Source organism: Dactylosporangium sp. CS-047395, assembly GCF_050942185.1.
In the GTDB taxonomy this organism is placed as follows: domain Bacteria; phylum Actinomycetota; class Actinomycetes; order Mycobacteriales; family Micromonosporaceae; genus Dactylosporangium.
Genome location: NZ_CP192015.1, coordinates 1,879,412 through 1,990,721, shown reverse-complemented (window position 1 = coordinate 1,990,721; position 111,310 = coordinate 1,879,412). Strand labels below are relative to the sequence as shown.

Sequence of the window (111,310 nt, the reverse complement as noted above, 5' to 3'; positions counted from 1 at the left end):
TGGATCGAGTTGCGGAACAGCGCGAAGTACTCGACCGGGTCGGCGTCGCCCTTCACCACCCGCTCCAGGCGGTCCTGCACCTCGGCCAGGCCGAGCGCGGCGTCCATGCCGACCGCGTCGAGCGTGTCGTAGGCGAACGCGCGGCTCCCGGTGATCTCGGCGATCAGGTAGAAGCGCTCCTTGCCGATCGACTGCGCGAACTCGTGGATCGCGGAGGCGAAGAACCGCGCCGCGCCCGGGTCCATGTGCTTGACCGTGTCGACCCGGAAGCCGTCGAGGTCGGCGAACGCGATCCAGTACTGGTACGCCCGCACCAACGCCACCAGCGCCGCGGACGGGCGGTAGTCACCGGCCGGTCCCTCCCCGAGCGCGATGTCCTTGAGGCCCTCGAAGTCGCCCTCGAGGTACTCCGGGAAGCGGTCCCAGTCCACGATCCGCCCCTTGCCGGTGAAGGTGGCGGTGCTCTGCAGTTCCGCGGGCCAGACGGCGCCGTCGGGGTACGACTGCGGCACCGGGCCGATCGGGAGCACGGCGGCGCCGTCCTCGTCGCGGAACCCCTTGACCGCGAAGCGCTGCCCGGTCCAGAGCGGCTGGGTGTCACCCTCGTAGCCGAAGACGTCGCCGGCGTGGTTGAGCACCACGTCGAGGATGACCCGCAGTCCCTGGGCGTGCGCCTCGGCGACGAGCGCGCGGAGGTCGTCGCCGCTGCCGAAGTGCGGGTCGACGCGCAGAAAATCCTGGATGCCGTACCCGTGATAGGAAGGCTGTCCCGCCACCTGTTTGAGCACGGGGCTCACCCAGATCGCGCTCACCCCGAGGCGGCGCAGGTAGCCCAGCTTGGAGCGCAGGCCGTTGAGGGTGCCGCCGACCCAGTCCACGCCGGCGTCCCGCCACCGCGCGGCGTCCTCGGGGGTCGTGATCGCGTTGCCGTGCCCGTCCTCCGTGAGCGGCGGCGTGGCCCCGGTGGTGACGGTCTCGCCGTCGTTGCCGCGGTAGCCCCGCTCGCCGCCGTCGGAGAAGCGGTCGACCATCAGGAAGTACAGGACCTCGTCGGCCCAGTCCTCCGGGGACGGGTGGAACGGCCCCCGGGTGAGCGCGGCGAAGTCGATGTCGGCGATCCGGCGGTACGGCACGCCCCTCATCGTCCCACGTCAGGCCCTAAACAATTGCGGAGCGTCGCCTGCCCAACACCCGCCGGGCGATGCCGGGGCGCAGGAGGGCGGCCGGCGGGTCGAGCAGGTTGGTGACGCGGCTGAACGCGCGGGAGACCACCTCGTCGTGCGCGGCCGCGGCGTAGAGGCGGTCGAGGTACCGGTTGACCATCCGCGTGCCCAGGTCCCGCGGGCCGTCGACGCCCGGGAGCGCCGCGTCGCCGCCGGTGGCGATCTGCCACGGGATGTCGACCACCGGCCGCACCGCGCGGAAGAACCGCAGCGCGTCGAAGTGACCGGTCTTCAGGTGCGAGCCGAGCATGAGCGCCTCGACGCCGGCGACCGACATGCCCTGCCCGTACATCGGGTTGAAGGAGCACAGCGCGTCCCCGACCACCACGAAGCCCGGCGGGAAGCGGCGGAGGCGGTCGTACCGGTGCCGCGTGCTGCCCGGGAACCGGTACTTGACCGCCTCGTCGGCCAGCGGCTCGGACGCCTCGATGATGTCCGACACGTACGGCAGCGGCAGCCGCTTGGCGTACGCGCGGAAGCCGGCGTCGTCGAGCGGGGCGTGGTCGCCGAGGATGCCGAACAGCGTGATGACCGCGCGGCCGCCCTCCTGCAGCATCACCGCACCCCCGCGCGGCGCGGCCGCCGACGGGCCGATGATGATCGCGATGTCCCCGTCGAGCAGGGCCGGGGCGACCCGGTAGGGGCGGGAGACGTACGCGAGATCGACCTGCAGCCGCTCCTCCCGCGGGCGCTCGTAGCCCAGCTCGGCCAGCCAGCGCGGTGCGCGGGAGCCTTTCCCGGTCGCGTCGACCACGAGATCCGCCGCGAGCGTCTGCGCCGGGCCGTCCAGGGACTGGATGCGCGCGCCGACGACCCGCGTCCTCGCGGCGGCCGTGGCGTCGTCCGACGCGATGCCGATGATGTCGTGGCCGCCGCGCACCTCGACGCCCGGGAGCGCGAGCACCTTGGAGCGCACCCAGGTCTCCAGGTACGGCCGGCTGAACGACACCGCCGCCATGCCCGTCGGCACCTGCTTGAGCCGGTGCCCGTTCGCGCAGAACCGGACGTTGCCCAGCACGTCGCCGGTCGGCATCCCGGCCGCGGCCAGCTCCCCGGTCGCGCCCGGGAACAGCTCCTCGATCACGTTGAGCCCGGCCGCGAGCAGCCCGTGGGCATGCCGGCCCTGCGGCACCCCGCGGCGGACGGCGCGCTCGCGGGGATCGGCGTCCGGGTCGCCGCTCCAGCCCCCGGCGAGCTCGTCGCGGTCCACGATGGTGACCCGGTCGAAGTGCTCGGTCAGCACCCGCGCGGTGAGCAGGCCCGCCATGCTGCCGCCGAGAACGACGGCGTGTCCATGCGTCATGCCCGCTCCGGCGTTCCATTCCGTGCCATCGGCTCCGGGTGTCGGGTGGAAGACTGATCCACATGACGATCCTGGGTGCCGTGTTTCTGCCACAGTTGCCGCCCGAGCGGCTGCGGTCCATCGCGACCGCCGCCGACGAGGCCGGGCTCGAGGAGCTGTGGCTGTGGGAGGACTGCTTCCTGGAGGGCGGGCTCACCACGGCGGCCGCCGCCCTGGGCATGACGAGCCGGCTGCGGGTCGGGGTCGGGCTGCTGCCGGTGCCGCTGCGCAACGTGGCGCTGGCCGCGATGGAGACGGCGACGCTGTTCCGGATGTTCCCGGGCCGCCCGGTCATCACGGTCGGGCACGGGGTGCAGGACTGGATGGGCCAGGTCGGCGCGCGGGCCGAGTCCCCGATGACGCTGCTGCGCGAGTACACCGTGGCGCTCCGCGCGCTGCTGGCGGGCGAGCGGGTGTCGACGCAGGGGCGGTACGTCCGGCTGGACGGCGTGGCCCTGGACTGGCCGCCGCCCGCGCCCGCGCCGATCCTCATCGGCGCCATGGGCCCCAAGTCGATCCGGCTGTCCGGCGAGGTCGCCGACGGCACGCTGCTGACGGCGGGCAGCGACGTGGCCGCGGTACGCCGCGCCCGCGCCCTGATCGACGAGGGTCGCACCGCCGCCGGCCGCACCGACCCCCACGAGCTGGTCGTCTACCTGCACTGCGCGACCGGCGACGGCGCGCGGGAGCGCCTGGAGGCCGAGCGGACCCGCTGGGGCTACACCGACGACGCCGACGTGCTGGTCGCGGGCGACGAGCACGAGGTCGCCGCGGGTGTCCGCCGCTGGGCCGAGGCCGGCGCCGACAAGGTGATCCTGCAGCCGACACCCGACGATCCAGACCCTGCCGCATTTGTACGGTTCGTGGCCGAACGAGTCCGCCCGCTCGTCCCGTGAACCGCGCGGTGGCGGCGGCGTCCGCGAGCGGCATCGCGTTCCGGGTCGTCGAGCACGGACCGGTCGGCAGCCTGGCCGAGGCGGCCGCGGCCCGGGGCGTCGAGGTGGCCGACGTCGTCAAGACCATCGTGGTGCGGCTCGCGGACGACGACTACCGGTTCGTGCTCGTCCCCGGCGACCGGGTCATCTCCTGGCCGAAGCTGCGCACCCTGCTCGGCGTGGCCCGCATGTCGATGCCCGACGCCGCGACGGCCAAGGCGGTCACGGGGTACGAGCGCGGCACGATCACCCCGTTCGGCGCGACCACGGCGTGGCCGGTGATCGCCGATGCACGCATTCGCGGACGCGCGATCAGCCTGGGCGGCGGGGCGCACGGGGTGGCCCTCTCGGTCGACGCCGATGCCGCGATCGAGACCCTTCAGGCCACCGTCGCCGACATCTCGGATCCGACCGATTGACCGTTTTTTTCGTTTCGAGCGAGACCCGCCGATGTGGGGGATTTTTCAGCAAATGCCCGTCATATCGGATGAGACGGTTTTAGTTTGTCTCTCGGCAAGTGATCATTGCCCGGGTCTTCCGATTCGGCGCGGCGGCGGTTCTCATTCCCGCCGCCGCACCGGCCGCACCCCGCGACGGACATCGCCGCGAACGCACTCGGAGGAGCGCACGCGTGCCCCGGGCCGAACGGGGAGCCACACCTGTCCAGACACCACGTACGCCGCAACCTCTCCGCGGCCACGACCGCCTGCACCATCGTCTGCACCGCCCTGACCGGCGCCCTGATGAGCGGCCACGCCACCACCACCCACGCCGCCGCTCCTCCCCCGGTCGCCGCCCCCACCTCGGCCGCCGTCGCCGTCGCCGTCGCCGTCCCGGACCGCCTGGCCGAACTGCGCGGGGCCACCCGGGCCATTCCGAGGCCTCCCGTGGTCGTCATCGCGCCACCGCCGGTGGTGGCCGCGGCTCCCCGGATGCCCGAGTCGGCGCGCACGACCGAATCCCGGGCTTCACGCTCGCGAACCACCCGCCCCAAGCCAGGCCGCACCCCGACCCGCACCCAGACCCGCCGGTCCAACGCGACCCTGGCGACGAACGGAGCCGGCTGGTCGGCGGACTCCGGCGGCGTCGTGGGCTTCGCGATGGCCCAGGTCGGCAAGGGCTACGTCTTCGGCTCCGTCGGCCCGAACGTGTACGACTGCTCGGGCCTGGTGTACGCCGCGTACCGCCGCCTGGGCATCTCCCTGCCCCGCTCGACGGGCGGCCTGGCCCACATGGGACGGCCGGTCTCGCGCTCGGATCTGCAGCCCGGCGACCTGGTCTTCCCGACCTCGGGCCACGTGGGGATCTACATCGGCGGCGGCCGGATCGTGCACGCCTCGACGGAGCGCGACGGGGTGAAGGTGTCGGGGATCTACGCCTTCCGCTTCGCCCGCCGCGTGCTGAACTGAGCTCTCGCCGAGCCGCGCAACGTGGGGCCGTGAGGCGACAAGTCGCGGCGCGCAGCGCCCGACTTATCGAAGCCCTTCAAAAGCGCAGGTCAAGCCAGCCGGAAGTCGGCGAAGTCGAACCCCGGCGCCACCACGCAGCTGACCAGGACCGGCTGGTCGGCGGCCGGCGCCGCCGCCTGCCACACGCCCGCGGGGATCAGGACCTGCGGCCGCTGCCCCGCCGCCACGTCGTTGCCCAGCACCGCCGACGGTCCGGGGCCCGGCTGGTCGGCCGAGCCGCCCAGGCGCAGGGTCAGTGGGCCGCCCGAGTGCCAGAACCACAGCTCGTCCGAGCGCACCACGTGCCAGGCCGACTCCTCGCCCGGGTTGAGCAGGAAGTAGATCGCGGTGGCGGCGCTGCGCGGGCCGTCGTACCCCGGCGGGGAGAAGGTCACCGGCGAGCGCCACGTCTCGCGGAACCAGCCACCCTCGGGGTGCGGCTGCATGTCGAGCTGCTCGGCCAGATGCGGTCTCATGGGGGTACCGTATCCGCCCTTTCGCCTGGTGTGAGGCGTCCTCGGGTTTGCCATGCTGGGCGCGTGAGACTGCAGACGCGCACCGGGGCCTTCGTCGAGCTGCGAGCCGTGAAATCGGCCGATCAGCCGCTGTTCGTGGAGGGGGTCGTCGACGCGCTCGACGGGCGGGCCTGGAGTTTCCGCGCGCCCGCGCTGAGCCCGGAGGAGGCCAAGGACCTCGGGAACTGGCTGCTCAAGGCGGCCAAGGGGCGCATCGAACCGCAGGAGCGGCTGGCGTTCGCGGATCTGTCGTTCACGTTCGACGAGCACGAGGTCGGCCAGCCGCGGCTCGTCGTCGGGTTCTCGCGCACGACCGCGCCCGCGTGGCTCGGAGACGAACAGGCGATGACGTTCGACTACCCGGTCACGCTCGATCTCACCACGGAGGCGCTGGAAGCGGCCGCGGTCGATTGGGAGCGTGAACTCAAGCGCCGCCGGTGAGTGCTAGGTTCGCCGAATGCGAAAGCTCGGGGCAATGCTGCTCGTGGCGGCACTCGCGCTGACGGCGTGCGGCGGCGGGGAGAAGCCGGCGCCGACCGACGGGCCCAGTGGCTCGGCCGCCGCCGCCGAAGAAGGCGCCGCGCCGCAGGGTGCGGACGGCGCCGCCGCCCTCGGGGCCGCGCCCGCGGCGTCCAAGACCGGGGCGGCGGCCCAGACCCAGACGTTCGCGTTCGGCAACCCGGGCGGCAAGGCGGCCGTGCCCGCCGAGGCCAAGGCCGAGAGCACGGGGTCGCCCACCACGGTCGTCGGCGACGGCAGCGCGGCCAGCTGCACCAGCGAGAAGTTCGTGGCCGCCGTCTCCACCGGCGGCGTCATCACCTTCAACTGCGGCCCCGACCAGGTGACCATCGTGGTCAAGCAGACCGCGAAGGTCCGCAACCGCTCGGCCAAGGTCGTCATCGACGGCGGCGGCAAGGTCACGCTGAGCGGTGAGGGCAAACGCCGCATCTTGTACCAGAACACGTGCGACAAGGCCCTCGAGTGGACCACCGACCACTGCCAGGACCAGGCCACCCCCGCACTGACGGTCCAGAACATCGTGTTCGCCGACGGCAACTCGACCGGCGACAAGACCGAGGGCGGCGGCGGGGGCGCGATCTTCGTGCGCGGCGGGCGCCTGAAGGTCGTGAACGCCAAGTTCGTGCGCAACCGGTGCGACGACACCGGACCGGACCTCGGCGGGGCGGCGATCCGGGCCCTCAGCCAGTACCACAACCAGCCCGTCTACATCGTCGGCAGCACCTTCGGCGGCGCGTCCGGCCAGGGCGGGGTCTGCTCGAACGGCGGGGCGCTGAGCAGCATCCAGGTCTCCTGGACCGTGCTCAACAGCCTGTTCTCGTACAACTCGGCGATCGGCAAGGGCGCGAACCCGGCCCGCGGCGGCACCCCGGGCGGCGGCAGCGGCGGCGCGATCTACTGCGACGGCGACAACTTCGTGGTCAAGCTGGCCGGCACGCTGATCGAGCAGAACAAGGCCAACGAGGGCGGCGGCGCGGTGTTCTTCGTGAGCAACGACCGCACCGGCACCATGTCCATCGACAGCTCGACGCTGCGCAAGAACCCCAGCGCCGGCTTCGAGACGGACGGCTTCCCCGGCATCTTCTTCCTGGGCGCGCGGCCGCCGTCCGTCTCAGGGTCGACGCTGACGAAATAGGACGCTGACGAAATAAGACGCTGACGAAATAAGACGCTGACGAAATAATCAGGACCGAAGGCAGGCGCAGAACGGGTGTCCGGCCGGGTCGAGCAGCACCGTGTACCGCTCGCCGCCCGGCTGGAACTCCGGCTTCGTCGCCCCCAGCTTCAGCGCCCGCTGCTCGGCCTCGGCCAGGTCGTCGACGTAGAAGTCCAGGTGGAACTGCTTCGGCGTCGGCCCCTCGGGCCAGGTCGGCGCCTCGTAGTCCGGGATCTGCCCGAAGCCGATCGAGTTCGTGCCGTCGCTGACCATGGCGTACTCGTCCTGCGCGTGCGTGACGTCCCAGCCGAGGACCTCGCTGTAGAAGGTGGCCAGCACCGGCGGCTCGGCGCAGTCGATGTTGACCATGATGAGGCTCGCGAATCCAGTCATGCCCCGATCCTCGCGCCTATTCCTGCCACCTCCTGTCAGGAATAGCCTCACACGTCCGGCACATCGGCGGAATTCCCCGGACGGCGTTCAGCCGGAGCCGAGACCCCCGGCACATCGGTCGAATCGCGCGGACGAGGTTCGGCCGGAGCCGAGACCTCCGGCACCGGCGCGGACCAGTTGCGCCGGATCGCCACCATCCGCAGCACGAACGTCAGCGTGGCGGCCAGCGCGATGCCCACCGGCCGCTGCACATGCGTCGCGTCCAGCGCGGCCACCGAGGCGCACCCCAGCAGCCCGGCCACCGCGTAGATCTCGCGGCGCAGCACGGTCGGGATCTCCCCGGTGAGCAGATCGCGGGCCAGCCCGCCGCCGATCCCCGTGATCATGCCGATGATGCAGGCCCCGATCGGCGGCACCCCCGCGTCGAGCGCCTTGAGCGTGCCCGTGACCACGAACAGCCCGAGCCCGGCCGCGTCCAGCACGAGCACCGTCCAGCGCAGCCGGCTCACCGCCGGGTGGAGCCAGAACGTGGCCGCCGCGCAGACCACCGCCACCACGGCGTAGCGCCAGTCCACGAACGCGTTGGGCTGGACGTTGATGAAGACGTCGCGCATGATCCCGCCGCCGAGGGCCGCGGTGAAGCCGACGAACACCACGCCGAACAGGTCGAGCCGCTTGGCCACGCCGGCCACGGCGCCGGAGGCCGCGAACACGGCGATGCCGACGAGGTCGGCCACGAGCAGGGGGCTGAGCGAGGTCACAGGGATCATGTATAACGGCCGCCCGGTGCAACGGAGCAGGCACCGGGCGGCCGTCGAGCGAACGGGTCAGATGTTGTTGATCACCGTCATGGCGGCGTCGTGCTGCATGGCCATCATGTCGGAGACGGCGCCGGCGTCGTAGTAGTCGCCGGAGGAGGCCGCGACGTCGCCGTCCAGGTTGCCGCCGGAGCCGTCGTAGCCCTCGTAGCCGGTCTCTTCGGTGAGGTCGGTCACGGTGCCGGTGGCCGGGTCGTAGGTCTGCTCGTAGACGCCGTCGCCGTCGCTGTCGAGAGCGGCGATGTCCATCTGGCCGTCGTGGTCGAGGTCGCCGACGAGCACGTTGCTGCCGTCGTCGAGGGTGTAGATCGCGGCCGGGTCGTCGGTCCCGTTGCCGTCGAGGTCGGTCGAGAAGCTGGTGTAGTCGTCGCTCATATCTGCGGTACTCCCGGAATCGCTTGGAAAGGACGTGCGGGAAGCACGCTAGATCGCCGCGGGACCCGCTCACTCCCCTGTTGCTGCCAAGCCGACACCGAAAGCGACGCAGGTCACGGCCCTGGGTTTGGCGCGCGGTGGCGCCGGGGTATCAATCGAGCGATCTCTTCAGAAGGAGGCAGCAGTGGGCCGGGGTTCATCGATCGGTGGCGTCATCATCGTCATCTGGCTGATCATCGGTGTCATCGCCGCGGGCCAGCGCGGCTACTTCAACAGCGATGACGCGAACTGCGCCAAGGCGGGCACCATCGCGGTCACGATCATCGCGGGTCCGCTGAACTACCTCGGGGTCAACCCGAAGATCAATTGTGAGCTGCCGCAGCCGTCCAAGTGACGAGCGTACGTCCATGATCCTCGCGCCTCGCGTTCAGCCGTCTCACAGCATTCGGAGCTAACGTTCCGGGATGGATGAGTTCGAGGCGCGCAGGGTCGTCGACGCGCTGCGTCAGCGCGGCGTGCCGGCCCACGTGGAGATGGCGAAGGCCGGGCTGTCGCAGTTCGGCGTCCGCGTGCAACTGTTCGACGGCCGGGTCGCGGTCTGGGACACCGACGGCACCGCCGGCCTGGAGGCCCAGGTGATGCGGGACGGCATCCTGGTGGGCTTCGTCCCGATGATCGAGGGCTCGGAGTCCTTCACCGAGGCCCAGATCATCGACGCGATCGCCCGCACCGACTACGACCGGCCGATCGCCCGCCAGCGCACGACCGCACCCCCCGCGGCCGCACCCCTCCCCCAGGAGGGTGGCTTCTTCAGGCGATTCCGCGGCGGTTTCCGGTAAGAGCAAACGCTAGAAATCCTGCAGTTCGCCGCGCTCGATCTCGGCGAGCGCGCGGGTGAGCAACGACGCGAAGCTCCGATCGCCCAACAGGTCGTCGATGAGCAGCGGCGCGTGCGTGGCCAAGGCCCGCGGCGGCACCGCAGCGTCCTCGTCGGTCTCGTGAATCCCGAGCGCCCCGACCAGCAGCACCACCATCACCTGCGGATCGACGTCCCGCCAGGCGCCGGCCGCCCGCACCGCGTGCTCCAGCGCCGCCCGGATGTCGTCGCCGTCGAGCCCGTCAGGGTGCCGCTCCTCCAGCAGCATCCGCACCACGGCGCCCAGCACCCGCCCGGTCTGCTCCGGGTCGAGCCCACCGAGCTTCTCGACCGCCTCGGTGAAGGCCACGTCGTCCTTCGCCCGCGCCGCCTCCACGGCGTCGACGGAGGCCACGGCGATCGCGCGCGCGGCGGGCGGAAGGTGGCGCCAGGTGCTCATGCCCAAAGACCCTAGCGTGGCCCAGGCCACAGCCCGCATTGTCACGTCCGGGCGCCCGCCTCCCGTCGTCCCCGTATGACCCACAACCAGGCGCGGATCAGCGTCAACCAGGTGGCCCCCGAGGCCTACAAGGCGGTGCTCGGCCTCGAGCAGTACATCCGCGGGCACGTCGACGCGACCCTGCTGCACCTCATCAAGCTGCGCGCGTCGATGGTCAACGGCTGCTCGTTCTGCGTCGACATGCACAGCACCGAGGCCCTCAAGGACGGCATCGACGGCCGGAAGCTGTTCGCGCTCGCGGCCTGGCGCGAGGGGCCGTTCTTCGACGCGCGGGAGCGGGCCGCGCTGGCCCTCACCGACGACGTCACCCACCTCGGCCGCGACGGGGTGCCCGACGCGGTCTGGGACGAGGCCGTCGCGCAGTTCGGCGAGGAGGGCACCGGCAACATCCTGGTGGCGATTGCGACGATCAACGTATGGAACCGGCTCGCCATCACCACGCGGTCGCAGCCTCCGGGCGTGTGACCGACCGCGAGTTCGTCGAGCACCGCCCGATGCTCCTCGGCCTCGCGTACCGCATGCTCGGCAGCGTCCACGACGCCGAGGACGTGCTGCAGGACGCCTACCTGCGGTGGACCAGGGCCGACCGGGGCGACGTCGCGGAGCCGCGCCGCTACCTCACCAGGGTGGTGGCGCGGCTCGCGATCGACGCGCTGCGGGTCCGGCAGGCGCGGCGCGAGGAGTACGTCGGCACCTGGCTGCCGGAGCCGGTGTCGACCGAGGCGTCGCCGTTCGGCGCGGTCGACGCGTCCGACCTGTCGATCGCGGTGCTGCACCTGATGGAGCGGCTGACCCCGCCCCAGCGCGCGGTGTACGTGCTGCATACGGCGTTCGGCGTGCCGTACACGGAAATCGGGGTGATCCTGGAGCGCTCGGCGGACGACTGCCGCCAGCTGCACCACCGCGCGGCCGCGGCGCTCGAGGGACGGGCGCGCTTCAGCACCGACCCGGCCGAGATCGCCCGCCTGCTCGACGGGTTCCTGGCCGCGGCCCGCGACGGCGACGTCGCGCGGCTCGAACGGCTGCTGCACGAGGACGTGGTCGTGTGGAGCGACGGCGGCGGCCGGGCGCGCGCCGCCCGCAACCCGATCCTCGGGCGCCTCAAGACGGTCCGGTTCCTCGTCAGCGTGTCCCGCCACGTGCGCGCCGACCGGCCGGCCAGGCTGAACGGGGAACCGGCGAAGATCGTCGACAGCCGCGTGCGGTACACCGTGAGCATTTCGGTCGTCGCCGGTCGCATCGCGGACGTCTTCCTGGTGGCCAACCCGGACAAGCTCGCAGGCATTGACGGGGACCGGTAACGGCGTAGGGTCGGTGAGCGAGGAGGCGCCGCCATGCCTGCTGCAACCGTCGCGCCCGACAGCGCGGACTACGTCGTCATCGGCGCGGGGCCGGCCGGATGCGTGCTGGCCAACCGCCTGTCCGCCTCGCCGGGCAACCGGGTGGTGCTGCTGGAGGCGGGCGGCCCCGACAAGGCCCGCGAGATCCGCATCCCGGCCGCGTTCAGCAAGCTGTTCACGACCGCGTACGACTGGAACTTCCGCACCGCCCCGCAGGCCGGGCTGGCCGGGCGCGAGCTGTACTGGCCGCGCGGCAAGACCCTCGGCGGCTCGACGTCGATCAACGCGCAGATGTGGATCCGCGGCTGCGCGGCCGACTACGACGGCTGGGACGTGCCGGGCTGGTCGTACGAGGAGGTGCAGCCGTACTTCAAGCGCATCGAGCACCCGGACGGCCCGTTGCGCATCGCCGAGCTGCGCAGCCCCTCCCCGATCACGGCGGCGTTCCTGGCCGCGTGCGCCGAGGCCGGCATCCCCGCGCGGGCGGACCGCGACGGGCCGGACAACTCGGGCTGCTTCCCCACCCCGGTCACCCAGCACCGCGGGGCCCGGCACAGCGCCGCCGACGCCTACCTGCGACCGGCCGTCCGCCGCGCCAACCTCACCGTCGTCACCGGTGCCGCGGTCGACCGGCTGCGGCTGTCCGGACCGGGCGCGGCCAAGCGGGTGACGGGCGTTGTCTACCGGGCCGTCGACGGTACCGTCCGGGAGATCACCGCCCAGCGCGAGGTCCTGCTGTGCGCGGGCGCGGTCGGCTCCCCGCACATCCTGCAGCTCTCCGGCATCGGCGACCCGGACCGCCTCCGCGCGGCCGGCATCGCACCCGTGCACGAGCTTCCTTCCGTGGGTACCGGACTGCAGGACCACCTCAGCGCCGGTGTCGTGGTCGCCTGCCCGCAGCCGATCACGTTGGTCGCCGCCGAGTCGCTCGGGAGCGTGGCGCGGTACCTCGTCGGCCGTACCGGCATGCTGTCCTCGAACGTCGCCGAGGCGGTCGCCTTCATCGCCCGCGCCGGCCGCCTGCCGGAGATCGAGGTGATCTTCGCGCCGGTGCCGTTCATCGAGCACGGCCTGGTCGACCCGCCCGGGCACGGCCTGACCATCGGCGTCGTGCTGCTGCAGCCGGAGAGCCGCGGCACGGTCAGCGCGGCCAGCGGCAACCCGGCCGAGCCGCCGGTCATCGAGCCGGGCTACCTCACCGACGCCCGCGACCTGGACACCCTCATGTGGGGCTTCCGGCAGGCGGAGCAGCTCGCGGCCACGCAGGCGCTGCGGCCGTTCGTCGGCGAGCCGATGGCGCCGTACGCCGGCCTGCGCGACGACGAGGGCCTGGCCGACGAGATCCGCCGGCACGCCGAGACCCTCTACCACCCGGTCGGCACCTGCCGGATGGGCACCGACTCCGAGTCGGTGGTCGACCCGGAGCTCAAGGTGCGCGGCCTGACCGGCCTGCGGGTGGTCGACGCCTCGGTCATGCCGCGGATCAACCGCGGCCACACCATGGCGCCGGTCTACATGATCGCGGAGAAGGCCGCTACCTTGCTGAACGCCTGAGCATCAGCACCGTTGCCAGCGGCCAGACCGCCTGCGCGCCGGCCGCGAGCCGCTCGGCGAGCCCGACCAGCACGCCGGTGCCGAGGGCGACGGTGAACACCAGCACCAGCGCCGCCAGCACGAGCGCGGCCGGGATCATCACGCGCGCGGGCGGGCGCACCGGCTCGCTGCCGGCCTGGCGCCACAGGGCCGGCCACAGCGCCAGGCAGGCGAACGCGACGGTGGCGGCGGACTGGTGGGGGGCCGACGTACCACCGGCGGGCATCGGAAACGCCGCCACGAGCACGGTCGCGACGCCGCCCACCCCGAGCATCACCCGGGCCGGCAGCGCGATCGGGCGCAGGCCCCGCGCGGTGACGAGATGGCACAGCCCGACGCCGACCAGGGCCAGGGTCATCACCCAGCGCCGGTCGGCGTCCCGCGCGGCCAGGGCGCTGATCGTCTCGTGCAGGGAGTCGAAGCCGCCGCGCTGCAGTGCCGCGGCGAGCGTCCAGCCGCCGACGAGCAGCACGGGGGCGAGGGCGGAGGACCACAGGGTGTACCGGGGCAGGGGCACGCTCACGAGTATGGCGGTTCGCGCCCGGAGTTTAAGTCGCGCACGACTCAATCGTGCGCTATGGTTTGCCCGTGGACGTCCTTCCACTTGACCGGCAGGTCTGCTTCGCGCTGTACACCGCCACCCGCGCGGTCACGGCGCGCTACCGGCCGCTGCTCGACGAACTGGGCCTGACTTACCCGCAGTACCTCGTCCTACTCGCCCTCTGGGAGCAGGACGAGCGGTCCGTCAAGGACCTCGGCGCGGCGCTGCGGCTGGAGTCCAGCACGCTCTCGCCACTGCTGAAGCGCCTCGAGGCGGCCGGCCTCGTGGCCCGCGAGCGGCGCAGCGACGACGAGCGCTCCGTCACCGTCCGCCTCACCCCCGAGGGCGCGGCCCTGCGCACCAGCGCGGCCGGCATCCCGGCCCGTCTCGTCTGCGACGGCGGCCTCGACCTCGGCGAGCTCGAGGAGCTCCGCGACACCCTCGTGCGGCTCACCGCCGCACTCCAGCGACAGGGAGAAATCGATGCAGGTGCTGTACACCGCTGAGGTCAACGCCTCCGGCGACGGCCGCAACGGCCACGTCACGAGCTCCGACGGGATCCTCGACTTCGACGTGCGCACCCCCAAGGAGATGGGCGGCGCGGGCGAGGCGACCAACCCCGAGCAGCTCTTCGCGGCCGGGTACGCGGCCTGCTATCACAGCGCCCTGCGCAGCGTGGCCCGCCGCCAGAACGCCCTCCCCGCCGTCGAGGGCTCCGAGGTCCGGGCCCGCGTCGGCATCGGCCCGAACGGCGCCGGCGGCTTCGGCCTGGAGGTCTGGCTGATGGTCAACCTGCCGGCCGCCGACACCGCCACCGCCCAGGCCCTCGCGGACGCGGCGCACCAGGTCTGCCCGTATTCCAACGCCACCCGCGGCAACATCGACGTCCACATCGAGGTCGCCCAGTGAGCGACGTCAACAAGGTCTGGCACCTCGCGGCCCGCCCCACCGGCTTCCCCTCGGAGTCCGACTTCGAGCTCCGCGAGTCCCCGATCCCCACCCCGGGCCCGGGCCAGGTGGTCGTCCGCAACGACGTCATGTCGGTGGACCCGGCCATGCGCGGCCGCATGAACGACGTCAAGTCCTACGTGGCCCCCTTCCAGCTCGGCGAGCCGCTGGACGGCGGCGCGGTCGGCACCGTGGTCGCCTCCGAACACGAGCACGTCAAGGTCGGCGACAGCGTGCTGCACGGCCTGGGCTGGCGCTCGTACGCCCTCCTGGACGGCGCGAAGGTCCGCACCGTCGACACCGCGGCAGCCCCGTCGTCGGCGTACCTGGGCGTGCTGGGCATGCCCGGCCTCACCGCGTACGCGGGCCTGCTGGACGTGGCCCGCATGCGCCCCGAGGAGACCGTCTTCGTCTCGGGCGCCGCCGGCGCGGTGGGCACCCTGGTCGGCCAGATCGCCCGCCTGCGCGGCGCCCGCCTGGTCATCGGCTCGGCCGGCTCCGCCGAGAAGGTCCGCTACCTGACCGACGAGCTCGGCTTCGACGCCGCCTTCAACTACCGCGACGGCGACATCCGGGCCCAGCTCAAGCGCCTGGCTCCGGACGGCATCGACGTGTACTTCGACAACGTCGGCGGCGAACAGCTCGAAGAGGCCCTGTTCCGGATGAACCTGCACGGCCGCATCGCGGTGTGCGGGGCGATCTCGCAGTACAACACGCCCGACGCCAAGGGCATCCGCAACCTGAGCCTGCTGATCAGCAAGCGCCTCACCATGCAGGGCTTCCTGGTGCTGGACCACTGGTCGCGCCGCGAGGCCTTCGTCGAGGAGGTCACGGCCTGGCTCCGCGAGGACAAGTTGAAGGTCGCCGAGACGTTCGTGGACGGCATCGACAACGCGGTGGGAGCCTTCCTGGGCATGCTCAAGGGCGACAACCTGGGCAAGATGGTCGTCCGCCTGTCATGAGGGCGGCCCTGACGCTGGCGGCCCTCCTGGGGGCCGCCGGCATCACCCACTTCGCCAAACCCGAGCCGTACGACGCCATCGTCCCGCGCTCCCTGCCCGGCCCCGCGCGGGCGTACACGTATGCCAGCGGGGCCTGCGAGCTCGCCCTGGCGGCCGGTCTCGCCCATCCCCGCACCCGCCGCGCCGCCGGCCTGGCCGCGGCCGGGTTCTTCGTCGCCGTCTTCCCCGCGAACGTGCGGATGGCCGTCGACTGGCGGCACGCCTCCCCCGCCAAGCGCGCCATCGCGTGGGGACGGCTGCCGCTGCAGGTACCGCTGGTGTGGTGGGCCTTGCGCGCCGCCCGCCGCGGCTGGATCGGCGGGCGGAGCTAGATCGGCAGGTGGAGCTGGAACGCCACCTCGGTGTAGTGGATCGCCGGGGGTGGCAGGGCCTGCAGCTGCCGCTCCAACACCACCAGCAGCTCCCGCGGCGGCGCGATCGGCCGCGCCATGATGCGCACGGACACGGGCCGGTTCGGGGCCAGATGGAACTCGACCATCAGCTCCTCGGTGTGGTGCCGCACCCCCGCGAACAGCCCCTCCACCACCCGCCGCGCCCGGTCGAGGAAGTCGCTCAGCTCAGCGGGAGTGGTCGCCTGCCGCAACTGCTCCTCGCTCGTCAGCAGCACGATCCGCCCCGCCGGTCGCGGCACCGCGGCGGCACCGGGCGAGGCCGCCATCGTCGTCGCGGCCGGCACCCCGTTCAACAACTCGGGCGGCAGCGAGTTCACCTCGAACGACGGCCCGACAAGCCCGGTCGAGACCTTGAAAGCCAGCGACCGCACCGCGCCGCCCGGGAGACCGATCTCGACCGGCCGGCCCGACTCCACCGCCTGCAGGAGACGGGCGTGCATCGCGCCGGTCAGCAGTACCGCAAACCCGTCCTCGACCTGCCGAGCCGTAGGAGGACGGTCGGGGTCGCCGGCCGCGCCGCGGATGATGAGCAGGAAGTTGCAGGCGAGCCGCGTGGCCCGCTCCCCGCCCGGAGCCACGATCGCGGCCGGCCCGGACTGGCCCGGCGACCACACATACGTCTTGGGCGTGCCGGCCAGCCCCGGGAGGTACGCGCAAACCTCAGGCGCCTCCCGCATGGCCTCACGCAGGGCGGGCAGGTCCTCCGCCGCCACCGACAGCTCCAGCCGGTCGCCGTCGTGGACCACGTGCAGGAACGGCAGGTTGTAGGCGGGCGCGCGGGACAGCATGGTGGCCGCCCGGAACTCCGCGTCGTCCAGGACCGGGGCGCGGCCGGGGCGGAACCACCACGGGTGCGGGTAGTACCGCTCCTGCGCCCCCAGCAGGGCCAGCACCCGCGCGTGGCCGAAGCGTTGCACGACCGCCGTCTCGCCGCCCAGCAGGGGCAGGGCGACCAGCGGCGGGCGGTCGAGGTCCACTGTGGACGGGAGGGCGGCCGGCGGGTCGGCGTACACGAAACCGGTGACCCGGTCGTCCACGTCGACGCCGGGGCGGCCGAAGACGCTCACGTCGCCCGCGTCGACCAGGCGGCCCTCGGCGGCGAAGCGGTGCACGGTGCGGGCCATGGTGAGCGGGAAGCCGGGTGCGGGCGCGCCGGTACGGGCGACCGCGAAGACCATCTCGCGCTGGCCGTGCCTGGCCAGCCCGTCGGTGGTGTACAGCAGCGCGGGCAGCATGCCGGAAGCCGTGCGGATGCCACCCTCGTCGATGGCGACCGACAGCTCACCGGGGATGAGGATTTCCCGGCCCACTGGCAACGCGGAGCCCACGGGGCCGATCATCGCACCCGCGGGCAACACAACTGTATTTCCAAAATCGTGATGCTGGCGTCACGATGAACGCATGCGCGTTGGGCCGATGCGTATGACCTCGGAGCCGCCGCCGGGCTACGTCGCGTTCGTCACGCGGCACCTCGAGCCGCTGCGCCGCGATGCCGCGCAGGTCGTCGGGGGCGAGGAGGACGCCGACACGCTCTACGTCGACGTGCTGACCGATGTCGCCACCCGCTGGCCGTGGCTGGAGCTCGAGCGCACCCGGCTGGGGCACCCGAAGGCGGCCGACGACTTCCTCGGGCGCGTCTGGAAGCGGCGCAGCGAGCGGTACACCATGGAACCCGAAGAAGCCGAGGAACGGGACATCACGGTCACGCCCGTGGTGGAGAAGGCGCCCCCGACGAGAAGGGTCTACGTCAGCACGGCCGTCCGCCTCGCGCCCGCGGTCGTGCCCAAGCGGCGCAGCAAGGCGTTCATCGCCGGCCCGGTGTCGGAGGCCGCGATCGCCTGGTGGCACGCGTACGAGAACATCCGCCGCCGGCGCCTGGTCTACGCCGGCTTCGTCGTGCTGATCCTGCTCCTGGCCCTCGCCCAGATCAGCGGCCCCCGCGAGCTGTAGGCACGGAACGTGTAGCCATCCTACCCGTATAAATCACCCAGCAGAAGTGAACGTGTTCAACGCCGCTTTCACGCGGACCGGCGGGCACGCTCACCCTGCGTGGGGATAGAACGGGCAGGTGGAAACGTTGACGGTTCTCGCCGAGGCGGCCACTCCGGCCGACTTCGCCGCCGCACGCACCCAGATGGCCCTCAGCCTGGGCTGGCACATCATCATCGCGAGCTTCGGCGTGGCCATGCCCGCGATCACGCTGTTCATGGAGTGGCGGGGCTACAGGACGGGCCAGGTGGAGTACCGCCTGCTGGCCCGCCGCTGGGCCCGCGCCATGGGCGTGCTCTTCGCGGTCGGCGCGGTCTCCGGCACCATCCTGAGTTTCGAGATGGGGCTGCTGTGGCCCGGCCTGATGGGCACGTACGGCCAGGTCATCGGGCTCCCGTTCACCCTCGAGGGCTTCGCGTTCTTCGTCGAGGCGATCTTCCTGGGCATCTACCTGTACGGCTGGGACCGGCTGCCGGCCAAGGTGCACCTCTGGTCGGCGGTCCCGATCCTGCTCGCCGGCATCGTCGGCACCTTCTGCGTGGTCAGCGCCAACGCCTGGATGAACCAGCCCAAGGGCTTCGACCTCGTGGACGGCAAGATCACCGGGGTCGACCCGCTGGGCGCGATGTTCAACCGGGCGACCGGTCCGCAGGCCACCCACATGCTGGTCGCCGCGTTCATGGTGACCGGCTTCTGCATGGCCTCGGTGTACGCGGTCGGCATGCTGCGCGGCCGCACCGACCGGTACCACCGCCTCGGCTTCCTGGTGCCGTTCACGGTCGCCGCCGTCATGGCCCCGGTGCAGGTCGGCGTGGGCGACTGGGCCGCGCACTACGTGGCCGACTACCAGCCGGTCAAGCTGGCCGCGATGGAGGGCCTGTACGAGACCGAGCGCGGGGCGCCGCTGCACCTGGGCGGGATCGCGGTCGACGGGGAGCTGCGGTACGCCATCGAGATCCCCAACGCGCTGTCCCTGCTGGCCCACTGGGACCCGAACGCCGAGATCACCGGGCTGAACACGGTGCCGGAGGACCAGCGGCCGCCGGTCAACGTCGTGCACCTGTCGTTCCAGCTCATGGTCGGCGCGGGTTTCGCGATGCTGGGCGTGGCCGCGCTGTTCGGGTTCATCTGGAAGTGGCGGCGGGGCTGGCTGACCAACAAGTGGTTCCTGCGCGCGGCCGCGCTGTGCGGACCGGCCGCCGTGCTCGCCCTCGAAGCCGGCTGGACCACCACCGAGACCGGCCGGCAGCCGTGGGTCGTCTACGGCATCCTGCGCACCCATGACGCCGTCAACACCGCGCCGGGGCTGCGGACCGGGCTCATCGTGCTGACGATCGTGTACACGCTGCTGACCATCGCCACCGTGTACGTGCTGCGGCGGTTGGCCAGGGATCGTCCGGTACCAACGGCGCCCCAGGAATCCGACGTCGAGACCTTCCCGGTGCCGTGATGACATCCGCCGATGCGCTGCTCGGTGTGCTGTTCGCCGCCGTGACCGCCTATGCCCTCTTCGGCGGCGCCGACTTCGGGGCCGGATTCTGGGACCTCTTCGCCGGCGGCGCCCAGGCCGGCCGGCGCCAACGGAAGCTGATCGAGCACGCGATCGGGCCCGTGTGGGAGGCCAACCACGTCTGGCTGATCTTCGCCGTGGTCCTGCTGTGGACCGGGTTCCCGGCGGTGTTCGCGGGCGTGGCGGCCACGATGTACATCCCGCTGACCGGGGCCGCCCTCGGCATCATCGGCCGCGGTGCCGGCTTCGCGTTCCGCAAGACCAGCGACACGGTCGGCCGGGCGCGGATCTTCGGCGCGCTGTTCGCGTTCTCCTCGGTCGTCACCCCGTTCTTCTTCGGGGCGGTGGCCGGCGGCATCGCGTCCGGGCGGGTGCCGCCGTGGACCGCGGGCCGGGGCGACCTGCTCACCGCCTGGTGGAACCCGATCTCCGTGGTCACCGGCGCACTGGCGGTCGCGGTGTGTGCCTATCTCGCCGCGGTCTTCCTCTGCCAGGATGCGAAAAACCATGAGCCCGCTCTTGTACCGCATGTGCGTCGCCGAGCGCTCTGGGCCGGAGCCGGCACCGGTGCGCTGGCGGTGGCGGGACTGGTCGCCGTGAAGCTGGACGCCGCCTGGCTGGCCGACCGGCTCCTGCGGCCGGTGCCGGCCGCGCTGATCGTGGTCTCGGCGCTGGCCGGGCTGGCCTCGATCGGGCTGCTGGCGGCCGGGCGCTACGTGGCCGTGCGGATCACCGCCGGCCTGGCCGTGGCGGCCGTGCTGTGGGGGTGGGCGGCGGCGCAGTACCCGTACCTGCTCCCGCCGGCCACGACCGTCGCCGCCACCGCCGCGACCCCGGCCGTGATGCGCGCCACCCTCTGGGCCGTCCTGGGCGGTGCCGTGATTTTGACACCGTCGCTGTGGTGGTTGTTTCGCCTGTTTCAGACGCCTGTGCGGCATTCGTCCGGCCAGACGGTGGACGGCGATCGTTGACGGATCCTGCTATCGTCCGCCAAAGCTATGGGTGAATCGAGGATGCGACGCTGGAGCGTGGCGGCCGGGGCCGCCGCGGTGCTCGGCGTCGGCATGATCGGCGTCGCCGCGACGCCCGCCTGGGCCGCCGACCCGCTCCAGATCAAGGTCAGCGACGGCAGCGTCCAGGGCAAGGTCGGCGACAAGGTCCAGGTCCGCTTCACCATCAAGAACAACACCAAGCAGCCGATCGCCAACGTGACCGTGGTCGTGACGGCCCCCGCCAACGCGGTGCTGGAGCAGGGCGACAACCCCGGCTGCGCGATCGGCTCGGCCGGGCGCGCCGCCTCCTGCAAGGGCGGCACCCTGGCGGCCGAGAAGTCGGGCAGCGGCGCGATCACGCTCACCGTGAAGACCGCCGGGCAGGCGGGCGGCCGGATCGCGGTCGAGCACGGCAACGCCGACAACTTCGCCCTGCGCGCCACCGGTGGCCCGACCCCGTCGGCCACCAAGACCACGGCCAAGCCGACCAAGACCTCGACGCTGAACGCCAGCGACAGCCCGACCCTCACCGGCGACGAGACCTTCGCCCCACCGGAGGCCGGCAACGGCGTGGCCATCCAGCCCACCAGCGACCAGGCCGTCCGCAACACCAGCGGCACCGGCGGCGGGCTCGGCTTCGGCCTGTGGGTCGGCATCATCGCCATCGTCGGCGCCCTCGGCCTGATCGGCAGCCTCTTCTACTTCCGCCGCAAGGACCGCAACGAGCCCGACACCGGCATGCACCCGGTCGTCCCCGGCCCGTCGGGCTACCCGGGCGGCCCGGGGGCCTACGCGCCGCCCCCGCAGCCGACGACTTACGGCAGCCCGCAGCCGACCACGTACGGCAACCCCGCGGCGGCCACCCAGATGATCAACCCGAACTTCGGCGCGCAGCCGGGCGCGCAGCCGGGCCCGACGCAAGTCATCCGGCCCGGCGCCGCCGAGCAGACCGTCGTCTTCCGCCGCCCCGACGACCTGTAACCGGTGATCCGGCCGGCGCTGGGCACGGCGCTCGTCTTCACGGCCAGCGGCGCGGTGGTCGGCGGCTGGGTCGCCCGCATCCCCGCCGTGGTCGAGCGGCTCTCCATCGGGCCCGGCGAGCTCGGGCGGGCGCTGCTGGCCCTCGGCATCGGCTCGCTGGTCTCCATGCCGGTCACCGGGCGCGCGTGCCGGCGCTTCGGCAGCCGCGCCTGGGTGGCCGGCACCTCGATCGTCGCGACCGCCGCCCTCGCCGCGGCCGGGTTCGCGGGCACGCTGTGGGCGCTGTCGGGGGCCCTGTTCGTGCTCGGCCTCGCGTACGGTTCCTGGGACGTCGCCATGAACGTCCAAGGCAGCTTCGTCGACCGGTGCGCGGGCCGGGAGTGGATGCCGCGGTACCACGCCTGCTGGAGCCTCGGCTCGATCGGCGGCGCGGCCGCGGGCGCCCTCGCCGCCCGGGCGAGCATCGGTGCCGGCACCCACCTCGCGGTCGCGGCGGCCGTCTCGCTCGCCGTGACGTACGCCGGCCTCGCCCTCTACCTCGACGAGCGCGCGGGCACCGAGGAGCCGTCCGGCGGCCCACGGGCACGGTTCCGGGTCAGCCGCGTCATCCTGCTCATCGGCCTGGTCACCTTCTGCGCGACGGTGGCCGAGGGCGCGGCCGGCGACTGGCTCGCGCTCTATCTGCACACCGGGCGCGCCCTGTCCCAGGCCGACGCGGCCCTCGGGTACACCATGTTCGCCGTCGCCATGACCGCCGGCCGCTTCGCGGGCAGCACCGCCGTGGCCCGCCTCGGCCGCGCGGGCGCCGTCCGCCTCGGCGCACTGCTCGGCGTGGCCGGGATCGCCGCGGCCGTGCTCGCCCCGGGCACCCTGCCGCTGTACGCCGGAGCACTACTCTGGGGCCTCGGCATCTGCCTGGTGTTCCCGGCGGCGGTCAGCGCGGCCGGCGAGACCGACCGCCCCGCGGACGCGATCGCGCTCGTCACCAGCATCGGCTACGGCTCGATCCTGGTCGGCCCACCCCTCATCGGCGCCCTCGCGGAGGTGATCGGACTCGGCCGCGCCCTGCTGGGCCTCACCGTGCTGTCCGCCGCGATCGCCCTCCTCGCCCCGGTGCTGACCACCCGGGAACCCGAGCACCAGGATCAGGCCGGCCGCACGCCCATCGCGGGATAACCGCGCACCGCCCGGCGCCGGATCAGGCCCGTGGCGCCCATCGCGACGCGACCGCGCACCGCCTTCGCCCGGATGCCGGGCGGCAGGCGCTGGATGCCGGGCGGCGGCTGGCGGGTGGCGGGCGCTGGATCAGGTCGGTAGTGCGTCCATCGCCCGGTAGATGCGCACGTCGGAGATCGGGTAGGCGGTGCCGAGGGCCTGCGCGAACAGGCCGACGCGCAGTTCCTCGATCATCCAGCGGATCTCGCGGAGTTGCGGGGTCATCGGGGTGGCGGCGAGCAGTTGGTCGTACTCCTTCTGGACCTCCTGCACGGTGAGCATCCGCTCGCGGTCGCGCCCCGTGTCGGTCGGCACCTTCTCCAGCCGGCGTTCGATGCCGCGCAGGTAGCGTTCCAGGTCCGGGAGGCGTTGCCAGCCGGTGTCGGTGACGAATCCGCGGTACACGAGACGGCTGAGTTGCCCGCGCATGTCGGTCAGCGCGGGCAGCAGGAGCGGGTTCTTCGTGCGGGCCAGGCGCTGTTCGACGTCGTAGGAGGCGGCGAGGATCTTGCGGACGCTGCCGACCACGTCGAGGGTCAGGTCGACCAGGTCGGCCCGGACCTTGTCGCGCAGGGCGGTGAATCCGGCCTCGTCCCAGGCCGGGCCGCCCGCGTCGGTCATCAGCTGGTCGACCGCGCAGGCCGCGCAGTCCTCCAGCAGGTCGACGGCGTTGCGGTGCGGGTTGCGGCTCAGCGCCAGCTTGTCCGCATTGGACAGTCGGCCCTGCACGAACCGGGCCGGGGGCGGGAGGGTGAGCTGGAGCAGGCGGCGGGTGCCGCGCCACATCTCGTACTCCTGGCGGGCCGGGATGTCGAACGCCTGCACCGCGACCGACTCGCCCTCGTCGACCAGGGCCGGATAGACGGTGAGGGTGTGCCCGGCGACCGTCCGGTTCAGGGTGCGCGGCAGGGTGCCGAACTCCCATTTCGTGGCGCCCTTGCGGGTCACGTCCACGGCCGCCTGCGCGACGGTTGCCTTGACCTTGGGGGCGAGACGCACCCGCAGTACACCTAAATCCTTGCCCTCACCGAGGACCTTGCCGGCGTCGTCGACGATGCGGAAGGTCATTTTGAGGTGCTCGGGGACCTTGCTCCAGTCCCACTCGGCCCGCGGCACCGAGACGCCGGTCATCCGGCGCAGCGCCAGCTCCAGGGCGTCGAGCAGGTCGCCGTCGCGCGGCACCATGTCGATGAGCGCGTCGTGGGCGGTGTCCGGGGCCGGGACGAAGTTGCGCCGGGTCGCCTTGGGCAGCGACTTGATGAGCGCCGTCACGAGGTCCTCGCGCAGCCCGGGCACCTGCCAGGCGAAGTCGCCGTCGCGCACCGAGCCGAGCAGCGGCAGTCCGATGTGGACGGTGACGCCGTCGGCCTCCTGGCCGGGCTCGAACTGGTACGTCAGCGCGAACCGGCGGCCGTCCTGCTCCCACGCGTCGGGGTACTGCTCCTGCCGCACCGCGTCCGCGCCCGCGTTGACGAGCATGGCCGGGTCGAACGTGAGCAGGTCCGGGGACTCCCGGCGGGTCTTCTTCCACCAGCTGTCGAAGTGCCGGCCGGAGACGACCTCGGCCGGGAGGCGGTTGTCGTAGAAGTCGAACAGCGTCTCGTCGTCGACGAGCAGGTCGCGCCGGCGGGCCCGGGCCTCGAGCTCCTCGACCTCGCCGAGCAGCCGCCGGTTCTCCTCGAAGAACGCGTGCTGGGTCTCCCAGTCGCCCTCCACCAGCGCGTGGCGGATGAACAGCTCGCGGCTCAGCGCCGGGTCGATCCGGCCGTAGTTCACCTTGCGGTTGGTGACGATCGGCACGCCGTACAAGGTGACGCGTTCCATCGCCATCACGGCGGCCTGCTTGCGTTCCCAGTGCGGCTCGCTGTATTGCCGCTTCACGAGGTGCTGGGCGAGCGGCTCGATCCACTCGGGCTCGATCTTCGCCGCCACGCGGGCCCACAGCCGGGTGGTCTCGACCAGCTCGGCCGCCATCACCCAGCGGGGCGTCTTGCGGAACAGCGCCGAGCCGGGGAAGACGGCGAACTTGGCGTTGCGGGCGCCCAGGTACTCGTTCTTCTCCGTGTCCTTGAGCCCGATGTGCGACAGCAGACCGGCGAGGAGGGAGACGTGGATCGGGTACGGCGCCGCGGGCTCCTCGTTCGGCGTCACGTCCATCGTCTTGAGCACCTGGCGCAGCTGGCTGAAGATGTCCTGCCACTCGCGCACCCGCAGGTAGTTGAGGTACTCGGCCCGGCACAGCTTGCGGAACTGGTTGCTGGAGAGCTCCTGCTGCTTCTCCTGCAGGTAGTTCCACAGGTTCAGGTACCCGGTGAAGTCGGAGTCCTTGTCGGCGAAGCGGGCGTGCGACTGCTGGGCCTGCGCCTGCTTCTCGGCTGGGCGCTCGCGCGGGTCCTGAATGGACAGTGCCGCGGTGATCACCATGACCTCGCGGACGCAGCCGTTCTTCTCGGCCTCCAGCACCATCCGGGCCAGCCGCGGGTCGACCGGCAGCTGCGAGAGGCGGCGGCCGAGCGGGGTCAGCGCGCGCTTGTCGTCCAGCGCGCCGAGCTCTTCCAGCAGCTGGACGCCGGCGCTGACGTTGCGCTTGTCCGGCGGGTCGATGAACGGGAACGCGCCGAGGTCGCCCAGGCCCAGCGAGATCATCTGCAGGATGACCGAGGCGAGGTTGGTGCGCAGGATCTCCGGATCGGTGAACTCCGGGCGGGCGTTGAAATCCTCTTCGCTGTACAGCCTGATGCAGATGCCGTCGCTCGTCCGCCCGCAGCGGCCCTTGCGCTGGTTGGCCGAGGCCTGCGAGACGGGTTCGATCGGCAGGCGCTGCACCTTCAGGCGGTGGCTGTAGCGGGAGATGCGGGCGGTGCCGGGGTCGACCACGTACTTGATGCCGGGGACCGTCAGCGACGTCTCGGCCACGTTGGTCGCCAGCACCACCCGGCGCCCGGTGTGCGGCTGGAACACCCGGTGCTGCTCGGCGAAGGAGAGCCGGGCGAACAGCGGCAGGATCTCGGTGTTGGGCAGGTCCAGCTTGGTCAGCGCGTCGGCGGCGTCGCGGATCTCCCGCTCGCCGGAGAGGAACACCAGCACGTCGCCGGGGCCCTCGTCCTGCAGCTCCATGACGGCCATGGCGATCGCGTCGAACTGGTCGACCTCGTCCTGGCCCTCGTCGGGCGCCTCGATGGGCCGGTACCGGACCTCCACCGGGTACGTGCGGCCGCTGACCTCGACGATGGGCGCGTCGCCGAAGTGCCTGGAGAACCGTTCGGGGTCGATGGTGGCCGAGGTGATGATGATCTTCAGGTCGGGGCGGCGGGGCAGGAGTTGCTTGAGGTACCCAAGGATGAAGTCGATGTTGAGACTGCGCTCGTGGGCCTCGTCGATGATGAGGGTGTCGTAGCGGCGCAGCAGCCGGTCCTGCTGAATCTCGGCCAGCAGGATGCCGTCCGTCATCACCTTCACCATCGTCTGCTCGGACGACTGGTCGGTGAAGCGCACCTTGAACCCGACGGTGGCGCCCAGCTCGGTGCCGAGCTCCTCGGCGACCCGCTCGGCGACGGTGCGGGCCGCGATCCGCCGGGGCTGGGTGTGCCCGATCTGGCCGGTCACCCCGCGGCCGAGCTCCAGGCAGATCTTCGGCAGCTGGGTCGTCTTGCCCGACCCGGTCTCGCCGGCCACGATCACCACCTGGTGGTCGCGGATCTTCTCCAGGATCTCGTCCTTGCGCTGGCTGACCGGCAGCTGCTCGGGATAGCTGATGGCGGGCCGGGCCGCGCGGCGGGCGGCGACGCGCTGCTCGGCCCGCTCCACGTCGGCCTTGATGGCCTCGGCGATGCCGTCGGCGTTGCGGGAGCGTTTCGCGCCGTCGATCCGGCGCCGCAGCCGATGCTGGTCCTGGGGCATCAACCCGGCGAGGCGAGCGCGCAGCTCACTCAGGCTGGTCGGCTGGGGCGTTTCAGACATGACGTTGGCAAGGATAGGCACACGTCCCCGCGATTGCCCGTCATTTTTGCCCGGCAGGTGGCCGCCCGCTGTGACGCATTGTCACACCAGTCACTAATGTCACACGTATGGCCCTGCCCGCCGTCCCCTCCCAGCCGTCACCCTCCGGTATCGGCGCGCCCCGTCCGGCGCCCCGCCACGCGGCCGCCGCGGCGCGGACGTTCTCCGCCGGCACCTTCGCCACCGGCGCGTTCCCGACGGTCTCGGCGGCCCGCCCGGGCCCGGCCCGCCCCCGCCCGCCGCGGGCCCTGACGCTGGGCACGGTCGAGGAGGACGACCTCCGCGACGACGCCGCCTACCAGGCCATCGGCTTCTACGACCTGGCTCTGACCGGCCGCAGCGCCAAGTCGGCCCAGTTCGTGCAGTGCCGCTTCAACCGCGCCGACCTGACCGGCACCGCCCTGTCCGGCGCGATCCTGACCGACTGCCTGCTCGAACGCACCGCCCTGGACCACGTCCACGCCGACCACTCGGTGCTGCACCGCGTCACGCTGCGCGACTGTGGCCTGGCCGACCTGCAGTGGCTGGGCGGCACCCTGCGGGACGTGACGGTCCGCGACTGCCGGGCCGAGCGCAGCGTGTTCCGCGACGCCCAGCTGCACTCGGTCTTCTTCACCTCGACCGACCTGACCGGCGCGGACTTCACCGACGCCGACCTGACCGGGGCCACCTTCAGCGGCTGCGACCTGTCCGGCGCGGTGTTCTCGGGCGCCGCCGCGGCCGGCGCCCGCTTCGAGTCCTGCACCCTGGCCGGCGCGACCGGCATCGAGGGCCTCGCCGGCGCGACCCTGGTCGGCGCGGACACCGACGAGCTGCTGGGCCTGTTCGCCGCCGCCCTCTCGATCACCCTGACGGATGACTGACGGGAATCCGACTCACGCCTTTCGCGCGGTGACCTCGATCTCGATCTTCATCCGCGGGTCGGACAGCCCGCAGACCTGCATCGTGGCGGCCGGCCGGACCTCGCCCATCCACCGCCGCAGCACGGGAAAGCACGGTTCGAAGTCGGCCGCGTCCGGCAGCAGGTACCGCACCCGCACGATGTCGGCCGTCGACGCCCCGGCCTCCCGCAGAGCCGCGTCGATGTTCCGCCAGCACTGCTCGGCCTGCTCCACCACGTCCTCGGCGATCGTCATCGCCGCGTAGTCGAAGCCGGTCGTACCCGACACGTGCACCCAGTCCCCGTCGACGACGGCCCGGGAGTACCCGATCTCCCGCTCGAACGTCGACCCGCTGGAAATCAACCGCCGCTCGCTCATACGGTCAGACGCTAGACGGCATCCGGCCCAGTTGCCGCAACAGGTCGACATCGTCACTCATCACCCAGATGTCGGTGATCCGCCCGTCGCGCACCGTCAGGATGTCGTTCACCCGGATCCGCAGCTGCCGCTCGGTCGCCGCCACCCGCCCGAACGCCGTCTCGTACGGCCCGACGTGCCGGACGTGCATGTAGAACCCGATGACGAGCTTGTCGCCCGCCTCGATCCGGTGCACCAGCTCGGTCCGCCGCTCGGCGAACGCCACCTGCAACGCCCTGGCCCGCTCGACGAGCTGCGCGGCGGTCGTCGGCACCCCGTTCACAGCCACCGGATCGGCGTAGTACCGCCGGAAGTCCGCCACGGGATCGTCCCGCTGCTCGATGGGCGAGTCCCACAGCGCCAGTACCGCATCCAGATCCATGCCCTTCACTCTGCGCTGCCACCACGGCGTTCCTGGCATGCTTGTCGGCATGCCGTCCGCTCGCTTCACCCGGGACGACCTGCTCGGCGCGGCCGACAAGCTGCTGCCGGACGTCATCGCCCCGGGCCTGAACGTCCTGCTGTGCGGCATCAACCCGGGCCTGTGGTCAGCGGCGTCGGGCCACCACTTCGCCCGGCCGGGCAACCGCTTCTGGCCGGCGCTGCACCTGTCGGGCTTCACGCCGCGGCAGCTACGCCCGGACGAGCAGCACCTGCTGCCGGGCTGGGGCCTGGGCATCACCAATCTGGCCGCGCGCGCCTCGGCCCGGGCCGATGAACTCACGCGAACCGAACTGACGGCGGGCGCCGACATCTTGAAGGCGAAGGTGGCCCAGTTCGCGCCGCGCTGGCTCGCCGTACTGGGCGTGACGGCCTATCGCACCGCGTTCGGCGTTGTGAAGGCGAAGGTCGGGCCGCAGGACCTGGACGCGCTGGCGCCGACGCGGCTGTGGATCCTGCCGAACCCGAGCGGGCTGAACGCCCACTACCAGCTGGCCGACCTGGCCCACGAGTTCGCCCGCCTCCGCACGGCGGCCGTGGGTCAGGAGAGTTCGGCCGGTGGGTCGTAGCGGGCCACCCGCTCCGACAGCAACTGCCCGAACACCCCGCTCGGACGGCCGCAGTCGGCGCAGACGAAGTTGTCGTCCAGGCGGGGGCCGCCGCAGTGGTCGCAGGTGCCGCGGTCGCGGGGGTCCTGGTACCGCAGCAGCGCCTCAGTCAGCGCCCGCACCACCGGGGCCCGGAGTGCGATCGTCGCGTCGCCGACCCGGACCTCGGCGACCGGGGGTGCCGGGGCGGGGTCGAACACGTCGAGGCGGTCGTTGAACTCCCGCAGCGCCTTCGCGACCACATCGTTCATGAGCAGCACCCTATGTCACGGCAGGAGCAGGTTCACGTCGCCGAACTCGTGCCACAGGTAGCGCTCGCGGATCGCCGCGTCGTACGTCGCGCGCAGGACGTCCGGGGTGGCCACCGCGGCCAGCAGGTCCAGGTGGGAGGCGCGCGGTTCGTGGAAGCCGGTCAGCAGGCCGTCGACGGCCGTGACGCCGCGGTCCGGGGTGATGATCAGGTCGGTGTACCCCTCGCACGCTGATATCAGGCCGGCCGGTGACGCGGCGGTCTCCAGGGCGCGTACGGCCGTGGTGCCGACGGCGATGATCCGGCCGCCGGCCGCGCGGGTGTCGTTGATCAGGCGGGCGGTTGTGGGCGGTACGGAGTACCACTCGGGGTAGGGGCGCTCGTGGGCCTCCGGCGAGGCGACGCCCGTGTGCAGCAGCAGTGGGGCGAACTGGACGCCGGCCGCGACGAGGCGGGTGACGACGCGCTCGCTGAAGGGGCGGGCGGCGCTGGGCATCTCGGCGCTGCCGGGCTCCCGCGCGAACACCGTCTGGTACGCCGCCAGCGGCCAGCGGCGCCGCACGTACTTGTAGCGGATCGGCTGGCCGTACCGGCGCAGGAACTCGGGCACGGGGAGCGGGGTGCGCACGGTCGCGGCCCACAGCCGGCCCCGCGTGTAGGGCTCCTCCAGCGTGACGCTCGCCCCGCCGGGGAGCCGCAGCTCGCCCGGCTCTCCGGCGCGCGGGAGCCGGTCGCGGCCGCGGAGCTCGACGGCCCAGCGGCCGTCGGGCAGGCGGGTCGAGAAGTGCAGCTCCAGCGGTACACCCGGAAGAGGCACCGACGCCGCGAGCGTGCCCGACGTGTTGACCACCAGCACGTCGCCCGGTCGCAGCAGGGCCGGGAGGTCGGTGAACCGGTGGTGGGCCACGCCCGCCGGGGAGGCCAGCAGCAGGCGGACCTCGTCGCGGGCCAGGCCGCGGGCCTCCGGCGGCTCGCGGGCCTCCAGCGCCGCGGGCAGCACGAAGTCCAGCGCGACCGTCACAGCTTCACCCGCCCCGACGCCGGCCGCTCGGACAGCAGGCGCAGGAACGCGGGGGCGACCGACTCGGGCGGCGGGCGGTCGCCGATGTCCTCGCCCGGGAACGCCTCCTGGTGCATCTGCGTGCGCAGGTCGCCGGGGTCGACCCACCAGACCCGCAGCTTCGGCTCCTCCGCGGCGAGCACGTGGCTGAGCTGTTCGACCGCGGCCTTGGCGGCGCCGTACCCGCCCCAGCCCGGGTACGCGCCCGTGGCCGCGTCCGAGCTGATGTTCACGACGGCGCCGCCGTGGTCGCGCAGGGCCGGGAGGGCGAGCTGGGTGAGGGCCAGCGGCGCCACCAGGTTCACCTCGAGCACGGCCCGCAGCGCGTCGTCGGGGTAGTCGGCGAGGTACGGCTGCGGGCTCGGCCCGAGGATGCCCGCGTTGTTCACGAGCAGGTCGAGCCGCCCGGTCGCGCGCGCGGCCTCGACCAGCCGGGCGCGGTGCCAGGAGTCGGTGACGTCGCCCGGCACGTGGCCCGGGCGGTCCGGGGCCAGTGTCCGCCCGTCGCCGATCACGGTCCAGCCGGCCCCGGTGAGCGCCTCGGCGAGGGCGCGGCCCAGTCCACGGGAGATGCCGGTGACGATGGCTGTTCGGTTCTGCATGCCCTCGACGCTATGGAGCGCGCGGACGCGTGGCATCGGGCCGCGGACCGGGCCGCGCCTAGGTCCTTGGTCCTAAGCCTTGCAAAAGCCGACCGCCGCATCGGTACCGTGCATACGTGGGCGAATGCGATCGCGAGGAACTGCGCGAGGTGAGTGCCGCGGTGCTGGCCGTCACCGCACACCTCTCGGTCCGCGAGGTCCTGCAGACGATCGTCGCGGCCGCGCGGAGGCTGCTGGACGCGGAGTACGCCGCGCTGGGCATTCCGGACGGCAACGGCTCGTTCCGCGAGTTCCTGGCCGACGGGCTCACCGGCGAGCAGTGGCGCCGCATCGGCCCGATCCCGCGCCAGCACGGCCTGCTCGGCGCGATGCTGCGCGACCCGAGCCCGGTCCGCTCGGCCGACATCCGCACGCACCCGCGCTTCGAGGGCTGGCCGGCCGCCCACCCGGAAATGGTCGACTTCCTGGGCATGCCCATTGTGGACGGTGCCGAGATTCTCGGCGAGCTGTTCCTGGCCAACAAGCGCGGCGGCGCCTTCGACGCCGGCGACGAGGAACTGCTGAAGCTCCTCGCCGCGCACGCGGCCATCGCGATCGTGAACGCCCGCCTGTACGAGCGGGGCCGAGAATTGTCCATTGTGGAGGAGCGTCAGCGGATCGCGCGGGAGCTGCACGACGCGGTCACCCAGAAGCTGTTCAGCCTGCGGCTCACCGCCGAGGCCGCGGCCGCGCTGGTCGAGCGGGACCCGGCCCGGGCCGCCGCCGAGCTGGACGTGGTGCGCCGCCTGGCCGCCGAGGCGACGGCCGAGCTGAAGTCCATCGTGGTCGGCCTGCGCCCGATCGACCTGGCCGGCGACGGCCTGGCCGCGGCCCTGCGCCGCCAGGCCGAACTCCTGGACCGCGTGCACGACGCGTCGGTCACGTTCGCGGAGGACCCGGTGCCGCGGCTGCCGACCGCGCGCGAGGAGGCCGCGTACCGGGTGGCCCAGGAAGCCCTCCATAACGCCCTCCGGCACGCCGCGGCCACGCACATCACGGTGGAGCTGCGCCGCACCCCGCCGGGCGTCACGCTGACGGTCACCGACGACGGCCGCGGCTTCTCCGCCGCCGAGACGGCCGCCCCGGCCCGCCCGCGCCTGGGCCTGGCCTCGATGCGCGAACGCGCCCGCGCGGCCGGCGGCCGCCTGCTGATCCGCTCCACGCCGGGCGAGGGCACCGTGGTCACCATGGAGGTGCCGGGTGCCTGACCCGATCCACGTCCTCGTCGTCGACGACCATCCCGTGGTACGCCAGGGCCTGCGCACCTTCCTCGACCTGCAGGACGACATCGAGGTGGTCGGCGAGGCCCACGACGCCGACTCGTGCGTGGCCGCGGCCGCGCGCACCGACCCGGACGTGATCCTCCTGGACCTGCGCATGCCGGGCGGCGACGGCGTGACGGCCCTGCACGCCCTGACCGGCACCCGCGCCCGCGTCCTGGTCATCACGAGCTTCACCGAGCCCGCCGCGGTCCTCCCCGCCGTCCGCGCGGGCGCCGCCGGCTACGTCTACAAGGACGTCGACCCACCGGCACTGGCGGCGGCGATTCGTGCGGTACACGCGGGGCATGTGCTCCTGCATCCGGATGTGGCCCGCCTCCTGACCGACGGCGCCCCGGCCCCGGACGCGGCCCACCTGACCGCGCGGGAGCGCGAGGTGCTGGCGGAGGTGGCGCGCGGGCGCTCGAACCGCGAGATCGCCCGCACCCTCGGGCTGGCCGAGAAGACGGTGAAGACGCACATGAGCGCGATCCTGACCAAACTCGGGGTGCAGGATCGGACGCAGGCGGCGCTCTATGCCGTCCGCAACGATCTCACTTGATCACGATATGTCGGGCGCTGGCGCGCCAGACATATCGGACTTATCAGCATTTAGGCACCCAGTGCCTCGTCCAAGATTGCGAGGCCGCGGTCGATTTCCTCGTCGGTGCTGGTCAGGGGTGGGGCGATGCGGAAGGTGCCGCCCATGCCCTTGAGCTGCACGACGTTCATGTGCAGGCCGAGCTTCAGGCAGCGCCGGGTGACCTCGGCGCCGAGGGTGTCGGCGCCCGCCTTCGTGGCGCGGTCGGTGACGAGTTCCAGGCCCTGCAGCAGCCCGCGCCCGCGCACGTCGCCCACGACCTCGTGGCGGGCCTGCAGCTCCAGCAGCCCGCGCCGCAGCCGCTCCCCCAGCTCGGCCGCGCGCCGATCGAGGCCGTCGCGCTCCAGGATGTCGAGGACGGTGTTGCCGACGGCCGCCGGCAGTGGGTCGCTGACGTGGGTCGTGAAGAACAGGAAGCCTCGCTCGTACGCCCGCTGCTCGATCTCCTCGCTCGTCACCACCGCCGCCAGTGGGAGGCCGGCTCCGAGGGTCTTCGACAGCGTGATGATGTCCGGCACGACGCCGTCGCGCTCGAACGCGTACCAGTTGCCGGTCCGGCACAACCCGGTCTGGGCCTCGTCCAGGATCAGCAGCATGCCGCGCTCCCGGCACTTGCGTTGCAGCGCCGCGAAGTACCCCGGCGGCGGTTCGATGACACCGCCCGAGCTCAGGATCGGCTCGACCAGGCACGCGGCCGGCGCCCCGACCGACTGGGCGTCGAACAGCGTGAACGCGAAGTCGAGCTGGCGCTGCCAGTCCAGGGTGCCGTCGGGGTTGGTGAAGTCCGGCCGGTACGAGTCCGGCGCCGGGATCGCGAAGTTCCCCGGCGCGGCGGGGCCGTAGCCGCGGCGCCCGGCGCTGTACGTCGCGCCCGCGGCCGCCTGCGTCATCCCGTGCCAGGAGCGCGCGAACGAGACGATCTCGTGGCCGCCGGTGACGAGCTTGGCCATCCGTACCGCCGCCTCGTTGGACTCCGCCCCGGTCGTCAGGAGCAGCACCTTCTCCAGTGGGGCGCCCTCGAACGGCGCCTGCGCGTGGGCCAGCGACTCGGCGAGCCGGCGCGACAGCTCGACCACCGGCTTGGTGAGCATGCCGCTGAAGACGTGGTCGAGCTCGCCGATCTGCCGGCGTACCGTCGCCACGATCTCCGGGTGCGAGTGCCCCAGGATCGCGCTCATCTGCCCCGACGTGAAGTCGAGGATGCGCCGCCCGTCCTCGGTGATCACGTGGCTGCCCTCGGCCCGGACCACGATCTCCGGGGTGAACGCCCCGCCGTACCGCACGACATGCCGCTCGACATCGCTCCAGAAGTCCGCCATGGTGCCGACGCTACGGCCGCGCTATGTTCACTTCCAGCTCGCGTTTCCTGACAGCTTGCACGGCGGTACCGAACAATGCTCGACCCTTGGCGTCTCAAGCTCCTGGGCGACCTGGCCACCCTCGGCACCGTCCGCGCGGTCGCGCAGGCGGCCCATCTGAGCCCGTCGACGGTGTCCCAGCAGCTCGCCGTGCTGGAGCGGGAGGCCGGCGCGCGCCTGTTCGAGCGGTCCGGCCGCCGCCTGCGCCTGACCGACGCGGGCCTGACCCTGGCCCGGCACGCGCGCACGATCCTGGACCAGATGGAGACCGCCCGCGCCGAGCTGGCCACGCTCGACGACGCCGCCCCGGCCGGCCGCCTGACCATCGGCACCTTCACGAGCGCGGCCAACACGTTCGTCCTGACCGCGATCCAGCGCCTCCTCGCGGAGGTGCCGCGCCTGCGCATCGACATCAGCGAGCTCGACCCGAACGAGACCATCCCGGCCCTGCGCCGCGGCGCGTGCGACATCGCGGTGACCGCCGACCAGTTCGACGGTACCGTCCCGATCGACGACGAGATCCTGCACACCCCGCTGGCGACCGACCCGATCGTCCTGGTCACGGCCGCGACCGCGCGCACCACGGCGGCCCTCGCCGACTACCGCACCGCGCGCTGGTCGGCCGAGCGCCCGGACACGTGGACCCACGACCTCATCACCCGCGCCTGCCGCCGAGCGGGCTTCGAGCCCGATTTCACCGCCCTCTTCGCCTCGTACGGCCCGCTCCTGGCCCACGTCGAGGCCGGCCTGTCGGTGACCCTGCTGCCGGAGCTCGCGGTCGACGCGCGCTACGATGTCACCGCACACCCGCTCAGCGACCCGCTCGAACGCCACATCACGGCGGCCGTGCGCGCGTCGTCGGCCACGCGCCCCGCGATCGCCGCCGCCCTCGCTACGCTCCGGTCGGCCGCTGCGCCGCCCGCAACTGCTCCAGCACCAACGGATCGATAGCCCCGGCGACAAGGCGCTCCTCGAGATTCTCGACCCCGGCCCAGGCGTCCAGCGAGTCGTACCCGAGCGCCTTGAGCTTCGCGTCGACCTCGGCCGCCAGCTCGCCGTCGAGGGGCAGCAGCGTGGCGGGATCGGGCTTGCCGAAGTACAGGTCCCACAGCTCGATGAGCCCACCCATCCGCGCCACCGGATCGGCATCGTCGTCGACGCGGAGATCGACCTCGACGTCGCTCATCCCGCCGTACCCGGCCCCGCGCCGCACCGTGAGCAGCGCCGCGCTCTGCCGCCCCCGCCGATCCCCACCGGCCGCGTCCCCGGCCGCGAGCGCGGCGTGCAACCGGCGCGGCAGCGACAGCTCGCCGGAGCCCAGCCAGACCCGCTCCATCTCGGCGACGACCTGCGGCCCGGCGAGGATGTTGCCCTGGATGGCGTACCCGTCGCCGGCGACTCCCCCGGCCCAGTCGAAGCACTCCGCGCCGGTGTACGTGGCCCCGTCCCCGTTCGGCCCGACCACCCCGAGCTGCCGCTGCGCCCGGCCGGCGTCGGCCGCGGTGAGCCCGGCGATGACATCCGCGGCGGCGGTGCCCGTACGTAGCAACGCCAGCCCCTGCGCCCGGTAGGCCAGGTTCGCGAACGCCTGCGTGGCGAGCGCCCCGACCCCGGCCTCGGCCGCCGGCACCGCCGCCCCGACGGCGAGAAACTTACTGGCCACGGCGATACCGAGGGTCTGCCCGTCGGCGGACCGCCCGACGATCGAGAACGTCATGCCGCTCACCGTACGGCAATCCTTCACTCCGGCAATATTGTTGCTGGGCAACGAAATGTCGGGCCTCGTGCCTCGGCCGCGACATTTCGGATTTATACCTGGTCGGGCGAAAAATCGAGTTATGTCGCGGCGCGCCAGCGCCCGACATAACGGAGATCAACACCCCGGATCAGCACCAGCGCGCCCGCGAGGCGTAACCCGGCGCCGCGGCGGGCACACGCAGCAGCGCGCGGCCGCTCCCTCGACGCGGCCGCGCGCTTAGCAAAGACTCTGGCGGGCCGAACACGCAAAAGCGGTTGCCGGCCCGGAGCAGCGAAGGATCAGTCGTCCGGCCACTCGCCCGTGATGCGTCGAACGCCCGCCGCGCCGCCCCGGTCGATGGCGGCCTTCACCACGGCGAAAATGGCGCCCTGCAAGGCGGCCGCGGCCAGGACCTCGCCCCAGCCGTACTCGCGCGAGGTCGCCGCCGGGGCCTCCTCCTCGCCGGAGAGGCGCTTCCACACCTGCTTGAACACGATTCCCGCCGCGATGCCGCCCGCCACGCTGAAGGCGATGCTGAACGGCTTGTACAGCACCTTGTTCATCAGGCCTCCCGCCGGCTGCGGAACCCGACCAGCGCGGCCACCACGAGCAGGGCCGAGGCCACCACCCACGGCGCCGGGCGTTCGCGGGCCGAGTCGAGCAGGCGGCGCATCCCGGTCTGCAGCGACTGGCGCGGATGCGTGCGCAGTTCGCGCGTGGCGTAGGCGGCGTTGACCGTCATCTGCTCCACGCCCTCGCGCATGCGCAGCTTGGCCGTTTCGACCGTGGAGTGCACGGCCTCCTGGGCACGGGCCTTCACGTCGGCCTTGGCCGCAAGGGCCTCGACGGTCTCGCCGAGCCCGGCGCGGGTGCGGGCGATCTCCGCCCGCAGCGCATCCGGGTCGGCGGTCTGGCTGTGTCCGTTGGTGCTGTGGTCGGTCGAGGTCATCGGTGGCCTCCGTGCTTGACCGAGGTCGTGATGGTGTCGATGTCGGCCTTCACCCCGGCCACGGTCTCTTCCGGCATCGGCGGCACGGCCCGCTTGACCTGGCCCTTGCCGACCAGCGCGAGCACGCCGGCCACGAGGAACAGCGCGACCCCGACGATCAGCGCGGCCAGCCAGGCCGGCATGACCGCGGCCAGTCCGATGATGAGCGCGGCCAGCAGCGCGCCGACGCCGTACAGCGCGACGACCCCGGCCCCGCCGAACATCCCGACACCGAGTCCGGCCCGCTTGCCCTTCTCGGTGAGCTCGATCTGGGCCAGCTTGAGTTCGTCGCGTACCAGCGTGGAGACCTGCTCGGCGGCGAGCTTCACGAGCTCGGCGGTCGAACGGTCGGCCGTCGGTTCCTGCAGTCGCGGCGCCACGGCCGGGCGGTTCAGTGTGGACGTCATGGTTTCTCCTCTCGCCCGTATCCACTTGATGCCCAGCCTTGAGCGGGGCTAACCCGCGACCGCGACCGGCACCGCGGAACCCTCCTCGGAAACATCCCTGGCCCGGGCGGGGAGGAGGAAGCACAGGACCCCGGCGACGGCGAGCAGCCCGAGCTCCAGCCACAGCACCCCGTCGAGCGATTCCCAGGAGAAATACGCCGTCCCCAGTACGGCCACCCCGATCGCCCCGCCCACCTGTTGCGCGGCCGTCAGGGTGCCGGAAGCGGAGCCGACCTCGTGCGGATCCACGGCGGCCAGCACGATGTCGAAGTACGGCGCCATCGAGGCACCCATCCCGATCCCCAGCACGAGCAGAGCGGGCAGCAGCACCCCGAGCGACGGTCCGAAGAAGAGCCAGCACACACCAAAAGCCACCACGCCGGTACCGCCGACAAGCACCCTCCGCCCGCCGAAGCGCGCGGTCAGGCCCTGCGCCGCGATCGCGCCCAGTGCGGTGCCGAAAGCCCACGGCGCCTGGGTGAGGCCGGCGCGCAAGGGGCCGTAGCCGAGGCCGATCTGGAGGTACACGCTGAGGATCAGCGACAGCCCCATGACGCCCGCGAAGAAGATCAGCCCGACGACCAGGCCGGCGTTGAAGCGCCGCTTGGCCAGCAGGGAGGGCTCGACGAGGGGAGTCCGTCCGGCGCGCACCCGGCGGCGCTCGTAGCGGCCGAACAGCCACAGCACGGGCGCCGAGGCCGCCAGCGCCGCCCAGCACCACCACGGCCAGCCCAGCTCGCGCCCCTGCACCAGCGGGAACACCAGCAACAGCAGGGCGCCGCCGAGCAGGGCGGTGCCGGGCAGGTCGAGGCGCAGGGACCGGTCCTGCTCGGCCGTGCGCGGCAGGACGAGCACCGCGCCGAGCAGCGCGGCCAGGCCGACCGGGACGTTGATCAGGAAGATCATCCGCCAGCCGGTGCCGAACAGGTCGGCGTCGACGAGGACGCCGGCGAGGATCGGGCCGCAGACCGCGGACAGGCCCATGACCGGGCCGAAGGCGGCGAACGCGGCGCCGACCCTCTCGGGCGGGAACGCGGCCTTGATCAGGCCCAGGCCCTGCGGGATGAGCACCGCACCGGACAGGCCCTGCAGCACCCGGCACGCGACCAGCCAGGCCGGGCCGGGCGCGACCGCGCAGAGCAGGGACATGAGGGTGAAGCCGGCCGCGCCGAGCAGGAACATGCGGCGGCGGCCGAAGATGTCGCCGAGGCGGCCGCCGGTGACCAGGCCGACGGCGAAGGCGAGGGTGTACCCGGCGGCGAGCCACTGCAGGAACGCCGTGCCGCCGCCGAGGTCGGCGCGGACCGACGGGCCGGCGATGGCGATCACCGTGGCGTCGAGGAGGTCCATCACCTCGGCCGCCAGCACGACGGCGAGCACCAAGAAGGGGTTCGAACGCTGTTCGTCAATCACGAACACTGTTCTACGTTGGAACACTGTTCGTGTCAAGTACGATTGCCGGGTGCCGTCTGCCGCCATCCCCGCCCCACCGTGGCGGGCGCCGAAGAAGACCCCGGCCGCCCGCCAGCCCCTGAGCGCGGAGGCGGTGCTGAGCACGGCCCTGCGCCTCGTCGACAAGGACGGGCTCGACGCCCTGAGCATGCGGCGGGTGGCGCAGGAGCTGGGCACGGGCGCGGCGTCGCTCTACGCGTACTTCGCCAACAAGGACGAGCTGCTCGAACAGCTCCTGGACCGGGTGGTCGGCGAGGTACCGCTGCCGCGCGCGGACGCGCCCGACTGGCAGGCCGAGGTCAAGCGCAGCTGCTTCGCCAGCCGCAACGTGTTCTGCGCGCACCGCGACATCGCCAAGGTGGCCCGGGCCAACATCCCGACCGGGCCCAACTCGCTGCGCTACACCGAGGCGCTGCTGGCCGTGCTGCGCGGGGCCGGCCTGCCGGACCACATCTGCGCGTGGGCGATGGACCAGATGTCGATGGTCATCATCGCCGACGCGATCGAGACGGCGATCCACGCCGAGCTGGGCCGGCGCACCGAGGCGGAGGCGGCGCCGTACCTCAACCAGGTCCGCGACTACCTCGCCGCGCTGCCCGCCGACGAGTTCCCGAACCTGGTCGCCATCGCGCCGGCGATGATCGAGGGCAGCGGCGACGAGCGGTTCGCGTTCGCGCTCGACGTGATGCTCGACGGCCTCGCCCGTCACGCCCGCCCGGCCGGTGGTGCCGCGTGACCGCGATCGTCGGCCTGGTCCACCAGGGGACCGTCTACATCGGCGGGGACAGCGCGGGCGCCTCGGGCTGGAGCCTGACCGTCCGCGCCGACTCCAAGGTGTTCCACAACAACGGCTACCTCTTCGGCTTCACCACGTCCTTCCGGATGGGGCAGCTCATCCGGTACTCCCTCAAGCCCCCGAAACCCGTCGGTGACATCGAGCGCTTCATGGCCACGCGGTTCATCGACACCGTCCGGGACTGCCTGAAGGCGGGCGGCTGGGCGCGGCGGGACAGCGAGCGCGAGGAGGGCGGCACCTTCCTGGTGGGCGTGAAGGGCCGGCTGTTCACCGTGCACGACGACTACCAGGTGGCCGAGGCGGCCGACGGGTACGCCGCGGTCGGCGTCGGCGACGAGATCGCGCTCGGCGCCCTGTTCGCCACCGCGCAGTCCCGCATGGCCCCGCAACGCCGCGTGGAAACGGCGTTACGGGCCGCGGAGCGGTTCAGCGCCGGCGTCCGCGGCCCGTTCGTGTGCCTGTCCCAGCCGCCGAACATCGCGTCCGGCGGCTGAGACTCCGTCATTTCAGCAGCGCCTGCGCGCGGTCGCGCACGTCGCCGTACACCTTCCGGACGCCCTCGGTGGGAAGCGCCGTGGCGTCGGCGGCCGACACCGGCCACTCCGGCGCCTCGTCCGAGCCCTTGAGCGCCCAGGCGGCCTGGCGGGCCGCGCCGAGGGCCACGTACTCCCCCGGGGCCGGCACGCTGACCGGCACCCCGAGCAGCCCCGGCGCGATCGCGCGGACCGCCGCCGACGCGGCCGCGCCGCCGATGAGCAGGACCCGCTCGACCGGCACGCCCAGCCCGCGGACGGCGTCGAGCCCGTCGGCCAGGCCGCACAGCATGCCCTCGTACGCCGCGCGGGCCAGGTTGGCCGGCCCCGCGTTGGCCCGGGTGAGCCCGTTGAGCAGGCCGCGCGCGTTGGGCAGGTTGGGCGTCCGCTCGCCGTCGAGGTACGGCAGCAGCGTCAACCCGCCCGCCCCCGGCTCGGCCGCGAGCGCGAGCTCGTCCAATGTGGACAGTGAGACCCCGAGCAGGTTCGCCGCCGCGGTGAGCACCCGGGCCGCGTTCAGCGTCGCGACCAGCGGCAGGTGCCGCCCGCTGGCGTCGGCGAACCCGGCGACGGTACCGCTGGCATCGGCCACCGGCGCCGCACTGACCCCGAACACGGTGCCCGAGGTGCCCAGCGACACCACCAGGTCCCCCGGCCGCAGCCCCAGCCCGAGCGCGGCGGCCATGTTGTCCCCGGTGCCCGGCGCGAGCAGCGCCCCGTCCGCCGTCTCGCCGACCACCTCGGCCGGCCCGGCCACGCGGGGCAGCGCGAGGTCGCGGCCGAACGCCAGCCGCACCAGATCGGTCCGGTACTCGCCGGTGGTGGGCGACCAGTAGCCGGTACCGGATGCGTCGCCCCGGTCGGTCGTCAACTCCTGCCGCACGTTGAGCAGCGACGTGATCCAGTCGTGGGGCAGCACCACCGACGCGGCCCGGGCGGCCACGTCGGGCTCGTGCCGCGCGACCCAGCGCAGCTTGGTGACGGTGAAGCTCGCCACGGGAACCAGCCCGACGGCCGAAGCCCAGCCCGCGGCGCCGCCCGGCAGCTCGGCGATGAGGTCCTCGGCCGCGCCGGCGGAGCGGGTGTCGTTCCACAGCAGCGCGTCGCGGACCACGTTCCCGGCCTCGTCCAGCAGCACCATGCCGTGCTGCTGGCCCCCGACGCCGATGGCCGCGACCCCGTCGAGCAGCCCGCCCGCGGTCGCCTCCTGGAACGCGGTCCACCAGTGGGCGGGCGCGACCTCGGTGCCGTCCGGGTGGGCGGCGCGGCCCTCCCGGACGACGGCTCCGGTGTCGGCGTCGCAGACGAGAACCTTCGTCGACTGGGTCGACGTGTCCACCCCCGCGACGAGGGTCATGAACGGACGCCGAGCAGGTGCTCCATGGCGAGCTGGTCGAGCACCTCGAACGCGCCACCGCGCGCGGCGAGCTTGTCGACGTCGAACTCCTCCTCGCGCAGCGAGGCGATGGTCTCGCCCTCGGCCAGGGTCGGCGTGCGCAGCTCGTCGACGCGGGCCGCCTCGAGCGCCGCGGCCACCTCGGGGTCGGCGCGGAAGGAGCGGACCCGGTCGCGCAGGATGAGGTAGTTGCGCATGCAGGCGCGGGCCGTCTCCCACACGCCGTCGTAGTCCTCGGTGCGCGGGGGCTTGTAGTCGAAGTGCCGGTAGCCGGTGTACCCGCCGGTCTCCAGCACGTCCACCGTCCAGAACGCGCCGCGCAGGTTGCCCGCGCCGAAGCGCAGGTCCTGGTCGAAGCGCGGGCCGTGCTGCCCGTTGAGGTCGATGTGGAAGAGCTTGCCGTGCCACAGGGCCTGGGCGATGCCGTGGGCGAAGTTCAGCCCGGCCATCTCCTCGTGGCCGACCTCGGGGTTCAGGCCGACGCGGTCGGGCTCGTCCAGCGTCGAGATGAGCGCGAGGGCGTGGCCGATGGTCGGGAGCAGGATGTCGCCCCGGGGCTCGTTCGGCTTGGGTTCAAGGGCGAAGCGGATGTCGTACCCCTGCTCGCGCACGTACTGGCACAGCAGGTTGAGGCCCTCGCGGTACCGGTCGAGGGCGGCCGCCACGTCCTTGGCCCCACCGGACTCGGCGCCCTCGCGGCCACCCCACAGCACGTAGGTCTCCGCGCCCAGCTCGGCGGCGAGGTCGATGTTGCGCAGCACCTTCTTGATGGCGAAGCGCCGCACCGCGCGGTCGTTGGAGGTGAAGCCGCCGTCCTTGAAGATCGGGTGGCTGAACAGGTTGGTGGTGACCATCTCGACGCGGACGCCGGTCTCGCCGAGCGCGTCCTTGAAGCGCCCGATGAGCTTGTCGCGGGTGGCGTCGTCGCTGCCGAACGGGAACAGGTCGTCGTCGTGGAACGTGACGGCGGCGGCACCGAGGTCCGACAGGCGGTGCACGGCCTCGACCGAGTCGAGCGGCGCGCGGGTCGGCCCGCCGAACACGTCCTGGGCCTGCCAGCCGACGGTCCACAGCCCGAAGCTGAACTTGTCCTCGCGGGTGGGCTGGTAATCGTTCATGAGGTACCTCTTCGAGGGCGGGGTGTTGGCGGGATGCGGGGCCCACGTTACGCCGCGCCAACCGGTTTGTTCAAGATAAGAACTAACCTCGAAATCAGGCCCGGAACACGACCCGGTAGTACGTCTCGGAGTGCTGCAGGGCCAGCAGCACCGCGCCGCGCACCTCCGCGTCCGGGCCGAGTTTCGACGCCCGGATCTCGACCCCTCGCAGCGCCGGGGCGAGCGTGTGCCGGGCCGCGGCCGCGCGCAGCGGCTCCAGCAGCAGGTCGCCGATCGCGGCCAGCCCTCCCCCGACCACGACGAGCGCCGGGTTGTACGCGTTGATGAGCCACGACGCCGCCAGCCCGAGATGCTCGCCGACCTCCTCGATGACCCGCCGCGCGGTCGCGTCCCCGGCGAGCGCGGCCGCGGTCACCTCGCGGGCGTCGAGGCCGTCCAGCCCCGCCCGCCGCGCCGCGCGCACGATCGCCGGACCCGACGCGAGCGTCTCCAGGCAGCCGACCTTGCCGCAGTTGCAGGGCTCGGTGTTGCCCGGCACCGCGTTGTGCCCGATCTCGCCCGCGGTCCCGCCGACCCCGTGGAACACCCGCCCGTCCGTCAGGATGCCCGCCGAGAGACCGGTTCCGGTGTACAGCAACGCCAGGTCCCCCACCCGCTCCCCCGCGCCCTCCAGGTTCTCGGCGACGGCGGCGGCCTGTCCCGCGTTGTGCACGTACACCGGCGCGTTGCCGAGCTCGGCCGCGAGCAGGTCCCGGACCGGCACGTCCCGCCAGCCGAGGTTGGGGGCCAGCAGGCAGACGCCGGCGTGGAAGTCGGTCAGGCCCGGCAGCACCGCACCCACGGCCGCGATCTTCGCGCCGGGGATGTCGGCCTTCGCGATGGCGTCCCTGGCCTCGGCGGCGACGGTGTGCAGCACCCCGGCCGGCGCGGTGGCGCGGTCCGGCGTCGGCAGCTCGCGGCGGGCGACCTCCTCGCCGGTCGCGTCGCCGATCGCGATGGTGGTGCGCCGGGCCCCGATGTGCACCCCGACGACGAGCAGCGAGCGGGCGTTGAACTCGAGCAGGATCGGCGGCCGCCCGCCGCTGACCGCGGTCGAGCCGGGCCCGATCTCGCGCACGAGGCCCTCGGCGATGAGCTCGTCGACGATCGCCGACACGGTGGGCTTGGCCAGCGTCGTGGAGCGCGCGATGCTGGCCCGCGACACCGGGCCACCCTCCTTGACCAGGGCAAGCACGAGCGAGCGATTGACCTCGCGCATGACGTTGTGGTCGGCGCCCCGCCGCGGCTCATCGGATCGCATAATCCGACAACGCTACCCCGGCGATCACCCGCGGGCGGGCACCCTACATTGGTAGCGGACATCCAATGCCACCAGCCCGGCCGGAAAGGCAGCCTTTCGATGCACATCTCGGCGCGCGGGGACTACGCGGTTCGCGCATCCCTCGGGCTCGCGGCGGCCTACCCCGCGGTGGTCTCGGCCGCGGGCCTGGCCGACGAGCAGGACATGCCCCGCAAGTTCCTCGAAGCCGTCCTGGGCGACCTGCGCCGGGCCGGCCTGGTCCGCGGCCAGCGCGGCGTCGACGGCGGCTACGTGCTCACCCGCCAGCCCTCGGAAATCATGGTCGGCGACGTCCTGCGCGCGGTCGACGGCCCACTGGCCGAGGTGCGCGGCGTGCGCCCGGAGGAAGCCATGTACTCCGGCACCGCCGAGCACCTGCAGCAGCTCTGGGTCGCGGTACGGGCCGCGGTGCGCAACGTGCTGGACGAGGTGAGCCTGGCCGACGTCGTACGCGGCCGGATGCCCGCCCACGTCCGCCGCCTCACGACTCCTCCGGCCGCCTGGCAGCCCCGCTGATCTGCCCGTTCTTGGTCACCCCGCACGGCGGGAGTCCTACGCTCGGCTTATGTCGACGAAAGCGCACGACCCCTATCTGCAGGCCGCCGAGGGTTTCCTGCACAGCATCCGCGCGGAGCTGGACATGGCCGACGACCTGGAGATGGACCGGACGCTGCGGGTCACCCAGACGTACGCGCTGGTGAGCATCGCCCGCTCGCTCAACGAACTCAGCGAGCGGGGCGCGTTCGGCGACCACGACCCGCTCCTGACCTCAGCCGCGGCGCTCCACGGCTAGCCCCACGGCACTTTCCCACGGCCGTGACTCATGGCGTTCGCGGCGTTCCGCGGCCACGGATCAGGTCGTGACGAACACGCCGTCGAGCCCGTTCACGTAGTCGGCGGCCGTCTTGCCGGCGTTGGCCAGGTCGGCGTCGACCACGGCGAGGCCCGGGTCGACCGGGACGGCGGCGAGTTCGGTCAGCAGCTCGCGCAGGTGCCGGGTGGCCGCGTCGGCCTGGGGCTGGATGCCCGCGGTGACCACCGTGACGGCCGTGATGTCCTTGAGCCCGGCGGCCGGCAGCTGGTCCAGCAGCACCTTCAACACGCCTGTGTAGCTTCCCTTGTACGTCGGGGTCGCCACCACGAGCACGCTCGCCCGCTGCAGGAGGGCGACCGCGTCGGCCACCGCGCCGTCGCCGGGCTGCAGGAGCCGCGGCCCGAGTTCGGTGACGTCGATCGTGCGCGGCGCGGCCAGCCCGAGCCGGGTGGCCAGCGCGCCGCCGACCTCCTCGGCCAGGTGCAGGGTGCGCGAGTGGGGGCGGGGGTTTCCGGAGACCACGACAATCACCGGCCGATCCTATCGGCTACTCAAACGATAGGAAATAGCGACTTCTAGACCCAGGCCCGCGGGTCGGCCACCAGGTCGCGCACCCGCTCGGGCAGCTCGCCGGTCACCACGTCCTCGATGGTCACGGTCTCCAGGATCAGGCGCTCGTTGGCCCGCAGCGCGATCCAGACGTCCTGCAGGGCCTGGGCGGCGCCGTGGTACCCGAGCTCCTCCGGCCGCTGCCCGCGCACGTTGGCCAGCGGGCCGTCGATCACCCGGATGATCTCGGCCAGGGAGATCTCGGCCGCCGGGCGGGCCAGCCGGTAGCCGCCCTCCGGGCCGCGCTGGGCCACCACGATGCCGCCGCGGCGCAGCTGCAGCAGGATGCTCTCCAGGAACTTCGGGGGAATCTGCTGCGCGGAGGCGAGGCGGTCGGCCGTCACCAGCTTGCCGTCGGCCGACGTGGCCGCCAGCTCCGCCACCGCGCGCAGCGCATAGTCAACTCGGGCCGAAAGCCGCATGACCTCATCCTCCCACGTGGCGCAACAGGCCTGCTCGCACCGTGGTCGCGATGTGCCGCCCGTCCCGCACGACCCTGCGGCCCGCCGCCTGGCCGCTGGCGCCGGATCGCATCCTCACCCTCCGACCCGGCGCAACAGGCCTGCTTGCACCGTGGTCGCGATGTGCCGCCTGTCCCGCACGACCCTGCGGCCGGCCGCCTGGCCGCGGGGGCCGGATCGCATCCTCACCCTCCGACCCGGCGCAACAGGCCCTCTTGCACCGTGGTCGCGATGTGCCGTCCGTCGCGGGCGAACATCCGGCCGGTGGCGAGGCCGCGCGCGCCGGAGGCCGACGGGCTGGAGCTGTCGTACAGGAACCATTCGTCGGCGCGGAAAGGCCGGTGGAACCACATGGCGTGGTCGAGGCTCGCCCCGATGAAGCCGCCCGGTCCCCAGACCGCCCCGTGGGCCGACAGCACCGAGTCGAGCAGGGTCAGGTCGGAGGCGAAGGCGAGTACACACGTGTGCAGCACCGGATCGTCGGGCAGCTTGCCGTCCAGGCGCATCCACACCCGCTGGCGCGGTTCGGCGGGACGGTCGCCGGGCGCCACCCAGCCGGGCTCGCCCACATAGCGCACGTCGATCGGGCGGGGCATGACGGCCCACACGCCGGCCCGGTCCTCGTAACCGGCGAGGCGCTCGGCCATTGTCGGTACCTCATCGGGGCCCGGCACGTCCGGCGGCGCCGGCTCGGCGTGGTCCAGCCCCTCCTCCGGCCGGTGGAAGGAGGCCGACATGAAGAAGATCACCTTGCCGTGCTGCTCCGCGACCGAGCGGCGCACCGAGAACGAGCGGCCGTCGCGGATGTTCTCCACCGCGTAGGTGATGGGCACGTCGGGATCGCCGGGGCGGACGAAGTACCCATGGAGGGAATGGACTGTGCGCTCGCGATCGACGGTGCGTCCGGCGGCGACCAGGGCCTGAGCGGCCACCTGGCCGCCGTAAACGCGCTGGGGGCCGTCCGGCGGGCTGATGCCCTTGAACCGGTCGTCCCCCAGCGCCTCGAGATCCAGCAGCCGGACGAGATCGTCCACTGCTTCCTGCCCACCAGCCAGTTCGGTCACGCTCTTATTGTGAGAGAACCCCGAGCTGGTGCACACGCAGGGTGTTCGTGGAGCCGGGCGTGCCGGGCGGGGAGCCCGCCACGATGACCACGTCGTCGCCCGGCGCGAGCCACGGCAGGCCGACGAGGGCCAGGTCCACCTGCTTGAACATCTCGTCCGTGTGCTCCACGAACGGCACGTCGAAGGTCTGCACGCCCCAGCTCAGCGTGAGCTGGTTGCGCACCGTCGGCTCCGGGGTGAACGCCAGCAGCGGCAGCTCGCAGTGCAGGCGGGCCAGGCGGCGCACGGTGTCGCCGGTCTGGGAGAACGCCACGAGTGCCTTCGCGCCGATGTTGCGCGCGATGTTGGACGCGGCCGAGGTGAGCGCGCCGCCGCGGGTGCGGGGGTCGTGCTGCAGGCGCGGCACGGTGAGCGCGCCGCCCTCGGTCGTGGCGACGATGCGGGCCATGGTGGAGACCGTCAGGATGGGGTACTTCCCGACGCTCGTCTCCCCCGACAGCATGACCGCGTCGGCGCCGTCGAGCACCGCGTTGGCCACGTCGGACGCCTCGGCCCGGGTCGGCCGCGCGTTCTCGATCATCGAGTCGAGCATCTGGGTGGCCACGATGACCGGCTTGGCCTGCTCGCGGCAGAGCTGCACGGCGCGCTTCTGCACCAGCGGCACCTGCTCGAGCGGCATCTCCACGCCCAGGTCGCCGCGGGCGACCATGACGCCGTCGAACGCGTTGACGATGGCCTCGAGGGCGGCGACCGCCTCGGGCTTCTCGACCTTGGCGATGACGGGCCGGCGGATGCCCTCCTCCTCCATGATCTCGTGGACGAGCTTGATGTCGTCCGGCGAGCGCACGAAGGACAGCGCGATCCAGTCGGCGCCCAGGCGCAGCGCGAAGCGCAGGTCCTCGGCGTCCTTCTCCGACAGCGCGGGCACGCTCACGGCCACGTTCGGCAGCGAGACGCCCTTGTTGTTGGAGACCATGCCGCCCTCGGTGACGAGGACGGTGATGTCGTTGCCCGTGACCGCGGTCACCTCGACGGCCACCTTGCCGTCATCGATGAGCAGGCGGTCGCCGGCCTTCACTTCCTGCGGAAGCTTCTTGTAGGTGCAGGACACCCGGTCGGCGGTGCCGAGAATGTCGTCGCTGGTGATGACGGCCGTTTTACCGGCCGCCCACTCGTGCGGTCCGTCTGCGAAGCGGCCGAGACGGATCTTCGGACCCTGCAGGTCCGCGAGGATGCCCACGGGGCGGCCGGCGGCGATGGCGGCCTCCCGAACAAGGTTGTACACCGAGGCGTGGTCCTCGTGGCTACCGTGGCTGAAGTTGAGCCGCGCGACGTCCATCCCGGCGTCGACTAGGCCACGGAGCCGCTCAGCCGACGACGTGGCCGGGCCGAGCGTACAGACGATTTTGGCGCGTCGAGTCACACCCCTGAGGCTAGCCCCTCCACCACGGCGCGTTATCGCTGCCCCGGCCCGCCTCCATCAGTTGAGACGGCGTCCATCTCCGCGTTCCCCGCTCCTGGCCGAGCGGTCACTGTTCAGGCCCGGTGAACGCTTCCGCGCGCGCCCGCCCGTCCACGCTGTGGCTGAAGACCCGCGAGTCACCGTCGGTGGTGAGCGTCTGCCCGGTCAGCGTCGCGTGCAGGGGCATCTGCGAGTTCATCTCCGCGCGTACCTTCGGCAGGGCCCCCGGATGGGTGTCGCGCAGCCAGGTGACGAGGTGCTCGCGCACGAAGCACCGCAGATCCCACAACTTCGGCGCGTCGGTGGCACTCACGAGCGCCCGCAACTGCATGGCGTTGCCGGTCGCCTCGACCACTTGGAGTACGGAGACCCGCCCGTCCCACAGGTCGGTGGACTCGAGAGCCCGCCGCAGCTCCTCCCGCATCTCGGGCACCGGCAACCACCAGTCGACATCGAACATCACCGCGCCCAGCAGCGCGGAATCGGTCCGCGTCCAGTTCTCGAACGGCTTCTCGGTGAAGTACGACGTGGGCAGAATCAGCCGCCGGTCGTCCCACACGTGCACGACCACGTAGGAGAGCGTGATCTCCTGAACCCGCCCCCACTCCTTCTCCACGATGATCACGTCCCCCAGCCGTACGGCGTCGGAGAACGCGAGCTGCAACCCGGCGAACACGTTGCGTAGCACACTCTGTGCCGCGAGACCCGCGATGATCCCGGCGAACCCGGCACTGGCCAGCACCGACGTCCCGACCAGCCGGGCCTGCGGAAACGTCATGAGCATCACGGCGCCGGCGAGCACCGCGACAATCGCCACCGTGACCCGCCGGATCATCACGACCTGCGTATGCACCCGCCGAGCCGTCCGGTTGTCCGGCACATCGGTCCGGAACCGCGAAAGAGCCGCATCCTCGGCCACCACGAGCAGCGCGGCGAGCAGCCAGGCCGCGGTACCAATGATGATCAGTTGATCGGCGTGCAGAAACGTGTGCCGCCACGAGGCCTCGTCGGCACTGGCACGCACCGCGAAGTAGACGGCACACAGCACCAGCACCCACTGGGTGGGCCGATGCGCCTTGAGCGCCAATTCCGTGATCAGCGAGGCCTGCCGCCCCACACGCAACAGCACCTTGTGCACAATGTGTACCGCGAGCAACGCCAGGAGCGCGGCCCCGAGCGCAATGGCCAGCGGCATGAGCGTGTCAAAGACCGTATCCCGCATTCTGCGCGCCTTACCCGCGACGGGTGATCCCCACACCACAAGGCAAGGTGATCAAAATCCCGTCGCCCGACGGCGCATCGCCACCCCTGCCACGACGCCCCCATGCACCACGCCACCAGCGATGATCGGCCCCGAACGGGCCGTTTCCGGGGTCTTCCGTCCGCGCCGTCGGAACGGCCTCGGCGGGGTGATTCGCGCGGTGAGTGCGTCACCGACGCATTCTGGTTCGACGGCGAAGCAGCAGCCCGCCGGCGACCACAATCACGACCACGACGGCCAGACCCGTGGCCCACTGCACGGCGGAAGCCGCGTTGCCACCGAAGCCGGCTTCCGGGGCCGCCGACCCCCCGGCGGGCGATGCGGCATCGGACGGGGGCACGTCGGCCGTCAGCGCGGCCACGGGATCGACGATGCCGAAGCCGAAGTCGTCGTCGCGGCCCGGCTTGCCCTTGTCGGTTGCGGTCGCCGTGATGCGGTGCACCACCTCCGGACCGGAGAGATTCGGATATCTGGCCCGAATCAGGGCCGCGACGCCCGACACGATGGCCGTCGCGTCGCTCGTTCCCGTGCCGAGTTCGTACTTGCCGCCCGGTGCCGTCGAGACGATGTCCTCGGCCGGGGCCGCCACCGTCATCTCGGGGCCGGAGACCGAGACCCGGGCGTGCGCGCCGGTGCGGTCCGTGCCGCCGACGGCGACGACGCCCGGCAGTCCGGCGGGGTACGCGATCGCGCTTCGCTCCGGCATGTTGCCCGCGGCCGCGACCACCACCACGCCCGCCGCCAGCGCGCGTTCCACCGCCTGTCGCACGAGGTCGTCGCGGTCGGTCGACGAGGCGATGCAGATGACCCCGGCGTCGTGGCCGACCGCCCAGTCGATCGCGTCGGCGAGGAACTGGGGCGGGGCGAGACCGCTCTCCTGGTTCGCCACCCGCAACGGCAGGATCATCGCCTTCGGGGCGATGCCCAGCACGCCACCGTCGTTCGGGAGGCCCCGCCCCGCGATCACGCCCGCCATGGCGGTGCCGTGGCCGACGCGGTCGACCCGGCCGTCGGTCGCGTTGCCCTCGCCGTAGGCCTTGCCGGGCAGGACCGCTCCGGCGAGTTCGGCGTGCTTGTCGTCGACGCCGGTGTCAATGACGGCGACGATCACGCCCGCGCCCTGGCTGACCTTGTGGGCCTCGGCGATGTTCAGCGCCCGGAGGTGCCACGCGCGATCGCGGATGCTGTCGGCGAGCGCCGGTCGCGGGTGCACACTGAGCGCCAGCACGATCAGGGCGCCGGCCGCGACGGGGCGCCACACGCCAGCGGTCAACGGTCGATCCCCAGGACGCCGGGGCCGGGATCGTGGCGCCGCTCGCGGGGAGGCTCGAGCACCGGCGGCACGCCCTCCTCGACCGGCCACACCTCGTCGCCGGTGCTGGGCCGCCGCGATCGCCGGCGCTCGGTGTAGGCCTCGTACGACCGATCGCGATAGCCGCCCGCGCCGAGACCCCGGGCCGGCTGCTCCTGCGGTTGTGGCGGCGGTGGCCGCCGGATCACGCCCGACCGCGCCGCCGCCGAACTGCCGCGCGGAACAACGCCCGGCATCGGGGCCAAACCAGACTGAACCGGGCGCGGTTCGGCCGGGCGCGGCGGCACGATGAGGCCGGTCGGCCCGGTGATACCGCGGCCGAACGGAAACGCGGTGGACGGCCCCGACGCCGGCTGGACCTGGGTCGGTCCGGTACCGATGACCACTCCCCCAGCGGGGCTGGTGCCCTCGGTCAGGACCGGGCCGAGGCTCGATCCCGGCGGCGGCGGATCGAAGACCGGAGCGGTGATCAGCGCCGACTGTGCGGTGCCGGACGAGCGGCGGCCCTGCGCCGGGCCCGCCCCGCCGCGCACCTGGGCGGGGGCGTCCTCGCCGTCCAGGATGGTCGAGCTGTGATCCTGAGTGCTGCGGTGCGGAAGACCGGCGTTGATCGACGGGGCGGCCCTGGCGATCTTCGCGTCGGCCGCGGCGTAGGCGCTTCTGGCCTGCCGATCCAGGTCCGGGCGGCCGGCGCTCGCGGTCACGAGACCCGCACCGGGCTGCCGGCGGCGGAGCTCGCCCATCAGCGGCTCGAGCTGGCGGCGGAGCTCACGGATGGCCGCGAAGGCCTCGTCGGCGCCGGCACAGACGCGACCGGCGGCGCTCGCGGTCGCCGTCATCGTGTCGATCAGGCCGTTGATCCGGGCGACGAACGCCTCGGCCGCCTCGCTGCGCTCCGGCGGCCAGCCCTCGATCAGGCGGTCGCGGTGCACCCGGAGATTGTTGCGCTGCTGCTCCAGCGCCACGCGGAGCCGGTTGAGCGTGTTGACGTGCACGAAGCCGGCCTCGACGTCCTCGCCCGCGACCGACGCCCACAACTCCGGCAGCCGGTACGCCGCATAGCTCTCGGGCATCAGATCGGCCTGCCCGTCCGGGGATCCACGGCGTACCGGTCGGCGTCGAATCCGGTCCGGGCGGAGCCGACCGCGTCGCCCACGTCCACGCCGGAGACCGCGTCCGCCTCGGCATAGGCCTCCGCGATGGCATGGGCCGCGCGCGCCATCGCAGCGCCCTCCAGGATCATCGCGTCGATGACGTCGAAGAGCTCGATGAGCTTTGCGCTGTAGTCGGAGGCGGCCTTGTGCACCTCCGGGCTCGCGGTCCGCGCCCCGAAGATCGCCGCCCCGGAGAAGAGATGCAGCGTGTCCACTTTCTCGGCCGAGAGGTGGACGTCCAGGTCGTGCTGGAAGTCGAGGCCGAAGGTGTGAACCGCCCTCGGGTCGACCGCGAAGCCGTGCTGATCACCCATCGCGGCCTCCTCGCCACGAAGTGCATCGGACACGACGACCGTAGCCGAGGCGGGTCCTAGCCGGTCGCCCCGAAGTGCGCAGTCGAAAGGACGCGCAAATCGGTCACCACGGCCACATCGGGGTGGTCGGGCCCGGAAGGGGATTGGTCCAGCCGGGGAAGGGGTTGCGCGTGCCCGGGAAGGGGTTGGCCGAGGCGGAAGGGTTCGGCGCTGGGAAGCCCGGATACTGCGGCGTAGAAGGGGCCGACGCCACCGAGCCCAGGCCGCCGGCGGGCATGTTGCACGGGTCGAGTCCATGGTCGTACCCGTCGAAGAAGGACGACTGCCGCTGCTCCGGCGACCCGTGCGCACCTTCCTGGAACCAGGGCTCGTCCGGCGGATCTCCCACCGAGACCAGCCCCGCCTTGAGTTCTTCCACGTCGCCGGTGTCCAGGGTGAGGTCGTTGGTCCGGATCGAGTCGCCGATCATCGCGCCCGCGAAGCAGTCGGCCTGGAGTTCCTGCTGGATGGTGAACTGGTACTGGATGCCCAGGCGCTGCTGGATGCCGTGGCCGTACTCGTGGCCCAGCAAGTAGAAGACGAAAGCGTCGCCCATGTCGTTGTAGACCTGTTCCGACCAGTTGCGGTCGTAGGCGATGAAGTCGCCGATCGGGCAGTAGGCGGCGTTCTGGGCGGGGATGGGCTGGGTGCCGCAGGAGACCTGGCCGTCGACGGTGTAGGGGATGATCTTCTCGATCGGGCGGAAACCGACGATCTTGTGGCCCCAGTAGCGTTCGGCCACGCGGACGGCGATGTTCAGGTCGCCGGCGAAGCCCTCGACGGCGTGCGCGGCGGTCGCTGGGAGCCAGCATAAAACGGCCAGAAAGATAAGGAGCGGTAGGCGAGGGGGTCGTTTCATGGCCGAGGGGTACCCGGGCGCGGACCTCCGAAGAAGTCCGCACCCGAACAGCACCTCAGGCGGATAGGGCCACCGCGGTGGGGTCGACCGGGGACGGGAGTTCGCCGTCGCCGCCCAGGTAGGCGTGGATCGATGCGGCGGCCGCGCGGCCCTCGGCGATGGCCCAGACGATGAGGGAGGCGCCGCGGTGCATGTCGCCCGCGATGAAGACGCCGGGGGCCTGGCTCTGCCAGGTGCCGTCGGTGTCGATGCCGCCGCGGCGGTTGCGGGTCAGGCCCAGGTTCGCCAGCAGCGGGCCCTCCTCCGTGCCCTCGAAGCCGATCGCGAGGAGCACGAGCTCCGCGGGGTACTCCCGCTCGGTGCCCTCGACCACCGAGACGATCCGCCGGCCGTCCACTCTGGACACCGACACCTCGGCGATGCGTACCGCGCGCAGGTCGCCGGCCTCGTCGCCCTCGAAGGACGTGACGGCCACCGCGAAGGCGCGCTCGCCGCCCTCCTCGTGGGCCGGGTAGTTGCGCAGGATCCATGGCCAGGTCGGCCACGGGTCGCGGGACTCGTCGCGCTCGTTCGGCGGGGTCGGGTACTGGTCGAGCTGCAACACCGACCGCGCGCCCTGGCGGTGGGCGACGCCGAGGCAGTCCGCCGCCGTGTCGCCGCCGCCGATGATGATGACGTTCTTGCCCTCGGCGGTGATCGCGGGCGACGGCTGCCGCCCGGCCACCACGCGGTTGGACTCGACGAGGTGCTCCATGGCCAGGTGGATGCCGCGCAGCGCACGGCCGGGCGTGTCGGCCACGTCCCGGGCGGCGAGCGCGCCGCAGGCCAGCAGCAGGGCGTCGTGCGAGGCCCGCAGCTCCTCGACGGAGACGGTCACGCCGACGTTGACGCCTGTCCTGAAGACCACACCCTCGGCGCGCAGCTGCTCCAGGCGGCGGTCGATGTGCTCCTTCTCGAGCTTGAAATCCGGGATCCCGTACCGCAGCAGCCCGCCAAGAGCATCGTCGCGCTCGTACACCACGACGTCGTGGCCCGCGCGGGCCAGCTGCTGGGCGGCGGCGAGCCCGGCCGGGCCGGAGCCGACGACCCCGACGCTCTTGCCCGAGCGCTCGGGGGCCGGGCGCGGGACGATCCGGCCGGCCGCCACCGCGCGGTTGATGATCTCGACCTCGACCTGCTTGATCGTGACCGCCTGGCCGCCGGCGATGGACAGCACGCAGGCCGCCTCGCACGGGGCCGGGCACAGCCGCCCGGTGAACTCCGGGAAGTTGTTCGTCGCGTGCAGGGCCTCGATCGCGAAGTCCCAGTCGCCCCCGCGGACCAGGTCGTTCCAGTCCGGGATGCGGTTGCCCAGCGGGCAGCCGTCGTGGCAGAACGGGATGCCGCAGTCCATGCAGCGGCTCGCCTGCTCGCGGACCAGCTCGTCGCCGGCCGACGGGTAGACTTCCCGCCAGTCCTGCAGCCGCACCGGCACCGGGCGGCGGGCCGGAAGCCGCCGCTCGTACCGCATGAAACCGTTCGGGTCAGGCACGGGAAACCTCCATGACAGCCGCATCGACATCGCGGCCGGCGGCCTCGGCGGCCCGCATCGCCTCCATCGCGCGCTCGTAGTCGCGCGGCATGACCTCGGTGAACTCCGCCAGCGCGGCGCCCCAGTCGGCCAGCAGACGCTCGGCGACGGCCGAGCCGGTCTCGGCGTGGTGCTCCTCGACGTACGCCCGCAGCCGCTCGGAGTCGGTGACGGGGCGCAGGTCGACGAGCTCGGCGTTGACCAGGTTGCGGTCGAGGTTCCACACGTACGCCACGCCGCCGGACATGCCCGCGGCGAAGTTGCGGCCCGTGGTGCCGAGCACGACGACGGTGCCGCCGGTCATGTACTCGCACCCGTGATCGCCCACGCCCTCCACGACGGCGAGCGCGCCCGAGTTGCGCACGGCGAAGCGCTCGCCGGCCCGGCCGCGCATGAACAGCTTGCCGCCGGTCGCGCCGTAGAGGACGGTGTTGCCGCCGATCGTCTGCTGCTCGGCCACGAACGTCGCCGACTCGTCCGGGCGGACGATGAGCCGCCCACCGGACAGGCCCTTGCCGACGTAGTCGTTGGCCTCGCCCAGCAGCCGCAGCGTCACGCCGCGGGGCACGAAGGCGCCGAAGGACTGCCCGGCCACGCCGCGCAGCGTGATCTGCACGGTGTCGTCGGGCAGGCCGGCCCCGCCGACCCGGCGCACGACCTCGCCGCCGAGCATGGCGCCGACCGAGCGGTGCTCGTTGCGCACGGCCACGTCGAGGGCGATCGTCTCGCCCGCGTCCAGGGCCGGCGAGACCGCGGCGATGAGCTGGTTGTCCAGCGCCCGCTCCAGCCGGTGGTCCTGCTTGGTGGTCTGGCGCCGGGCGGCGTCGTCGGCCAGCGGCGGCACGTGCAGCAGCGGGGTCAGGTCGAGCCCGCCCGCCTTCCAGTGCTCCACGGCCGGGCGCACGTCGAGCAGCTCGGTGTGCCCGATCGCCTCGTCGAGGGTGCGGAAGCCCAGCTCGGCCAGGTACGCCCGGACCTCCTCGGCCATGAACCAGAAGAAGTTCTCGACGAACTCCGGCGACCCGGTGAACTTCTTGCGCAGCGCCGGGTTCTGGGTGGCGATGCCGACCGGGCAGGTGTCCAGGTGGCAGACGCGCATCATGATGCAGCCGGAGACGATGAGCGGCGACGTCGCGAAGCCGTACTCCTCGGCGCCCAGCAGCGCCGCGATGATGACGTCGCGGCCGGTCTTGAGCTGACCGTCCACCTGCACGCTGACCCGGTCGCGCAGCCCCGACAGCAGCAGCGTCTGCTGCGTCTCGGCCAGCCCCAGCTCCCACGGCGTGCCCGCGTGCTTGAGCGAGTTCAAGGGCGAGGCACCGGTACCGCCATCGTGCCCGGAAATCAGGATGACGTCGGCCTTCGTCTTGGCCACGCCGGCCGCCACGGTGCCCACGCCGACCTCGGACACCAGCTTGACGTGCACGCGGGCCGACGGGTTGACGTTCTTGAGGTCGAAGACCAGCTGCGCGAGGTCCTCGATGGAGTAGATGTCGTGGTGCGGCGGCGGCGAGATCAGCCCGACGCCCGGGGTGGCGTGCCGGGTCTTGGCGATCCAGGGCCACACCTTGTTGCCCGGCAGCTGCCCGCCCTCGCCCGGCTTGGCCCCCTGCGCCATCTTGATCTGCAGGTCGTCCGCGTTGACCAGGTATTCGGTGGTGACGCCGAACCGGCCGCTGGCGATCTGCTTGATGGCCGAGCGGCGGCGCGGGTCGTGCAGCCGCTCCGCGTCCTCGCCGCCCTCGCCGGTGTTCGACTTGCCACCGATGTTGTTCATGGCGATGGCGAGCGTCTCGTGCGCCTCCATCGAGATCGAGCCGTACGACATGGCGCCCGTCGCGAACCGCTTGACGATCTCGACGGCGGGCTCGACCTCGTCCAGCGGCACCGCCGGACGCACACCCGTGCGCAGCTCGAAGAGGCCGCGCAGGGACCCCGCCCGGCCGGCCAGCTCGTCGACCTTCGCGGTGTACCGCTGGAAGACGTCGTACTGCCGCGAGCGCGTCGCGTGCTGCAGGAGGAACACCGTCTCCGGGTTGAACAGGTGCAGCTCGCCCTCGCGGCGCCACTGGTACTCGCCGCCGACCTCGAGCCGGCGGTGCGCGCGCTCGGCCTCGTTGGCCGGGTACGCGCGGGAGTGCCGGGCCAGGATCTCGGCGTGCACCTCGGCCAGGCCGATCCCGCCGATCTTGCTGGGGGTGCCGGTGAAGTACCGCTCCACGAAGCGCGGGTCCAGCCCGACGGCCTCGAAGACCTGGGCGCCGCAGTACGAGGAGACGGTCGAGATGCCCATCTTGGACATGATCTTCAGGACGCCCTTGCCGAGCGCCTTGACGTAGTTGTGGATCGCCTTGTCCGCGTCGAGCCCGGCCAGCGCGCCGGTCGCGATGAGGTCCTCGACGCTCTCGAAGGCCAGGTAGGGGTTGACCGCGGAGGCGCCGAAGCCGGACAGCAGGGCCACGTGGTGCACCTCGCGGCAGTCACCGGACTCGACGACCAGCGAGACCTGGGTGCGGGTCTGCTCGCGGACCAGGTGCTGGTGCACCGCCGCGGTGAGCAGCAGCGACGGGATCGGGGCGAGGTCGACGGTCGAGTCCCGGTCGGAGAGCACCAGGATGCGCACGCCGTCCTCGATGGCCTCGGAGACGCCGCGCATGATCTCGACCAGCCGGCGCTTGATGCCGGTGGCGCCGTCGCGGACCGGGTACAGGCCGGACACCCGCACCGCCTTGAAGCCGGGCAGGTCGCCGTCCTCGTCGATGTGCAGGATCTTGGCCAGGTCGTCGTTGTCGATGACCGGGTACGGCAGCGCGATCTGCCGGCACGACGCCGGTCCCGGCCGCAGCAGGTTGCCCTCGGGCCCGATGGTGGCCGCGACGCTGGTGACCAGCTCCTCGCGGATCGCGTCCAGCGGCGGGTTGGTGACCTGCGCGAAGAGCTGGGTGAAGTAGTCGTACATCAGCCGCGGGCGGGTCGAGAGGACCGCCACCGGGGTGTCGGTGCCCATCGAACCGAGCGGCTCGGCGCCGGCCCGGGCCATCGGACCGATGAGGATCTTGAGCTCCTCCTCGGTGTACCCGAACGTCTGCTGCCGGCGCTGGACGGAGTCGTGGGTGTACACGATGTGCTCGCGCTCGGGCAGTTGCTCGAGGTCCATCAGCCCGGCGTGCAGCCACTCGCCGTAGGGCTCGGCCGCGGCCAGCTCGGCCTTGACCTCGTCGTCGGTGCGGATGCGGCCGGCCGCCGTGTCGACGAGCAGCATCTTGCCGGGCGCCGAGCGGCCCTTGGCCACGATGGTGGCCGGGTCCAGGTCCAGCACGCCGGCCTCGCTGGCCAGCACGACCAGGCCGTCGCTGGTCTGCCACCAGCGGCCCGGGCGCAGGCCGTTGCGGTCGAGCACGGCGCCGACGACGGTGCCGTCGGTGAACGCCACGCTGGCCGGGCCGTCCCAGGGCTCCATGAGGCACGCGTGGAAGCGGTAGAAGGCCCGGCGCTGGGCCTCCATGCGCGGGTCGTTCTCCCACGCCTCGGGGATCATCATCAGGACCGCGTGCGGCAGGCTCCGCCCGGCCAGGTGCAGCAGCTCGAGGACCTCGTCGAAGTTCGCCGAGTCCGACGCCTCGGGCGTGCAGATCGGGAACAGCCGGCGGATGTTGCCCGGCAGGTTCTCGCTGGCCAGCAGCGCCTCGCGGGCGGCCATCCAGTTGCGGTTGCCGCGGATCGTGTTGATCTCGCCGTTGTGGGCGATGATGCGGTACGGGTGGGACAGCTCCCAGCTCGGGAACGTGTTGGTGGAGAAGCGCGAGTGCACCAGCGCGATCGCCGAGGCGACCCGGGGGTCGGACAGGTCGGGGAAGAACGACACGACCTGGTCCGGGGTCAGCATGCCCTTGTACGTGATGGTGCGCGAGGACAGCGACGGCAGGTACAGCTGGATGCCGCGCTCCCGCGTCTCGCGCTCGGTCTGCTTGCGCACGCAGTACACGACGCGGTCCAGGTCCAGGCCGGACAGCACGGTGCCGGGCGAGCCCAGCTTCTCCGCGCTGACGAAGACCTGGCGGATGCGGGGCATCGCGGCCAGCGCGGTCGCCCCGAGGTCGGTGGCGTCGGTCGGCACGTCGCGCCAGCCGAGCACCTGGGCCCCCTCGACCAGCGCGTACTTCTCCAGCACCCGCTGGGCGCGCGCGGCCGCGGCGTCGTCGGTCGGAAGGAACGCGAGGCCGGTCGCGTACTGCCCGGCGGCGGGCAGGTCGAACGGCACGACCTCACGGAGGAACGTGTCCGGGATCTGGATCATGATGCCCGCGCCGTCGCCGGTGTTCGGCTCGGCTCCGCGGGCGCCACGGTGGTCCATCCGGCGCAGCGCCGAAAGTCCCTTGAACACGACGTCATGGGACCTGCGGCCGTTCATGTCGGCGACGAAGGCGACCCCGCAGGCGTCGTGCTCGTAGGCCGGGTCGTACAGACCCTGCTGCTGCGGTCCGGGGTAAACCATCGGGCCTCCTGACGTCATCGATTGCGAGTCGGGACAACGTCGGCCCTGAAGGAGCGGTCTAGCCAGTGTACGCGAAGAGCGGGCGCAAGTTGCATGCCGGTACTCGAGTCCGTACCACATGCCGAGCGCGCCCGCCGCGTATGTTGCCAGACAACGTACCGTGCACACCGGGTCCTTACCTACCGCGCGAGATCGTGACAAATCCCACGGGCGAGCAGGGAGGACACCCGTCGCAACTCCCGTTACAGAACTGTCACGCAACCTTCGACAGTCCGGAAGACGTCCAACCAGCGGGTGGCTCGCGCCATCCGTCTCTTCCTACGATGATGCACGGCAAGATCGCTCGCCACCACGGGGTTCCTGGAACTTTGAACTGGTGGCACTAACACGGGATACACCGGTCTGACAACCGGTGCATGCTCTAGCCCAACGAAGGAGGTGTGGACATGGGAGTCTCCGCACGCGCACTGGCCACGATCGCCGCTCTCACCAGCGTCGTCGTTCTCGCTGCGGGATGCAGCGGCGACGACTCGGGCAAGCCGAAGTGGTCCGGCGCTGAACCCAGTGCCGGCGGCCCCTCGGCTTCCGCGTCCGCCGCCGAGCTGCCCAAGGCGGCCTTCGCCGCGCCCACCGACGGATCGAGCAACGTCTCGACCGCGACCGAGCTGTCCCTGCAGGCCGAGCCGGGCTCCAACGCCCAGGTGAGCCTGACGGACGCCGCCGGTGCCGCGGTCAACGGCGGGCTCAGCGCCGACGGCAAGGCGTGGGTGCCTGGCACGCAGCTCAAGTACGGCACGCAGTACACCGCGACCGTGACCTCCGCCGGCGACACCGTCGGCAAGAAGGTCACCTTCACCACCATGGCGAAGCCCGGCAAGACGGTCAACGTCTCGACCGCGGTCGCCGACAACAAGACGTACGGCGTGGGCATGCCCATCGTCGTGCGGTTCGGCTCCAGCGTCCCGCAGGAGATGCGCGCGGCGGTGGAGAAGCGGCTGATCGTCTCGTCCAACCCGCCGCAGGTGGGCACCTGGTACTGGTTCAACGGCGGCGAGGTGCACTACCGCCCGAAGGAGTACTGGCAGTCCGGCACCAAGATCAACGTTCGGCTCGCCGTCGGCGGCCTGCAGCTGACCAAGACCGGCTGGGGCAGCAAGGACGTCACGAGCACGTTCAGCATCGGCGACAAGATCGTCATGACGACCGACGACAAGACCCACCAGATGACGGTGGAGCAGAACGGTCAGGTCATCAAGACGATGCCGGTCAGCCTGGGCAAGGCCAAGACCCCCTCGTCCTCCGGGAACATGGTGGTCATGGACAAGAACCAGTCGGAGCTGTTCGTCGGCACCGACCCGGACGACCCGTACCGCGAGACCGTCTACTGGACGCAGCGCATGACCAGCGGCGGGGAGTACATCCACTCCGCCCCGTGGTCGGTGGGCGACCAGGGCAAGCGCAACGTGTCGCACGGCTGCACCAACGTCTCCGAGTCGAACGCGAAGTTCCTGTACAACCTCACCAAGATCGGCGACGTCGTGATCGTCAAGAACACGACCCGCAAGCTCGCGTGGGGCAACGGCTGGACCGACTGGGACAAGTCCTGGGACGAGTTCGTCAAGGGCAGCGCGCTCCCGCCGCCGGCCGACACCGCCGCGAGCCCGAGCGCCTCGGCGCCGGCCTCCGCGAACCCCTCGGTCTCGGCTTCGAACTAGGTCCGAACTGGCTTCGAACTAGCAAAGCAAGGGCAGCACGACCTTTCGAAGGGGCCGCCGTCCAGTCCGCGAGGGCTGACGGCGGCCCCTTCGCTGTCGCATCATGGTCGCCGTGATCCCTTGGCCCCAGCCGCACTTCGGCCCCGCCGGCGCCACGGTCCTGGCGCTGGTCGCGGCCTGGTTCGTGGTGCGCATCGCCCGGTCGCCCGGCACCGTGGCCCGCCGCCGGGCCGAGATCGAGGCGCGCCCCGACGGCCGGGTCAGGTTCCATCAACGGTACGTCCTGAGCTGGTGGCTCCTCACGCTCGTCACCCTGATCCCGCTGCTCACCGACCCCGCCCTGCAGCCGCGCGACTACGGCCTCGTGCTGCCGGGCCCCGGCTGGATCGCGTTCGCGCTGGGGGTCTTCGTCCTGTTCGTCGGCATCGTGTGGGCCCGCGACCGGTTCCTGCGCCACCGCCTGGCCGCGGTGCCCCCGAAGGTCGCGTTCCTGCTCCCCCGCACCGCCCGCGAGCGCCGCTGGGGCGTGGCCACCGCGTTCACCGCCGGCATCTGCGAGGAGCTGGTCTTCCGCGGCGCCCTGCTGGCCGGCGCGGTCGGCCTGCTGCACCTGCCGATCGTCGCGGCCGGCATCCTGGTCAGCCTGTTCTTCGGCCTGGGCCACCTGTACCAGGGCGCGTTCGGGGTCATCGGCACCACCCTGTTCGGCCTGTTTGCGACGGCCCTGTACGTGGTCACGGGCAGTCTGCTGCTGCCGGTGCTCATTCACGCGGCGGTCGATCTGGGGCCGTTCGCCCTGACCCGTTACCGGGAGCCGGTGGTTGGGGACGATATGTCGGGCGCTGGCGCGCCACGACATATCGGACTTATCGCCTGACAGGGTATCTGCGCAATTCGTTCGGATTCTGCGCACCTCTGTCGGCTGCCCGATCCCTCGATGATCGGAGCCATCGACGGGCGCTAGCCTCTCGCGCATGGCTTTGGTCCGGCGCACCTCCGTCCTCGGCACCTCCAGCAACCGGGTCGTGGCCGCCGCCACGGTCGCACCGCAGAACCTGGCCGTTCCCCCGGACCAGGACGTCACCCAGCGCATCCCGGCTCAGCCCAACGCGGGCCTCGCCCCCGACGCCGTTCCCAGCGCGCCGCTCGGCGAGGTGGCCGGCGCCGCCGTCACCGTGGGTCCGGATGTCCCGCCGGCCGCCCCGGGCAGCGAGGCGGCCGCGGTCACCACCCAGCCGGCCAGCGTCGGCTCGCTGATCGCCGCCTTCCTGCTCGTCGCCGCGGGCGGGGCGGGGTCGTGGGCGCTGTACCACTTCGGGGTCAACGCCGACGAGATCCACCTGCCGGACGCGACCGCGCTCTTCGGCGTGCTGTTCGCCTTCGCCACCGCGGTCGAGCGGGTGCTCGAGCCGTTCGCCCGGTTCATGCCCGGCCAGCACGCCAAGGGCGAACTGGAGAAGGCGGTGGCCAACATGGCGAACAAGTACCACGACGCCACGCTCGACGACCTGGTCCAGGTCGCGCACGCGAAGTCCATGGTGGACCGCGGCCGCGCCGACCGGGGCCTGATCTCGTGGGGCATCGCGGTCGCCCTGGCCACCGTCGCCTCGGCCTCGGGCGGCCTCTACCTGCTGCACTCGATCGCCGGCGACGGCTGGCAGGGCATCCCGGTCTGGATCGACGCCATCATCACCGGCGTCGTCGTCGGCAGCGGCACGAAGCCCCTGCACGACGTCATCAGCAAGGTCCAAAAAAACAAAGAGAAGTCCGAGGACGCCACCGCGGCCTAGTAGGGCCCGGTGCGGTCTTGAGGGGGTGTGGGTGGAGCGAAGCTCCCCCACCGCTTTTCAGGACATCGCACGGTATCCAAAAGCGCCCGAAAGACCTTCCGAGGCGTTCCTAGAGGATCAGCAGTCCGTCGGTCTGGCCTCGGCCGGCCAGACTGGACAGGGCGGACTCGGCGTCCAGGAACGGCAGGTACGGCAGGTCCGGCGGCTGCGCCCGGAGGATCTGGGTCGCGTGGTGGGCGGGCACGGCGCCGGTCGGGTACGCGCGGGCGCACCGCGGATCGACCAGCGCGTGCCGGGTCGCGAACCCCGCGAGGGCCTCCCACTCGGCCAGCGGCGCGGTCGTCGGCAGCGTCACCCCGGGCGGCTCGGGCAGGACGTCGACGGCGGTGAACGGCTCGCTGCCGGCCAGCCACCAGGACGCGGCGCGGACGGCGGAGCGCAGCGGGTGCTCGCACCAGTACGGCACGAGGCCCGCCCGCACCACGTGCCACGGGTCGATCAGGCGTCCGCACTCGACGACGAGGCGGTTGCCCGTCCGCGATCCCGCGCGCAGCCATTCGCGGTACAGGTCGGCCACCGCGCCGCTGAGGACGTCGGGGTGGCGGTAGAGCACCTGCCGTACCGGATGACCGTGGGCGGCCGCGAATCGCCGCAGGTCCTCGACGAGCCCGCGGTCGACGCTGCGCTCCCCGTCGCTGTCGGCGGGCCGCTCGCCCAGCACCGCGGCGTCGCGGTTGTCGAGGTAGTCGTCCGGTGCGAGCCCGGAGGCGCGGCTGCCCAGCTGGAACGCGTAGCCGTCGGGTCCGGCCACGGTCAGCCAGCGGCCCACGTCGCGGGTCACGATGATGGGCGCGCCCGGGCGCAGCCGCTCGGCGATCCAGTCCTTGTAGGCGCCGGGCAGCCGTTGCCAGCGCACCACCGCGTACGCCGCGGACGAGGCCGACCAGCCGCGCCACACCGGGTCGTAGATCTGCCGCACCGCGACGTCGGGATTGGCGGCGAGGATGGCCTGCGCGCCGCGCTCGCCGGCTTCGGCCGCGGCCGTGTTGTCGGCGGTGGTACTGCCCACGCTCTGATCCCGCACCGCCACGTCCGGCGTCGCCAGCTCGAAGCTCGCCGGCAGCCACGGCACCCCCAGTGCCGCCGCCAGATGCAGGCCGGCGCCGTGCGGAGAACCGATGACCAGCCCGTGGTACCGCCCGGTCGGCAGCTGCCCGGTGAGCCAGCGCGCCACGGACGCGGCGTCGACGGCCGTCTTCGTCACGGTCGCCGCCTGGCCGCCGGTGTTCCAGCGGGGCGGGGCCACCACCGGCCGGGGTACCCCGCGCCGATAGGCCAGCACCCGCCCCGACGCCATCGCCAACGCGATCCCCAGCCCGGTCGGCCACCGCAGCTCGATCTCGCGCGCGGTCTCGGCCCGCCGCCTCATCCCGCAGTTCCTCCCGGGTCCCCCAAGAACGATTTCGTGCCCCGGTCCTGCCCAGGCGCGGGGACGCTAAACCCCTGCCATGGCGCGCCCGAGTGTGAACCCGTAGACTCGCTACACATGAAGGCGGACGCGCTCCGGGGGCATCTCGACGCACTCCTGCTCGCGGTGCTGGACGGCGAACCCCGCCACGGCTACGCGATCATCGAGGCGCTCCAGGCCCGCAGCGGCGGCACCCTGACCCTGCCGACCGGCACCGTCTATCCGGCCCTGCGCCGGCTCGAGCGGGCCGGCTACGTGGAGAGCGCCTGGTCCACGGTGGGCGGCCGGGAGCGGCGGACCTACCGCCTGACCAACGCCGGCCGCAAGGTGCTCTCCGAGGAGCGCTCGGCCTGGCAGGAGTTCACCACCACGATCGGCGCGGTGCTCATGCCCCCACCGGCGTCGCCGGCTTCGTAGCGGACGCCCACTGCACGCACCGCACCGACAGCAGTCCCGCGTACGCGAACGCGCCCAGGTTGATCGTCATGCCCGCGATCAGCGGCGGCCAGGTCGCCGCGGCCGGCCACTGGTAGAGGCTCAGCGCGAACACCGCCGCCCCGACCAGCCCGTGCAGGCCGAGGAAGGTCACCGCGCCCAGCCCGACGTACCGCGCGAAGCGCACCCCGTCGCGCAGGTAGCGGCTGCCCCAGGTGAAGCCCAGCACCACCAGCGCGGCGATCCCGGCGGCCAGGAACGACGTGTACATGAAGTGGTCGACCAGCACCCAGTAGAGGTGTGACGCGTGGTCGGTGACGCTCCACGGGCTGTCCCACCACATCAGCGGGGCCAGCACGTTGATCACCGGCAGCGCCACGGCGATCCAGGTCGCGGCGCGGCGGCCCTGCTGGGCGGCGAGCTCGGCCTGGTAGGCCGGCGCGACCTCGCGCAGCGTGCCGAACTCGGCGACCGCGCGCCGCTCGGCCTCCAGCGGGGACAGCCCGGCGTCTTCGTACGCGCAGGCCGCGTCCTCCAGGCTGTGCCGGGCTTCGGTGATCATCTCCGCGCGGGTCCGGCGGGGGCCGCGCAGGCAGGCGGTCAGGCCGTCGACGTAGCCGTCGATCGGGCCGGCAAGGGGTGGCGCAACAGCCTCCACGCCGTCAAGAATCCCACAGCCCCCACCGCAAGGCCAGAAGGCCCGCCCCGGCCGGGACCATCCTCACCCGGCTATGCGGCCGTCGGCGACGGTCACCACCTCGTCGAACGCCGCCAGGTCGGCCCGCCGGTGGGTGACCACCACCACGGTCCGCTCCCCCGCCGCCCGCAGCGCCGTGGCGAGCACCGCGTCGGCCGCCGCCGGGTCGAGGCCCTCGGTCGGCTCGTCGAGCAGCAGCACCGGCGGCGCGTCGACCAGCGCCCGGGCCAGCAGCAGCCGCTGCCGCTGCCCGCCGGACAGCCGCCCGCCGTCCTCGCCGACGAGCTCGTCGAGGCGGTCGCCGTAGTCGCCCAGCCCGGCCGCGGCCAGCGCCGAGCGGAGCGTGGCGTCGGCGAAGCCGGTCCGGCCCAGCAACAGGTTCTCCCGCACGGTGGCGTGGAACACGTGCGCGTCGGCGAACACCCCGCCGGCCACCTGCCACGGCTCGGACCCGTCCGGCCGCCCCTCGATCCGCCCGGTGGCGTCGACCCGCCCGGCGATCGCGGACAGCAGCGTCGACTTGCCGGCCCCGCTCGGCCCGACCACGGCCACCCGGCGCCCGGCCGGCAGGTCGAGGTCCACATCGGACAGTGCGTCGCGGGCGCCGTGCGGATACCGCACCGTGACACCCCGCAGCCGTACGCTCACCGGCCCCCGCCAGGCCCGCCGGTCCTCCACCGCCGGCTCGGCCGCGCCGTCCACGAGCGCGCGGACGCGCCGCACCGCCGCGCCCACCTCGCTCTGCCGGGCCGCGGCGGCCGCGAGCGGCACCACCACCTCGCCGACCGCGAGTGCGACGAGCGCGAGCACCGGCGCCGCCGCCCCGTCCACGAGCACCGCGATGAGCAGCGCACTTGCCGCCGGTACCAGGGAAGCCGCTCCTGAAACCGCCGCCCCGACGGTCGCCGTGCGCCCCTCCAGCCGGGCCAGCCGCCGCCCCCGCGCGGCAGCGGTGTCGAGGGCGGCGGGCATGGCCCCGAACGCGAGCAGCTCGGCCGCGCCGTGCGAAATGTCCACAGTGGACTGCACGACGTCGGCCCGCGCGGACGCGAGCGCGGCGCCCTGCCCCGACAGCAGCCGGCCCAGCAGCGGCAGCGCGAGCCCGGCCACCAGCAGCGCCGCCGCGAGCACCACGCCCGCCGCGACGGAGACGGTCAGGAAGCCGATGACGGCGACCACGCCCACGAGCGCGGCCACCGCCGCCGGCAGCACCGCCCGCAGCAGCAGATCCTGGACGGCGTCCACATCGGACACCACGCGGCTGAGCGCGTCGCCGGAGCGCAGCGAGCGCCGCGCCGCGAGGGCCGCGAAGGACCGGGTGCGCAGCGTGGCCAGCACCCGCAGGACGACGTCGTGGCCGGCGAGCCGCTCGGCGTACCGGATCCCGCCCTTGAGCAAGGCGAAGGCCCGGACCGCGGCGATGGCGACGGCGAGCGCGGCGAGCGGCGGCTGGTCGGCGGCCCGCACGATCATCCAGGTGGCGGTGCCGACGAGCCCGATACCGGCGGCCTCGGCGAGCACGCCGAGCAGCCCCGCGAAGGCCAGCCGCAGCGCTATCACGCGGCCACCACCGGGCGCCGGGCCTCGGTGAGCCGCCCGTCGACGGTCACCGTGCGGGTGGCGATCGACAGCAGCGCCGGCCGGTGCGCGACGAGCAGCGCGGTGCGCCCGGTCGCCAGACGGGCCGCGGACGCGACGACCGCCGCCTCGCTGGCCGCGTCCAGGCGCGCGGTCGGCTCGTCGAACAGCAGCACCGACGCGTCCGCGCGCAGCCACGCCCGCGCCATCGCGAGCCGCTGCCGCTGCCCGCTGGACAGGCCGTGCACGTGCAGGTCGGTGTCGTACCCGTCGGGGAGCGCCCGCACGAACCCGTCCGCCTCCGCCGCCCGCGCGGCCGCGACGACCTCGTCCAGCGACGCGTCCGCGCGTCCCAGCCGCACGTTGTCGGCCACGGTCCCGGCGAACAGGTGCGGCCGCTGCGGCAACCAGGCCAGCCGGGCCCGCCAGGCGGCCAGGTCGAGGTGGGCCAGGTCGACCCCGCCGACCAGCAGCCGGCCCGCGGACGGGGTGGTGAAGCCGAGCACCAGCGACAGCAGCGTGGACTTGCCGCCGCCGCTCGGGCCGACCAGCGCCACCCGGTCCCCCGGCTCGACGGTCAGGCTGGCGTCGCGCAGCGCCACCACGTCGCCGTAGCGCACCTCCACCCGCTCCAGCACCAGCGCGGCATCCGCCGGTGGCAGTCGGGCCTCCGTGGTGGTTTTCGGGGCATCGTCCAGTACCAGATGAATCTCCGCGGATGCCGCCAGACCCTCCTGGCTGGCGTGGAACTTGGTGCCCAGCGCGCGCAGCGGGAGATAGGCCTCGGGCGCGAGCAGCAGCACCGCCAGCGCGGCGCCCAGCGTCAGCCGCCCGTCCAGCAGCCGCAGCCCGACCGGCACGGCCACCAGCGCGACGGAGACAGTCGCGACCAGCTCCAGCACCAGCGCCGACAGGAACGCCAGGCGCAGCGTGCGCATCGTCGCGCGGCGGTACCCCTCCGCGTTCTCCCGCACCCGCCGCACGTACGCCGCCTCGCGCCCGAACGTGCGCAGCGTGGCCAGCCCGCGCACGGTGTCGAGGAAGTGCCCGCCGAGCCGGCTGAGCTGCTGCCACTGGCGCTGGGTGGCGGCCCCGGTGGACTTGCCGACCAGGATGCCGAAGACGGGGATGAGCGGCAGGGTGAGGGCGACCACGACAGCGGAGGCGAAGTCGGTGAGCGCCAGCCAGCCGAGGGTGGCGAGCGGGACGAACGCGGCCAGGAAGACCTGCGGCAGGTAGCCGGTGAGGTACCCGTCGAGGCCGTCCACCCCGCGCCCGGCCAGGGTGGCGAGCTCGCCGGCCCGCTTGCCGGTCAGCCACGCGGGCCCCCGCCGCGCGGCCGCGTCGAGCAGTTGCTCGCGCAGGTGGGCCTTGACCCCGGCCGCCGCCCGCCCGGACAGCGCGGCGAGCGCACCGGAGTGCAGACCCCGCAGCAGTACCGTCACGACGCCGACGAGCAGCGCACCCCGGTCCAGCCGCCCGTCGACGGCCGCGGCGAGCAGGGTCGCGAGGCTCACCGCCTGGGCCACCACCAGCACGGCGGCGAGCAGCGCCGACCCGGCCAGCACCATCGCGTAGCGGCGCACCGGGCCGAGCCGCAGCAGTCTTCTGTCCACGTGTCGCGCCCGCCCTACCAGTACAGAGACGTCCGGCGCCGGAAGAGCCACCAGCCGGCGGCCTGAACGGCGACGAGCACCGGGAGCAGCGGGGCCGCGCCGAGTGTCAGCAGCCGCAGGGCGTCCTCGCCGGCGGCCGCTCCGTCGACGGTCACCGTCGCGCCCGGGTCCAGCGTGGACGCTAGCACGGCCGGGAACAGCGCCGACGCCGCCGCGACGACCGGTAGGGCGCACGCCACAGCCGTGGCCGCGAACGCCGCGCCCGGCCGCCGCAGGAACCCGCCCGCGACGACGGCGGCCGCGCAGGCGACCCCGAGCACGGTCCCGGCCAGCGGATTGCGGATCCCGCCGGGCGCCGCCACCCACCAACCGGCCACCGTCAGCGCCGCGACCGCGCCCGCGACCAGGTGCAGCCGGACCGCCCGCCGGCGCAGGAACGCGGATCCGTGCGCGAGCACGAGCAGCACGTTGGCGAGTGCGGTGAGCCAGACCATCGGATCGGCGAACGGCGCCAGCCCGTGCACGTGGCCGTCCGCGCCGATCGGCGCCCCGTGCAGCAGGACCCCGAAGATCAGCCCCCAGGCGCCGGCGAGCGTGAGCCCGGACCCGGCGATGAGCACGTCGAACCCGCCCCGCCGCTTCCCGCGCCCGCGCAGCTGCACCCCCGCGACGAGCCCGGCCAGCCCGAGCACGGCCGCGACGACCGCCGGATACGCGGCCCCGAACAGCTCACCCTCCAGCCGCGGAAACGCCGCGATGAGCAGCCCGGCGGCCCCGACCACCCACACCTCGTTGCCCAGGAACATCGGCCCGATCGCATTGAGCGCGGCCCGCCGCTCGCCGTCGCCGCGCATGGTGGGCAGCAGCATCGCCACGCCCTGATCCAGCCCGCCGAGCACGAGATAAAGAACAAAGACCAGGCCCAGGATGGTGTACCACACTGTGCTCATACGGAGACCTCCTGCCGATCGATACGCACGGGCTCGTCCTCCTGGCCGAACTCGCCGCCAGGTTTTCGAGCCGCGGCTCGGGCGAGCAGCCACCAGTCGACGAGCGCCAGCCCGACGATCAGCACCGAGAACCCGAACGTCGACCCGCGCAGCGCACCCGCGCTCATCGGCGACACGGCGTCGGCGGTGCGCAGCAGCCCGTACACGGCCCAGGGTTGCCGCCCCTCCTCGCGCACGAACCACCCCAGGATCGCGGTCAGCACAGGAACCGGAATCAGCAGCGTGAGCAGCCACGACATCGGCCGCGCCCACCGCTTGCGGATGAGCGCGTCCCGGTAGGTGAGCACCTGCGCGACGAGCAGCACGAGGAACAGCAGGTTGGCGATCTGGATCATCATTCCGAGCGCGACGCCGACGTTGTCGCTGACCAGATAGCTGCCCGGCCCGTACTGCTGGACGAGCTCCGCCTGCCGCTCGATCGCGTGCGGCCCGCGCCCGGCCATCTTCATCGGCTGACTCGCGTCGATCCAGCCGAACTGCGCGTAGCCGAACCCGATGACGAAGAACGTCCCGATCAGCCCGACCCGGATCCCCAGCCGCAGCGACCGCCGGAACAGCTCATGGTCCTCGGCGCCCAGCCGCTCCCGCCGCAGCCGCCAGGCCGAGACCCCGGCGACCAGCACCCCACCCGCGACGAGCGTGGCCGCGACGACATGTGTGAGGGCGAACCAGAGCGCACTGTTGGTGAGTAGCGCCCCGAAGCTGGCCAGCCGCACGGTGCCGGTCTCGTCGACCCGGTACCCGACCGGATGCTGCAGGAACGCGTTGCTGACCAGCACCCAGAACGCCGACAGCAGCGCGGTGACGGCCACGCCCCAGATCAGCCCGAGGTGGAGCCGCTTCCCGAGCCGCCCCCACCCGAAGATCCACAGCCCGAGCAGCGTCGACTCCAGCACGAACGCGACGAGCGTCTCCAACGCGAGCGGCGCCCCGAAGACGTCACCGGTGAGCTTGGAGAGCCCGGCCCAGTTGAGCCCGATCTCGAACTCCATGACGAGCCCGGTGGCGATCCCGACCGCGTAGTTGATCACGTACAGGCGGCCCCAGAAGCGGGCCATGCGGCCGTACACCTCCTTGCCCGTTGTCGTGAACCGCGTCTGCATCACGGCAACGAGAAAGACCAGCCCGAGCGTGATCGCCACGAACGTGAAGTGCAGCGACGCCGTGAGCCCGAACTGCAGCCGCGCGTACTCCAACGCACTCATGCGTCGCCCCCCGACATGTACCCGACCAACATGTCGTGAGACTACATGTAGACAGGCACACAAAAAAGCGCCCCTCGCGGTGGAGGGGGCGCTTCTCAGGTCGTTCTCAGGATGCGGTGTGTCTCGATGCGACGCGGGCCAGTTCGACCAGGGCCTGGGCCCGGGCGTACTCGGCCGGGGTGAAGGACGGCTCCGCGCGGCCGACGTACAGGGTGCCGCCCGCCGGGTCGCGCAGCTGCATGCCGGTGGCCGTGAAGCCGCCGGCGCCGGTCGAGGTCTCGGCGCGCCAGGAGATGTCGCAGTCGCCCAGCAGGGCGGACAGCGCTTCCTCCAGGCCCTGCGTGCCGTCCAGGACCTTGGTGGCCAGGGACAGCACCCGGGTCGGCTCGTCGATCAGGCCGCGGACGTGGGCCGGGGCGATCCAGGGGTCACGGCCGCGGCCGCGCCGGACGGCCTCGGCCAGGTCGTCGTGGGTGAGCGTGTCGGGCGCGTCGATCAGGAAGTCGTCGACGGCGCCGGACTCCGTGGTGTGGACCTGCACGGAGAGGATGTTGACCTGGCGCAGGGCCAGGCTCGCGGTCAGCACCGACAGGAAGCCGGGACGGTCCTCGACGGTGGCGCGGATCCGCCACAGCATCAGAACCGCCAGGTGGAGGTTGTGCCGGCGGGAGCGGGGGTTCCGGCAACGGAACGCCCCGCCTCACCCGGATCCGCCAATCCGGGCCCCGCCAGCCGTTCCCCCAGCACAGATGCGGTTGCACCGACCAACTGCGCCAGTCGTTCCACTTCGGAGCCGTGGAACGGTGGTGCTCCAGCGTCGCCGTCCGCCCCGCCGCGTCCGACAACAAGGACCAGGCCTCCGCGCTGGAAAGGCGCGACAGCGAGATGAACGCCGTCTGCTGCACTCAACGCACGGGGCCGGAGTGGTGCGATGTCCACCTGTGGGGGGACATCCGGAGCGCGCCAGCTCGCGCTGACCACCGAGGTGCCGGACCACGCCTGGGCACGCGCGCCGCCGCCCGCCCAGTCTGATCCGACTCTGATCGCAACCGCCCAGTCCGCGCCGAACAGTGCGGGCGCCGCGTCCACGACCGTCGCCAGGCCGTGTTCCGGGTTTGCCGCCACCTGTCCGATCAGCGCGACCTCGCGGCCGCTGCTCGGCTCCGACAGCTCGGTGCCGCGCCATACACCGTCCAGGCGGACGCCTGGGATCGCCGCTAGGCCGGTGAGTACGCGATCAACCGGGGCCGATGCCGGCCATACCACGGTGAAGTCGTCCACCGCACGACCGCCGACCCGTTCCAGTACTACGACCGAAACGATGTCCGCGCCGACCACGCCCAGCGTCCGGGCAACCTGCCCGAGTGAGCCGGGACGGTCGGGCAACGCAACTCGCAGCCTGAGCAGCATGTGAGTCGACCTCCCGTTCGTCCTTGGCTGAGGTGCACGCCGCCGTTGGTGTACGCCTTGCTTTCCGGTACTGCGAACAGGTTGCCTACCGCGAGTTTCCGCGCCGTTTCGCAGCGGTGTCGAGGCCGGAACATTGACGGGCGGCATGGATGCGGCATAACGGTACAAAATCCGCCTGAAGCCCTTGACAGAGAACGTGTCTCAACCCTGGACTGATCCGATGACCACCCCGCCCGGTCTCGATCTGACCCGCCTGCAGGCCTATCTGGACGACAAGGCCCCCGGCCTGGTCGGCGCGCCGCTGAGCGCCGAGCTGGTGGCCGGCGGCCGGTCGAACCTGACGTATGTCCTCAACGAGGTCTTCGTCCTGCGCCGCCCGCCGCTCGGCCATGTGCTGGCCACCGCGCACGACATGAGCCGCGAGTTCAAGGTGATCTCCGCGCTGGGATCGACGGCGGTGCCCGTACCAGAGGCGCTGTTGTTGTGTGAGGACGACGCGGTGCTCGGGGCGCCGTTCTATCTCATGGCGCGCGTGCCCGGGGCCGTGCTGCGGCACCGCGAGCAGACCGACCCGCTCGGTGCGGACAACCGCCGCAAGATCGCCTTCGCGATGATGGACACCCTCGCCGAGCTGCACCTGGTCGACCCGGCCGAGGTCGGGCTGGCGGAGTTCGGCCGGCCGGAGGGCTTCCTGGAGCGGCAGGTGCGCCGGTGGAGCAAGCAGCTGGAGCACTCCCGCAGCCGCGACCTGCCGGCCGCCGACACGCTGCGCGAGCGGCTCGCGGCGACCATCCCGGCCAGCCCGCGGCCCGCCATCGTGCACGGCGACTACCGGCTGGACAACCTCATCGTCGACCCGGACACCCTGCGCGTGGCCGCCGTCCTGGACTGGGAGATGGCCACGATCGGCGACCCGCAGACGGATCTGGGGCTGCTGCTGGCGTACTGGAACGTGCTGGACCGCATCAAAATCGGCAAGAACCCGATCGCGGACGGCCTCGGGGCCGCGGCCGGGTTCCCCAGCGGCGACGAGCTGCTCGCCCGCTACGCGCGCAGCGCCCCGCTCAGCGACGACCTGCACTGGTACGTCGGCCTGGCCTGTTACAAGCTGGCCATCGTGCTCGAGGGGATCCACTACCGGTACACACACGGGCAGACGGTCGGGAAGGGCTTCGACGAGATAGGCGCCCTCGTCCCGCCCCTGCTCGAAGAGGGCATCGCGGCGATCAACGGAGAGAGCTGATGGACTTCGGATTCGACCAGCGCACGGCTGACCTGCACGAGAAGCTCACGGACTTCATGGACGAGGAGGTGTACCGCGCCGAGCCCGTCCTGGAGGAGCAGCTCGCGACGGCCGCCGACCCGTGGGCGCGCACGCCCGTCATCGAGGACCTCAAGCGCTCGGCCCGCGAGCGGGGCCTGTGGAACCTGTTCCTCCCCGACACACCCAGCGCGGAGCTCGCTCCAGGGGCGGGTGGTCGGGGCGGCAGCCAGGGGCACGGGGCGGGGCTCACGAACCTGCAGTACGCGCCGCTGGCCGAGATCACCGGCCGCAGCCCCCACCTGGCCCCGGAGGCGCTCAACTGCGCCGCCCCCGACACCGGCAACATGGAGGTGCTGGCCCAGTTCGGCTCGCCCGAGCAGCAGGACCGCTGGCTCAAGCCGCTGCTGGAGGGCCAGATCCGCTCCGCCTTCTGCATGACCGAGCCCGACGTCGCCTCCTCCGACGCCACCAACATCGCCACCCGCATCGAACGCGACGGCGACAGCTACGTCATCAACGGCCGCAAATGGTGGTCGTCGGGCGCGATGAACCCCAACTGCCAGATCCTCATCGTGATGGGCAAGAGCGATCCGGAGGCCGAGCGGCACCGGCAGCAGAGCATGATTCTGGTACCGCGCGACACCCCCGGCGTCACGGTCAAGCGGGGGATGCACGTCTTCGGCTACACCGACGCGGGCCACGGCGGGCACGCCGAGGTGCTCTTCCAGGACGTACGGGTGCCGGCCGACGCGCTCATCGCCGGCGAGGGCCAGGGCTTCGCGATCGCCCAGGCCCGCCTCGGCCCCGGCCGCATCCACCACTGCATGCGACTCATCGGCATGGCGGAGCGGGCGCTGGAGCTGCTGTGCACCCGGGTCAACGCGCGGGTCGCCTTCGGCCGCCCCCTCGCGGAACAGGGCGTCATCCAGGAGTGGATCGCCGAGTCCCGGGTGCGAATCGAGCAGGCACGGCTGCTGGTGCTCAAGACCGCCTGGCTGATGGACACCGTTGGGAACAAGGGCGCCCACACCGAGATCCAGGCCATCAAGATCGCCGTGCCGTCCATGGCCGAGTGGGTCATCGACAAGGCGATCCAGGGCTACGGCGCGGCGGGCGTCAGCCAGGACACGCCCCTCGCGCAGCTCTGGTCGAGTGCCCGCACCCTCCGCCTCGCCGACGGGCCGGACGAGGTGCATCGGGCTTCGCTGGCTCGGCGGGAGCTGCGGAAGTACAGCTGAGCCTTCCGATCCGTGGCCGATGCCCCCGGGCTCACCTGGTCTTCGGGGGCATCCGGCGGACCGCTCGATCAGCTTGCGCAGCCGCTCGGCGACCATGCGGCGCAGCTTGAGGGCGTGGCGTTGCTGGAGGCCCCAGTCGCGGTGCTTTTTGTGCTCCTGCCGGAACCGCTCCCCGACTTGGGAATAGTTTCTTCGGCGCGTCTTGTCACGCATGGATTTCGTTTCCGCCCGGCTGAACAATGACATCTGGCCCATGTCGTCGATTATTTCATTCCGGCTCCTTGCCGCGCTATTTCTGCTGCCGGGTTATCGCAGATGGCGTTATTTTCGGCCGGTCCGATGGTCACCACATATGTGCCCTCGGCCGATGGTTCGGCCCGCCTGGCGGCGGCCCACAGGGTTAGCGTGGTCCCGGTTCGACTTTGGTCAAGGTTGGTGGTCCAGACCGCAAATTCGGGAGCCGGGTCCGTCGTGGTCATCATTCGGTGGTACAACTCAGGAAATTGGTCTTTTTAAAGATTCTCTCCTAGACCACCGAACGTCGACCACCGCGGACCCGGCTCCCGAATCTACGGTCTGCACCACCGAACGGTGACCAAAGTCGTCACCGGGACCACGCCAATACATTCCGGTCGCCGCAGGCGGCCGGGGACCATCGGCCGAGCGCACATATGTGGTGACCATCGGGCCCGAGCGGGGTGTTGAGGGGGTGTGGGTGGAGCGAAGCTCCCCCACGAACAGAAACACAGAGAGCCGGCGCCCCGCACGGCGCCGGCCCTCTTACCTCCCGGAACGGAGGGGTCTCAGGGGGTCACAGGGGGGACGACCCGCTCGTAGGGAGCGGCCGGCTCCACGGTCGGGGGAAGCTCGTCCGGGTCGTCCGTGAACCGCTCGCTCGCCGCCTGGATGGCCTTCGGCGCCGAGGCCGCCACCGCCCAGCCCACCGCCACGCCGCCCAGGGCGGCTACGGCGATCCAGCCCCACGGGGTGCGCGAGCGGCGGCCCGACAGGGCGTCGAGGGCCAGGTTGGCCCGCTTCCACGCCTCGTTGGAGACCGAGCCGACGCGGTCCGACGCGGTGCCGTACCGGTCCGAGGCCTCGCTGGCGAAGTCGCCCGCGCGGTCCTTCACGGTGCCGCCGAACGAACGGGCGCTGTCCAAGGCTGACGTCAGGTAGTCCCAGGCGTCCTCGGCCACACTCTCCGCGCGGCGCTTACGCTTCTTCCACTCATTGCTCATCGAAATCGCCACCTCCTCCGATGACCGCATGCCCGGCCCGGCGGATCGGCAAACGTTATGCGGATTCCCGACGGACCAGGTGCGTCTCCACCATCACGGAGGAGGATGCGGCGCCGGCGATGCGGGCGATGAGCAGGCGGGCCATCTCCCGGCCCATCGCCTCGACCGGCTGGTGGACCGTGGTCAGCGGGGGTTCGGTCTGCCGGGCGATGGCCACGTCGTCGAAGCCGACCAGGGCCACGTCGTCCGGGACGCGCTTGCCGAGGGAGCGCAGCGCGCGCAGGGCGCCCACGGCCATGAGGTCGGAGGCGGCGAACACGGCGTCGATCGACGGGTCGGCCTCGAGCAGTTCGTGGACCGCGCGCTCGCCGCTGGCTTCGGAGAAGTCGCCGTACGCGATCAGGCGCTCGTCGACCGGAAGACCGGCGCGCTCCAGGGCCTCGCGGTAGCCGGTGAGTCGCGAGACGCCGACGGCCATGTCCTGGGGGCCGGCGACCGCGGCGATGCGGCGGCGCTGGCGGTCCAGCAGGTGGCCGACGGCGATGCGGGCGCCGCCCTCGTTGTCGGCGTCCACGTAGGACAGCTGGGACAGCTGGGCGGTGAAGTTGAGCTGCTCGTCGTCGGCGAGCATCTGGGCCGGGCGGCCGCCGAGGACCACGGGCAGGCCGCGCCGTTCGAGCAGCAGGGGCAGCGGGTCGGCGTCGTGCAGGGAGAGCAGCATCACGCCGTCGACGTGCTGGTTGGTCAGGTGGTGCTCGACCCGCTCGCGCTCGGCCGGGGACTGGGCCATCGCCAGCCAGAGCTGCAGCTGGGTGTCGGCCAGGGCGGAGCTGATGCCGCGCACGATGCCGGCGAAGAAGGGCTCGCCGAAGACGCGCTCCTCGGACTCCGAGACGACCAGGGCGACGGAGTCGGTACGCTGCGTGACGAGCGCGCGGGCGGCGCGGTTGGGCACGTACCCCAGCTCGTCGATCGCCTTCTGCACCGCCGCGCGGGCCTCGGGGCTCACCTGGGGCGAGCCGTTGACCACTCGCGACACGGTGCCGCGGCCGACACCGGCGCGCAGGGCGACCTCGTCGAGCGTGGGCCGGCCGGCGGAACGGGGGCGGCCCGGGGACGGGATGTTCACGCCTCATTGTGCGCACATCCCGTCACCGGGCCACTGGTCAGGGCGACGATCTTTTTCAAGAAATCGTCAAGTTCACCTCAACGTCGGAGCCGGCGGGGGCCGCGGGGATGACCGCGCCGGGGTCGGCCGACTCGCCGTTCACGGTGAGCGAGCGGGATTCGCCGCGCTGCACGGTGATGCGGTACGTCGCGCCCCGGAACCGGCGAACCGCGGTGAACCCGGGCCAATCGGCCGGAATCACCGGATCGATCCGCAGCCCGGTCAGCTCGGGCCGGATGCCGAGGATCCACTGGGTGATCGCCGCGTAGTTCCACGCCGCAGTACCGGTGAGCCAGGAGTTCTTGGCCTCGCCGTGGGTCGGCGCGTCGCGGCCGGCGATCATCTGCGCGTAGACGTAGGGCTCACACTTGTGCACCTCGCTGATCGCCTCGCGGGCGGCCGGCAGGATGCGCTTGTAGTAGTCGAACGCGGCGTCGCCGTTGCCGACGATGGCCTCGGCGATCATGATCCACGGGTTGGTGTGGCAGAAGATCCCGGCGTTCTCCTTGTACCCCGGCGGGTACGACGAGATCTCGCCGAGCTCCAGCCGGTAGGAGCTGTAGGCCGGCTGCTGCAGGACCACGCCGTGCGGGGTGGCGAGCCGGTCGCGCACGCTGGCCAGGGCGGTGACCGCGGTGCCGTCCTCGACCCCGACGCCGCCCATGACGCACATGCCCTGCGGCTCGATGAAGATCTGCCCCTCGTCGTTGGAGGCCGAGCCGATCACGTTGCCGTAGAAGTCGTACGCGCGGCGGAACCACGCCCCGTCCCAGCCGTGCTCGGCGATCGTGCCGGCCATCTTCTCGGCCGCGTCGAGGTACTCCTGGCCCGGCTGCCCGACGAGCGCGGCGATCCCGGCGAGCTCGCGGGCGGCCAGCACGAACTGCCCGGCGATGAAGACCGATTCGGCCACCCCGCCGGTGGCGTTCTCGGTGGTCTGGAACGGCTCGCCCGGGGTGTCGGAGAAGCAGTTCAGGTTCAGGCAGTCGTTCCAGTCGGCCCGCCCGATCAGCGGCAGCCCGTGCGGTCCGAGGCGATCCAGGGTGTACCGGAACGAGCGCTGCAGGTGGTCGTAGAGCGGGACCTCGGTGCCGGGCGCGTTGTCGTAGGGCACCTGCGCGTCGAGGATCGACCGGTCGCCGCTCTCCTTGAGGTACGCCGCCACGCCCAGGATCAGCCAGAGCGGGTCGTCGTTGAAGCCGGAGCCGATGTCGTTGTTCCCGCGCTTGGTCAGCGGCTGGTACTGGTGGTAAGCCCCGCCGGTCTCCAGCTGGGTGGCGGCGATGTCGAGGATCCGCTCGCGGGCCCGCTCCGGGATCATGTGCACGAAGCCGAGCAGGTCCTGGTTCGAGTCGCGGAAGCCCATGCCGCGGCCGATGCCCGACTCGTAGAACGACGTCGAGCGGCTCATGTTGAACGTGACCATGTTCTGGTACGCGTTCCAGATGTTCACCATCCGGTCCGTGTCCCCGTCGGGCGTGCTGACCTGCAGCCCGCCGAGCAGCGTGTCCCAGTTCTCGCGCAGCGCGGCGAACCCGGCGTCCACGGTGTCCTGCCGCAGCCAGCGCTCGATGACCGGCCGTACCGTCTGCTTGTTGATGGTCTGCGAGCCCGGGGGGTCGAACTTGGCGTCCCTGGGATTCTCCGCGTAGCCGAGCACGAACCCGATCTCGCGGGTCTCCCCCGGCTCCAGCGTGACCTTCACGTGGTGGGAGCCGTGCGGCTGCCAGCCGTTGGCGATCGAGTCCGAGGCGCTGCCCCGCTCGACGGCAACCGGGCGGTCCCACGACCGGTACGGCCCGAGGAACGCCTCCCGGCTGGTCTCGAACCCGGCGAGGGGCTCGGAGCAGGCGAAGTACGCGAAGTGGTCGCGCCGCTCGCGGTACTCGGTCTTGTGGTAGATGACCCCGTCGACGACCTCGACCTGGCCGGTGCTGAAGTTGCGCTGGAAGTTGGTCGCGTCGTCCTGGGCGTCCCAGAGGCAGAACTCGACCGACGAGAAGACCGAGAGCTCGGCGGTGGTCGCGCGCTCGTTGGTCAGCCGCAGCCGCCAGACCTCCAGGGTCTCGCCGAGCGGCACGAAGTACGACGTCTGCGCCTTGATCCCGCGGTAACCGGACGAGATCCGGGTGTAGGACAGCCCGTGCCGGCACTCGTAGTCGTCGAGCTCGGTCTGCGTGGGCTGCCAGGTCGGCGACCAGAACGTGCCGTCGGCGGCGTCGCGCAGGTAGAGGTAACGGCCGCCGAAGTCGAAGGGCGCGTTGTTGTACCGGTAGCGGGTGAGGCGGCGCAGCCGCGCGTCGCGGTAGAACGAGTAGCCGCCGGCGGTGTTGGAGATGATGCCGAAGTACGCCTCGGTGCCCAGGTAGTTGATCCAGGGCAGCGGGGTGTCGGGCCGTTCGATCACGTACTCGCGACTGTTGTCGTCGAAGTGGCCGAAGCGCACGGTTGCCTCCTGCGGGGTGGTCAGTTAGGCCGACTCACGCACGACCAGGTGCGTGTCCAGCACAGTCGAGTGGGCCGGCCCGCCGGCGATGCGGGCCAGCAGGAGCCTGGCCATCTCGCGACCCATCCCCTCCACCGACTGATGCACGGTGGTGAGCGGCGGCAGGGTCTGCCGGGCCACGGCGGAGTCCTCGAACCCGACCACGGCGACGTCCGCGGGCACGGTCCGGCCCCGCTCGCGCAGGGCTCGGATGGCACCGGCGGCCATCAGGTCGGAGGCGGCGAAGACGGCGTCGAGCCCCGGGTTGAGATGCAGCAGGCGGTACATCGCTTCGGCGCCGCTCGCCTCGCTGAAGTCGCCGTATGCGACGAGACGGTCGTCGAACGGGTGGGACGCGTTGCGCAGCGCCACGCGGTAGCCGCGCAGGCGGGCCTTGCCGACCCCCATGTCCTGCGGGCCGGCGATCGCCGCGACGCAGCGGCGCCCCAGGTTGAGCAGGTGCTCGACGGCCAGCCGGGCGCCGCCCTCGTTGTCGTTGTCGACGAACGAGACGGTGTGCCCGTTGAGCTGCCCGCCCGATTCCCCGTGGATCGAGCCCGTCTCGAGCATGTGCGCGGTGCGCCCGCCCAGGACGGTCGGCAGCCCCCGCCCGGCCAGCAGGCCGGGCAGCGGGTCGTCGTCGTGCAGTGACAGCAGCAGGACGCCGTCGACGTGCTGATCGGAGAGGTGCCGCTCGACCAGCACACGCTCGGAGACCGACTGCGCCATCGCGAGCCACAGCTGCATCTGGGTGTCGGCCAGGTGCGAGCTGACCCCGCGGACGATGCCGGCGAAGAACGGCTCGCCGAAGACCCGCTCCTCGGACTCGGAGACGACGAGCGCCACCGAGTCCGTCCGGCGGGTCACCAGCGCCCGGGCCGCCCGGTTGGGCACGTACCCGAGTTCGTCGATCGCCTTCTGCACCGCCGCCCGCGCCTCCGGGCTCACCTGGGGCGAGCCGTTGATGACCCGGGAGACGGTGCCGCGCCCGACACCGGCCAGGGCCGCGACCTCGTCGAGTGTCGGGCGGTGCACGCTACTCGGCCAGGCCGTTGCGCTTGATGACCTCGCGGTACCGGTGCCCGCTGGTCTTCATCGTGCGCGCCTGCGTGTCGTAGTCGACGGAGACGAGGCCGAACCGCTTGGTGTAGCCCCACGCCCACTCGAAGTTGTCCAGCAGCGACCAGGCGAAGTACCCCTCGAGCGGGGCACCCTGCGCGATCGCGTCCAGGCAGGCCCGGAAGTGGGCGTCGAAGTACGCGGCCCGCTCGACGTCGTCGATCTGTCCGTCGGCACCCGTGGTGTCGACGTACGCCGCCCCGTTCTCGGTGATGTACAGCGGGATGGCCGGGTAGTCGCGCGCGACCCGCACCAGGGTCTCGGTGAGCCCGGGCGCGTCGACCTCCCAGTTCATGTCGGTCACGGGCACGCCGGGGCGCTTGTGGAAGCGCACGTGCTCGCTGCCGGGCCAGGACGTGGGCGCCCGCCAGTAGGGCTCGGCGGGCACGTCCGGGTCGGGCGCGCCGACCACGTGCCGGCTGTAGTAGTTGATGCCGAGCAGGTCCAGCGGCGTGGAGATGACCTCCAGGTCGCCGTCGTGGACGAAGCCGAAGTCGGTGACCCCGGCCAGATCCTCGCGGACGTCCTGGGGGTAGGCACCGAGCAGTACCGGATCCAGGAAAATGCGGTTGGCCAGCCCGTCGATGCGCCGCACGGCCTCGTGGTCGGCCTCCGACGCCGGGTCGGCCGGCGAGATCGCGTAGAGGTTCAGCGTGATGCCGAGCTGCGCGGCCGGGTCGGCGGCGCGGATCGCCCGCACCGCCTCGCCGTGGCCGAGCAGCAGGTGGTGCGTCGCGGCGAGCGCGTCCGGGGCGTGCTTGCGGCCCGGGGCGTGCGCACCCGACGCGTACCCGAGAAACGCCGAGCACCACGGCTCGTTGAGCGTGGTCCAGTGCTTGACCCGGTCGCCGAGCGCGCCGTGCACCTGCGCGGCGTACTCGGCGAACCGGAACGCGGTGTCGCGGGCCGGCCAGCCACCGGCGTCCTCGAGCTCCTGCGGGAGGTCCCAGTGGTACAGCGTGACCCAGGGGGTGATCCCGTGCCCGAGCAGCTCGTCCACGAGCCGCCGGTAGAAGTCGAGCCCCTGTTCGTTCATCGACCCGCGGCCGCCCGGCTGCACGCGGGGCCACGCGATGGAGAACCGATAGGAGCTCAGCCCCAGGTCGGCCATCAGCGCGACGTCCTCGCGGTAGCGGTGATAGTGGTCGCACGCTTCGTCGCCGGTGTGCCCGCCCTTGGTCATGCCGGGGGTGTGGCTGAACGTGTCCCAGATCGACGGGGTACGGCCGTCCTCGGCCGCCGCCCCCTCGATCTGGTACGACGCGGTCGCCGCCCCCCACAGGAATCCGGGTGGGAACGTCAGCGGGTCGATACTGGTCACGCCTTGACCGAACCTTCCATGATGCCGCCGATGATCTGGCGACCGAATGCGATGAACACGAGGAGCAGCGGAATGATCGCCAGGGCTGTCCCGGTAAAGACTTGCACGTAGTCCGTCTTGTAGTAACCGGTCGCCAAGATGTTCAGCGAGACCTGGACGGTCGGGGTGTCCCCGTCGAGCACCACGTAGGGCCAGAGGAAGTCGTTCCACGTCTCCATGAACGTGAGCAGGCCGAGGACCGCCGCGGCCGGGCGCAGCGCCGGGAGCACGACGCTCCAGTACGTCCGCCAGGTCGAGGCCCCGTCCACACGCGCCGCCTCGATCAGCTCGTCGCTGATCGCCGACTCCGCGTACTGCCGGATCATGAACACGCCGAAGCCCTTGACCAGGAACGGCACGATCACCGCGGGCAGGGTGTGCAGCCAGTCCAGCTTCACCATCAGCAGGTACAACGGAATGATGTTGACCTGCGTCGGGATCATCATCGTCATGATGATGATCAGCAGCAGCGCGTTCTTGCCGCGGAACTTGAGCTTGGCGAACGCGAAGCCGGCCAGGGTCGAGAAGAACACCACCGACAGCGTGACGCAGCCCGACACGATGGCCGAGTTGATCAGGCCGTAGACGAAGTTGGCGTCGGTGTTCTCCAGCACCCGCTGGGCGTTGGAGAAGAAGTTGCCACCCGGGGTGAGCGGCGGCGGGATGTCCGTCACCGCGCTGTTGTCCCGGGAGGCCACGATGAACGACCAGACGATCGGGAAGACCGACAGGACGATCGTGATGATCAGCGCCAGGTAGGTCAGCGGGCTGGCCTCCCACAGCGACGCGGACGCGCTGCGGATGCGGCCGGAGCGCTTGGGCGCCGGGGCCGGCGTGGTCCGGCTGGGCCGGGCGGGGGTCATGGTGCTCATTGCGTCTGCCCCCTCACCGAGCGGCGCACCAGCAGGAAGTTGATCAGAGCGAAGATCAGGATGATCAGGAACAGCAGCCAGGAGATCGCGGCGCCGCGGCCCACGTTGAAGTTGTTCGTGAACGTGGTCTCGTAGATGTACATCGCGACGGTCTGGAACTCGTTGAGCGAGCCACCCTGGATGCGGCCGTAGTTGAACAGCAGCGGCTCGGTGAACAGCTGCATGCCGCCGATCGTGGAGATGATGACCGTGAACAGGATCGTCGGCTGGATGAGCGGCACGGTGATCCGCCAGAAGCGGCGCATGGCCGAGGCCCCGTCGAGCGAGGCCGACTCGTAGAGCTCCTTCGGGATCGCCTGCATCGCGGCGAGGTAGATCAGGGCGTTGTAGCCCGTCCAGCGCCAGTCGACCATGAAGGCGATCGCGGTCCACGACGACCAGCGGTGGTTGCGCCACTCGACCGGGTCGAAGCCGACGGTCTGCAGCAGCCAGTTGGCCAGGCCGTAGCGGTCGGCGAAGATCAGGCCGAAGACGATGCCGACGGCGGCCACGGACGTGATGTTCGGGATGAGCACGCCCATGCGGATCGCGGTGCGGGCGCGCATCTTCTTGTTCAGCCAGCTCGCGATCATCAGCGCCAGGATGAGCTGCGGCACCGTGGCCACGATGAAGAGGCCGAACGTGTTGCCGATGACCGTCCAGAAGTGCTCGTCGGCGAGCACCTTGCTGTAGTTCTCGAAGCCGACGAAGCCCTGGTCGCCGCCGGTCAGCGTGTTCTTGCGCAGCGACAGGACGGCGGTGTAGATGAGCGGGTACGCGCCGAACACCGCGAAGAGCAGGAAGAACGGGGCGACGAACACGTACGGCGAGTACTTGATGTCCAGCCGGCCGAACCGAGAGCCGCGCCGCCGCGGCGGCACCTCCTGGTCCCTCCGCCCGTGACGAGGCCCGGCGACCTCGACATTGGTGGTCATGGGTGTGGTCCTTCGTCCTAAGCCCGGTCGCTGGCGAGCGGAGGTGGCGAGTTGCCGCCACCTCCGCCCGGTGTCGATCGGGGTCCCGATCAGCCTTCGGCCAGCGCCTTGCTGTCCTTGATGGCCTTGTCCCAGCCCGCCTGAGCGCTCAGCTTGCCCTGCTCAGCGGCCTGCATGGCCGGCTCGAAAGCGTTCTCCCAGAGGGCCTGGTGCTTCGGGCCCAGGTAGATCGGCTTGAGGGTCTTCGCGGCGTCGACGTAGATCTTGCCGACCGGCGCGTTGTTGAAGTAGTCGTTCGTCGCGCCGGAGATCTGCGGGTCCGAGAGCGCGTTGACCGACGACGGCAGCGGGCCGGCCTCCTTGAAGGAGTCGATGCCACCCTGCTTGCCGGTCAGGAACTTGATGAGCTCGAACGCGGCCTTCTTGTTCTTGCTCTGCTCCGGGATCGCGAGGTAGGAGCCGCCCCAGTTGCCGCCGCCGCCGGGGATCGACGCGATGTCCCACTTGTTCTTGCCGGCGTCGCCGGCGCGCTCCTTGATGACACCCGTGTACCACGGCGGGCACGGCACGGTCGCGAACGCGGCGTTCTTGAACGCGGCGTCCCAGTCCGTCGACCAGCGGGCCAGCTTCGCCGTCAGGCCCTTGGAGGCCATGTCGATGCCCAGGTCGTAGGCCTTGCGCACGACCGGGTTGCTGTCACCGATGTACTTGTCGCTCTTGTCGTAGAACCAGGTGTCGCTGTTCTGCATGATGTACGGCTGCATGACCGAGGTGGCCGAGTCCAGCCAGGTCGCGCCGGTGTTCTTCGACTTGAAGGTCTCGCCCTGCTTGACGTAGTCCGCCCAGGTCGGCCAGAGCTTGCTCACGGCGTCGCGGTCGGTCGGCAGGCCGGCCTTCTGGAACAGGTCGGTGCGGTAGCACATGGCCAGCGGGCCGACGTCCGTGCCGAGGCCGACGAGCTTCTTGCCGTCCGCGGTGAACGCGTTCTTCCACTTGAACGGCAGGTACTCGCTCTCCAGCGACGAGGCGCCGAGGTCGAGCAGGTTCGCGAAGGGCTTGTTGTCCTTCAGGTACTGCAGCAGCATGCCCTCTTCGAGCATGACCACGTCACTCGCGCCGCTGCCCGCGGAGAGCTGCTGGGCCAGCTTCGGCACGAAGTCCTTGGTCTGGCCCTCGTTCTTGACGTCGACCTTGATGTTCGGGTTCGCCGCCTCGAAGTCCTTGACGGCCTGGGTGAACCCGGGCGTGCCGAAGTAGGACAGCGAGATCGTGACCGGCCCACCGGCCGTGCTGTTGTCCGATCCGGTGCTGTCGTCCTTGGCACTGCAGGCGCCGATGCCGAGGGCGAGCCCGACGGTCAGCGCGGCCGCGGCGACGGATCGCATGCGGCGCGAGGTGAAGCTCATCCTGACCCCTCTCTCAGGTCGTGATGGGTGTGGGTGGTGTGGGGTGTTGATGCGTACGGCGGCGGGCACGCGGAAGCCCCGCCGGCGCGGTCTGGCGGACATGCGAGTTGATGTCTCCCACGGCTGCGGGGTGTGGCACCGGCCACAGCCGCGGGAGCGCTCCCATGAGATTGCAGGGCGAACCGCGGTGTGTCAATGGGGCAATGGGAGCGTTCCCATTTCGTTACCGCAAGATTTCCAACGCAGTGTTTCGTCGGAATTGCCGGAAAATGGAGCGCTCCCACGCATCACGGAACGTGACGCCAGCACAAGAGGGCCCTACGTGTACTGAAAGTTACTCAGGTCATCCGCCGCAGCAGAGTGCTCGGCAGTCCCGGCTCGAAGCCGACGGGGTCGAAGGCGCGCCCGAGCCACGCCCGCATGGCCTCGCGATCGGCGTGTGCGGGGTCCGCGTAGGCGGCCAGGAACTCGCGATAGCCGGACGGCCCGCCGACGTCGTCCGGCGGGCACGCGCGCTCCCCGCCGGTGCACATCGGATAGCGCGTCTCGAGGTCGGCCGGGACCACGTCCTCGACCGCGACCTCGTGCTCCCACCAGTCGCCGAAGTCGTAGGTGTACCGCAGCCGCGAGCCCTTGGCGGCGAGCGCGTCGAGGCGGTGCTCGAGCTCGTCGCGGACCTCGAGCAGCCCGTCCGGGTCGGGCACGCCGTACTGGACGCCGTCGATGTCGAAGACGTGCAGGTGACGGTCGCTCCAGCCCATGGCCAGCTGGATCACCCGGTGCAGCCGGTCGAGGGTGTACCCGCCGGGCACGAGGACGCGCCGCCAGACCGGCGGTTCGACGCCGTCGAGCGCGATGCGCAGCTGGTAGATCATGCGAGCCATGGTGCAGCCATTGTCGGGTGCGTTCGACCACCTCCGCAGCCCTTCGATCCGATCTCACTGCGATCCCTGCCCAGGGGAGCTCCGCTCCACCCGGACCCCCTCGGAGCCCGCAGCGGCGTACTCGGCGCACGTCGCGTTGCCTGTAAAGTTCCGGGGTGCAGCAGCTGTGGCCGAGCGCCGTCGAAGATCCCCAGCTCATCGACCTGTATCGAACTCCGCCCGGGCCGTGGCTGCGGCTGAACTTCGTCGCCAGCCTCGACGGGGCGGGGACGGTGGACGGGAGGAGCGCGCCGCTGTCCGGGCCGGCCGACAAGCGCGTCTTCGGGGTGCTGCGGATGCTGTGCGACGCGCTCGTTGTGGGTGCGGGGACCGTGCGCGACGAGGGGTACCACGCGCTGCGCCTCGACGCCGACCGGCGGGCCTGGCGGGTGGCGAACGGGCTCGCCGAGTACCCGACGATGGTGATCGTGTCGAAGCGGCTGGACCTCGATCCGGCGCTCGACGCCCTGGCCGACGCCCCGGTCCGCCCGATCGTGCTCACCCGCGCCGGCGCCGACCCCGGGAAGCTGGCCGAGGTCGCCGATCTGATCACCGTCGGTGACGACCAGGTGGATCTGCGGGCCGGGGTGGCCGCCCTGCGCGAGCGCGGCTTCGCGCACCTGCTCAGCGAGGGCGGGCCGATGCTGTTCGGCTCGCTCGCCGCGGCCGGGCTCGTCGACGAGCTCTGCCTGACCGTCTCGCCACTGCTGGCCGGGGCCGGACCGGGGCGGATCATCGGCGGCCCGGAGCTCCCGGCGCCCGAGCATCTCACGCTGCGTCACGTGCTGTACGACGACGGGTTGCTCTTCCTGAGACACGCTCGTTAACCCACAGGGCCGTCCACAGGCCTGTGGACAACGCGGCACGAGCCTGTGGACAAAGGTGTGTCGCGACCGGTTTTGTCCCCGTTTGTCCAAGTGAATCGGACACTCATCCATCCACCGTGGCGTGGTGCCTTCGCCCTGCCCGCCCGCGTGGGGCACGATGCACAGGCGAACACTTGTACTGGGGGTCGACAGCCATGGAGGACGAAACCGGGGCCGCGAGCAGCGGGCCGGTCGTCGGGCGCGTGCTCGGCACCGCCGACGCCACGCCGCTGACGTTCTGGGTCGCCGTCGAGGACGGTGCCTACCTCCAGCTCGACGACGTCGTCGTCACGCAGCGTGACGTTCCCGAGCACGACCCGGTGACCATCGCGGGCGTGGTGACCGCGGTGCGGGCCCGGCACGAGGGGGTCGTGTTCGACTCCGACGTCTTCCTCGTCGCCGACGGCACGCTGCCGGCCACCGTCCAGGAGGCGGCGGAGATCACCACGACCCGGGTCGATCCCGAGGTGTACGTCCCGCCGACCCCGGGCGCGCTCGTCCACCGGGCGCAGGGCGACGCACGGGCCGGTGCGCTGTACTTCGACCGGATGGACCGCACCATCCCGATGGGCTTCGGCCGCGACGGCGCCGCGATGTTCCTCAACGCCGACTTCCTCGACGGCAGCCGCGGCGCGCACGTGTCCATCTCCGGCATCTCCGGGGTGGCGACCAAGACGAGCTTCGCGACCTTCCTGCTCTACTCGGTCTTCCGCTCGGGCGTGCTCGGCGGCGCCGGCGAGACCGCGAACACCCGCGCCCTCATCTTCAACGTCAAGGGCGAGGACCTGCTCTTCCTCGACCACCCCAACAGCCGGCTCGACCAGGCCACCGAGGACGCGTACGCGCGGCTCGGGCTGGTCGCCGGGCCGTTCCCGGACGTGCGGGTCTACGCACCGCCGCGGGCCGGCGACTCGTCGGGCACGCCGGACGTGAGCAGCCGGCTCTCCGGCGTCGACGCGTTCTACTGGACGCTGACCGAGTTCTGCGCCGACCGGCTGCTGCCGTACGTGTTCGCGGATGCCGATGATGAGCGGCAGCAGTACACGATGGTGGTCCATTCCGTCACCGCCCACCTGGCCCGCGTGGCGGTGCCGGCCGAGGGCGGGGTGGCGGTCGACGGCACCCGTCTGAACTCCTACGCCGACCTGGTGGACTACCTCGTCGAGCAGCTCAACGACGACGCCACCCGCGGGCAGTGGGCCGGCAATGCGATCGGCCTGGGCACCGTCAACGCGTTCGCGCGCCGGCTCATCGGCAGCAAGAAGGACCTGTCCCGGCTCATCCGCGGCGACCTCGCGCAGCGCAAGCCGCACCAGATCAACACCGCCGAGTCGGCCCAGGTGACCGTGGTCGACCTGCACAACCTGCCCGACCGGGCGCAGCGCTTCGTGGTCGGCGTGACGCTGCGCACCGAGTTCGAGCGCAAGGAGAAGGCCGGCTCGGCCAAGCCGCTGCTGTTCGTGGTGCTCGACGAGCTCAACAAGTACGCGCCGCGCGAGGGCACCAGCCCGATCAAGGAGGTGCTGCTCGACATCGCCGAGCGCGGGCGCTCCCTCGGCGTCGTGCTCATCGGCGCGCAGCAGACGGCGAGCGAGGTCGAGCGGCGCATCGTGGCCAACTCGGCGATCCGGGTCGTCGGGCGGCTGGACCCGGCCGAGGCGTCCCGTCCGGAGTACGGCTTCCTGCCCCCCGCCCAGCGCCAGCGCGCCCTGCTGGCCAAGCCCGGCACCATGTTCGTGTCGCAGCCGGAGATCCCGGTGCCGCTGTGCATCGAGTTCCCGTTCCCGTCCTGGGCCACCCGCCCGGCCGAGGCCGGTCCCCCGCCGGCCGCGACGCTGCGCTCGATCGCCCAGCACGCCACCGACCCGTTCGCCGTCGTGGCCCACGTCGGCGCGGGCGGCATCAGCGACGACGACATCCCCTTCTAGGAGCTTGACGGTGCGCATCCTGCATACCTCGGACTGGCACGTCGGCAAGGTCCTCAAGGGACAGTCCCGCTCGGCCGACCACATCGCGGCGATCAACGCGCTCGTCGACGTCGCGAAGGCCGAGCGGCCGGATCTGATCGTCGTCGCCGGCGACCTGTACGACACGGCCACCCCGACCGCCGAGTCGACGAAGATCGTCACCCGCGGGCTGTCGGCGCTGCGCAAGACCGGCGCCGAGGTGGTGGTGATCGGCGGCAACCACGACAACGGCAAGGCCCTCGACGCGCTGCGCCCGTGGGCCGACGCGGCCGGGATCACGATCCGCGGCGCGATCGGGCGGCCGGAGGAGCACCTGCTGGAGGGCACGACGGCCGGCGGCGAGGAGTGGCGGCTCATCGCGCTGCCGTTCCTGTCCCAGCGCTACGCGGTGCGGGCCAGCGAGATGTTCGACCTCTCGGCGGCCGAGATCACCCAGTCGTACGCGGGGTACGTCGGCGACCTCATCGCGCGGCTGGCCCAGGGCTTCGGGGCGAACACCGTGAACCTGCTGACCGCCCACCTCACCGTCATCGGGGCCACGATGGGCGGTGGGGAGCGGGAGGCGCACACGATCATGGGGTACGCGGTGCCGGCCAGCGTCTTCCCGTCCTCGCTGCACTATGCGGCGCTGGGCCACCTGCACCGCGCGCAGTCGGTCAACGGCCCCTGCCCGATCCGCTACAGCGGCAGCCCGCTGCCCATCGACTTCGGCGAGGAGGAGAACTTCGCCTCGGCCGCGATCGTGGACGTGACCGCGGCGACCGCCGCGCGGGTGCGCGAGCTGCCGCTGCCCGTCCTGACGCCACTGCGCACGGTGCGCGGGACGCTCGCCCAACTGGCCACATTGGACACCGGTGAGGCCCTTCTCCGGGTGTACGTCCAGGAGCCGCCCCGGGCGGGCCTGCGCGAGGAGGTGCAGGCGCTGCTGCCCAAGGCGATCGAGGTGCGGATCGATCCGAAACTGCTGCCGGCTCCCGGCTCGGGCCGGGCCTCCAGCGCGCAGGCCGGGCGCTCGGCCGGCGAGCTCTTCTCGGACTACCTCGACCAGCGCGGACACGCCGACGAGGCGACCGTGGCCCTGTTCCACCGGCTGCACGACGAGGTGACGCACTCATGAGGCCCGTCCGCCTGGATCTCGACGGCTTCACCGTGTTCCGCGACCCCACCACCGTCGACTTCACCGACACGGACTTCTTCGCGCTGGTCGGGCCGACGGGCTCGGGCAAGTCGACGGTCCTCGACGCGATGTGTTTCGCGTTGTACGGCACGGTCCCCCGCTGGGGCGACCGGCGCGCGATCGCCAACGCCCTGGCCCCCTCGGCCGCCGAGGCGCGGGTGCGGCTGGTCTTCGAGTCGGCCGGCAAGCGCTACGTGGTCACGCGCGTCGTGCGCCGCGACGGCAAGGGCGCGGTCACCACGAAGGCCGCCGGCATGGAGCTGCTGGCGCCCGGCCTGGACCTCGCCAAGCTGGAGTTCGGCCTGGAGCAGTCGGACATCGCCGAGGTGCTGGCGGGCACGCCGAGCGAGGTCGACACGGCGGTGCTGACGGTGGTCGGGCTGCCGTACGAGCAGTTCACCAAGTGCGTGGTGCTGCCGCAGGGCGAGTTCGCGGCGTTCCTGCACGCCAAGCCGGCCGAGCGGCAGAAGATCCTGGTCAACCTGCTGGGGCTGGAGGTGTACGGCAAGATCCGGGAGAAGGCCCAGACGGAGGCCGGCACCGCCGAGACCAAGCTCAAGGTCCTCGACGACCAACTGCACGGCTTCTCCGACATCGACGACGCCGCGCTGGCCGCGGCCGTGTCCCGGGTCGAGGCGTTGCGCGCGGTCGCGGCGGCGGTGGACGCGATCGTGCCCCGGCTGAGCGACGCCGATCGGCTCGCGGGGCAGGCCGCGAGCGCGCTGGCCACGCTCGATGCCGAGATCGGGCGTCTTTCCTCCGTTTCGGTACCGTCCGAAGCCGCGAACCTCGCCGCCACCGCCGCGACCGCGCGTGCGGCCGTCGCCGGTGCGCAGGATGCCGTGCGCGCGGCGGAGGAGCGGGAGGAGAAGCTGCGGGGCGAGCTGGCGGCGGCGGGCGACGCGACGGCGCTGCGGCGGTTGCTCGACCACCACGCCTCCCGCGCGCGGCTGGCTTCCGAGGCCACGTCCGTGCGGGCGACGCTCGCGTCCGCGGAGGCCGAGCACGGGAAGGCCGCGGACGCGCTGGAGGCCGCCCGCGCGGACGCGTCGGCCGCGCGGCTTGCCCTGGAGGCCGCGTTCGAGGCCTACAACGCCGCGATGGCCACGGACCAGGCGGTGGCGCTGCGGCCCGGGTTACGGGAGGGCGAGGCCTGCCCGGTGTGCGAGCAGACGGTCCACGCGCTGCCCGACATGCCGCACGAACCCGCGGTGATCAAGGCGAAGAAGGCCGGTGAGGTCGCCCGCAAACGCAGCACGGCGGCGGACAAGGCGGTGGAGGAGCGGGACCGGTCGGCGCGCGACCTCGACCGCGCGCTCGCCACGGCGCGGGCGCATGCCCAGCAGCTGGAGCGGCAGCTGGCCGAGCTGGAGCGGGCGCTGGACGGGGCGCCGCCGCCGGAGGCGCTGCAGCGCGACCTCGACGGCATCGGCGCGCTGACCCGCCGCCTCGAGCAGGCCGGGGCCGAGGTGCGCAAGGCCCGCGAGGGGCACCGCACCGCCGCGGGGGCCGCGGACCGGGCCGAGGAGCGGCTGCGCAGCGCCTGGCGGGCGTTCGACACGACGCGCGACGGGCTGGCCCAGTTCGGGCCGCCGCCGGCCAACCGCGACGACCTGGCCGACGCCTGGTCGACCCTGCACGGGTGGGCCACCGGCGAGGCGGGCCGCCGCCGGGCCGGGCGCCCGGCCGCGCAGGACGAGGTGAGCGCGGCCCAGCGCAAGGTGGCCGACGTCCGCGACGAGCTCGCCGCCCGGTTCACCGCGGCCGGCCTGGCCGCGCCCGGCGGCGATCCGGCCCGCGACGCCGCGGTGGCCCTCGAACGCGCGGACGCGGCCCGGCGCCGCATCGAGGAGCGGCGCGCGGACGCGGCGAAGATGCGCGAGCAGCGCGACGAGCTGGCCCGCGAGGCGCAGGTGGCCAAGGCGCTGGCCCAGCACCTGCGGGCCGACCGGTTCGAGCGCTGGCTGCTGGCCGAGGCGCTGGACACCCTGGTCGAGGGGGCGTCGCGCACGCTGCGGGAGCTCTCCTCCGGGCAGTACGACCTGGGTCACGAGAAGGGCGAGTTCTACGTCGTCGACCACCACGATGCGGGACTGCGCCGGGCCGTGCGGACGCTGTCCGGCGGCGAGACGTTCCAGGCCTCCCTGGCCCTCGCGCTGGCGCTGTCCGAGCAGCTGGCCGGGCTGTCGGCGGCGTCGGCCTCGCTGGAGTCGATCGTGCTCGACGAGGGCTTCGGGACGCTGGACACGGCCACGCTGGACACGGTCGCGGTGACGCTGGAGAACCTGGCCGCGCGCGGGGACCGGATGGTCGGGGTCGTCACGCACGTGGGGGCGCTGGCCGAGCGGATTCCGGTGCGCTTCGAGGTGCGCCGCGACGCGCGGTCGGCCCGGATCGAGCGGGCCGGTCTGTGAAGCTGCACGTCGACGCGTGGGATCCCGGCTACGGGCAGTCCTTCGACGCCGCTGAGGCGGGCCCGCCCGGGCAGAGCACCGCGCAGGTGCAGACCGACGTGGAGCTGCGCGCGGACGCGTGGCGGGCGGTCGACCCGCCGGCCGGGCTGACGCCGCCGGGCACGGTGCTGATCGTCGACGGGGTGCAGCGCATCGACGCGCGGGTCTGGATCACCGACGACGCGGGGGTCACCCACCCCGGCGTGGCCGCCTCCTATGCGGCCGGTGTGGTCTGCTGCGAGCTGGACCGAGGCTCGGCGCAGATCGCCACCGCGCGGATCGATCGCGGGCTGTTCACGCCGGCGGAGAACGTGCCGGCGGTGGGGGCGGGGAACATCCGGTACACCTGGCGGCGCATTTCTCGTGGTGAGCCCAAGGACCTGGCGCTCGGGGTGCAGCGGCACATGCGGGCCCTGGAGGTGGGCGTCTCCGGCGAGGAGCGCACCGACGGTGACCTGCTGATCGTGGACGGGCCGCTGCAGGAACGGGCGCACCTGCCGCGGGCGCTGGGCTACATCAAGACGCACCGGGTCGAATACCTGCCGCCCGAGCTGACCAGCGTGGTCACGTCGCTGCGGGGCGGGCAGCGGACGCCGGTGTTCCTGCTGGGCACCTCGTGGAACCGTTTCGCCTGGTACCTGCGGCTGCCCGGACCGTCCGGCGCGCCCTGGTCGGGGATCGTGCGGGCGGAGTGCTCGGCCGACCTGACGTACGCGGACGCGGTCGCCCTCGCCCACCTGTCGGCGGTCACGCTGCCGCGGTTCGCGTCGCAGGCGTACAAGGACCCCCGCGCGCCGCAGAACCTGGTGCCGATCGCGGGGCTGGAGCGTAAGCTGCGCGCCATGCTCGGCGATGCTCGGCTCCTGCACCGGGCCCTGTCGCGGGCGGCCGGATGAAGGTTCCCGCGCGGTACGACCTGGCCGGCACGATGCGCGGACTCGCCCTCGTCGGCGGGGATCCCACCCTGGCCGTCGGCGCCCGCACGTCCTGGTTCGCCACCCGCACCCCGGACGGGCCGGGCTCGATCCGCTTCGACCTCGCGGGCGACGAGCTGACCTGGCAGGCGTACGGCCCGGGCGCGGACTGGCTGCTCGAGCGCGCGGACGCGATCGCGGGGCTGCGCGACGACCTCACCGGCTTCGCCGAGCTGGCCCGGGCCCATCCGCTCGTGCACCGCCTCGCGCGGGAGCACGCCGGGCTGCGGATGGCCACGACCGGGCGGGTGTTCCACCACATGGTGCCGGCGATCCTGGGCCAGAAGGTGTCGGGCAAGGAGGCGGCCCACGGGTACGTGCGCATCCTGCGCAAATTCTCCGAGCCCGCGCCCGGCCCGTGCGCCGGGCTCTTCCTGCCGCCGGAGCCGGAGGTGATCGCGGCGACGCCGTACTGGGCGTTCCACCCGCTGGGCGTCGAGCAGAAGCGGGCCGACACGCTGCGCCGGGCCGCGGCGCAGGCGGCCGCCCTGGAGCGCTGCGCGGACGCGGTGAGCTGCACGGCGCGGATGGTGAGCATCGCCGGGATCGGGCCGTGGACGGCGGCGGAGGTGACCCGCGCGGCGTACGGCGACGCCGACGTGGTCTCGGTCGGCGACTACAACATCAAGAACACGGTGGCCTTCGCGCTGACCGGGGCGGCCCGCGGCACGGATGAGCACATGCTGGAGCTGCTGGCGCCGTTCGCCCCGCATCGGGGGCGGGTGTGCGGGCTGCTGGCGCGGGCGGGGATCGGGGCGCCGCGCTTCGGGCACCGGATGACGATCCGTTCCTTCGCCCGCTTCTGAGCCGCTTCGCGCTTTTCCGGCCGGAAAGTTGTCGTACCCGTGTGGTTGACTGGGCCTCGTGGAGCTGCCAGTCCTGCCGCCAGTCGAGCCGATGCTCGCGAAGAGCATTCCCAGCCTGCCCAGCGCGCCCGGCATGAGTTACGAGCCGAAGTGGGACGGGTTCCGCTGCATCGTCTTCCGCGACGGCGACGAGGTCGAGCTGGCCAGCCGCGGCGGCAAGACGCTGACCCGGTACTTTCCCGAGGTCGTGGAGCAGGTCCGCGCCCAGCTGCCGGCCCGCTGCGTGGTCGACGGCGAGATCATCGTCATCCGCCGCGACACGGGTGAGCCGAAGCTCGACTTCGAGCTGCTCGGCCAGCGCATCCACCCGGCCGCCTCGCGGGTGAAGCTGCTCGCCGAGCAGACCCCGGCCTCGTTCGTCGCCTTCGACCTGCTCGCCCTGGGCGACGAGACCCTGGTCGAGGAGGGCTATTCGGTGCGCCGGGCCCGCCTGGCCGAGGCCCTGGGCGGCGTGCAGCCCCCCATGCACGTCACCCCGGTGACCACCGACATCGCCGTCGCCCAGGACTGGTTCGAGCGCTTCGAGGGCGCCGGCCTCGACGGGGTGATCGCCAAGCCCGCCGACGGCGCCTACGAGCCGGGCAAGCGCACCATGTTCAAGATCAAGCATTCGCGGACCGCGGACGCCGTCGTGGCCGGGTTCCGCTGGCACAAGGACGGCCCGATCGTCGGCTCGCTGCTGCTCGGGCTCTACGACGAGGACGGCCGCCTGCACCACGTCGGGGTGGCCGCCTCCTTCACCCGCGAGCGGCGGGCGGAGCTGGTCGAGGAGCTGGCGCAGTACCGTGAGAACGTCGTCGACCACCCCTGGAACTGGGCCGGCCTGGCCCCCGGCAGCGCCGCCGACAGCCTCGAGTCCGCCCCCGCCGAGGCCGGCACCCGCCTCCCGGGTGGGGTGAGCCGCTGGACCGGCAAGAAGGACCTCTCGTTCGTGCCGCTCCGCCCCGAGCTCGTGGTCGAGGTCGGCTACGACGCCATGGAGGGCGACCGCTTCCGCCACACCGCCCAGTTCAAGCGCTGGCGCCCGGACCGCGACCCGCGCTCGTGCACGTACGAGCAGCTGGACCGCCCGATCCGCTTCGACGTCGAGGCCGTCCTGGCGGGCCGCCCGTGAGCCGCTTCCGGCGCTTCCTGCCGTTCTTCCTGGTCTTCGTCCTCGCCGCCGGCTGCACGTCGGGCTCCCAGTTCACGACGCCGACGTCGGGCCGCCCGCTGGGCAAGCCGTCGACGTCCCCGTCGGGTGCGGGCGGTGCGGCCAACAAGTCGGGCGGCCTGGACATCCCGGCCGCCGACTGGCAGCCGTGCCCCGACGCCTACAAGGGCGTGTTCCCCACCCCGCCGCAGAACGTCCAGTTCACCTGCGCGACCGTAAAGGTCCCGAAGGACTGGAACAACCCGAAGGACTCGGGGACGTACGACATCGCCATGGTCCGCGGCCGCTCCACCTCCCAGCGCGACCGCGTCGGCTCCCTGTTCATCAACCCCGGCGGCCCGGGCGGCTCAGGCTTCGACTACGGCGTGTACCGCTCGGTGTACCTCCCCGCCGAGATCGTCCGCCGCTTCGACATCATCGGCTTCGACCCGCGCGGCGTGGGCCGCTCCTCCCCGGTGAAGTGCTTCGCGGACGCCGACCTGGACCAGAACTTCGGCATCGACCCCGACCCCACGAGCGACGAGGGCTTCCAGACCTTCGTCACCGTGACCCGCCGCATGGCCCAGAGCTGCGGCGACAAGTACGGCGACCAGCTCCCGCTCTTCTCCACCGAGCAGACCGCCCGCGACCTGGACGCCCTGCGCGCCTCGGTCGGCGAGCCCCAGCTCACCTACCTGGGCTACAGCTACGGCACCCTGCTGGGGGCCGTCTACGCCCAGCTCTTCCCCAAGAACGTCCGGGCCCTGGTCCTGGACGGCGCCGTGGACCCGACCCAGTCGATGCAGGTCTCGGCCGAGAAGCAGGCCGCGGGCTTCGAGCTGGCGTTCACCAACTTCAGCAAGTGGTGCCAGAGCAACGCCTCCTCCTGCCCGATCGGCCCCGACGCCCGAGCGGTCGTCATGAAGGCCATCGCCGACGCCCGCACCAACCCGGTCACGGGCGCGGGCGGCCGCAAGGCAACCTCGGGCTGGGTCTTCACCGCGGTGGTTTCGTCGCTGTACAGCGAGTCGTCGTGGCGCCTGCTGGCCCAGGCCATGGACGACCTGCGCAACGGCAAGCCGGCCAAGATGTTCCAGCTGGCCGACGCCTACGCCGAGCGCGACCAGAACGGCCACTACTCCAACATGTTCGACGCCAACTCGGCCGTGAACTGCGCCGACTCGGACGACACCCCCACGATCGAGCAGGACCGCACGCTGCAGGGGCAGTGGCGGCAGAAGTACCCGCTGTTCGGCGGGCCGCTGGCGCTGAACCTGATCTGCGCCCAGTGGCCGGGCAAACGCGACCCGTACCCCACTGGCCCGGCCACGGGCTCGGCTCCGATCGTGGTCATCGGCACCGTTGGCGACCCGGCAACGCCTTACGAGCAGGCGCCGGCTCTGGCCAAAATGCTGGGGGTGGGCACCTTGGTCACTTGGAAGGGCGAAGGGCATACGGCGTATCCGCAGACGGGCTGCATTATTGACGCCGTGAACCGGTACTTCATCGACCTGAAGGTGCCGGCGACGGGTACTACCTGCGAGAAGTAGCCTGCTCTCGCTCTTCCGGCTCGCACCGCCCCGCCCTCCTTTTCTCGGAAGGCGGGGCGGTTTGCGGTTGTGGCGCTTTGTCCTTCTGGCGGCGTGGGGGTTTTGTCACGAAAAGTCGGGCGCTGGCGCGCCGCGACTTTTCGGATTTATACCCCGACGGGCGATAAGTGCTGTTGATCGGAAACTGCGGGACAGACACTCTCAAATCGTCGAGCGAGCCAGGCAATGACCACTTCGACGAATACCGTGGTCGTGTCGGCGGTGAGGCCAGCCGGGTACTTGCGCGCCCAGTGGCGTGGGAAACCGGCACGGCTAGCCGCGTGGCTAGGTCGTGCGTGGCGGTGAACCGATGGAACGGGCCGCGTGGCTGGGTCGTGCGTGGCGGCGGACCGATGGAGCGGGCCGAACCGCTTGGGCTGGGTCGCGAATGGCGGCCGACGGACTGAGCCGGGCGAGCCGCGCGGGGTGGCGGACAGACGGAACAAGCCGAACCCCGCGCGCGTGGCGGCGAACAGCGGCGCGGGCCGCGTGGGCTGAGCTCGTGCATAGCGGCCGACAGACGGGGCGAGCCGAGCCGCGCCGCGCGAGCCGAGCCGTGAGGGGCGGCGGGACGGACGGGCAGGGTGAACGACGGTGCCGACGACGGCGAGCCGTGTGGGCGGGGCGAGTCGTCCGGGCGCCGCAAGTCGTGCGGGCGGGGCGAGTCGTGTGGGCAGGGCGAGTCATGCGGGCGCCGCAAGTCCTGCGGGCGGGGCGAGTCGTGTGGGCAGGGCGAGTCCGGCCGGGCGGCGGTGGGTCAGGACTCCTGTTTGCGGGCCCGGCTCGGTTGGACGCGCATGGGTTCGCCTTCCATTTTTGGGTACTCGGGCGGGTACGGCATGTCGCCTTCGCCGTTTTCGGCGTCGCGGGCTGACCAGGCGAGCAGCTCCGAGATGTCGTGGGCCACGTCGTCGATGGCGGCGTGCGGGTCACCGAGCTCGGCGATGCGGGCCGGCACCGTGCGCAGGTCGAAGTCGTCCGGCTCGACCGAACCTACCTCGTCCCAGCGAAGCGGGGTGGAGGCGGTGGCGCGGGGGTTGGCGCGCAGGGAGTAGGCGCAGGCGATCGTGCGGTCGCGGGCCATCTGGTTGAAGTCGATGAACACCCGCTCCCCCCGCTCCTCCTTCCACCACTTGGTGGTGGCCAGCTCCGGGGCGCGCCGCTCGACCTCGCGGGCCAGGGCGATCACGGCCCGGCGGGCTTCGACGAAGGTCCACTGCGGCTTGATGCGGACGTACACGTGCAGGCCTCGGCCCCCGGAGGTCTTCGGCCAGCCGATGAAGCCCAGCTCGTCGAGCACGCCCTTCAGCACGAGCGCGACCTTGGCGGCGTCGGCGAAGTCGGTGCCGGGCTGCGGGTCGAGGTCGATGCGCAGCTCGTCGGGCTGGTCGACGTGACCCTTTCGCACCGGCCAGGGGTGGAACACGATGGTCCCCATCTGCGCCGCCCACGCGACGTGCGCGAGATCGGCGGGGCAGAGCTCGTCGGCCTTGCGCCCGCTGGGAAAGGCGATCTGCGCCGTTTCGATCCACGTCGGTACCCCACGCGTGGGCACCCTCTTCTGAAAGAACGCCTCGCCGCCGATCCCCTCGGGGAACCGCTGCAGCGTCGTAGGCCGATTTCCCAGGGCGCGCATGATCCCGTCCCCGACGGCGAGGTAGTACTCGAAGACGTCCTGCTTCGTGAACCCCCGCTCCGGAAACACCACCCGCTCGGGACTCGAGAGCCGAACGGCCCGCCCCGCGACCTCAACCTCCAGCGCACCGGCCATGCCAAGGACCTTACTGCCGCACCCCGCCCCCGCGCGCCCAATCAACACCGCGAATCCCCCACCGAACCCGCACCAAACCGCGAGGGCGCGGCGGGCACCGTGGCCCGCCGCGCCCTTCAAGCGATGGAGTTGTCAGCGCATCCGACGGGACGGCTGCGGACGGGGGCGAGGAGCGTCGAAGTCCTCGTCGTCGATGGCGCGGCGACGGTTGCGCGGGCCGGGTACGCGGGTGGCGCCCGGCTCCTCCTCCGGATCGCGCCCGAGGCGGGTCAGGTAGAGCACCCCGGCCCCACCGATGATGAAGGCGAACCCGATCGTGGTCATCATCGACGACGAGGGTCCGGTGACCGGAAGTTCGCCGACCGCGGCCGCGCCGGCGGGGGTGCCGGTCACGCCGCCGGCGCCGGCGCCCGCGGTGCTGCCGACGCCGGGGGTGACCGCGGTGCCGGTGCCATTGCCGCCGATGGTTGGGCCGCCGTTGCTCTGGCCGGCGCCGCCGTTGCCGCCGGGGGTCGGGACGCCGTTGCCCTGCCCGGCGCCGCCGCCGGTCGTGGGGCCGTTGCCGTTGGTGTCGCCCTGGCCGCCTCCGCCGCCGGGTGTGGTCGGGCTCTGGCCGCCGGGGGTGTCGGTGCCGGTTCCCTGGCCGTGGCCGCCGCCTCCGGTGTTGGTGCTGCCGGGGCCGCCGCCGTAACCGTTGGCGTTGCCGTTTCCGCCGCCGCCGTTGCCGTGACCGTGGCTGTGGCCGCCGTGACCGTGGCCGTTGCTCCAGCCGCCGTTGCCCTGACCGGCGCCGTTGCCCCAGCCACCGTTGCCCGAACCGCCGTGATGTCCGTGACCCGAACCGCCGTTGCCATTGCCGTGGCCGGAACCGTAGCCGTTGTCAGAGTTGCCGTTCGCGGAGCCGTGGGTCGGAGCGTTGCCGTTCCACGTCCGGGAGTTGGCCGAACCTCCATAACCGGGAGCGTTGTCCGCCGCCGCGTCGCCATAGCCAGGAGCATTGTCCGCGCCCGCGTCGCCATAACCCGCCGCGGCTGCGTTGCCGTAGGAGGCCGAAGCGCCGTGCCAGGTGGTGTTCGTCGTGGTTGGGGAATCGCCGGAGGTGTGGGTCGGGGAGGTCTCCGTGGTCAGGAGTTGCAAAGCCCCCGTCGCCGCGTCCGTGAAGCGCAGGTCCTGAGCCTCGGCGGCATGGGCGGCGGTCGCCAGCGGTGTCACGCCCGCGGCGCTCACTGCGCCCAGCGCGACAGCCTTGTACAGCAGCCTCATCGTCGTCCCAACCCCCATGCGCCAAAAGTCCCGAATCGTGGCTTTCGGGAGGGGCAACGAGACAAGCGAGGCCGACGATTCGGGCATCTCGCTATAAAAGGCCTCAGACGCCTGCTAACAATTCTAAACCGCACAGCTGGGGGAACGGTGTTCGTGGGCCGTAATGGTCGTCCCGCGAAGCTGGGCCTACCGTTGAGGCATGACTGAGCCACTCGTCACCCTGCCCACGAGCGACGCCGAGTGGCGGGCGCGGCTTTCCCCGGACGAGTTCCGGGTGCTGCGGCTCGCCGGGACCGAGGCGCCGTTCAGCGGGGAGTACGTCGACACCAAGACCGAAGGTACCTACCACTGTCGTGCCTGCGGGGCCCAGCTGTTCGACAGTGGCACCAAGTTCGACTCGCACTGCGGCTGGCCGAGCTTCGACGATGCCATCCCCGGCACCGTGCGGGAGATCGAGGACCGTAGCCACGGCATGGTGCGGACCGAGATTCGCTGCGCGCGCTGTGACTCGCATCTGGGGCACGTGTTCCGGGGCGAGCGGATGACCGCCAAGAACACGCGTCACTGCGTCAACAGCCTGTCGATCAAGCTGGAGCCGAAGACCGCGTGAGCCGCATCGGCACGTGCTCGATGCCGTCGTCGTCGTAAGGGAGCCCGTCGGTCACGAAGCCATGGCGCTCGTACAGCCCCGTGGCGACGGTCTGGGCGTCCAGGACCACGTCGGCAGAGGCGTCGACCAGACCCAGCGCCGCCTCCAGCAGCGAACCCGCCAGGCCGCGGCCCCGGGCGGAGGGGGCGGTCACGACCCGGCCGATCCGAGCGACAGCACCGTCCGAGAGAACCCGAAGATAGGCCGCGACCGAGCCGTCCGGGGCGTCCAGCCACAAGTGCAGCGTCCCCGGCTCGGTGTCGCGGCCGTCCAGCTCCGGATAGGGGCAGTGCTGCTCCACCACGAACACGTCGCACCGCAGCTTGAGAATCCGGTAGAGGTCGGCCGCCGACAGCGACGCGAAGTCCGAGATCATCACGAGAACGAACCTAGCGCCTCCGCCGCCTTGCGGGCCGCGATGAGCACCGGGTCCCAGACCGGCGCGAACGGCGGGGCGTAGGACAGGTCGAGCGAGGTCATCTCCTCCACCGTCATGCCGTGCCACAGCGCCACCGCGAGCGCGTCGATGCGCTTGGCCGCGCCCTCCTCGCCCACGATCTGCGCGCCGAGCAGCCGGCCCGTCGTACGCTCGGCGATGATCTTGGTTTTGATCTTGCGCGCGCCCGGGAAGTAGCCGGCGCGGGTGGTGGACTCGGTCACCACGCTGTAGGGCTGGAACCCCGCGGCCTCCGCCTCGGCCGTCGACAGTCCGGTGCGGGCGACCTCGGTGTCGCAGAGTTTCGACACGGCGGTACCGACGACGCCTGGAAACGTGGCGTAACCCCCACCGATGTTGATGCCCACCGCGCGGCCCTGCTTGTTGGCGTGGGTGCCCAGCGCGATGGCGACCGGCCGCTGCGACACGAGGTGGAACGTCTCCACGCAGTCCCCGGCCGCCCAGACCCCGTCCCGCGAGGTCCGCATCCGGCGGTCGGTGCGGATGCCGCCGGTCTCGCCGATCGCGATGCCGGCCGCCTTGGCCAGGTCGCTGTTCGGCCGCGTCCCGAGCCCCAGAATCACGATGTCCGCCGGAATCTCGCCACCCGTGGTGTGCACCGCCGTGACCCGCCCGGCATGCGCGGCGAACCCCTCCAGCCGCTCGCCGAGCCGCAGCGTCACCCCCTCGCGCCGCAGCGCGTCCGCGATCAGCCCGGCCATGTCCGGGTCGAGGGTGCGCATCGGCTGGTCGGCCGCGTCCACGAGGGTCACGTCGAGCCCGTGCCGGATCATCGCCTCGGCCATCTCCAGCCCGATGTACCCGCCGCCGACCACCACGGCCCGCTTGGGCGAGTGCCGGTCGAGGTACCCGAGCAGCCGGATCCCGTCCTCGAGCGTCTGCACCCCGTGAATCCCGACGGACAGTGCCCCGGGCACGTTGGGCCGCGCCGGCACGCCCCCGGTGGCGATCACCAGTTGATCGAACGGCTCCCGATACTCGCCGTCGGGAGACCGGACAGTAACAACACCGTCGGAGATACCGACAACTTCGGAAGATAGACGGAGATCGATCTCGACACGAGCAAAATCCGCCGGGTGCCGCGCCACCAGATGATCCGGATCGGTGACGTCCCCCGCCACCAGATAGGGAATGCCACACGCGGAATAGGACACGTGCTGGCCGCGCTCAAAAGCCACGATAGACAGGTCGGACGAACCGCGGCGCTTCCGCGCCTGGGAAGCGGCACTCATCCCGGCCGCATCGCCGCCGATCACCACCAGCCGCTCGGTCACGTCAGATCCTTCGCCATCTGGATGGTCATCGTCTCGTACCCCAGGCTCTCGTACAGCTCCCGCGCCCCCGAGTTGTGCCCGAACACGTTGAGCCCGAGCACCCCGATCCCCCGAGAACGCAGCTCCTCCTCGGCCGCGAGCATGAGCGCCCGCCCGTACCCCTGCCGCCGGAACGCCGCGTCGACCTGCACGTCGTACACCCAGGCCTGCGGCCGGTCCGCGGTCGGCAGCGCCAGCCAGATGTATCCCACCACGTCCCCGCCGGCCGCGACCCCGCTGAAGAGCAACTGGCCGGGACTGTCGACCCCGTCGGGCAGCAGCCGGGCGAACAGCGCCGCGACCTGCAGGCGCACGCTCTCCGGCCGCGCCCGCCCCGCCCGCACCTCGTCCTCGGCATAGTCCCGGTGCAGCGCCGGGAGCCGGGCGTCGAACTCGTCCTGAGTCATCGCACGCAGTCGAAGCATGGGACTCACAATACGAACGCGTCCGTCCACAGCTGCCGCGAACGACCCGACAGCGCCTCCAGCAGCCCCGCCGCCTGCCCGTCGGTCAGCGCCGCCACGAAGTCGACGATCGCCCGGCCGCGCGCCATCGCCACCACGTCGAGCCGGTCCAGGCCGTAGTCGGAGGGCTCCAGCTCCGCCGTCTCGTTCTCGGCCAGCTCCACCAGGTCGTGCAGCCGCCGCGGCAGCCGCGCCTCCTCGCCCGGGTCGGTCAGCCACGCGTGCAGCGCCTCCACCAGCCCGGCGAGCAGCCGCGCCTGCCCCCGCTGGTGCAGGGCCAGGTCGGGCCGCTCCAGCACGAACCGGTGGTGGATGAACTTCAGCACCTGCACCTCGTGCCACTGCGCGGACGCGAGCAGCACGTGCCCGGAGCGCACCGGCGGGTCCGGGCGCACGTACACCGCGTCGATGAGCCGCCGCGTCCAGCGGGCCGAGAACCGGTCCACCGCCTGCTCGGCCTCGATCGACCCGTCGAACGGCAGCGCGAGCAGCCCGTCGGCCAGCTCGGTGCGCACGTGCGCGACGGCCGCCGCGAACGCGTCGTCGTCGCACATCCAGCCGTCCTTGGCGTGCAGCTGCCGGCGCAGCGCCTCGACCGAGCGGCCCGGCCGGCGCCCGGCCGCACGCAGCTGCGTGTCGCCCATGACCCGAAGCGCGTCGGCGTCGCGCAGCCAGGCCACCAGCTCGGCCGCGACCGCGCCCTGCTGCAGCACCCCGACGCGGTGGAAGTCCTCCAGGTCGTGGATGGCGTAGGCGATGTCGTCGGCGGTGTCCATCACCGACGCCTCCGCGGTCTGCTGCCAGTCGGCGAGCCGGCCGGCGAACGGGGCGCGGGCCTGCCGGACGTCGGCGAGCTCGGTGACGTACGCCCCGAACTTGCTCGACCCCACCGCCGGATCGCCGCCGGCGCCGCGGGGCGTCGGGCTCATGTGCATCGGGTGCGGGTTCGGGTACGTCCGCCGGGTCCACGGGTATTTCAGCAGCGCCGCCCGCACCGCCGCGGTGAGGTCCAGCCCGATGGTGGTGCCCCGGACCTGGGTGCTGGTGACGATCCGGTAGGACTGGGCGTTGCCCTCGAACCCGTCCGGCAGCCCGAGCCGCTCCCGCGCGAGCCGGTCCAGCACGGCCTCGCCCAGGTGCCCGAACGGCGGGTGGCCGAGGTCGTGGGCGAGTGCCGCCGCCTCGACGACGTCGGCGTCACACCCGCCGAGCTTCTCCAGCAGCGGGTCGTCGCCGAGCTGCTCGACGATGCCGCGCGCGACCGAGGCCACCTTGAGGCTGTGGGTGAGCCGGTTGTGCACCAGCAGGCCCGAGCCACCGGGGCTGATGACCTGCGTGACCCCGGCCAGGCGCGCGAAGAACGGCGAGGCCACGATCCGGTCGCGGTCGGCCCGGAACGGACTCCCGGCGATGTCGCCCGGTGAGCCGCCGAACATCCGCTGTGCGCGCAGGTCTTCCATAGGACAGTTCTACCAACCCGGCCTGGGCCGACCGCCCGCCGTATCCGGGCAAATGCGCGCTCGTTAGGTCTGCGTGACGTTGGCGGTCGAACAGCCGGAGTTGCGGGCCGTCGCCCCGGATCCCGCCCGGCGTCTGCCGCCGGCCTGGGCGCCGCCGGTCGCGCTCGCCGTGCTCACCACGGCCGCCCTCGCGTACTACCGCGTCCCGGTCCCGACCACCGCCACGTTCGCGGCGTACCTCGCGCTCGGCGTCGTCCTGCCCGGCACCCTCGTCTGGCGCGCCGTCCGCGGCCGCTCCGGCTGGCTGGTCGAGGACCTCGCCGCCGGGCTGACGGTCGGCTACGCGGGCGAAGTGCTCGCCTACATCGCCTGCCGCGCGCTCGGCGTGCCCGCCGCCACGGTGGCCTGGGCGGCCGGCACCGTCGTGGTCTTCCTCGCCGTACCCCGCCTGCGCCGGCACTGGCGCGGCAGCGGCGACCCGGCGGACCGGACCCCGCGCTGGTGGTCGCTGGCCATGACCGGCGTCGGGGCGGTCGTCGTCGGCTGGAGCTGCCTGCGCTTCTTCCGCGTCCACGACCTCGTCGAGCCGGGCCTGCTCAGCCCCGACCCGGACTCGCCGTTCCACCTGGCGCTGCTCGGCGAGGCCAAGCACCACGTGCCGCTGATGTCCCCGTGGGTCGCCGACCAGCCGGTGCTGTACCACTGGTTCGTCTACGCCGAGATGGCCGCCACCTCCTGGACCACCGGCATCGAGCCGCACTCCCTGCTGGTGCGGCTCGCCCCGCTGCCGATGCTGCTGGGCTTCCTGACCCTGATCGGCGTCCTCGGCCGGCGGCTCACCGGCACCTGGTGGGCCGGCCTCGCCGCGCCCGTGCTGACGCTGTTCGTCCTGGCCCCGGCGCCGTACCGGTGGCCGCTGAGCCAGTGGTTCGCCGACTACAACACCAATCCGTACGAGGATGGCTCCTCGCTGCGCGTCCAGCTCTGGACCAGCCCGACCCAGACGTTCGGCGCCTGCCTCGTCGCCGGGCTGGTCCTGGTCGTGGCGGCGGCGATGACCGAGGGCGGCCGGGCCCGCTGGGCGCTGGCGGCGCTGCTGACCGCGGCCGTGACCGGGGCCAAGGCGACGTACGCCCCGATGCTGCTGGCCGGCCTGCTGCTCGTGGTGGCGGCCCGCCTGGTGACCCGCCGCCGCGTCCCCGCCGGGCTGGTGTTCGGCTGCGGGCTGGCCGTCGCGGCCGTGCTGTTCGCGCAGTTCGTGCTGTTCGGCGGCGCCTCGCAGGGCATGAGTGTCGACCCGCTGCACTTCACCGAGGTCTCCGGCGCGGCGTACACGACGAGGTTCCAGTCCCCGCAGTTCCCCCAGCTGTGGCGGGCGGTGTTCACCGCGCTCCTCACGCTCGCCTGCTGGGCCTGCATCTGGCCGGGGCTGCTCGGCCTGGCCCGCCTGCTCCGCCACCGCCGCCCGGACGCGCGCATCGCGGCCGAACCGACGATCCTGTGCCTCGGCATCGGCCTGTCCGGCGTCGCCGCGCTGGCGGTCCTCGGCAACCAGGACGGCGCCGAGGACTGGTTCATGGTCTCCGCGCGCCCTTACCTGTCGCTGGCCGCGGTCGCCGGCCTGGCCCTCATCGCGCCCCGCCGCCCCACCTGGGCCGCCTGGGGCGCGCTTGCTGCCGGGGCGCTCGTCCTGCTCGGCGTCCGCGCGCTGAGTCCGGCCGCCGTCCCCCGCCTGACCGATCTGAGCGGTCCCCGGGCCGCGTGGGTGCTGGCCTGGCCATACCTGCTCGCATTCGGTCTTCTGGCCGCCGTTTTCCTGCTCGTGTACCGCCTGAGCCGCGCCGACCAGCGCACGCTCGCCTGTGCGCTGCTCGCGGGCGCGGGTCTGGCGACCGCCGCCGTGCACCTGACCGCGGCCGTGCGGCAGGCCGACGCCACCGGCTACCGCGCGGTCGCGCGGCCCCCGGCGCTGTTCACCCCCGGCACCGCGCAGGCCGGCCGCTGGCTGCGGGACCACTCCTCCCCCGCCGACCTGGTCGCGACCAACGCCCACTGCCTGCCGTTCAACCAGAACCTCGGCTGCGACAACCGGCACTTCGCCTTCGCCGCGTTCACCGAGCGCCGGTTCCTGGTCGAGGGCTGGGGCTTCACCGACCGCAACCACACCGACGCCAACCGGCTGGGGGTCAACCCGATCGTCGCGCCGTACTGGGACCAGGCGCGGCTCGCCGCCAACGACGCGGCGTTCACCCGGCCGTCGGCGGCCACCGTCGGCCGGCTGCGCGACGAGTACCACGTCCGCTGGCTGTTCGTGGCCGAGACCTACGGCGAGCTCGGGCCCGACCTGGCCCGGTTCGCGACCTTCCGCTACCGCGCGGGGCAGATCGCCGTCTACGAAATCGAGCGCTGAGGGCCATGACCGACACCGTGACCGACACCCCCATGTCCTCGCCCGCCGCGGCCGCGCGGCAGGCCCGCCTGGCGGCGGTGCTCGCCTGCCCGGCCTGCCACGCGCCGCTCGCCGGCACCAGTCAGGAGAGCCTCGCCTGCGCGGTGTGCGGGCACGCCGGCGAGCGCCGCGGGGCCCAACTTCGCTTCGGCGGCTTCGGGGACGAGGAGCTCAAGGCCGACGCGCTGAACCGGATCAAGGAGCTGGTGAAGACCCGGTTCCACCGGCTCTACCCGACCGCGATCAAGGTGCTCTCCCCCGTGCACGACCGGCCGGGCCTGATCAGCGGCTTCCTGCGCGGCTTCGACCTCGACCGGGACCTGGTGGCCGACTTCGGCTGCGGCACGCACCGCCGCGACGAGCGGATCATCTGCATGGACGGCGGCTCGTACGGCAACGTCGACATCGTCACCGACCTGCGCCGCCTGCCGCTCGCCGACGGCAGCCTGGCCGGCGGGGTCAGCATCGCGGTGCTGGAGCACGTGCCGGATCCGGACGCCCATATTGCCGAAATGCACCGCGTGCTGCGCCCCGGTGGCCGGATGCTGGTCTTCGTGCCCTTCATGCAGCCGTTCCACGCCTCGCCGTACGACTTCCAGCGCTACACGGAGGTCGGCCTGCGCGAGCAGTTCGGCCGGTTCGAGGTGCTCGACGTCAAGGTCGGCGCCGGCCCCACGTCCGGCATGGTCTGGGTGCTGCAGGAGTGGCTCGCCATGGTGCTCTCCTTCGGCAGCTGCCGCCTCTACCGCGCGGTGCTCCCGCTCACCTGGCTGCTGTCCCCCTTGAAGCTGCTCGACCTGCTGCTCGTGCACCACCCGATGGCGGCCCAGGTGGCCAGCGGGTTCGCGATCGAGATCCGCAAGGCGGCGTGACCCCCTCAGAAAGCGACGCAATGGTCCTCACTCAACGGGCGGAGCACGACGACGTCCGGGTCACGCTCGACGCCCCGGCCCGGCCGCGCGGGCGGTTCTGGCGCTCCCCGTGGCTGCCGGCGGCGGTGGTCCTGGTCGCGAGCGTCGCCGTGCTGCGCTGCTACGACGTCTCGCTGGGCAAGTCCGGCATCTTCGCGGTGTACATCGCGCTCGGCATCACGCTGCCCGGCACGCTGCTCTGGCGGCTGGTGCACCGCGGGTCCCGGTCCGTCCCCGAGGACCTCGCGGCCGGCACGGCGATCGGCTACGCGGTCGAGGTGCTGACCTACATCCCGGCCCGGGCGCTCGGCCTGCCGCTGGCCACGCAGCTGGTACCGCTGGCGGTCATCGCCACGTTCGCCGCGGTACCGGGGCTGCGAAGGTTCTGGCGCGGCCCCGGCCCGGACGGGCGCGCCCCGCTGGCCTTCGCGTGGACGCTGGCCGTCGTCGCGCTGCTGCTGCTCGGCTGGTCCACCAAGTACTTCCGGCTCATCGGCCGGACCTGGCCCAGCTACGGCCGCACCGACATCGACCTGCCGTTCCACCTCGCGCTCACCGGCGAGTTCAAGCACCACATGGACTTCGTCACGCCGTGGGTGATCAGCGAGCCGGTGTACTACCACTGGTTCGTCTACGCCGAGATGGCCTCGACGAGCTGGGCCACCGGCATCGAGCCGTGGGTGCTCATCACCCGGCTCACGCTGCTGCCGATGATCGTGGCCTACGCGGTGCTGGTGGCCGCGTTCGGCCGGCGGCTGATCGGCTCCTGGTGGGGCGGGGCGCTGACCGTGATCGCCGCGTTCTTCGTGCTGGCCCCGGACCCGTACGGCTGGCCGCTGCGCTCGTTCTACCGCGCGTACGCGTTCAACGTGGTCGACGACGGCTCCAACCTGCGGCTCTACCTGTGGACGAGCCCGACCCAGACGTTCGGCAGCCTGCTGTTCGTGCCGCTGATGCTCGTCCTGCTCGACCTGCTGCGCGGGCACGGGACCGACCGGCGGCGCTGGGCGCTGTTCGCGCTGCTGCCGGCGGCGGTGATGGGCGCCAAGGCGACGTTCCTGCCGACCCTGTTCTGCGGCCTGCTGCTCCTGCTGGCCGTCCAGCTCGTCTTCCAGCGCCGGCTCAACCGGATCGCCCTGAAGGCGCTCGGCGTGGTGCTGTTCTGGATGGTGTTCGCGCAGGTCGTGCTTTTCGGCGGGCAGAGCCAGGGTCTGATGGTGAGCCCGCTGCTGGCGATGCGGCGCAACGCGGCCGGCGCGACCACGGCCCTCATCTCCGACCCGCAGCCGTGGCGGCTGGTCGTGCTGCTCGCGATGACGGTCATGTGCTGGGTCATGATCTGGGGCGGCGTGGCCGGCCTGCGCCGCCGGTGGGCCGCCCCCGAGGTGCTGCTGCTGGCCGGGCTCGGCATCGCCGGCACCGCGGCGCTGGTGATCGGCGGCCAGGTCGGCGGCTCCGAGACGTACTTCCTGATGGGCGCCCGGCCGTACGTGGCCGCCGCCGCCACCTGGGGCCTGGTGCTGCTCCTGCCGCGGCTCACCCGGCGCGGCCTGCGCCCGCTGGTGGGCGCGGTCGTGGCCGGCATGGCCGTGGTCGGCCTGGTGCGGCTGCTCGACACCGGCCGGGTGCCGGTGCACACCCGGCACTACAACGCGCTCCTGGTGACCGTCCAGCTGATCTACCCGTACGCGATCCTGGCCGCCGTCGCGCTGGCGGCCGGATTCGCGCTGCGGCGGCGGTACCAGATGGCCCGCGGCATGTCCGTCGCGCTGGTCGTCGCGCTGATGCTCGGCTTCTCCGTGCCGACCGCCTTCCGCCAGTTCACCTATGCGGTGACCGACGGGGCCCAGCACGGCTGGAAGGAGCGCGGCGAGCTGTGGCCGGTCGTCACCGAGGGCACCCGCGAGGCCGGACGCTGGCTGCGCGAGCACTCGTCACCGGACGACCTGATCGCCACCAACGCGCACTGCGTGTACGTGGCCGGCGGCGGGGTCTGCGACCGCCGGCACCTGGGCATCGCGGGCTACACCGAGCGCCGGGTGCTGGTCGAGTCCTGGGCCTACACGGCCGAGGCGCACAACCAGGAGCTGGTGCAGGGGGTGCCGCAGGAGAACACGATGTACTGGAAGCCGCCGGTGCTCATCGACAACGACGCGGCGTTCACCACCCCGTCGGCGGCGACCGTCGGCCGGCTGCGCGAGCACTACCACGTGCGCTGGCTGTGGACCGAGGACGTCTACAACTGGAGCTGGAACGACCCGCCGAGCGGCGGCGAGGTCCCGGTCTCCGAGGACCTGCGCCAGTTCGCGAAGCTGCGGTACAAGTTCGGGCACGTGGCCATCTACGAGCTCGACTGACGGGAGCGCATCAGCGTTTCCAGGCCGTCGAGCAGTCGCTCGATGCCGAAGTCGAAGTCGTCGTCCGGCCGGGTGTTGGAGGTCTCCAGCACCCGGGACGCGATCAGCTCGCCGACCGCCGGGAAGCGGACCGGGTCGGCGAGCAGGACGAGCAGCCGGCCGTACTCGAACATCGCCTGCTCCGTCGTCCCGCCCGCGGCCTGCGCGGCGGCGTCGATGTCGGACGTGAGCAGCGCCCAGTTCCGGGCCATGCCGCTGACCATCATGATCGTGGAGAGCCGCTCGTCGTGGCGCAGCGTGGTGCCGCGCATGACCGACAGGCCGTGGTTCATCCAGCCGATCTGGTTCGGGGTGATCGGCGGGGAGTTGATCGGCACCCGCACCACCCAGGACTGGCGGCGCAGCAGCGCGAGGTAGGAGTCGGCGAACCCGCGCAGCCCCGCCCGCCAGCCCAGGCCCGGGTCCGGCTCGGGCGGCGCCCCGATGGCCACGTCGACCATGAGGTCGAGCAGCTCGTTCTTGGCCGAGACGTACCGGTACAGCGACATCGTGGCCGCGCCCAGCTCGCTCGCGACGCGCGCCATCGACACCGCGCCCAGCCCCTCGGTCGCGGCGACCTTCACCCCGGCGGCCACGATCCGGTCCAGGGTCAGCCCGGGCTTGGGGCCCTTCCCCGGGCGCTCGCGCAGTCCCCACGCCGCGGCCAGGGCCTTCGGAATGCCGTTTTCGTCTTCGCTCATTGACTCCGGATTCTACTTCTGCGTATAACGTACGCATGAACCGTACGGCATACGCAGAAGAGCGTACCGCATACGCGATCGAGGCGACCGGCCTCACGAAGTCCTACGGCAAGGTCGGCGTGC

At 72.2% G+C, this 111,310-nt stretch carries 107 protein-coding genes (2 of these 107 cut by a window edge); 48 read left to right on the top strand and 59 right to left on the bottom strand.

Going from position 1 to position 111,310, the window contains the following annotated elements; all coding sequences use genetic code 11:
- Together ACQP00_RS09200 and ACQP00_RS09195 are read right to left on the bottom strand one after the other, a co-directional pair.
- On the bottom strand, positions 1–1,142 hold the 5' portion of the coding sequence (locus tag ACQP00_RS09200; RefSeq protein WP_433217194.1) for an alpha-amylase family glycosyl hydrolase. 673 nt of this gene lie to the left of the window's left edge; 1,142 of the gene's 1,815 nt are visible here — the first part of the coding sequence; its start codon is at positions 1,140–1,142; its stop codon lies off the left edge, out of view.
- Between the two features lie 16 nt (positions 1,143–1,158).
- Complete coding sequence (locus tag ACQP00_RS09195) at positions 1,159–2,526, bottom strand: FAD-dependent oxidoreductase (protein ID WP_433217191.1); 1,368 nt, start codon at positions 2,524–2,526, stop codon at positions 1,159–1,161.
- A 62-nt stretch (positions 2,527–2,588) separates the two neighbouring features.
- On the opposite strand from ACQP00_RS09195, the gene ACQP00_RS09190 reads away from it, so the two are divergent.
- From ACQP00_RS09190 to ACQP00_RS09180, 3 genes are all read left to right on the top strand, one after another.
- Entirely contained in the window at positions 2,589–3,461 is an 873-nt protein-coding gene (locus ACQP00_RS09190) for an LLM class flavin-dependent oxidoreductase (RefSeq protein WP_433217188.1), read from the top strand.
- Positions 3,458–3,919: an aminoacyl-tRNA deacylase gene (locus tag ACQP00_RS09185; RefSeq protein WP_433217185.1), complete on the top strand. Its 462-nt coding sequence runs from the start codon at positions 3,458–3,460 to the stop codon at positions 3,917–3,919. Before ACQP00_RS09190 ends, ACQP00_RS09185 begins: the two co-directional genes overlap by 4 nt.
- A 324-nt stretch (positions 3,920–4,243) precedes the next feature.
- Positions 4,244–4,909 (top strand): C40 family peptidase, encoded by a 666-nt coding sequence (locus tag ACQP00_RS09180; RefSeq protein WP_433217182.1) that lies wholly within the window; start codon positions 4,244–4,246, stop codon positions 4,907–4,909.
- Between the two features lie 89 nt (positions 4,910–4,998).
- On the opposite strand, the gene ACQP00_RS09175 is transcribed toward ACQP00_RS09180, so the two are convergent.
- Positions 4,999–5,424 (bottom strand): cupin domain-containing protein, encoded by a 426-nt coding sequence (locus tag ACQP00_RS09175; protein ID WP_433217179.1) that lies wholly within the window; start codon positions 5,422–5,424, stop codon positions 4,999–5,001.
- A gap of 63 nt (positions 5,425–5,487) precedes the next feature.
- On the opposite strand from ACQP00_RS09175, the gene ACQP00_RS09170 reads away from it, so the two are divergent.
- Positions 5,488–5,904: a WapI family immunity protein gene (locus tag ACQP00_RS09170; RefSeq protein WP_433217176.1), complete on the top strand. Its 417-nt coding sequence runs from the start codon at positions 5,488–5,490 to the stop codon at positions 5,902–5,904.
- Between the two features lie 16 nt (positions 5,905–5,920).
- Complete coding sequence (locus tag ACQP00_RS09165) at positions 5,921–7,117, top strand: hypothetical protein (RefSeq protein ID WP_433217173.1); 1,197 nt, start codon at positions 5,921–5,923, stop codon at positions 7,115–7,117.
- A gap of 48 nt (positions 7,118–7,165) precedes the next feature.
- Here ACQP00_RS09165 and ACQP00_RS09160 read toward each other — a convergent pair whose 3' ends face one another.
- From ACQP00_RS09160 to ACQP00_RS09150, 3 genes are all read right to left on the bottom strand, one after another.
- Positions 7,166–7,531 carry a VOC family protein gene (locus ACQP00_RS09160; RefSeq protein ID WP_433217170.1) on the bottom strand — a complete coding sequence of 122 codons (366 nt, stop codon included), beginning with the start codon at positions 7,529–7,531 and terminating at the stop codon, positions 7,166–7,168.
- Positions 7,532–7,578: 47 nt separating this feature from the next.
- On the bottom strand, positions 7,579–8,292 hold the full coding sequence (locus ACQP00_RS09155; RefSeq protein ID WP_433217167.1) for a trimeric intracellular cation channel family protein: 714 nt from the start codon (positions 8,290–8,292) through the stop codon (positions 7,579–7,581).
- A 66-nt stretch (positions 8,293–8,358) separates the two neighbouring features.
- Positions 8,359–8,724 carry a hypothetical protein gene (locus tag ACQP00_RS09150; RefSeq protein WP_433217164.1) on the bottom strand — a complete coding sequence of 122 codons (366 nt, stop codon included), beginning with the start codon at positions 8,722–8,724 and terminating at the stop codon, positions 8,359–8,361.
- A 184-nt stretch (positions 8,725–8,908) separates the two neighbouring features.
- Here ACQP00_RS09150 and ACQP00_RS09145 point away from each other — a divergent pair, with 184 nt between their 5' ends.
- Together ACQP00_RS09145 and ACQP00_RS09140 are read left to right on the top strand one after the other, a co-directional pair.
- Positions 8,909–9,118, top strand: a complete 210-nt coding sequence (locus ACQP00_RS09145) for a hypothetical protein (protein ID WP_433217162.1) — start codon at positions 8,909–8,911, stop codon at positions 9,116–9,118.
- A 70-nt stretch (positions 9,119–9,188) separates the two neighbouring features.
- Complete coding sequence (locus tag ACQP00_RS09140; RefSeq protein ID WP_433217159.1) at positions 9,189–9,563, top strand: hypothetical protein; 375 nt, start codon at positions 9,189–9,191, stop codon at positions 9,561–9,563.
- Positions 9,564–9,572: 9 nt separating this feature from the next.
- On the opposite strand, the gene ACQP00_RS09135 is transcribed toward ACQP00_RS09140, so the two are convergent.
- On the bottom strand, positions 9,573–10,040 hold the full coding sequence (locus ACQP00_RS09135) for a hypothetical protein (protein ID WP_433217156.1): 468 nt from the start codon (positions 10,038–10,040) through the stop codon (positions 9,573–9,575).
- Between the two features lie 75 nt (positions 10,041–10,115).
- Between ACQP00_RS09135 and ACQP00_RS09130 the strand changes: the two genes are divergently transcribed.
- From ACQP00_RS09130 to ACQP00_RS09120, 3 genes are read left to right on the top strand one after another with little or no spacing between them, the layout of a single operon-like run.
- The gene (locus tag ACQP00_RS09130; protein ID WP_433217153.1) at positions 10,116–10,565 is read left to right on the top strand and encodes a carboxymuconolactone decarboxylase family protein; all 450 of its coding nucleotides are present in this window, start codon (positions 10,116–10,118) and stop codon (positions 10,563–10,565) included.
- Positions 10,562–11,401 carry an RNA polymerase sigma factor SigJ gene (gene sigJ / locus ACQP00_RS09125; protein ID WP_433217150.1) on the top strand — a complete coding sequence of 280 codons (840 nt, stop codon included), beginning with the start codon at positions 10,562–10,564 and terminating at the stop codon, positions 11,399–11,401. Before ACQP00_RS09130 ends, sigJ begins: the two co-directional genes overlap by 4 nt.
- Positions 11,402–11,434: 33 nt before the next feature.
- Complete coding sequence (locus tag ACQP00_RS09120; RefSeq protein WP_433217147.1) at positions 11,435–12,994, top strand: GMC family oxidoreductase; 1,560 nt, start codon at positions 11,435–11,437, stop codon at positions 12,992–12,994.
- Here the strand turns inward: ACQP00_RS09120 and ACQP00_RS09115 are convergent.
- Entirely contained in the window at positions 12,975–13,550 is a 576-nt protein-coding gene (locus ACQP00_RS09115; RefSeq protein ID WP_433217144.1) for a DUF998 domain-containing protein, read from the bottom strand. The two genes, ACQP00_RS09120 and ACQP00_RS09115, sit on opposite strands and share 20 nt — an antisense overlap.
- A 65-nt stretch (positions 13,551–13,615) precedes the next feature.
- Here ACQP00_RS09115 and ACQP00_RS09110 point away from each other — a divergent pair, with 65 nt between their 5' ends.
- Genes ACQP00_RS09110 through ACQP00_RS09095 form a run of 4 tightly spaced genes read left to right on the top strand, consistent with a single transcriptional unit; the run spans position 13,616 to position 15,855 of the window.
- Positions 13,616–14,080: a MarR family winged helix-turn-helix transcriptional regulator gene (locus tag ACQP00_RS09110; protein WP_433223784.1), complete on the top strand. Its 465-nt coding sequence runs from the start codon at positions 13,616–13,618 to the stop codon at positions 14,078–14,080.
- Positions 14,058–14,483 (top strand): organic hydroperoxide resistance protein, encoded by a 426-nt coding sequence (locus ACQP00_RS09105; protein ID WP_433217141.1) that lies wholly within the window; start codon positions 14,058–14,060, stop codon positions 14,481–14,483. The genes ACQP00_RS09110 and ACQP00_RS09105 overlap by 23 nt, the downstream gene beginning before the upstream one ends.
- A complete protein-coding gene (locus tag ACQP00_RS09100) occupies positions 14,480–15,484 on the top strand; it encodes an NADP-dependent oxidoreductase (protein WP_433217138.1) in 1,005 nt (334 codons plus the stop codon). The genes ACQP00_RS09105 and ACQP00_RS09100 overlap by 4 nt, the downstream gene beginning before the upstream one ends.
- Positions 15,481–15,855, top strand: a complete 375-nt coding sequence (locus tag ACQP00_RS09095; RefSeq protein ID WP_433217135.1) for a DoxX family protein — start codon at positions 15,481–15,483, stop codon at positions 15,853–15,855. The genes ACQP00_RS09100 and ACQP00_RS09095 overlap by 4 nt, the downstream gene beginning before the upstream one ends.
- On the opposite strand, the gene ACQP00_RS09090 is transcribed toward ACQP00_RS09095, so the two are convergent.
- Positions 15,852–17,264 carry a hypothetical protein gene (locus ACQP00_RS09090; RefSeq protein ID WP_433217132.1) on the bottom strand — a complete coding sequence of 471 codons (1,413 nt, stop codon included), beginning with the start codon at positions 17,262–17,264 and terminating at the stop codon, positions 15,852–15,854. The genes ACQP00_RS09095 and ACQP00_RS09090 overlap by 4 nt on opposite strands.
- Positions 17,265–17,337: 73 nt before the next feature.
- On the opposite strand from ACQP00_RS09090, the gene ACQP00_RS09085 reads away from it, so the two are divergent.
- The 5 genes from ACQP00_RS09085 (at position 17,338) to ACQP00_RS09065 (ending at position 22,584) form a co-directional block, all read left to right on the top strand.
- Positions 17,338–17,886 (top strand): hypothetical protein, encoded by a 549-nt coding sequence (locus ACQP00_RS09085; RefSeq protein ID WP_433217129.1) that lies wholly within the window; start codon positions 17,338–17,340, stop codon positions 17,884–17,886.
- A 118-nt stretch (positions 17,887–18,004) separates the two neighbouring features.
- On the top strand, positions 18,005–19,375 hold the full coding sequence (locus ACQP00_RS09080) for a cytochrome ubiquinol oxidase subunit I (protein ID WP_433217126.1): 1,371 nt from the start codon (positions 18,005–18,007) through the stop codon (positions 19,373–19,375).
- The gene (locus tag ACQP00_RS09075; RefSeq protein ID WP_433217124.1) at positions 19,375–20,406 is read left to right on the top strand and encodes a cytochrome d ubiquinol oxidase subunit II; all 1,032 of its coding nucleotides are present in this window, start codon (positions 19,375–19,377) and stop codon (positions 20,404–20,406) included. Before ACQP00_RS09080 ends, ACQP00_RS09075 begins: the two co-directional genes overlap by 1 nt.
- A gap of 42 nt (positions 20,407–20,448) precedes the next feature.
- Complete coding sequence (locus ACQP00_RS09070; protein ID WP_433217122.1) at positions 20,449–21,408, top strand: hypothetical protein; 960 nt, start codon at positions 20,449–20,451, stop codon at positions 21,406–21,408.
- Positions 21,409–21,411: 3 nt separating this feature from the next.
- Positions 21,412–22,584: an MFS transporter gene (locus tag ACQP00_RS09065; protein ID WP_433217120.1), complete on the top strand. Its 1,173-nt coding sequence runs from the start codon at positions 21,412–21,414 to the stop codon at positions 22,582–22,584.
- Between the two features lie 129 nt (positions 22,585–22,713).
- Here ACQP00_RS09065 and hrpA read toward each other — a convergent pair whose 3' ends face one another.
- Complete coding sequence (gene hrpA / locus ACQP00_RS09060; protein ID WP_433217118.1) at positions 22,714–26,583, bottom strand: ATP-dependent RNA helicase HrpA; 3,870 nt, start codon at positions 26,581–26,583, stop codon at positions 22,714–22,716.
- A gap of 107 nt (positions 26,584–26,690) precedes the next feature.
- Between hrpA and ACQP00_RS09055 the strand changes: the two genes are divergently transcribed.
- Positions 26,691–27,485, top strand: coding sequence for a pentapeptide repeat-containing protein (locus tag ACQP00_RS09055; RefSeq protein WP_433217116.1), 795 nt, complete (start codon positions 26,691–26,693; stop codon positions 27,483–27,485).
- A 12-nt stretch (positions 27,486–27,497) separates the two neighbouring features.
- Here the strand turns inward: ACQP00_RS09055 and ACQP00_RS09050 are convergent, their stop codons facing one another.
- Both ACQP00_RS09050 and ACQP00_RS09045 read right to left on the bottom strand, forming a co-directional pair.
- Positions 27,498–27,881 (bottom strand): RidA family protein, encoded by a 384-nt coding sequence (locus ACQP00_RS09050; protein WP_433217114.1) that lies wholly within the window; start codon positions 27,879–27,881, stop codon positions 27,498–27,500.
- Between the two features lie 4 nt (positions 27,882–27,885).
- Positions 27,886–28,302: an ester cyclase gene (locus ACQP00_RS09045; protein WP_433217111.1), complete on the bottom strand. Its 417-nt coding sequence runs from the start codon at positions 28,300–28,302 to the stop codon at positions 27,886–27,888.
- Positions 28,303–28,351: 49 nt separating this feature from the next.
- On the opposite strand from ACQP00_RS09045, the gene mug reads away from it, so the two are divergent.
- Positions 28,352–28,930 (top strand): G/U mismatch-specific DNA glycosylase, encoded by a 579-nt coding sequence (mug, locus tag ACQP00_RS09040; protein ID WP_433217108.1) that lies wholly within the window; start codon positions 28,352–28,354, stop codon positions 28,928–28,930.
- Here the strand turns inward: mug and ACQP00_RS09035 are convergent.
- From ACQP00_RS09035 to ACQP00_RS09025, 3 genes are read right to left on the bottom strand one after another with little or no spacing between them, the layout of a single operon-like run.
- A complete protein-coding gene (locus ACQP00_RS09035; RefSeq protein ID WP_433217105.1) occupies positions 28,903–29,220 on the bottom strand; it encodes a hypothetical protein in 318 nt (105 codons plus the stop codon). The two genes, mug and ACQP00_RS09035, sit on opposite strands and share 28 nt — an antisense overlap.
- A 15-nt stretch (positions 29,221–29,235) precedes the next feature.
- Positions 29,236–30,240: an S-adenosylmethionine:tRNA ribosyltransferase-isomerase gene (locus tag ACQP00_RS09030; protein WP_433217102.1), complete on the bottom strand. Its 1,005-nt coding sequence runs from the start codon at positions 30,238–30,240 to the stop codon at positions 29,236–29,238.
- Positions 30,237–30,881, bottom strand: a complete 645-nt coding sequence (locus tag ACQP00_RS09025) for an SDR family oxidoreductase (RefSeq protein WP_433217099.1) — start codon at positions 30,879–30,881, stop codon at positions 30,237–30,239. Before ACQP00_RS09025 ends, ACQP00_RS09030 begins: the two co-directional genes overlap by 4 nt.
- A 116-nt stretch (positions 30,882–30,997) precedes the next feature.
- Here ACQP00_RS09025 and ACQP00_RS09020 point away from each other — a divergent pair, with 116 nt between their 5' ends.
- A complete protein-coding gene (locus ACQP00_RS09020; RefSeq protein WP_433217096.1) occupies positions 30,998–32,128 on the top strand; it encodes a GAF domain-containing sensor histidine kinase in 1,131 nt (376 codons plus the stop codon).
- On the top strand, positions 32,121–32,741 hold the full coding sequence (locus ACQP00_RS09015; protein ID WP_433217093.1) for a response regulator: 621 nt from the start codon (positions 32,121–32,123) through the stop codon (positions 32,739–32,741). Before ACQP00_RS09020 ends, ACQP00_RS09015 begins: the two co-directional genes overlap by 8 nt.
- Before the next feature lie 50 nt (positions 32,742–32,791).
- On the opposite strand, the gene ACQP00_RS09010 is transcribed toward ACQP00_RS09015, so the two are convergent.
- Complete coding sequence (locus tag ACQP00_RS09010; protein WP_433217090.1) at positions 32,792–34,099, bottom strand: aspartate aminotransferase family protein; 1,308 nt, start codon at positions 34,097–34,099, stop codon at positions 32,792–32,794.
- Between the two features lie 75 nt (positions 34,100–34,174).
- On the opposite strand from ACQP00_RS09010, the gene ACQP00_RS09005 reads away from it, so the two are divergent.
- A complete protein-coding gene (locus ACQP00_RS09005; protein WP_433217087.1) occupies positions 34,175–35,089 on the top strand; it encodes a LysR family transcriptional regulator in 915 nt (304 codons plus the stop codon).
- Here ACQP00_RS09005 and ACQP00_RS09000 read toward each other — a convergent pair.
- The 5 genes from ACQP00_RS09000 to ACQP00_RS08980 form a co-directional block, all read right to left on the bottom strand.
- Positions 35,031–35,855, bottom strand: a complete 825-nt coding sequence (locus tag ACQP00_RS09000) for a DUF1028 domain-containing protein (RefSeq protein ID WP_433217084.1) — start codon at positions 35,853–35,855, stop codon at positions 35,031–35,033. The genes ACQP00_RS09005 and ACQP00_RS09000 overlap by 59 nt on opposite strands.
- A gap of 320 nt (positions 35,856–36,175) precedes the next feature.
- Positions 36,176–36,439 carry a DUF4235 domain-containing protein gene (locus ACQP00_RS08995; protein ID WP_433217081.1) on the bottom strand — a complete coding sequence of 88 codons (264 nt, stop codon included), beginning with the start codon at positions 36,437–36,439 and terminating at the stop codon, positions 36,176–36,178.
- Positions 36,439–36,825: a DUF3618 domain-containing protein gene (locus tag ACQP00_RS08990; protein WP_433217078.1), complete on the bottom strand. Its 387-nt coding sequence runs from the start codon at positions 36,823–36,825 to the stop codon at positions 36,439–36,441. The genes ACQP00_RS08995 and ACQP00_RS08990 overlap by 1 nt, the downstream gene beginning before the upstream one ends.
- Positions 36,822–37,271, bottom strand: a complete 450-nt coding sequence (locus ACQP00_RS08985; protein ID WP_433057803.1) for a phage holin family protein — start codon at positions 37,269–37,271, stop codon at positions 36,822–36,824. Before ACQP00_RS08985 ends, ACQP00_RS08990 begins: the two co-directional genes overlap by 4 nt.
- A 48-nt stretch (positions 37,272–37,319) precedes the next feature.
- The gene (locus tag ACQP00_RS08980) at positions 37,320–38,723 is read right to left on the bottom strand and encodes an MFS transporter (RefSeq protein ID WP_433217075.1); all 1,404 of its coding nucleotides are present in this window, start codon (positions 38,721–38,723) and stop codon (positions 37,320–37,322) included.
- 49 nt (positions 38,724–38,772) lie between these two features.
- Here ACQP00_RS08980 and ACQP00_RS08975 point away from each other — a divergent pair, with 49 nt between their 5' ends.
- Both ACQP00_RS08975 and ACQP00_RS08970 read left to right on the top strand, forming a co-directional pair.
- On the top strand, positions 38,773–39,498 hold the full coding sequence (locus ACQP00_RS08975; RefSeq protein WP_433217072.1) for a TetR/AcrR family transcriptional regulator: 726 nt from the start codon (positions 38,773–38,775) through the stop codon (positions 39,496–39,498).
- Entirely contained in the window at positions 39,495–40,052 is a 558-nt protein-coding gene (locus tag ACQP00_RS08970; protein WP_433057797.1) for a hypothetical protein, read from the top strand. The genes ACQP00_RS08975 and ACQP00_RS08970 overlap by 4 nt, the downstream gene beginning before the upstream one ends.
- Before the next feature lie 7 nt (positions 40,053–40,059).
- Here ACQP00_RS08970 and xylB read toward each other — a convergent pair whose 3' ends face one another.
- The 3 genes from xylB to ACQP00_RS08955 form a co-directional block, all read right to left on the bottom strand.
- The gene (gene xylB / locus ACQP00_RS08965) at positions 40,060–41,448 is read right to left on the bottom strand and encodes a xylulokinase (protein WP_433217069.1); all 1,389 of its coding nucleotides are present in this window, start codon (positions 41,446–41,448) and stop codon (positions 40,060–40,062) included.
- Entirely contained in the window at positions 41,445–42,605 is a 1,161-nt protein-coding gene (gene xylA, locus ACQP00_RS08960; RefSeq protein WP_433217066.1) for a xylose isomerase, read from the bottom strand. The genes xylB and xylA overlap by 4 nt, the downstream gene beginning before the upstream one ends.
- Positions 42,606–42,699: 94 nt before the next feature.
- The gene (locus ACQP00_RS08955) at positions 42,700–43,905 is read right to left on the bottom strand and encodes an ROK family protein (protein WP_433217063.1); all 1,206 of its coding nucleotides are present in this window, start codon (positions 43,903–43,905) and stop codon (positions 42,700–42,702) included.
- Between the two features lie 99 nt (positions 43,906–44,004).
- On the opposite strand from ACQP00_RS08955, the gene ACQP00_RS08950 reads away from it, so the two are divergent.
- Both ACQP00_RS08950 and ACQP00_RS08945 read left to right on the top strand, forming a co-directional pair.
- A complete protein-coding gene (locus tag ACQP00_RS08950) occupies positions 44,005–44,460 on the top strand; it encodes an RrF2 family transcriptional regulator (RefSeq protein ID WP_223102116.1) in 456 nt (151 codons plus the stop codon).
- Positions 44,461–44,509: 49 nt separating this feature from the next.
- On the top strand, positions 44,510–44,737 hold the full coding sequence (locus ACQP00_RS08945; RefSeq protein WP_433217060.1) for a hypothetical protein: 228 nt from the start codon (positions 44,510–44,512) through the stop codon (positions 44,735–44,737).
- 60 nt (positions 44,738–44,797) lie between these two features.
- Here ACQP00_RS08945 and ACQP00_RS08940 read toward each other — a convergent pair whose 3' ends face one another.
- The 11 genes from ACQP00_RS08940 to gltB form a co-directional block, all read right to left on the bottom strand.
- Positions 44,798–45,289: an NADPH-dependent FMN reductase gene (locus ACQP00_RS08940; protein ID WP_433217057.1), complete on the bottom strand. Its 492-nt coding sequence runs from the start codon at positions 45,287–45,289 to the stop codon at positions 44,798–44,800.
- A gap of 44 nt (positions 45,290–45,333) precedes the next feature.
- Positions 45,334–45,789 (bottom strand): RrF2 family transcriptional regulator, encoded by a 456-nt coding sequence (locus tag ACQP00_RS08935; protein ID WP_433217054.1) that lies wholly within the window; start codon positions 45,787–45,789, stop codon positions 45,334–45,336.
- A 224-nt stretch (positions 45,790–46,013) separates the two neighbouring features.
- Entirely contained in the window at positions 46,014–46,883 is an 870-nt protein-coding gene (locus ACQP00_RS08930; protein ID WP_433223782.1) for an acyl-CoA thioesterase, read from the bottom strand.
- Positions 46,884–46,896: 13 nt separating this feature from the next.
- The gene (pyk, locus tag ACQP00_RS08925) at positions 46,897–48,315 is read right to left on the bottom strand and encodes a pyruvate kinase (RefSeq protein WP_433217051.1); all 1,419 of its coding nucleotides are present in this window, start codon (positions 48,313–48,315) and stop codon (positions 46,897–46,899) included.
- A gap of 106 nt (positions 48,316–48,421) precedes the next feature.
- Entirely contained in the window at positions 48,422–49,549 is a 1,128-nt protein-coding gene (locus ACQP00_RS08920; RefSeq protein ID WP_433217048.1) for a mechanosensitive ion channel family protein, read from the bottom strand.
- A 235-nt stretch (positions 49,550–49,784) separates the two neighbouring features.
- Entirely contained in the window at positions 49,785–50,888 is a 1,104-nt protein-coding gene (mycP, locus tag ACQP00_RS08915; RefSeq protein ID WP_433217045.1) for a type VII secretion-associated serine protease mycosin, read from the bottom strand.
- Positions 50,885–52,000, bottom strand: coding sequence for a hypothetical protein (locus ACQP00_RS08910; RefSeq protein WP_433217042.1), 1,116 nt, complete (start codon positions 51,998–52,000; stop codon positions 50,885–50,887). Before ACQP00_RS08910 ends, mycP begins: the two co-directional genes overlap by 4 nt.
- On the bottom strand, positions 52,000–52,395 hold the full coding sequence (locus tag ACQP00_RS08905; RefSeq protein WP_433217040.1) for a hypothetical protein: 396 nt from the start codon (positions 52,393–52,395) through the stop codon (positions 52,000–52,002). Before ACQP00_RS08905 ends, ACQP00_RS08910 begins: the two co-directional genes overlap by 1 nt.
- A 103-nt stretch (positions 52,396–52,498) precedes the next feature.
- On the bottom strand, positions 52,499–53,176 hold the full coding sequence (locus ACQP00_RS08900; RefSeq protein WP_433217037.1) for a neutral zinc metallopeptidase: 678 nt from the start codon (positions 53,174–53,176) through the stop codon (positions 52,499–52,501).
- Positions 53,177–53,348: 172 nt separating this feature from the next.
- Positions 53,349–54,824, bottom strand: a complete 1,476-nt coding sequence (locus ACQP00_RS08895) for a glutamate synthase subunit beta (protein ID WP_433217034.1) — start codon at positions 54,822–54,824, stop codon at positions 53,349–53,351.
- Positions 54,817–59,376: a glutamate synthase large subunit gene (gene gltB, locus ACQP00_RS08890; RefSeq protein WP_433217031.1), complete on the bottom strand. Its 4,560-nt coding sequence runs from the start codon at positions 59,374–59,376 to the stop codon at positions 54,817–54,819. The genes ACQP00_RS08895 and gltB overlap by 8 nt, the downstream gene beginning before the upstream one ends.
- A 428-nt stretch (positions 59,377–59,804) precedes the next feature.
- Between gltB and ACQP00_RS08885 the strand changes: the two genes are divergently transcribed.
- The 3 genes from ACQP00_RS08885 (at position 59,805) to ACQP00_RS08875 (ending at position 62,863) form a co-directional block, all read left to right on the top strand.
- On the top strand, positions 59,805–61,073 hold the full coding sequence (locus ACQP00_RS08885; RefSeq protein ID WP_433217028.1) for an Ig-like domain-containing protein: 1,269 nt from the start codon (positions 59,805–59,807) through the stop codon (positions 61,071–61,073).
- Between the two features lie 112 nt (positions 61,074–61,185).
- Positions 61,186–61,950, top strand: coding sequence for a CPBP family intramembrane glutamic endopeptidase (locus ACQP00_RS08880; RefSeq protein WP_433217025.1), 765 nt, complete (start codon positions 61,186–61,188; stop codon positions 61,948–61,950).
- Between the two features lie 97 nt (positions 61,951–62,047).
- Positions 62,048–62,863 (top strand): hypothetical protein, encoded by an 816-nt coding sequence (locus ACQP00_RS08875; RefSeq protein WP_433217022.1) that lies wholly within the window; start codon positions 62,048–62,050, stop codon positions 62,861–62,863.
- Between the two features lie 109 nt (positions 62,864–62,972).
- On the opposite strand, the gene ACQP00_RS08870 is transcribed toward ACQP00_RS08875, so the two are convergent.
- Complete coding sequence (locus ACQP00_RS08870; protein WP_433217019.1) at positions 62,973–64,292, bottom strand: hypothetical protein; 1,320 nt, start codon at positions 64,290–64,292, stop codon at positions 62,973–62,975.
- 117 nt (positions 64,293–64,409) lie between these two features.
- Between ACQP00_RS08870 and ACQP00_RS08865 the strand changes: the two genes are divergently transcribed.
- Positions 64,410–64,748, top strand: a complete 339-nt coding sequence (locus tag ACQP00_RS08865; RefSeq protein ID WP_433217016.1) for a PadR family transcriptional regulator — start codon at positions 64,410–64,412, stop codon at positions 64,746–64,748.
- Here the strand turns inward: ACQP00_RS08865 and ACQP00_RS08860 are convergent.
- From ACQP00_RS08860 to ACQP00_RS08830, 7 genes are all read right to left on the bottom strand, one after another.
- A complete protein-coding gene (locus tag ACQP00_RS08860; RefSeq protein WP_433217013.1) occupies positions 64,717–65,424 on the bottom strand; it encodes a permease prefix domain 1-containing protein in 708 nt (235 codons plus the stop codon). The genes ACQP00_RS08865 and ACQP00_RS08860 overlap by 32 nt on opposite strands.
- A 63-nt stretch (positions 65,425–65,487) precedes the next feature.
- On the bottom strand, positions 65,488–67,023 hold the full coding sequence (gene cydC / locus ACQP00_RS08855; RefSeq protein ID WP_433217010.1) for a thiol reductant ABC exporter subunit CydC: 1,536 nt from the start codon (positions 67,021–67,023) through the stop codon (positions 65,488–65,490).
- Positions 67,020–68,612, bottom strand: a complete 1,593-nt coding sequence (gene cydD / locus ACQP00_RS08850) for a thiol reductant ABC exporter subunit CydD (RefSeq protein WP_433223780.1) — start codon at positions 68,610–68,612, stop codon at positions 67,020–67,022. Before cydD ends, cydC begins: the two co-directional genes overlap by 4 nt.
- 59 nt (positions 68,613–68,671) lie before the next feature.
- Positions 68,672–69,607, bottom strand: coding sequence for a cytochrome d ubiquinol oxidase subunit II (locus tag ACQP00_RS08845; protein WP_433217007.1), 936 nt, complete (start codon positions 69,605–69,607; stop codon positions 68,672–68,674).
- Positions 69,604–70,872 (bottom strand): cytochrome ubiquinol oxidase subunit I, encoded by a 1,269-nt coding sequence (locus ACQP00_RS08840; protein WP_433217004.1) that lies wholly within the window; start codon positions 70,870–70,872, stop codon positions 69,604–69,606. The genes ACQP00_RS08845 and ACQP00_RS08840 overlap by 4 nt, the downstream gene beginning before the upstream one ends.
- A 106-nt stretch (positions 70,873–70,978) precedes the next feature.
- Positions 70,979–71,509: an ACT domain-containing protein gene (locus ACQP00_RS08835; RefSeq protein ID WP_433217001.1), complete on the bottom strand. Its 531-nt coding sequence runs from the start codon at positions 71,507–71,509 to the stop codon at positions 70,979–70,981.
- On the bottom strand, positions 71,509–72,282 hold the full coding sequence (locus ACQP00_RS08830) for an amino acid-binding protein (RefSeq protein ID WP_433216998.1): 774 nt from the start codon (positions 72,280–72,282) through the stop codon (positions 71,509–71,511). The genes ACQP00_RS08835 and ACQP00_RS08830 overlap by 1 nt, the downstream gene beginning before the upstream one ends.
- 196 nt (positions 72,283–72,478) lie before the next feature.
- Here ACQP00_RS08830 and ACQP00_RS08825 point away from each other — a divergent pair, with 196 nt between their 5' ends.
- The 3 genes from ACQP00_RS08825 to ACQP00_RS08815 are packed head-to-tail and all read left to right on the top strand — an operon-like array spanning position 72,479 to position 75,027.
- Entirely contained in the window at positions 72,479–73,525 is a 1,047-nt protein-coding gene (locus ACQP00_RS08825) for a phosphotransferase family protein (protein ID WP_433216995.1), read from the top strand.
- Positions 73,525–74,784 carry an acyl-CoA dehydrogenase family protein gene (locus ACQP00_RS08820; protein WP_433216992.1) on the top strand — a complete coding sequence of 420 codons (1,260 nt, stop codon included), beginning with the start codon at positions 73,525–73,527 and terminating at the stop codon, positions 74,782–74,784. The genes ACQP00_RS08825 and ACQP00_RS08820 overlap by 1 nt, the downstream gene beginning before the upstream one ends.
- A gap of 12 nt (positions 74,785–74,796) precedes the next feature.
- Positions 74,797–75,027 (top strand): hypothetical protein, encoded by a 231-nt coding sequence (locus ACQP00_RS08815; RefSeq protein ID WP_433216990.1) that lies wholly within the window; start codon positions 74,797–74,799, stop codon positions 75,025–75,027.
- Between the two features lie 560 nt (positions 75,028–75,587).
- Here the strand turns inward: ACQP00_RS08815 and ACQP00_RS08810 are convergent.
- The 9 genes from ACQP00_RS08810 to ACQP00_RS08770 all read right to left on the bottom strand — a co-directional run bounded on the left by ACQP00_RS08810 (position 75,588) and on the right by ACQP00_RS08770 (position 86,290).
- A complete protein-coding gene (locus tag ACQP00_RS08810; protein WP_433216987.1) occupies positions 75,588–76,022 on the bottom strand; it encodes a hypothetical protein in 435 nt (144 codons plus the stop codon).
- Positions 76,023–76,077: 55 nt separating this feature from the next.
- Positions 76,078–77,145: a LacI family DNA-binding transcriptional regulator gene (locus tag ACQP00_RS08805; protein ID WP_433223778.1), complete on the bottom strand. Its 1,068-nt coding sequence runs from the start codon at positions 77,143–77,145 to the stop codon at positions 76,078–76,080.
- A 61-nt stretch (positions 77,146–77,206) separates the two neighbouring features.
- Entirely contained in the window at positions 77,207–79,636 is a 2,430-nt protein-coding gene (locus ACQP00_RS08800) for a GH36-type glycosyl hydrolase domain-containing protein (RefSeq protein WP_433216984.1), read from the bottom strand.
- A 24-nt stretch (positions 79,637–79,660) separates the two neighbouring features.
- The gene (locus ACQP00_RS08795) at positions 79,661–80,710 is read right to left on the bottom strand and encodes a LacI family DNA-binding transcriptional regulator (RefSeq protein WP_433216981.1); all 1,050 of its coding nucleotides are present in this window, start codon (positions 80,708–80,710) and stop codon (positions 79,661–79,663) included.
- Between the two features lies 1 nt (position 80,711).
- Positions 80,712–82,115: a GH1 family beta-glucosidase gene (locus ACQP00_RS08790; RefSeq protein WP_433216978.1), complete on the bottom strand. Its 1,404-nt coding sequence runs from the start codon at positions 82,113–82,115 to the stop codon at positions 80,712–80,714.
- Entirely contained in the window at positions 82,112–82,957 is an 846-nt protein-coding gene (locus ACQP00_RS08785) for a carbohydrate ABC transporter permease (RefSeq protein ID WP_433066391.1), read from the bottom strand. Before ACQP00_RS08785 ends, ACQP00_RS08790 begins: the two co-directional genes overlap by 4 nt.
- Before the next feature lie 65 nt (positions 82,958–83,022).
- Positions 83,023–84,000: a carbohydrate ABC transporter permease gene (locus tag ACQP00_RS08780; RefSeq protein WP_433216975.1), complete on the bottom strand. Its 978-nt coding sequence runs from the start codon at positions 83,998–84,000 to the stop codon at positions 83,023–83,025.
- An 89-nt stretch (positions 84,001–84,089) separates the two neighbouring features.
- Positions 84,090–85,406, bottom strand: coding sequence for an ABC transporter substrate-binding protein (locus ACQP00_RS08775; RefSeq protein WP_433216972.1), 1,317 nt, complete (start codon positions 85,404–85,406; stop codon positions 84,090–84,092).
- A gap of 338 nt (positions 85,407–85,744) precedes the next feature.
- On the bottom strand, positions 85,745–86,290 hold the full coding sequence (locus tag ACQP00_RS08770; RefSeq protein WP_433216969.1) for a plasmid pRiA4b ORF-3 family protein: 546 nt from the start codon (positions 86,288–86,290) through the stop codon (positions 85,745–85,747).
- Between the two features lie 155 nt (positions 86,291–86,445).
- Between ACQP00_RS08770 and ACQP00_RS08765 the strand changes: the two genes are divergently transcribed.
- The 8 genes from ACQP00_RS08765 (at position 86,446) to ACQP00_RS08730 (ending at position 97,314) form a co-directional block, all read left to right on the top strand.
- Positions 86,446–87,156 carry a pyrimidine reductase family protein gene (locus ACQP00_RS08765; RefSeq protein WP_433216966.1) on the top strand — a complete coding sequence of 237 codons (711 nt, stop codon included), beginning with the start codon at positions 86,446–86,448 and terminating at the stop codon, positions 87,154–87,156.
- Between the two features lie 194 nt (positions 87,157–87,350).
- On the top strand, positions 87,351–89,123 hold the full coding sequence (locus ACQP00_RS08760; protein WP_433216963.1) for an ATP-binding protein: 1,773 nt from the start codon (positions 87,351–87,353) through the stop codon (positions 89,121–89,123).
- Between the two features lie 10 nt (positions 89,124–89,133).
- Entirely contained in the window at positions 89,134–90,279 is a 1,146-nt protein-coding gene (locus ACQP00_RS08755) for an exonuclease SbcCD subunit D (protein WP_433216960.1), read from the top strand.
- Positions 90,276–92,753, top strand: a complete 2,478-nt coding sequence (locus ACQP00_RS08750; RefSeq protein ID WP_433216957.1) for an AAA family ATPase — start codon at positions 90,276–90,278, stop codon at positions 92,751–92,753. The genes ACQP00_RS08755 and ACQP00_RS08750 overlap by 4 nt, the downstream gene beginning before the upstream one ends.
- On the top strand, positions 92,750–93,688 hold the full coding sequence (locus ACQP00_RS08745; RefSeq protein ID WP_433216954.1) for a hypothetical protein: 939 nt from the start codon (positions 92,750–92,752) through the stop codon (positions 93,686–93,688). Before ACQP00_RS08750 ends, ACQP00_RS08745 begins: the two co-directional genes overlap by 4 nt.
- Positions 93,685–94,572, top strand: a complete 888-nt coding sequence (locus tag ACQP00_RS08740; RefSeq protein WP_433216951.1) for a DNA-3-methyladenine glycosylase family protein — start codon at positions 93,685–93,687, stop codon at positions 94,570–94,572. The genes ACQP00_RS08745 and ACQP00_RS08740 overlap by 4 nt, the downstream gene beginning before the upstream one ends.
- Before the next feature lie 58 nt (positions 94,573–94,630).
- Positions 94,631–95,746 carry an ATP-dependent DNA ligase gene (locus tag ACQP00_RS08735; RefSeq protein ID WP_433216948.1) on the top strand — a complete coding sequence of 372 codons (1,116 nt, stop codon included), beginning with the start codon at positions 94,631–94,633 and terminating at the stop codon, positions 95,744–95,746.
- The gene (locus ACQP00_RS08730) at positions 95,743–97,314 is read left to right on the top strand and encodes an alpha/beta hydrolase (protein ID WP_433216945.1); all 1,572 of its coding nucleotides are present in this window, start codon (positions 95,743–95,745) and stop codon (positions 97,312–97,314) included. The genes ACQP00_RS08735 and ACQP00_RS08730 overlap by 4 nt, the downstream gene beginning before the upstream one ends.
- A 796-nt stretch (positions 97,315–98,110) precedes the next feature.
- On the opposite strand, the gene ligD is transcribed toward ACQP00_RS08730, so the two are convergent.
- Together ligD and ACQP00_RS08720 are read right to left on the bottom strand one after the other, a co-directional pair.
- Positions 98,111–99,124: a non-homologous end-joining DNA ligase gene (gene ligD / locus ACQP00_RS08725; RefSeq protein WP_433216942.1), complete on the bottom strand. Its 1,014-nt coding sequence runs from the start codon at positions 99,122–99,124 to the stop codon at positions 98,111–98,113.
- 132 nt (positions 99,125–99,256) lie between these two features.
- Positions 99,257–100,387, bottom strand: a complete 1,131-nt coding sequence (locus ACQP00_RS08720; RefSeq protein ID WP_433216939.1) for a hypothetical protein — start codon at positions 100,385–100,387, stop codon at positions 99,257–99,259.
- A gap of 199 nt (positions 100,388–100,586) precedes the next feature.
- Between ACQP00_RS08720 and msrB the strand changes: the two genes are divergently transcribed.
- Entirely contained in the window at positions 100,587–100,997 is a 411-nt protein-coding gene (msrB, locus tag ACQP00_RS08715) for a peptide-methionine (R)-S-oxide reductase MsrB (protein WP_433216936.1), read from the top strand.
- Here msrB and ACQP00_RS08710 read toward each other — a convergent pair.
- The 4 genes from ACQP00_RS08710 to ACQP00_RS08695 are packed head-to-tail and all read right to left on the bottom strand — an operon-like array spanning position 100,972 to position 104,730.
- Entirely contained in the window at positions 100,972–101,412 is a 441-nt protein-coding gene (locus tag ACQP00_RS08710) for a GNAT family N-acetyltransferase (protein WP_433223776.1), read from the bottom strand. The genes msrB and ACQP00_RS08710 overlap by 26 nt on opposite strands.
- Positions 101,412–102,767 (bottom strand): FAD-dependent oxidoreductase, encoded by a 1,356-nt coding sequence (locus ACQP00_RS08705; protein WP_433216933.1) that lies wholly within the window; start codon positions 102,765–102,767, stop codon positions 101,412–101,414. Before ACQP00_RS08705 ends, ACQP00_RS08710 begins: the two co-directional genes overlap by 1 nt.
- Complete coding sequence (locus tag ACQP00_RS08700; RefSeq protein WP_433216930.1) at positions 102,764–103,231, bottom strand: GNAT family N-acetyltransferase; 468 nt, start codon at positions 103,229–103,231, stop codon at positions 102,764–102,766. The genes ACQP00_RS08705 and ACQP00_RS08700 overlap by 4 nt, the downstream gene beginning before the upstream one ends.
- A 5-nt stretch (positions 103,232–103,236) precedes the next feature.
- On the bottom strand, positions 103,237–104,730 hold the full coding sequence (locus ACQP00_RS08695) for a deoxyguanosinetriphosphate triphosphohydrolase family protein (RefSeq protein WP_433216927.1): 1,494 nt from the start codon (positions 104,728–104,730) through the stop codon (positions 103,237–103,239).
- Between the two features lie 73 nt (positions 104,731–104,803).
- On the opposite strand from ACQP00_RS08695, the gene ACQP00_RS08690 reads away from it, so the two are divergent.
- The 3 genes from ACQP00_RS08690 to ACQP00_RS08680 are packed head-to-tail and all read left to right on the top strand — an operon-like array spanning position 104,804 to position 110,447.
- Positions 104,804–107,140 carry a hypothetical protein gene (locus ACQP00_RS08690; RefSeq protein ID WP_433216924.1) on the top strand — a complete coding sequence of 779 codons (2,337 nt, stop codon included), beginning with the start codon at positions 104,804–104,806 and terminating at the stop codon, positions 107,138–107,140.
- 5 nt (positions 107,141–107,145) lie between these two features.
- Positions 107,146–108,051 carry a class I SAM-dependent methyltransferase gene (locus tag ACQP00_RS08685; protein WP_433216921.1) on the top strand — a complete coding sequence of 302 codons (906 nt, stop codon included), beginning with the start codon at positions 107,146–107,148 and terminating at the stop codon, positions 108,049–108,051.
- Between the two features lie 20 nt (positions 108,052–108,071).
- Positions 108,072–110,447 (top strand): hypothetical protein, encoded by a 2,376-nt coding sequence (locus tag ACQP00_RS08680; protein WP_433216918.1) that lies wholly within the window; start codon positions 108,072–108,074, stop codon positions 110,445–110,447.
- On the opposite strand, the gene ACQP00_RS08675 is transcribed toward ACQP00_RS08680, so the two are convergent.
- Positions 110,432–111,187, bottom strand: a complete 756-nt coding sequence (locus tag ACQP00_RS08675) for a TetR/AcrR family transcriptional regulator (protein ID WP_433216915.1) — start codon at positions 111,185–111,187, stop codon at positions 110,432–110,434. The genes ACQP00_RS08680 and ACQP00_RS08675 overlap by 16 nt on opposite strands.
- A gap of 35 nt (positions 111,188–111,222) precedes the next feature.
- On the opposite strand from ACQP00_RS08675, the gene ACQP00_RS08670 reads away from it, so the two are divergent.
- Positions 111,223–111,310 carry the 5' end (the start) of an ATP-binding cassette domain-containing protein gene (locus ACQP00_RS08670; RefSeq protein WP_433216912.1) on the top strand. The gene runs 887 nt beyond the window's last position, so 88 of the gene's 975 nt are visible here — the first part of the coding sequence; the start codon lies at positions 111,223–111,225; the stop codon falls past the right edge of the window.

What these genes read in the sequence shown, in the direction of transcription:
- ACQP00_RS08945 (WP_433217060.1), top strand. Translation starts at nt 44,510, where the DNA reads ATGTCGACGAAAGCGCACGACCCCTATCTGCAGGCCGCCGAGGGTTTC.
- ACQP00_RS08710 (WP_433223776.1), bottom strand. Translation starts at nt 101,412, where the DNA reads ATGATCTCGGACTTCGCGTCGCTGTCGGCGGCCGACCTCTACCGGATT.
- ACQP00_RS08885 (WP_433217028.1), top strand. Translation starts at nt 59,805, where the DNA reads ATGGGAGTCTCCGCACGCGCACTGGCCACGATCGCCGCTCTCACCAGC.
- ACQP00_RS08680 (WP_433216918.1), top strand. Translation starts at nt 108,072, where the DNA reads ATGGTCCTCACTCAACGGGCGGAGCACGACGACGTCCGGGTCACGCTC.
- ACQP00_RS09035 (WP_433217105.1), bottom strand. Translation starts at nt 29,220, where the DNA reads ATGAACGATGTGGTCGCGAAGGCGCTGCGGGAGTTCAACGACCGCCTC.
- ACQP00_RS08990 (WP_433217078.1), bottom strand. Translation starts at nt 36,825, where the DNA reads ATGACCTCGACCGACCACAGCACCAACGGACACAGCCAGACCGCCGAC.
- ligD (WP_433216942.1), bottom strand. Translation starts at nt 99,124, where the DNA reads ATGGCCGGTGCGCTGGAGGTTGAGGTCGCGGGGCGGGCCGTTCGGCTC.
- ACQP00_RS09190 (WP_433217188.1), top strand. Translation starts at nt 2,589, where the DNA reads ATGACGATCCTGGGTGCCGTGTTTCTGCCACAGTTGCCGCCCGAGCGG.
- msrB (WP_433216936.1), top strand. Translation starts at nt 100,587, where the DNA reads ATGACTGAGCCACTCGTCACCCTGCCCACGAGCGACGCCGAGTGGCGG.
- ACQP00_RS09025 (WP_433217099.1), bottom strand. Translation starts at nt 30,881, where the DNA reads ATGCAGAACCGAACAGCCATCGTCACCGGCATCTCCCGTGGACTGGGC.
- ACQP00_RS08750 (WP_433216957.1), top strand. Translation starts at nt 90,276, where the DNA reads ATGAGGCCCGTCCGCCTGGATCTCGACGGCTTCACCGTGTTCCGCGAC.
- ACQP00_RS08675 (WP_433216915.1), bottom strand. Translation starts at nt 111,187, where the DNA reads ATGAGCGAAGACGAAAACGGCATTCCGAAGGCCCTGGCCGCGGCGTGG.
- ACQP00_RS09075 (WP_433217124.1), top strand. Translation starts at nt 19,375, where the DNA reads ATGACATCCGCCGATGCGCTGCTCGGTGTGCTGTTCGCCGCCGTGACC.
- ACQP00_RS08700 (WP_433216930.1), bottom strand. Translation starts at nt 103,231, where the DNA reads ATGCTTCGACTGCGTGCGATGACTCAGGACGAGTTCGACGCCCGGCTC.
- ACQP00_RS09005 (WP_433217087.1), top strand. Translation starts at nt 34,175, where the DNA reads ATGCTCGACCCTTGGCGTCTCAAGCTCCTGGGCGACCTGGCCACCCTC.
- ACQP00_RS08720 (WP_433216939.1), bottom strand. Translation starts at nt 100,387, where the DNA reads ATGAGGCTGCTGTACAAGGCTGTCGCGCTGGGCGCAGTGAGCGCCGCG.
- ACQP00_RS09070 (WP_433217122.1), top strand. Translation starts at nt 20,449, where the DNA reads ATGCGACGCTGGAGCGTGGCGGCCGGGGCCGCCGCGGTGCTCGGCGTC.
- ACQP00_RS08995 (WP_433217081.1), bottom strand. Translation starts at nt 36,439, where the DNA reads ATGAACAAGGTGCTGTACAAGCCGTTCAGCATCGCCTTCAGCGTGGCG.
- ACQP00_RS08865 (WP_433217016.1), top strand. Translation starts at nt 64,410, where the DNA reads ATGAAGGCGGACGCGCTCCGGGGGCATCTCGACGCACTCCTGCTCGCG.
- ACQP00_RS09140 (WP_433217159.1), top strand. Translation starts at nt 9,189, where the DNA reads ATGGATGAGTTCGAGGCGCGCAGGGTCGTCGACGCGCTGCGTCAGCGC.
- ACQP00_RS08870 (WP_433217019.1), bottom strand. Translation starts at nt 64,292, where the DNA reads ATGAGGCGGCGGGCCGAGACCGCGCGCGAGATCGAGCTGCGGTGGCCG.
- ACQP00_RS09055 (WP_433217116.1), top strand. Translation starts at nt 26,691, where the DNA reads ATGGCCCTGCCCGCCGTCCCCTCCCAGCCGTCACCCTCCGGTATCGGC.
- ACQP00_RS09160 (WP_433217170.1), bottom strand. Translation starts at nt 7,531, where the DNA reads ATGACTGGATTCGCGAGCCTCATCATGGTCAACATCGACTGCGCCGAG.
- ACQP00_RS08775 (WP_433216972.1), bottom strand. Translation starts at nt 85,406, where the DNA reads ATGAGCTTCACCTCGCGCCGCATGCGATCCGTCGCCGCGGCCGCGCTG.
- ACQP00_RS09180 (WP_433217182.1), top strand. Translation starts at nt 4,244, where the DNA reads ATGAGCGGCCACGCCACCACCACCCACGCCGCCGCTCCTCCCCCGGTC.
- ACQP00_RS09195 (WP_433217191.1), bottom strand. Translation starts at nt 2,526, where the DNA reads ATGACGCATGGACACGCCGTCGTTCTCGGCGGCAGCATGGCGGGCCTG.
- xylB (WP_433217069.1), bottom strand. Translation starts at nt 41,448, where the DNA reads ATGACCCTCGTCGCGGGGGTGGACACGTCGACCCAGTCGACGAAGGTT.
- ACQP00_RS08695 (WP_433216927.1), bottom strand. Translation starts at nt 104,730, where the DNA reads ATGGAAGACCTGCGCGCACAGCGGATGTTCGGCGGCTCACCGGGCGAC.
- ACQP00_RS08955 (WP_433217063.1), bottom strand. Translation starts at nt 43,905, where the DNA reads ATGCGATCCGATGAGCCGCGGCGGGGCGCCGACCACAACGTCATGCGC.
- ACQP00_RS09120 (WP_433217147.1), top strand. Translation starts at nt 11,435, where the DNA reads ATGCCTGCTGCAACCGTCGCGCCCGACAGCGCGGACTACGTCGTCATC.
- ACQP00_RS08770 (WP_433216969.1), bottom strand. Translation starts at nt 86,290, where the DNA reads ATGGCTCGCATGATCTACCAGCTGCGCATCGCGCTCGACGGCGTCGAA.
- ACQP00_RS08840 (WP_433217004.1), bottom strand. Translation starts at nt 70,872, where the DNA reads ATGAGTGCGTTGGAGTACGCGCGGCTGCAGTTCGGGCTCACGGCGTCG.
- ACQP00_RS09045 (WP_433217111.1), bottom strand. Translation starts at nt 28,302, where the DNA reads ATGGATCTGGATGCGGTACTGGCGCTGTGGGACTCGCCCATCGAGCAG.
- ACQP00_RS08685 (WP_433216921.1), top strand. Translation starts at nt 107,146, where the DNA reads ATGACCGACACCGTGACCGACACCCCCATGTCCTCGCCCGCCGCGGCC.
- cydD (WP_433223780.1), bottom strand. Translation starts at nt 68,612, where the DNA reads ATGGTGCTGGCCGGGTCGGCGCTGCTCGCCGCCGTGCTGGTGGTGGCC.
- ACQP00_RS08910 (WP_433217042.1), bottom strand. Translation starts at nt 52,000, where the DNA reads ATGCCCGAGAGCTATGCGGCGTACCGGCTGCCGGAGTTGTGGGCGTCG.
- ACQP00_RS08835 (WP_433217001.1), bottom strand. Translation starts at nt 71,509, where the DNA reads ATGCTGTGGCGGATCCGCGCCACCGTCGAGGACCGTCCCGGCTTCCTG.
- gltB (WP_433217031.1), bottom strand. Translation starts at nt 59,376, where the DNA reads ATGACGTCAGGAGGCCCGATGGTTTACCCCGGACCGCAGCAGCAGGGT.
- ACQP00_RS09000 (WP_433217084.1), bottom strand. Translation starts at nt 35,855, where the DNA reads ATGACGTTCTCGATCGTCGGGCGGTCCGCCGACGGGCAGACCCTCGGT.
- ACQP00_RS08820 (WP_433216992.1), top strand. Translation starts at nt 73,525, where the DNA reads ATGGACTTCGGATTCGACCAGCGCACGGCTGACCTGCACGAGAAGCTC.
- ACQP00_RS08905 (WP_433217040.1), bottom strand. Translation starts at nt 52,395, where the DNA reads ATGGGTGATCAGCACGGCTTCGCGGTCGACCCGAGGGCGGTTCACACC.
- ACQP00_RS09010 (WP_433217090.1), bottom strand. Translation starts at nt 34,099, where the DNA reads ATGGCGGACTTCTGGAGCGATGTCGAGCGGCATGTCGTGCGGTACGGC.
- ACQP00_RS08740 (WP_433216951.1), top strand. Translation starts at nt 93,685, where the DNA reads ATGAAGGTTCCCGCGCGGTACGACCTGGCCGGCACGATGCGCGGACTC.
- ACQP00_RS09085 (WP_433217129.1), top strand. Translation starts at nt 17,338, where the DNA reads ATGCGCGTTGGGCCGATGCGTATGACCTCGGAGCCGCCGCCGGGCTAC.
- hrpA (WP_433217118.1), bottom strand. Translation starts at nt 26,583, where the DNA reads ATGTCTGAAACGCCCCAGCCGACCAGCCTGAGTGAGCTGCGCGCTCGC.
- mug (WP_433217108.1), top strand. Translation starts at nt 28,352, where the DNA reads ATGCCGTCCGCTCGCTTCACCCGGGACGACCTGCTCGGCGCGGCCGAC.
- ACQP00_RS08920 (WP_433217048.1), bottom strand. Translation starts at nt 49,549, where the DNA reads ATGCCGCTGGCCATTGCGCTCGGGGCCGCGCTCCTGGCGTTGCTCGCG.
- ACQP00_RS08760 (WP_433216963.1), top strand. Translation starts at nt 87,351, where the DNA reads ATGGAGGACGAAACCGGGGCCGCGAGCAGCGGGCCGGTCGTCGGGCGC.
- ACQP00_RS09165 (WP_433217173.1), top strand. Translation starts at nt 5,921, where the DNA reads ATGCGAAAGCTCGGGGCAATGCTGCTCGTGGCGGCACTCGCGCTGACG.
- ACQP00_RS08830 (WP_433216998.1), bottom strand. Translation starts at nt 72,282, where the DNA reads ATGCTGCTCAGGCTGCGAGTTGCGTTGCCCGACCGTCCCGGCTCACTC.
- ACQP00_RS08810 (WP_433216987.1), bottom strand. Translation starts at nt 76,022, where the DNA reads ATGAGCAATGAGTGGAAGAAGCGTAAGCGCCGCGCGGAGAGTGTGGCC.
- ACQP00_RS09050 (WP_433217114.1), bottom strand. Translation starts at nt 27,881, where the DNA reads ATGAGCGAGCGGCGGTTGATTTCCAGCGGGTCGACGTTCGAGCGGGAG.
- ACQP00_RS08985 (WP_433057803.1), bottom strand. Translation starts at nt 37,271, where the DNA reads ATGACGTCCACACTGAACCGCCCGGCCGTGGCGCCGCGACTGCAGGAA.
- ACQP00_RS09175 (WP_433217179.1), bottom strand. Translation starts at nt 5,424, where the DNA reads ATGAGACCGCATCTGGCCGAGCAGCTCGACATGCAGCCGCACCCCGAG.
- ACQP00_RS08950 (WP_223102116.1), top strand. Translation starts at nt 44,005, where the DNA reads ATGCACATCTCGGCGCGCGGGGACTACGCGGTTCGCGCATCCCTCGGG.
- ACQP00_RS09130 (WP_433217153.1), top strand. Translation starts at nt 10,116, where the DNA reads ATGACCCACAACCAGGCGCGGATCAGCGTCAACCAGGTGGCCCCCGAG.
- ACQP00_RS09135 (WP_433217156.1), bottom strand. Translation starts at nt 10,040, where the DNA reads ATGAGCACCTGGCGCCACCTTCCGCCCGCCGCGCGCGCGATCGCCGTG.
- ACQP00_RS08875 (WP_433217022.1), top strand. Translation starts at nt 62,048, where the DNA reads ATGGCTTTGGTCCGGCGCACCTCCGTCCTCGGCACCTCCAGCAACCGG.
- ACQP00_RS09095 (WP_433217135.1), top strand. Translation starts at nt 15,481, where the DNA reads ATGAGGGCGGCCCTGACGCTGGCGGCCCTCCTGGGGGCCGCCGGCATC.
- ACQP00_RS08780 (WP_433216975.1), bottom strand. Translation starts at nt 84,000, where the DNA reads ATGACCACCAATGTCGAGGTCGCCGGGCCTCGTCACGGGCGGAGGGAC.
- ACQP00_RS09105 (WP_433217141.1), top strand. Translation starts at nt 14,058, where the DNA reads ATGCAGGTGCTGTACACCGCTGAGGTCAACGCCTCCGGCGACGGCCGC.
- ACQP00_RS08845 (WP_433217007.1), bottom strand. Translation starts at nt 69,607, where the DNA reads ATGAGCACAGTGTGGTACACCATCCTGGGCCTGGTCTTTGTTCTTTAT.
- ACQP00_RS09150 (WP_433217164.1), bottom strand. Translation starts at nt 8,724, where the DNA reads ATGAGCGACGACTACACCAGCTTCTCGACCGACCTCGACGGCAACGGG.
- xylA (WP_433217066.1), bottom strand. Translation starts at nt 42,605, where the DNA reads ATGAACGATTACCAGCCCACCCGCGAGGACAAGTTCAGCTTCGGGCTG.
- ACQP00_RS08935 (WP_433217054.1), bottom strand. Translation starts at nt 45,789, where the DNA reads ATGCGGCTTTCGGCCCGAGTTGACTATGCGCTGCGCGCGGTGGCGGAG.